The following is a 115343-nucleotide window of genomic DNA, read 5'->3' on the forward strand; positions in this document are numbered from 1 at the left end:
CTGTCGGCCAGCAGTGCCGAGACCACCGCGCCGGAGCGTTTCGTGGTCACCACGTTGACGACGCCGGGGGGTACGCCGACCTCCTCCATGATGCGGGCCAGCAACAGCATGGTGAGTGGCGTCTGACCTGCTGGCTTGGTGATCGTCGTGCAACCCGCGGCCAGCGCGGGAGCGATCTTGCGGGCACCCATCGCCAACGGGAAGTTCCAGGGCGTCACGAAGACGCACGGTCCGACCGGCTTCGGCACGGTGAGGATGCGATACCCGCCAGCGGGAGCGACGCTGTAGCGCCCCTCGACGCGTACCGCCTCCTCGGCGAACCAACGGAAGAACTCGGCGCCGTAGGCCACCTCACCCCGAGCCTCGGCGAGCGGCTTGCCCATCTCGAGCGTTATCAGCCGGGCGACCTCCTCGGATCGCTCGGTCAGTGCCCGGGACGTCGCTGTCAACAACTCTGACCGTTTCCGCGGCGGGGTAGCCGCCCACTGCGCCATTGCCGTGCTCGCCGCGTCCAGGGCGGCGAGCCCGTCAACGACATCGGCGTCCGCCACCTCGGCGATGGTCTTGCCGGTGGCCGGGTCCTCGACGGCAAAGGTGGCTCCGCTTGCGGCGTCGCGCCAGGCGTCGCCGATCCGGAGCCGCCGATGCTCGGGAGCCAGCACGTTCATCGGGTCACTCATCGCGTCGCCTCCTGTGATCTTCTTCGTGATGTCCGGCGTGCCTCAGCGATCACGCTGTGCGCGTAGACGGACGGGTCACACGCCCTCGTCGGGGCGAGGTTGCCGAGCGGGTCGAATGCGGCATCGCCCCCGCGCCGCCGATCGTCTGCGCGGGCCACGGCCGTCTCAGCGTCGTCAGGCCGTTCGCGCTGGTGACGGTCCGCGGAGGCTCGAATGCCACGTGTCGGCGCATGTCGCCGTCGCCGCCCGGCGCCGTTACCGCCCCGCCTCGGACAGCGACAGCCCGGTGCCCGCATCGAACAGGTGCGCACGGTCCAGGTCGACAGTGACCTGCAGGCGCTCGCCCGGCGTACCGGTGACTGTGGGTCGCGCCTTGACCTTGAGGATCTCCGTCCCCACTCGGACGTCGACCACCGTTCGGTCACCGAGCGGCTCAAGCCCGTAAAGCTCGCCCGACAACGACACGTCCCCACGTTGCTCGACTGACAGGTCCTCCGCGCGCAGGCCCAACAGCAGCTCACGACCGTCCTCAGCCGTGGTCCAGCGGGGCCGTGGCAGCGTCCAGCCGTCCGCACCGACCAGACGATCTCCATCGGCGCGGCAGGCGAGCAGGCTGATCGGTGGGCTCCCGACGAATGCGGCGACCCACTGGTTGGCGGGACGCTCGTACACCTCGGTCGGCGTTCCGACCTGTTGCACCTTCCCCTCCTTGAGGACCGCGACCTGATCGGCCATGGACAGGGCCTCGACCTGGTCGTTCGTCACGTAGACGAAGGTCGCTCCGAGGCTCCGGTGGATGCGGGTGAGCTCGGTGCGCATCTCGACGCGGAGCTTGAGGTCGAGGTTGGTGAGCGGTTCGTCCATGAGGAACGCGCGCGGGCTACGGACCAGCGCCCGGGCCAGGGCGACACGCTGCATCTCACCGCCCGACAACTGGGAGGGCCGGCGTTGCAGCAGACGTTCGATGTGCAGCAGGCTGGACATCTGCTCGACGGCGGCCGCGATCTCGCCCGACGAACAGCGCCGGGCCCGCAGCGGCGAAGCGATGTTCTCGTACACGGTGTGGCGCGGGTAGAGGGCGTAGCTCTGGAAGACCATCGCCAGGTCGCGTTCGGCCGGGGCGTCGCGGGTCGCGTCCCGCCCGTCCAGGTGCACCGACCCGGCGTCGAGCTTCTCCAGGCCGGCGATCGCCCGTAGGGTCGTCGTCTTTCCCGCCCCGGAAGGCCCGAGGACGACGAAGAACGAGCCGTCCGGCACGTCCAGCGTCACCCCGTCCAGCGCCTGGACCTTGCCGAAGGACTTGCGCAGCCCGTGTGCTGCAACGGTTCCCATCAGGCCACCAGCTCTTCCGTGCTCACGTCGTAGACCGTCGGGGTTCCGCCGGTGTGCCGCAGCCCGACCTTTGCTTCAGCGGCGAAACGAACAGTCGGTGGCATCCGGACCCGGACGTCACGTTGGCCGCCGTGGTCGACCACGTAGATGACTTCGTCGCCCAGCCACTCCACCGAGACCACCCGGGCCGGGATCGAGCCTTCCGCCTCGGGTGCGGTGACTTCCAGCGCCTCCGGCCGGACGCCTGCGACCAGGCGGCGGTCGCGTGGCAGGCCGGGCGGTGGCGGGAGAACCAGTCCGCCCTGACTGTGCAGCTTCCCGTCGACCACCTCCACCTCGATCAGGTTCATCGGCGGAGAGCCGATGAACGCGGCGCAGAAAAGACTCGCCGGACGGTCGTAGACCTCCAGCGGGGTGCCGATCTGCTCCACGCGGCCCTTGTTGAGGATGGCGATCCGGTGACCGAGCGACATCGCCTCGACCTGGTCGTGGGTGACGTAGACCATCGTCGCGCCCAGTTCCCCCTGCAGGTGCTTGATCTCCGTGCGCATGTCCGCCCGCAGCTCCGCGTCCAGGTTGGTGAGCGGTTCGTCCATGAGGAAGGCACGCGGTCGGCGCACCAGGGCGCGGGCGAGCGCGACACGCTGCTGCTCCCCGCCGGACAACTGGCGCGGTCGCCGGTCCAGGAGCGGGCCGAGCCGCATCAACCGGGCGGCCTCGGTGACCCGCGCGTGCACCTCCGGCTTGGGCAGTCCCTCGGCCCGCAGGGGGAACGCCAGGTTGTCGCGGGTTCGCAGATGCGGGTAGAGAGCGTAGAACTGGAACACCATGGCGATGTCGCGTTCCGCCGGCGGCAGGTCGTTGACAAGCGTGTCGCCGATGCGGATGTCGCCCGCGGTCTGCCTCTCCAGGCCGGCGATGGCCCGCAGCGTCGTCGTCTTGCCGCAACCCGAAGGGCCGAGCATCACGAACAGCTCGCCGTGGCCGATGGACAGGTCAACGTGCTCAACCGCGACCGTCCCGTCCGGGTAGCGCTTGTGCAGCGCTGTCACCTCGATGCCCGCCATCAGCGTCGCACCGCCCCGAGCGTCACACCGGCGATGAGGTGCTTGCGCACCAGGTACGCGAAGACGAGCACCGGTAGGGCGAACACCACTGAGGAGGCGGCCACGAGACCCCAGTCCGTGGTGGTGCCGCCGATCAGACCGGCGATGGCCGGTGGGGCCGTCCGCACGCTGTCGCTGGAGGTGAGGAAGGTGGCGAACACGAACTCGTTCCACGAGAAGATGAGCGCGAATACCGCCGTCGCGGCGATGCCGGGCACGAGCAGCGGCAGGGTGTATCGCCAGAACGCCTGCAGACGGGTGTAGCCGTCGAGCATGGCGGCATCCTCGTACTCGGCGGGCACCTCGTCGACGAACCCCTTCATCATCCAGATCGTGAACGGGACGTTGAAGGCGGCGTAGATGAGGATCAGGCCGAGCTTGTTGTCGATGAGTCCGAACTCGCGGTACATCAGGAAGATCGGGATCACGACCACCACTGGCGGCATGAAGCGGGTGGACAGGATGAAGAACAGTTGGTCCTTCTTGGCTCTCACGGCGAAGCGTGAGTAGGCCCAGGCCGCCGGGACCCCCAGCACGGTGGCCAGCAACGTGGAGACACCGGCGACCACCACCGAGTTGAAGAACGAGACGGACAAGGCGGTGCGACCACCGTCGGGGGCGACGAACACGTCCTTGAAGTGGGCCATGGTGACGTCGAAGTCGAAGAACTTGGCCGGGATGGCGTAGACGTCCCGGTTCTCCTTGATCGACGTCTCGAGCATCCACAGCACTGGAAAGAGCATCACCACGGCCAGCACGGTCAGCAGCACGACCTCCAGCACGGAGCGGCCGCGACCGCCAAGGCGGCGCGCCGGGGGAGCGTGATCCCGGGCCGGGCCTGTGGACACGGCCTCGTCGACGGAGACGGCCATCAGTCCTCCTTGAGCTTGTTCAGGTAGCGCAGGTAGAGCTGCGTGAGGACGATGACGACGAGGACCATGAGAATCCCGTACGCCGATGCGGTTCCGGTGTTGAAGCCCAGGAACGCGACCTTGTAGATGTGGAACGACAGCGTCTCGGTGGAGACGCCGGGGCCTCCGTTGGTGAGGATGTAGACGAGGTCGAACAGCCGGAAGGCCTCGATGGCCCTGAACATCACGGCAATGAGAAGCAGCGGCCACACCAGCGGAAGAGTGATGGTGCGGAATCGGAACCACTCGGACGCCCGGTCGATCGAGGCCGCCTCGTACAGGTACTTGGGAACCGCGCTGAGGCCGGCGAGTGCGATGAGCATGATGAACGGCGTCCACTGCCAGGTGTCAACAACGATCAGGGAGATCAGTGCGGTCCGCTGACGGGTGAGCCACTCCACCTGCCCCAGACCGACCGAGCCGAGCATGCTGTTGACCACGCCGAACTGCGCGTCGAGCATGAACCGCCAGAACAGCCCGACCACGACCGGCGACAGCATCATCGGAACCAGGAACAGCGTGGTCAGCACTCCTCGCCCGTGCGTGCGTCGGGAGATCAGGTAGGCGATGCCGAAACCGAGCACGGTCTGCAGGCCGACCGCGCCGACCACGTAGAGCAAGGTCGTCAGGGCCCTCGTGTGGACCTGCGCCGACGTCAGGATCGCTGTGTAGTTCCCGAACCCGATGAAGTGGGCCGGCCCGCCGCGGGTGGCCGAGTAGTCGGTGAAGGACAGGTACAACGACCACAGCAACGGGAACACCGACATGGCGAGCAACAGCAGCATCGCCGGGGAGATGAACGTGACGGCGAGCCAGCGGTCGCTCAGCCGGCGGGACCGCCCCGGGGCAGGTGGCGTCACAGACACCACCTGCCCGGGGTGGTCGGTGGTCAGAGGGGCGGGGTCTTTCACAGTCCGCCGCCACCCTTGCGGTTGCTGGAGTCGAGTACGCCCTGCTGCTCCTTGGCGATGTCGTCGAGCGCATCCTTCGGCTTCTTGGCGCCGTTGAGGGCCGCGTTCACGTTGGTGTTCTCGATGTCGACCAGGCGCGCGTACTCCGGCACGTTCCACATGTCCCGCATCCGCGGCACCGAGTCGGCGTACACCTTGTTGAACGGCCCGGCATTGAGGAACTCGGGCGACTGCAGGGCGTCCGTACGCGCTGGCACGCCGCCGGCCGCAGCCCACTTCTTCTGGACGTCAGCCTGCTCGAACCACTTCATGAAGTTCAGGGCCTCGGCCTGGTTCGCGCTGGCGGAGTAGGCCGAGACGTGCATCCCCATACCGCCGAGCGGGACCAGGTCGGTCTTCTGGCTCGGCAGGGTGGCGAAGCCCAGCTTGTCGAGAATCTGCTCCCGCGTGGTGCCGAGCGTCGACTGCTTCGGATCGAGCAGACCGCCGCTCGCGGCGATCCAGTTGAACGCGATGCATGCCTTGCCCTGGGCGACAGCCGCGTTGACCTCGTCGATGAACCAGTTGCCGGAGCCCTTGGCGGTCAGCGGCTTCATCTTGTTGACCAGGACGTCCATCGCCTCCTGGCCAGCGGCGTCGTTGAGGACACCGTCGATCTTGCGTGCCTTGGGGTCCCAGAGGTTGCCGCCGTAGACGCCGTTGACCGTGTTGTAGGTTACGGCCGCGGCGTCGGAGCCGTTTGCCTGGTGGAAAGCCAGCCCGCTGATGCCGGGGTTGTCCGCCTGGCACTTCTCGGCGGCCGAGATCATCTGGTCCCAGGTCTGCGGTGGCTTGTCGCCGATCAGGTCCTTGCGGTAGATCATCGTCCAGGTGTCGCCGAGCAGCGGCAGTCCGTACAGGCTGGCGTTCTCGTCGCGCTTGCCGGTCTCCGCCTGGGGGAACTGGCCGTAGGCGGCCAGGAGGTACGGGTTGTAGGCATTGACGTCGATGTTCGACTTGACGAAGTCGGTGAGGTCGAGGATGTTGCCGTTCGTCACGGCCTCACCGATGTGCTGCGAGTCCAGGATCGCGATGTCGAAGTCGGTCTTGCGCGCGGCGAACTGGGTGAACATCGCGTCGTGCCAGTTCGCGTTCGGCACGGTGTTGACCTTGATGGTCGCGTTCGGCCGTTCCTTCTTGTACTCCGCGTTCGCGAAGTCTTCGAGGGCCTTCGCAGGGGGCCAGTCGAACCAGATGAAGCTGAGGGTCAGCGGATCCTTGGTGAGCTCCGGGATGGTCGCCGGTGCCTTCGGGGCGCTCGTCTTCGCGCCGTCGTCCTTGCTATCGCCACAGGCCGTCACGGTGGTGGCCACCAGCAGCATGGCCGCCGTCGCCAGCCGCACCTTCCGCCCGGTATTAGACGTTTGCCCTATTCGCTTCGGAAACCGCATCTTCTTGCCTGCTTTCTGGGTGGGGACTTCTAAGGCCTCGCTATGTGCTTCGCCGAGCAGTTGCTGGGTTGTTCAGACACGTCGCCGGGCTGTCGCGGGGACCGACCCGCGGACCGGCGTCCCGAGTACGCCGCGGCGTACCGGGTCTTCATGCCGTCGAGAAGTCCTTCGGTCCAGCTGCGACCCGGTGACGAACCGAGCAGGACGTCGAGCATGCTCGTGGAGTTCCAGGTGATCGAAGTGGAGCCGTGACGGGCGGTGCCGCGATGTGCAGGATGGCGGGCGACAGTCACTTTTCCTATACGATCGAGTTGGGGCGTCAGCATGCCGCAGCGTTGTGACTGATGTCAATAGGCTCGCGAAGGCGTAAGAAGGGACCTCACGTCACGATGGACGACGAAGCGATGATCGTGCGGGGCCGCAGGTCCGTGACGGGCGGAATGCCGCCGGGCAGATCTGGCGGCCGGCTTGCCGACGAGGTGTACGACACGCTGCTCGGGCAGCTGATGTCGCTACGGATCGAGCCTGGCTCCCGCGTCACGATCGACGTCCTGGCGCGGGAGCTGGGGGTCTCACAGACACCGATCCGAGACGCTCTCAACCGGATGGAGGCAGAGGGCCTTGTCGTGCGGGTACCCCATGCCGGCTACCGCATCCCTCCGCAGATCACCCGACACCGATTCGAGGACATGCTCGAGGTCCGCCTGCTCCTTGAGCCGGCGGCGGCCCGTAGGTCCGCCGAACGCGCATCCTCGGAGCAGGTGGCCGGACTGCGACGGATGCTGGAGGAGATGGCCGAGCTGGAGGGGGGCAGCGGGCCCATGGCCTATGGCGCCTTCGGACTACGCGACGCCGCCTTTCACGATCTCGTCGCCCTGAGTGCGGAGAACCAGGTCATCCGTGAAGCGCTCGCTCGCCTGCACAGCCACGTGCACCTCTTCCGGCTTCACCACGACACCCAGGTCACTCACCTGGCCATGGCCGAGCACGAGGAAGTTGTGGCCGCGATCGCCGCGCGTGACCCCGACGCCGCCGCCTACGCGATGCGTCGCCACATCTTGCGGTCCGGCGAACGTTTCAGACGAGTGTTCGACGAGATCGAGGACGCCGGGGCAATGTCGGTAGAGGCTTGACGAGCGCGCTGGGCCCAGGAATGCTAACCCAATCCTGATCGGATCGGATTGGATCCACCTCACCCGCCCCAAGATGCGAGGAGAAGCAGGTGCCCAGAGCGCTGCTCCTGACCGGCGACGCCGCCGAGGAGCTCGACACCATGTATCCCTACTATCGCGTGCAGGAGGGCGGCTGGGACGTCGACGTCTCGTCACGGACGATGCGTGACGTGCAACTGGTCATCCACGAGTTCGACCCCAACTCCGACGCCTACGTGGAGAAGAACGGCCGCAAGCTGCCGGTCGACGTACCCTGGGCCCAGGTCGACGTCGAGCGCTATGACGCCCTCATCATTCCCGGGGGACGTGCTCCCGAGTGGATCCGGGTCGACGCCGACGTCAGGCGCATCACCGAGCACTTCTTCGCGCGCAACCTTCCCATCGCGCTGGTGTGCCACGGCGCGCAGGTACCAGCGGTGTACGGGCTGCTGAAGGGTCGGAAGACGGCGTGCTTTCCCCCCATCACCGGTGACATGGAGAACGCGGGCGCGACGGTCATCGACGCTCCCGACGTCGTGGACGGCAACCTCGTCTCCTGCCGGGGATGGCCCGACATGCCGCAGTTCGGCAGGGCGATGATGGAGCTCTTCTCGAAGTCCGTCGACCCCGCCTCGGCATGAGCACACCTGGCCTGCCCTGGTGACCGCACTTCGGACCGTCACAGTGGACGGTTCCCCCGTCCACGTCCTGGAGAGCGGCGCGGGGCCCGCGGTGCTGATGCTGCACGGCTCCGGACCCGGCACTACCGGGTCCGGAGCCTGGGCAACGACGGCGCAGGCGCTGGGCGCGTCCTGGCACCTGGTGGCCCCGGACCAGGCGGGGTTCGGCCGTACACCCATCCCGGCGGGCTCCAGGGGTGGGCTCCGGCTGTGGACGGAGCAGGCCGCGGGCCTGATGGATGCTCTCGGTATCGAGTACTACGCCGTGGTGGGTCACTCCATGGGCGGCGCCGTGGCGCTGGCGTTGGCGGCCACGCGCCCCCAGCAGGTCACCCGTGTCGTCGCGGTCTCGACGATGGGCGCCCCCGGGGCGCCGCTGTCCGCCGACCTCGACGCGGTCTGGGCCGCCCCCGCCGGCCCGCTCGGGGCACGAGACATGCTCAGTCGCCTCGTCCTCGACCAAGCGCTCGTGACCGATTCGGCCGTCGACGCCCGTGCAGCCGCGATGCGAACGGGGGAGGCCGCATTCGCGTCGCTGTTCCCTCCACCAAGGGCACGGTGGGTCGACGACCTCACCCTCTCGGCGCAAACGCTGGCAGCGGTGCGCGCGCCCGTGCTGCTCGTTCACGGCGCCGAGGACCGGATCACCCCGCTCGAGACGGCAGCCCAGCCCCTGCTCGAACACCTGACCGATGCCCGTCTGCACGTGCTCGACCGATGCGGGCACGTGCCGGCGATCGAGCACCCGCACGAGTTCAGGCAACTGCTGTCGCGCTTCCTCCGCCTGGACCGCGATCACTAGCTGCTGCGGCATGCCAGGGCGACGACCGTGCAGAGTCACGGCAGGTCATGAGAGCACAGCAGTGCCCCGACGACCTGAGGTCGACGGGGCACCGCTGGTGCAGGGAGTAGATCAGGCGACGAAGCGGTTCCTGCGGCGGCGGGTCGCCACGAAGCCCGCAGCGCCGGCGGCGAGCAGTACGCCACCGATGGCGGCGGTCAGGCCGGCCTTGGCACCCGTGATCGGCAGCGAGCCATCGGTGTCCCCGCCTCCCTGGCCGTCATCCCCGCCGGGGTTCTCGCTCCCGCCGTCAGCGCTCGCGATGATGGTGACCTTCGCGCTGTCGTTGGCAGGGTTGAGGTCCACGCCCGCGTCGAAGGTCAGCTGCACCTGGGCGGCCCGGGTGCCGGCCTCGTCGAGGCGCAGTCCGAACTCGTACTCCATCTTCTCGCCCTGCGCCAGGCGCTTGTGCTCGCCGCAGTGGTAAACCTTGGCGCCAGGCTTTCCAGGCACCCAGTCGCCGTAGCTCGAGCAGGTCATCGGAACGCGTACGGCCGTGACGCCACTCGGCAGCGAGAGCACGGTACGGGCCCGGAGATCCTTGGCTCCGTCAACGTTGACAGCCGCCGGGCCGTTGTTGACGTAGCCGACCTTCAACGGCACCGTGGCGCCGACCTCTCCGGTCGCGGTCGTCGGCGTCCCGAGCGCCGCCACCTCAGCCCCCTGGTCACCGCTGACCTGGAGTCTCATCACCGTCCTGCTGTTCTGGTGGTTGACGTCTGTCTGCGGCGACCTGCTCTGCAGACCAACCGGCTCAAGCCTCAGCTCCCCCTCGGTGCCCTGCTGGCCAAGTAGCGCCGGGTTGAAGGACTGGGACTCCTCCCAGTCTGCCGGCGTGAACCAGCGCGCCGCGCCGGTGTGACCGTTCGGGGCCGGATCGTCGGTCGGCACTGTGAAACCGAAGCTGGAGTCGAGCCGTGCGGCGCCGCCCGGCTCGATGGTGTTGGGGAACCGGCAGGCGAAGGCGTGGCGGAAGGCGTCGGCGGGGCTGTACTCACAGTTCTTGTACCGCTTCGACGGGCCGTAACCGTAGCCGCCTTCGAAGAACAGCACCACGCTGTGGACGGCCTTCTCGCCGCGGTTCGCCACTGTGAGCGGGACGTCGAGCGTGCCGCCGAGGGTGCCTGTCAGCTGGAGCCCTTGCTCGATGCCGGCGAGATCCACGCCCTCACCGATGCTGACGCTCGAGTGGTAGGTGGCCGAACCGCCGCCGCCATCGGTGACGGTGAACTTGATTTCGCCCTGCTGGTTGAGCGTGGCGCTCTTCTTCGCCCGGACGACCAGGTCGACCATGGTGATGTACGTGTAGTAGTCGTTTTCCTCCGCCACCACCTTGCAGGTGAGGATCGCACCAGACTCGGTGCAGGGGGCAGCACTGTTGGCGTCCCGCACGTCGGCGAAGCCAGCGACCTTGCTCCGGTCCACCTTCACCGTGTATTCGCCCCACTCCGAGTTGCTGGTGCGGGTGCGGGCAAAGAGGTTCGTCCCTTTTGCAGGGCCGCCGGGGGCGACAACCACATCTTGGGCGAAGAAATCGAGGTCCTCGGCGGCAGGGGCGGCGAAGGCGGGGATGGCGGAGGCGGCGAGGAGCACGCCTACGACGCCGAGCCCGGCAAGCCAGCGTCGGGCGAGTTGCTTGGGCATTACCGGGTTCCTCCGTGGGGTTGATCAATGGGGCCCGTGGAGCTTATGAGGCCGTCAGGGGCTGGTGCCGCCCCACTCGGGCGCCAGCGGCGGATATCGGCCGAACGGAGGGCCAGCATCGTCGTCCGGCCGACCGCCGCACCATGGCGATCGTCATTTTTCTGATCTTCCGGGGCCGGGCACCTAGCATGGCGTCATGACCGTAGATCTGTTCGCGGGCATTCCCGTTCGCGACTACGCCGCCGCGGCGGCCTGGTACGAGCGACTCCTCGGCGCCCCGCCATCGTTCCTACCGAACGACACCGAGGCGGTGTGGGAACTCGCCGAGCACCGGTACCTGTTCATCGAGGTGCGGCCCGACCATGCCGGGCACGCCATGCACACCGTCTTCGTCAGCGACTTCGACGCCCGTATCGCCCAGATCGCCGAGCGCGGCCTGGAGCCGGCCGGGCGCGAGACCTACGACAACGGCGTCCGCAAGGCCACCTTCCGCGACCCGGACGGCAACGAGATCGGCATCGGCGGCGAGCCGGTCTGACGAAGGTTGGCGACGTCCGCAGACCCCCGTAGGGGCGACGGACACGCAGACTGCCCCGACCGGAAATCGGTCGGGGCAGTGGCGTTCGTATGATTCCAGCGCCTAGGGGACTTCGATACAGTGCCGTTCATGGTGTGCGATGGCTAGTGTCAGAGGCCGGTTCGAGTATCCCGATGGGCTGATCCCAGGAGTGTCCAAAGCGGGCGGACTTCACCAAAATCTATACAATGACGCCGGGAAGCTCGTTGACCACGGCACGTTCATCCCGGACGGTGACAGCACGGGTTCGGCAGGGCCGGGGCGAGAGTCGTCGGAATTCAAGGATCTGGTCAAGACGCTTGCTCTGGAAGCCGCCGCGAGGGCTGCCATGGCGGCCGCGCCGCATGTCGAGCGGTGGCTGGTGCAGCAGGCGCTGCCTGCTGCGAAGACCGCGTTGACCCAGCAGGCGGTGCCAGCGGTGAAGGCGACATGGAACAACCAGGCGCTCCCCGCGATGCGGTCGACGTGGAACTTTGTGTCGGGAAAACGAACCTCTCGTGGTGCCATCGCCGCCGAATCGGCCCCGGAGACGGGTCCGATCTGGGTTACGTCGACTGTGGGCGGGGAACCGTCGCCAGAACTGGTTGCGGCGCTTGAGAGCTTCAGCGCCGGGGGCAGCGAGGCGGAAGCGAGGGAGCGTTTCGTCGCGGCGATGATGGCGCAACTGCTCACCGAGGACGGACGACTGTTCAACGAGGTACAGGCGAGAGTGCTGCGCAACGTCGGGGCTGAGGAACTGAACGTGGAGAGCACGCTCGGCCCGGAGCAGGTGAGCGACAGCATCAGGCGGATGCTGGAAGAGGATCCGGCATTGATCGATGAGTTGGTGCGGGCTCTGGGACCGCGCCGAATCGAGGGGTGAGCGACTGCACTCCGCCCGGGCAATGGCGGTGTAGCCACCTACCCGGCCCGACCGCTGTGGCTTCAAGACGGTCAGCGTTGTGTGAGCGGTTCAGGCAGTGGCTTGCTGTGCACCACGACGAGTTCGCGGTTCGCCCGGGTCAGGCTCGTGTACAGGGTCCCGACGAACTCCTCCTGTCGTACGAAGTAGCGCGGCTCCACGACCACTACCCCGTCGAACTCCGCACCCCTTGCCGAATCGGGGGTGCGGACGGCTGGCCACGGGCGAGTCCCTGAGGGTTCGGATACTGCCGAGGCCCGGCCGATTCCGCGGCGTCGCCGCGCGGTTCAGCCGAACGACGGCGTACGTGTGCCTGTGGCCGGGAGATTGAGAAAAGGGGCTTGATCGACGGGGGTTGGACGACGTTCAGGTGTGTCTGCCCACGGTCCCCTGCGGAAGGCTGGCTCACGGACGTCGCTGCGCCCAGAAGAGGGCGACCAGGTAACGCTCGTCGCTCCTGCTCATTCTGGGAACGCTACGAGGCTCGGAGCCGCTGGCCGATCCACTGCTCGCGGTGCAGCTTCGTCCCGCCAGCGGTAGAGGTCGCGCAGCAGGGAGATCTCGGCGCCGTGATGGATCAGCTCCCTGTTGACGTGCAGGACGATGCCCTCCATGGGAAACCGCTCCGGACCCACGGTGGGCGGATTCTCCAGGTCGGCGTCGGAGAGCTCGCGGACCCCCGCGTTCCATCTCCCATACATCTCGTCGAGCTGTCTCAGCGCCTCGTCAGCGGTCCCCGCGTAGGCGAACGTCTGGGAGTCGACGTCCTGGCCGCCGAAGTGCCACCCGACCCGGTAGCCCAGGCAGGAAACGATGATGTGCGCCAGTCGCCAGGCGATCGTGGTCACCGGCGCCGGCGCCGGCGCCGGGGCAGGGGAGGCGAAGTCCATCGTCCATTCTCCTGAACCTGCCGACATCGGTGCGGTCGACATGCCACGTGGGCGGATGCTCCAGCAGCCACGCACCGGCTCCCAGAAGTACTCCTCATCGGCAAGACCGTGCAGCCGCGGCCGCAGGTTCTTGTGCCAGTGGCGGTCCAGCTGGTCGGCGATTCGTTCGCTCCTTGTCATTCCCGCACGGTACCTACAGCGCAGACGTGGCTGCGCCCCTGGCGGACGCCGTCGCCGGCCGTGGGCCGCGAGTGGGCCGCGCCGGTCGGCCTCGGCCTGCTGGCGGCCTGCGGCGGGCATCGGCCGGGCCGGCCGGCGAACGATACTGGGAGGATGCGCGAAGACGAGGTGTTTCAGTGCATCGCCGCTCGCGTGGCAGCTCGCGACTACAGCGATGACGTGTGCATCCGCCCCGGCTCTCTTGATGCGAACGGCAGGTGGATGGTGAATCCCATGCCCGAGGACACCCGGTGGCTGGTGGCACGTGGATCGCGGGAACACCTTGCCGCGTTGGCAACCGACGCCGTCGACCCGCTGCCACCCCTTGAACCTGCCTCTGTTCAAGCTGTGAACGACGCTGAACGGGTGCTTGGGTATCCGCTGCCGCCGCTGCTGCGACGCATCTATGTGGAGGTCGCCAATGGCGGCTTCGGCCCCGTGCTGGGCGTTGCGGGCGGTTGCACGGACGATCTCGGACGTACGGCGGTCGATCGACTCCATCCACGAGAACCCGCCGGCTTGCTGCCGATTGCCTACTGGGGATGTGCGATCTACTCGTACGTCGATTGCGCGGGCCAGAGAGCGGTGATGTGGGGCTTCGACCCGAACTCGGGCCTTGGCGAGCACTCGTTCTACCCGGAGGGGATCTCTCTTGTGGACTGGCTCGACGGGTGGCTCAACGGAAGCCTTGAGCCGCCACACCTTGATCCCGTTCGTACGAGCTGGTGGGGCGCGACCAACTCCGAGCGGGGGCGCCGCCAGCCTGATCAAGAGGCCGGCGATCCGTCACAGCAGACCCTTTTCTAGGTCGAGGCCGGGCCGAACGCGTGGGTGGTAGCCCGCCGTGGGAGTGGGCCGGGGACGGCCGCCGAACGCGGCCGTCCCCGGAGGTAGCGCGGGTGTCAAGGGCATGTCCCGCGGTTCAGCGGATCGTCGCCCCGCCGGTGGGGGTCGGCTGGACCCGCTCGAACCGCACCTTGCTCAGCCATCCCGGGAGGTCACTGAGCACGTACAGCTCGCCGTTCACATCGGCGCCGAACGCCGTCGGCTGGGTGGGGAAGGTGCCGATCTCAGCGGACTCGTAGCCACCCGTGGACTTGGGACGCACGGCGAAAGCACGGGTCGAGCAGTAGTCGCTGGCGATGTAGGTGCCCCGCGCCTCCGGGGTGACGGACCCCCGGTACACCAGGCCGCCGATGATGGAGCAGTTCTCCGTCATGTAGTGGTCGTACTCGACGATCGGGTCGGTGAGCCGCACGCCCGGCCGGCACTGCGTCTCGTCGAACACCGGCGTGCCCTCTCGACAGGACCAGCCGAGGTTCGCGCCACGCTGCGACGGGCGGACGTGGTTGATCTCCTCGATCAGACCCTGGCCGACGTCACCGATCCACAGCGAGTTGTCGGCCGGGTCGATGGAGAACTTCCACGGGTTGCGCAGCCCGTAGACCCAGATTTCCGGCCGCGCGCCCGAGGTGCGGACGAACGGGTTGTCGTAGGGCACGCAGTAGGGCTTTCCCCCGCAGCTGCGGTTGACGTCGATCCGCAGAATCTTGCCGAGCAGGGTGCCGAGGTTCTGGCCGCTCTTGTAGGGGTCGTTCGCGTAGCCACCGTCGCCGAGGGACCAGTAGAGGTAGCCGTCGCGGCCGAAGGCCACCTGTCCGCCGTTGTGGTTGCCGTAGTCGGCGTGCTCCTGGGTGAGCAGCACCTGCACCCGGTCGGGAGCGTTGATGGGCACCCGCGCCAGGGTCAGCGCGCCGGCCGGCAGGCTCGTGTAGGCCACGTAGAGCATCCCGGTCCGCGCGAAGTTCGGTGCCGGAGTGATGCCGAGCAGGCCGCGCTCGTTGTCCGACGTGTCGATCCGGGCGGTCAGGTCGAGCACCGGCTCGGCCGCCAATCCGGTGTCGGGGTGGTAGGCGCGGACGGTGCCGTTCTTCTCCGCGATCAGCATCCGGCCGTCCGGCAGCCCGCTGATCGCGATCGGACGCTGCAGACCGAAAGCCACCCGTTCGGATACCACGGTCAGCTCGGTGAGTGGCACAGCACGGGTTTTGGATGGGCCGGCCGCGGCGGTGCCGGCGATCGGCGTCGGTGGCGACAGGGACGCAGCCAGGGCCAGAGCGAGCAACCCGGCCAGCATGGCGGCCGGGCGACGACGTCGTCGTGACATGTTCAGCTCCTCGAGCAGGTGAAGTGGTGGACGCGGTCTGGGAGCGTTCCCACGATACATTGGTTGAAATCGATATCCAACCGATGGCTGCGCGTTCCGTTCGAGCCTGCGGCCGCTTCCCGCACTGCGGCCTGGGGAGCGGCGAGCGGAGGACGGCACGGATTTCCTTCGCCGATGCACGCCGCAGGAGTCGTGGCAGCACCGGTCACTCCTGTCCGTAGTGCGGTGCCACGCCAGACTCCAGGCGGGCGTTGACGCAACTCCGCTGGTGGCCGGCTCGTTGGTAGCGAGGGGCGGACGGAGGCGGACGATGGCGGCGGGGCGGGGTGCCGAGCTGCTGCGTCCCCCGGTGAGTTCGGGTCGGGCGACGTTCCTGGAGCTGTTCTTCGATCTGGCCTTCGTTGTGGCCCTCACCCGGGTCTCGCAACGATTCGCGGGGTTGGCCGAAGACACCGGTTGGGAGCTCGTCACGGGGTTCGGTCGTACCCTGCTGCTCTTTCTGGCGCTCTGGTTGATCTGGTCGCACACCGCCTGGATCACCAGCCGGTACGAGCCGGAGCGGCCGGTCATTCAGGCCGTCGTGGTCGGCACCATGTTCGCCGGCCTGATCATGGCGGTGACGCTGCCCCGCGCCATGGAGGAGCGAGCGCTGCCGTTCGTGGTCGCGTACCTGATGGTGATGGTGGTGCGGCCGCTCGTGGTCGCCGTCGCGCTGCGTGGCCATCCGCGACGGCTGGTGCCGTTTCGGCTTGTCGTGTGGGCGCTGGCGAGCGCCCCGCTGTGGCTGGCCGGCGCGCTGGGCCCGGATCACCTCCGCCTGCCGCTGTGGGTCGTCGCCCTTGCTGTCGACTACCTCGCCTGGACATTGGGCTGGCCGCTGCCGTGGCTCGGCGTCTCGAAGGTAGGGCGGTGGCGGATCGCGGGGACTCACCTCGCGGACCGCTACCAGCAGATGTTCCTGATCGCGCTCGGTGAGTCGATTCTGGTTGTCGGCGTGGTCTTCAGCGGCGCGGACTACTCCGCGGAGCGGGCAGCCGCCTTCACTGTCGCGTTCGCCACCAGCGCGCTGCTCTGGCGGATCTACTTCTATCGTGCCGGTCTGCTGCTGGCGGAGGCGTTCGGCCGGGCGGGTATGCCCGGCCGGCTGGGCGCGGTGTCGGAACGGACGCATCTGTTGATCGTGCTCAGCGTGCTCGTCACGGCGGTCGGATACGAGCTGGTGATCGATCATCCGTTCGGGCAGCCTCGACCCAGTTGGCTGCTGTTCGTGGTGGGCGGTCCGATGCTCTTCCTGGTCGCCCGTACGCGGCTGGAGTACGAGATCTTCGACCATGCGTCCCGACCCCAGATCATCGGCCTGGCTGCCCTGCTGCTGTTCACGCCGTTGCTGGCACGTTGGACGCCGATGGCGGGGCTGAGCGTGGTGGCCGGAGTGCTGGCCGTGGTCGCGCTCCTGGACGCGCTGCGCAGGCGGGGTCGACCGCAGGAGGTTACCGCCTCGCCGATCGGACGAGAGACGTCCGAAGATCGCGACTCCGAGGCGTGACGCGGAGCTCGCTCGCCGCGGTAGCCCGTTTCGTCGCGTAACCGCCCGACCAGGCACGCACCGCGCATTCATGTCGAACCGTGCTCCGCCCGGATGGGGGAGAGCGACACAACGCCACCGCCGCCCCTAGATAGAACGGTCGGTATTGACGGCAGGGGGCCGGGTGGGTACTGTTCTCACAGACAGAACGTTCGTTCTACCTGGCGCTGGCCAGGTGTACGGCTGCACCTGAAGGAGACCGTCATGCCCACCAAGATCACCCTAATCATCGGTAACCCCACCGACCCGGACGAGTTCGAAAAGGTCTACGCCGACGTACGCCGGGCCGCGGAGACGTTCCCGAAGCTTCAGCGGGTCGAGTCGGCCAAGGTGTGGCCGAAGGAGGACGGCACACCCACTCCCGCGTACCGGACGCTCGACCTGTACTTCGCCAGCTACGAGGACGCCGCTGCCGCAGTCGCGACGCCCGTTGCCGGTGCCGTCTTCGGTGGGCTCCAGGGCGCTCAGGTGGAGATCACGGGGCTGTTCTCAGACATCGAGTAGCACCCCGCCCTACCCCTCCCGGTGGCGGCCCGCACCCCCGCTGGGCGTCCCCTTCGCTCCGGAATCACCGAAAGGATGACCATGACCACCGTTGCCGTTCCCGGCATCTCGACGACGGCCGCCGCCCTGCGGCGGCTGTACTTCGGTCGCTTCGCCTTCGCCATCGTCTGGGCTGCCGTGACGTTCCCACTCGCCAAGCACCTCAACCCCCTCACCGCCGCGCTGCTCGTGCTCTACCCGCTGTTCGACGTGGCCGCCGCCATCGTCGACGTCCGCGCGTCGCGGGCCACCGGATCGCCCACCCTGCTGTACGTGAACGTCGCGATCAGCCTGCTCGCCGCGGTGGGCCTGGGCGTCGCCGGCGCGTCCGGCATCCCCGCGGTCCTGCGCGTCTGGGGTGCCTGGGCGGTCGTGGCCGGGCTGGTTCAGTTGATCGTGGGCGTCACCCGCCGCAAGATGGGTGGCCAGTGGCCGATGATCATCAGCGGTGGAATCTCCGTCATCGCCGGTGGATCGTTCGTCGCGGCAGCCTCGGCGGACAACCCGGCGCTGACCAACGCGGTCGGCTACGCCATCCCCGGCGCCATCTTCTTCCTCATCGCGGCCATCCGCCTCGGCCGCGCCGCGAAGGGACACTGACGTGCGGAAGGCCACCTACGACGTCGTTGTCATCGGGGCGGGGCCGGTGGGGGAGAACGTCGCCGACCGCGTCGTGCAGGGCGGCCTGACCGCCGCGATCGTCGAGCGGGAACTGGTGGGTGGCGAGTGCTCGTACTGGGCCTGCATGCCTACCAAGGCATTGCTGCGCAGCCAGGCCGCGCTCCGGGCGGCTCGCCAGCTGCCCGGTGCGCGCGAGGCGGTGACCGGCGAGCTGGACGCGAAGGCCGTGCTGCGCCGCCGGGACGCCGTCGCCTCGCACTGGAAGGACGACGGGCAGGTGTCCTGGCTGGACTCCGCGGGGATCGCCCTGTACCGGGGCCAGGGGCGGATCGGCTCCGACCGGATCGTCGAGGTGACCGACGCGGACGGCGCCACCACCTCGCTCACCGCCCGACACGCGGTCGTCATCGCGACCGGAACCGGCGCACTGGTGCCGGACATCGCCGGTCTGCGCGCGGCGGCACCGTGGACCAGCCGTGAGGCAGCCGCCGCGAGCGAGGTTCCCGGCCGGCTCGCCATCATCGGTGGTGGCGTGGTGGCCACGGAGATGGCGACCGCGTACGCCGGCCTCGGATCGGCGGTGACGATGCTCGTCCGCGACGGAGTGCTCACTGCGGCGGAGCCGTTCGTCGGCGAGCGGGTCACGCAGTCCCTGCGGGAAGCTGGCGTGTCGGTCCAACTCGGTGCCGAGGTCACGTCGGTGAATCGCGACGGCGACGGCACTGTGCACATCACGCTCACCGACGGCACACAGGTCGAGGCCGACGAGATCCTCGTCGCGATCGGCCGTACGCCGCACACGCACGACGTCGGCCTCGACCGGATCGGCCTGCAGCCGGGCGCCTGGCTCACTGTCGACGACACCCTGCGGGTGGTCGACGGCACCGGCGCGTTGATCGGCGACGGATGGCTGTACGCGGCCGGGGACGTCAACCGGCGTGTGCTCCTGACCCACCAGGGCAAGTACCAGGCTCGCGCGGTGGGCGACGTGATCGTGGCGCGGGCCACTGGCGAAGCGGCAGACGACCGCCCGTGGGGTCGGCACGTCGCCACCGCTGACGAGCGCGCCGTGCCGCAGGTCGTCTTCACCGACCCGGAGATAGCGTCGGTGGGGCTGACCGCAGCCGCCGCCGAGGCCGCCGGACTGCGGATCCGGGTCGTCGACTACGACCTGGCCGCCGTCGCCGGGGCCGCGCTGCACGCCGACGGCTACCAGGGGCATGCCCGGATGGTCGTGGACGAGGACCGACGGGTGATCGTCGGCGTCACCCTCGTCGGCCCGGACGTCGCGGAACTGATCCATGCCGCGACCATCGCCATCGTCGGTGAGGTCCCACTGGAGCGGCTGTGGCACGCCGTGCCCGCGTACCCGACGGTCAGCGAGGTCTGGCTGCGCCTGCTGGAGGCGTACGGCCGCTGACCTGAGCCGTCCGTGCCGTCGCCGGCCGGGCACTCGCTGCGGCGAGAGGGAGACGAAGCCCACCGAGCGGGGGCGGGTTCAACCTGTGGCGGCATCACCGAGGAGCTGGGTCATCCCCTATCCGGGGTGGCCCAGCCCGAGGCCGTGCGGGGACTAGCGGACCGACTCTGCCGACTGCCGCTCCGAGTTGATCCTGAGGAGTCCTTCGACACCGCGCAGGAAGGTCTCGGACACCAACGTGGGGTCGGAGAGGCATCCGGCAGCCATGGCGCCGTCCCGGAGCATGACGAAGTGGCGCGCCGCGGGATCCGCCGTTTCTTCGTGGACCTGTGCCATGAGCGTGGTGATGGTGTCCAGGAACCATTTCCGGTGGGCAGTGAGTTCCTGGTGCACGGGATGGTTCGTGTCGGGATACTCTGCTGCGGCGTTCAGGAACGCGCACCCACGGAACCCGGGGGACTGGATGTTCTGCGCGATGGAATTGGCGATGGCCAGGAGCGGCTCGACCGGCGACCGGTTGGCGGCGAGAGCATCGTCGACCATGCCGCGCTCCAGCTGATGCACCTCGCGCAGGTAGGCCAGGATGAGGTCGTCCTTGCTGGGGAAGTGCCGGTAGAAGGTAGCCCGGGTCACCTTCGCCTCGGCAATGATCCGGTCGACGCCGACGGAGTGGATGCCCTCCGCATAGAAGATCCTGATCGCCGTGCGGAGAAGCTTGGAACGTGCCTCGGACGGTCGGGCAGTGGGTTCGTCGCTCGCCATCCACCCATCCTAGCGACAGAACGTTCGGTCTTATCTGTATCTGAGGGCATCGGGCGTGGCACCCGGTGGCCGCACAGCCTGCGACATCTCGTGTCCGAGTCGGGCGCCGGCCACATGTTTGACGAGGCACTCCGTGGAAATGCTCCGCCGACCGTCCTCGTCGGGTCCGGTCTGCGTACCGCAGGCAGCGGGAGGCGAGCCCTCGGAAGGAACTCCAGATGAGCGCTGCTTCTGACATGTCTGCCCAGGAAATGCCGACAGTTGTGCTGGTCCACGGCGCATTCGCCGGCTGTTCGAGTTGGAATGGGGTGATCGCCGACCTCAAACGTCGGGGTTACCCGGTCATTGCCGTCGCCAATCCGCTGCGGGGTGTGCAGAAGGACGCCGCTTACGTGCGGGCGCTCCTGGACAGCTTGCCCGGCCCGGTAGTGATGGCCGCCCATTCCTACGGCGGGCTGGTCATGACCGAGGCCGCAGATGGCGCATCCAACGTCAAAGCTCTGGTGTACGTGGCCAGCGTGAGCCCGGACGTCGGCGAAAGCGTGATCGGGCTGCTCACCAAGTACCCCGGAAGTCAGCTCGCCACCAGCATCAACATGGTGCCGGTCCCCTCCGACGACGGCGGCATGACCATGGACCAGTACATCTTGCAGGACAAGTTCCCCGAGGTCTTCGCCGGCGACGTCGACCCCGGCACCGCCGAAATCATGGCCGCAGCGCAACGGCCCGCCTCGGCGAGCGCCCAGGAGGAGGGCGTGACGAAGGCCGCCTGGAAGACGATCCCGTCCTGGACCCTGATCACCACCCAGGACCTGGGCATTCCGCCAGACTTGCAGCGATTCCTGGCCGACAGGGCGGGATCCACGGCGGTGGAGATCGCCGCCTCCCACGCGGTAGCGGTCTCGCAACCCGGCCCGGTCGCAGACCTCATCGACACCGCCGCCCGCGCCACCACACGCTCGATGCAAATGTCCAAGAGTCGCCGGGGCTGACCAGGCTTGCCGAGGCGGCGGTCCGATTCATCCCACCGCTGTCGGTGCCGAGCAGAACGGTACCCAAGCCGAGCGTCCGAAGCTGCGATGATGCTTCGGTGAGTCAGACAGCGGAATGGGACCGCGTGGTCGAGGGCGCTCGCGTTCAGTTCATGGCCGGCCAGGACGACGAGCCCGAGACTGCCGACAACATCGATGCGCACCTGTACCTCGCTGACGGTACCCATCGTTACGCCACGTTCATGACGACGGGTGAGATCGGTCGTCTCCTGCAACGGTGGGCTGGGACCGGGGAGGTTGGGGGCGGCCGATACTTCTGGTGCTCTGACCTGGTCATCATTCCAAGACCCGGTGTCGAGGCGATGGTGGCGGCCCTGGGAGAGATGATCCGATCTGGTGACGTCGACGTCATGCTCAGCAAGGTGGAGGACGGCGCCATCTAGGTGAGTGACCCCGGCCCGTTGAGCGCGGTGTTGGCTCAATGCGGGAAAGCGCGGGGGATGCGTGCGTCGAGAAGTTCGTCGCGGAACGCCTGGATGCGTGTGATGACCTGCCGTCTGCCGATGGTGTTCTCGATGCGCTCGAGGTAGAGGCATCGGGCCGCGAGTTTGTCGAGATCGACGGCGAAGTAGATCGCCATCAGCGGGTTGACGAACAGGTCGCCGCCGCCGGTGCGTCGGGTGAATCGGACGTCCCCGAACTCGCCGCTGGTGGCGGCGGCGATGCGAAACGCTCTCTCAGTCACTACCGCCCCCGCGCACGGCGACAAGGCGACCTGGTCGCGGGAGTCGAAGCCCAGCCCCGTCCGAGTGCAGTGGGACCCTGAGGTCCCTGCGTCTGAATGCGTTGTTGGACTGTCAACACCATCGAGTAGCGAACTGTCAGTATTCTGCCATCGGGCGAATCGACGCCAAGGGATAGAATGCCTGAGCGAAATGAGTGACCACAGTGGATCACTGGAGGCGCACTGGTGCTGTGGCAATCGGCGGCGATGTGCGATCCGCGCCAACCGCTCCGGCTGTCCGAGCGGGTCGGCGCGCTGGCGGGTCGGCGCCATCCCCCGCGCAGGGCACCGTCGGCTTGCCGGGTGCCGGCGAGAGCCTGGCCAACGCGGGCCATGGTCGCCGGACTGGTGAGTCTGCTGCTGGCCGGTTGCACCACCGAACCGGGGCCGACTCGACTGGACGGCACCGACCAGATCGTCGAGCCGTCGGTCAGCAGCGCGGCGCCGCCCGGTCCTGAGTTCGACCTGGCCCGTCGGAGTCTCGCCGGCGCCCAGCTCACCCGGGACGGTAAGTATCAGGCACGGCTGGCCGGCGACTGGGTGGTTGTCTCCACCGCCGACGGTGCCGAGTTCGACCGGTTCGGCACCGGCGCCGAAGACGCCCGGATCAGCATGGACTTCTCTCCCGACGGGCGATACCTCGCGGTCGGACTACCGGACTCGGTGGTCCTCTACGACTTCACCACGAAGGACCCCACGGCGCTGCCCCTGCCCGAGGAGGTAAAGCGTCCGGACGGCGAACCCCAGCCGCGCACCGGCAAGTTACGCTTTTCGGCCGACAGCGGCCATCTGGTGGTCGAACTGTTCGATGAACGGGACAACAGTCGCTACTGGCTCCACGATCTGCACAGTCGCCGTGAGATCGTCTCGCCGCTTCCGTCGAGCATCGAGGTGCCGAGTGATCCGGGTGTCATCTTGGACGTAGCAGGGCTGGCCGTGGTCAACGGCGGAAAGCGGGTGGTGATCGCCGGTCAAGAAGGCTTCCTGGTTTGGGTGCCGGACGAGCAGACATTCCAGTGGCGGCCCTGCGCCTGCGGTAGCACCCTGACCAGCACAGTGGACCGGCAGGCTCGGCACGTGGCATTCCTGACCCTGAACGACGAAGTGGTGCTTTGGGATCCGGGCCCTCCCCAGGAGGTTGGACACTGGAAGGTGCCGGCCGTGGCCTCAGGAGCCAAACCCGCCGTGAACCCCACCGAGTTGGAGTTCACGGAGAACGGCGGCTGGCTGCTGGCCGGCCCGGAGTACGGCCACGTGTGGTCGGTCCCGGACGGCAAGCTGGCGGGTTCGTGGCAGGGGTCCGGGTCGTGAGCGGCGGCAAACCGAAACGGCGGCGCGGCACCAGCGGTCCGGACCGCAAGAAGGTAGTCCGGGGCGGGCGTCCGGCAGCGGACCGGGACAAACCGGGCGGCGATCAGCCTGTACCGCGGCTGCGTCGGGTGCTGGGATCGTTACATCGGGCATGGTGGTTCGTGCTGGGCACTGCGGTAGCCGCCCTCGTTGGCGCCGTCGCGAGCATCTATGTTCCCAGATGGGTTGATCATGTGGACCCGCAGGTCGTCGCGGTACACGTCGTGGTGAATCCGGCCACCGTGGACACCTGGGGCACCGCTGAGTTCGCCATGGTGCTGCCGAAGGACGCCCGGCCCTCCGATGATCCACCGGTGGGCTGCGCGACGCTGATCGACTGGGCGCGCGCCCTCGGCGCGGTCGATCACAAGGTGAGCCGGGTGCGCGTCGTCGTGCAGGGCGCCGGTGACCAGGGGGTGCTGATCGACAACCTGCGTGCCCGCGTGATCCGGCGCAGCCAAACTCCGGAACCGGCCGGTGTGCAACTGCGCTGCGGCGGCCAGCAGGGAGCCGCCGAACCACGGGACGTCGAGATGGACCTGGACGCTCCCCAGCCGGCCGCCCGCTACCGCACCCTGATTGAGGGGCGCAGGCCACTGTTCGGGTTCACCCTCGCGAAGGGCGAGACCGAGGTGTTCGACCTGACCGCGTTCACCACCGGCACGGTGGAGTGGACTCTCGAACTCGACCTCGTGGTCGCTGGGAAACGAAAGCGGGTCGAGGTGACCAACCGGGGTCGGAGCTTTGTCACGACCGCAGCACCGGGACCCCGGACCTACCAGGTACCCCCAGGCGGCGACCACTGGATCGAGTGCGGGCACACGCCCCGCCCGGCCTGCCCGGAGGGCGGTCCGCCGGCACACTTCCGATACGACGCCTGACGGCTCCTCAGCCTTCAGGAGGACGGTTTCCCTCCGCTTTTGACGACACCCAGTTGGTCACCGCTTTGCCTTCAGCCAAAGCGGTTTGGGCGTCAGCGCGTTCGACCGATCGCACCCACTGTGCGGCACGCCCGACCAACGCACATCCCAAACACGCTCTGAGCCGCCAGCCATCGGGCGAGCGTGCGCTCCGGAAAGTGCCAGTCGGGACTGGTGGTGTCCGGCCGAAGCGCGGCGACGCGCTCGGCCACCCACGCGTCTCGGTCGATCAACTCGAGTTCCGAGAAGGAGAGGCTGGCCAGGTGCACCTGCGCACCGGCGCGCCACAACGCGAACGCCAACGGCAGGCCCGCGTACACGTCGAAGCCCCCGCCGGCTCCGGCGATGAGGATGTTCCGCCCCGGGGCCAACGCGGCGAACAGTGGCGGACCGGCCAGGGAGAACGCACCGGAGTCGGCCGAGGGCGCCGCAGGGCTCAGAACCGCTCAATGATCACTGATGAGGCGCGGACACCGACGACGCGGCTAGGTGACGGGAACGGGGGGAGGGGCGAGCAGGGGGCGGTCCTCCGCCGGAAGCACCGAGCGGGCCTGCGAGGGTCATGGTCCGGGGGATGTCAGTGCCGTGTGCAAGGCTGCGACGTGATAATGCGATCAAGGTGGGAGGGTGCGGAATGAGCACGAAGGCTGGCGGGACCTTTGACGTCACATCATTCGAGCCGGAGGTGCTCGACGAAGGCTCGGGGGCCGCGCTTGGCCGGGCCCGGCTCACCAAGACCTTCCAGGGCGGCCTGGCCGGCATCAGTACGGTGAACATGCTGTCGGTGGCCGATGTCGAGGGCACCCCCGCTGCTTATGTCGCCGTGGAGCGATTCACGGGCGAACTCGACGGCCTCAAGGGCTCGTTCGTCCTCCAACACAGCGCACCCGGCAGCCACGGTGAGCAACTCGCGATCCGCGTCGTCCCGGGAACGGGCTCCGGTGAACTTACAGGGATCGCGGGGGCGTTCGAGATCGTCCAGTCCGACGACGGCAGCCACTCCTATGTCTTGGAGTACACACTGGCCTGACGTATCCCCCGTCACCGTCCAGACCCTCCGGGTGTGTCGTGTGGGAAAGCGCCCTCCGTAGCGGAAAGATCCGACCCGCGAAAGGCCGATCATCCCGGCACGGAGAGCGCTTCGACGCAGTGACCACCCCAAAGCCTTCTCGAGGTGCGAGGCTAGTCGATTCGGTGCGCGCTGTAGATGTACACCACGACCGGATCCGCTGCCCTTCGGTACCACAAGAGACCGGCTGGGCTGGTGCAGCGCCCGTCCATGATGTAGGTGTATTCGGGGTACGCGTATCCGGCCACGTTGGACGAACTGCTGTAGCCGTAGCGCCACGGCGCCTCTGCGAACCGCATTTCTATGCGCGCGGTATTCGTGCAACCCGCGGCGAGCGCCGGGGTTGGCACAGCCAGTGTGCTCAGCGGAAGGACGATCGCCGTTGCCAGCGCCAGCAGTGATCTCCTCAAGATCTTGCCTCACTTTCTGCACGACTGCCGTGTGAACGAGCCGGCAGCGATGACGAATTGCCGAACGTGTCCGAGGTCGGTCCGCAACCCGTGTGGGGCGAAACTCGTTCTCAAGCTTCGATTCGGCAGCGTCACTGATGATTGGAGTTCAGCTTATGGACGCTGGATAGGCGGTCGCTACCGCCGATGACGGTTCCGAACACAAGCGCGCCTGTCCGGGCTGCTCACCGGCTTGTTCGGACTTGTTCGAACGCTGGTCAGAGCGTGGGACCGTTCCTGGTTCAGCAGAACAGCGCGCATCTCGAACAGCATCCAACAGACGTCATGCGGATGCCGATTGTTGCGTGAGGGTCAGCTGCCCGAGTTCCTGGGTGCATCGGGTGAGCGCCACGTAGAGGCCGTTCCAGCCGCGCGGTTCAGCGGCGACGCCCTGCCTGTCGATGAGGAGCGTCGCGTCCCATTCCAGTCCCTTGGACTGGGTTGCGGTGAGCACCGGCACGTCGCTCAGCACGGCTTGCAGTGTGGCGATGCGCTCCGCCGGGGCGATGACGCCGACAGTGCCGCCGTGCCACCGTTGCCGCAACTGTTGCACTGCTTCGACGGCGACGCCGGCAAGCTCAGCGGGCGTGACTGTGCGCTCCCAGGGGGCGATGCCGGAGGAGCGTACCGCTCGTGGCGGCGTGTTGTGGCTGCCAGCCTTCTTCAGGACCGGCTCGGTGAGGTCCATGACCTCGCGCGGGGTCCGGTAGCAGATGGTGAGTTCCGCGGCGGTCCAGCGGTCTCCGAAGGCAGCCCGTACCGCTTGCGCCCAACTGGTGTGCCGGTGGGCTGCCTCGGCCTGGTCGATGTCGCCGACGGCGGTGATGGAGCGACTGGGACAGCGCCGCAGGACCATCTGCCACTGCATCTCGGACAGCTCCTGCGCCTCGTCGATGACGACGTGGCCGTACACCCAGCCGCGCATGCGGCGAGCGCGTTCGGCGAGGAACTCGCCCTGTGGTTGCGGGGCGCCGACCTCGCCGAGTAGGTCGGCGAGGGTGTCGAGCAGCGGGATGTCGCTTGATGCCCATGGGGCGGGCTCGGCCGCGACGGCGGTGATCTCCTCGGGGGACAGTTGCGGGGCGAACCGGGTCAGCAGGGTGCGGTCGGTCAGGAGGTCACCCAGCAGGGTCTCGGGGTCGAGGGTGGGCCACCACGCCTCGATGAACCGGGCGATGGTGGCGTTCTCGGCGATACGACAACGAAGCTGCTCGACTTCCTCATCGGAGAGCAACCCGTCGATGTCGCTGCCGGTGGACGTCGGGGTGGAGGACTGGTCGTGCGCCATGCCCTTGTCCACGCGGGCGAGGATGTCCTCGAAGCCTTCCTCCATTTCCTCCATCAGCGCCTCGCGCTGCTCGGCGACGACATCGGCCAGGAGATGATGCAACTGCTCGGCGAACGCTGCGCGGGCGCTGTGGTACGGGCGTCCCTGCACCGCCGAGGCGAGCGCCTGCGTCACAGTTGCGGTGGGAATGACGTAGAAGTCGCCATCCCAGCGCAGCTTCAGCTCGCGAGGCCGGGGGAGTAGCGACGCGACATAGCCTTCGAGCGCGGGCTGCCAGAGGGCGCGGCCCTTGATCTCGGCGAGAAGTCGGCTCTCGTCACGGCCTACCTGGATGTCGGCCAGCAGGGTGTCGCAGGTCGCCGAGACGACGGCGGTCTCACCGAGCGCGGGCAGCACCTGGGCGATGTACTGGAGGAACCGTGGCGACGGCCCCAGGACCAGGACGGCCTGGTCGGCCATCTTTCGGTGGGTGAACAGCAGGTACGCGACGCGGTGCAGGGCAACCACCGTCTTGCCCGTGCCGGGACCGCCCTGGACGATCAGCGGGCCGGTGGCCTCCGCCCGGATGATGTCGTCCTGTTCGCGTTGCAGGGTGGAGATCGCCGTCGACATGCGACCGGTGCGGCGCTGGTCGAGGGCGGCCAGTAGCGCACCTTCGCCGACGAGTTCCGCAGTCGCGCTGCCGTCCAGCGGTTCGTCGTCCACGCCGACGACGGCCGATCCCGTCGTACGGATGTGCCGACGCCGCGCCTGACCCTGTGGGTCGACGGCCGTCGCCGTGTAGAACGGCCGAGCTGCGGGCGCGCGCCAGTCCACCAGCAGTGGTTCAGTGCCTTCGCCGTCGTTACGGAGGCCGACGCGGCCCACGTGGCGCACTGTGCCGTCAAGCCCGTCGAGGCGGCCGAAGACCAGCCCCTCCTCTGCTCGCCGTAGCTCGTCGTACTGCTGGCGGAGCATGCGCTGCCGGGCCTCTTCCAATGCGTCCAGCGGCTCTGACGAAAGCTCGACCTGTAGGTGATCGGCCAGCCTGTCGCGCTGGGCGGTGGCCAGGTCCAGAAACGCCTGTTCCTCGGCGACCGCGGATCGGCGCGCGGCGCCCTCTGCGGCCGAGGCCGGCAGGTGGCCGTCAGGTGCTACTTCGCTGACGTCGGCGGTGCCGTTGCCCAGAACAGACTTCCGGTGCATTCGCAAATCCTTGTATCGGGGTGACCCTCGGCCCGGATGAGCCGCAGCCTATTCGGCGGCAAGCATAGAGTTGGTTTCCCTCACCGGCCAGGAAATCCGCCGGCAGAGATCGGAATCTCAATGCCTTGCAGTTCCGGGGTTGCTTGTGGCCTCACCAATCGCGATTCGCTATTGACAGTCCAGTCGTCATCTGTTCTGCGGCCGCGTTGCGAGCAGTGCGGGTGCTCGTCGGCCCCGGTGGTGCTGCGTCGATCTGGTTGGTGCGGCACGATGGCGGCGTGTTGGCAGGGTCACTCGACGAGGAGAGCGTTGATGCCCTACCGAACACCAGTGGGCCGTTACTCGGTCGACGGCTCAAGGCCCGACTGCGTCGCCTTCCACGCATTCTTGACGGCCGGCGACTTCGACGACCGTCATGTGTGGCGGGGCCCTGTCGGCCGTTTCCGAACTGCTCGAAGAACGTGGAGGGTGTTACCCGTTCTCACCGACCATGGACCGGTCCTGGTTCGTCTGGACGGACCACGACCTAATACTCCAACGTCACTTGGCCTGTCTGCGCTGGTAGTGGGATCGGCGGGCGCGGGCTTGGGCTGTTCGTCGCCAGATCGACCAGTGCAGTGTGTGCTCTGGCGGTAGCGATGTGGCGAGGACGAAGGCGTTGAGGAGTCGGCGGATCTCGGCGACGGTCAGCGCGATGATCTTCGGGTCGGTGTCGGGTTGTTGGGCAGCGAGGATGGTCAGGACGGCCAGGGCGAGCATGGCCAGGGTGATGAAGCGGTGCCAGCCGGTCCAACTGCGGACCTGGTAGTGGTCCAGGCCGACCTGACCTTTGCCGGTCTGGAACAGCTCCTCAATGCTCCACCGGGAACCGGCGACGGTCACGAGGGTGTGCAGCGGCACCGGTCGGGGTGACCAGCACAGGTAGAAGGCCAACTCGCCGGTGGTGCGGTTGCGGCGGATGAGCAGCCACCGGGCTCACCAGGTTGGGTGGCCGTGGTGATCCACGCCCACAGGTAGTCACGGGGACCCTTCGCGCCCGGCCCGCAGCTGCGGTGCTGCCATTCGCGGGTGGGTATCCGCTCGGCGAGGTCGTCAACGCGGATGAGGGTGCGGCCGTCGTTGACCGCCACGCGTCGGTCGCAGCCGACCGCGAGGGCGTAACCGATCCTCCAGTGTTCGAGGTCAGCGCGCAGGCCGGGGTCGGCGCCGTAGACCTCGTCGCCGGTCACCCACGCGAACGGGATTTCGGCGTGCAGGGCGGCGGCGATCATCTGCCGGGCCAGCGCCGGCTTCGTGGCGAACCCGACCTGGTCGGGAACGCCGGCGGCGGTGAGACGCTCGGGCCGGTCGCACCAGGTCGTCTCGGGTAGATAGAGCCGGCGGTCGATCATCGCTCGCCCCAGAGGCGAGACGTAGGCGAGGAACACCCCGACCTGGCTGTTCTCGACGCGGCCGGCGGTGCCGGTGTACTGCCGCTGCACCCCGACCGAGCACAGGCCCTTCTTCAGGAAGCCGGTCTCGTCGCAGGCCAGCACCGCGTTGGGGTGGCCGAGTTGATCGATCAGCCAGGTCCGAACGTCGTCGCGGACGGCGTCGGCGTCCCAGACCGCCGTACGTAGCAGCCGCTGCATCGCCTGCGGATCCGCGTGGCCTGCCCGTTCCGCGAGGGTCCAGCAGGTCTTGCGTTCCACACCCGACAGCAGTCCTTCCACGAACTGCCCGGCGGTCCGACGGGGCTCCGCCCGCACGAACCGGTCAGCGACACGCGTCACCGCCTCGTCCAGGACGACTCGCCACCCGGCGGGGTTTACGCTGTGACCCCGCACGATCTTCGGTTGTCTTCACAAACCATCGATGATCAACGCGGTGGCCGTCTTCATGCCCACGCCACGCCCAACGCCAAAGTCAGTAACGTTGGGGTAGCCTGTCTGCGCTGGTAGTGGGATCGGCGGGCTCGGGCTTGGGACGTTCGTCGGCAAGCCGGCCAGTGCAGGGTGTGCGCTGGCCGGAGCGACGCGGTGAGGACGAAGGCGTTGAGGAGTCGGCGAATTTCGGCGATGGTCAACGCGATGATCTCCGGGTCGGGATCGGGCTGGTGCGCGTATACGCGTAGTAGCGTGCGCGGTCATGACGTCAGCGTCGGTGCTCGTCCCTTGCGGATGCCCCTGTGACACGTCGTCGATGGCTCCTCGTCGCCGCGGCGCTGGCCGTCGCGTTGAGCGCTGGGTATCTCTCAGCCACTACCGGCCATCGCCTCGATCATGGAAGCTCCTGGTGGCATGGAGCTGATGCGGACTCCCGCACGGAGGGGCCGACGACGGAGGTGCGGTTCGCCTTCAGTCCCGGAGGCCAGGTCACGTTCGGCGCGTCCATCCGCAATCCCGGGCCGTGGCCGGTGACGATCACTGGCATCGCGGGCGAAGGCGGTCCGGCGGATCGGCACATTTTCAAGATTGCCCGCCTGGCGGTAAACCCTGCCGACGAGGCCACCGCCGTCGTCTTCGACCAGGCTGCGGCGGTACCGTTCAGCTCGATCAGGATCGCCGCAGGCAAGGAGCTGCCGGTCTTCGTCACGATCACGATCCCGGACGTGCAGATGGCCCCCGGATCAGGGCTCTTCTTCGATGACCTCTCGGTCGACTACGAAATACTCGGCCTGCGTCGTCACCAGCGGGTGCCAATGGGATTCCGTTTGTTGGTCCAGTCTGCAAGCGGCCATGTCCCACGCTGACCCCGACGGCCATAAGCGGCCGTGGTATCAGCATAAGATCGAAGCTACACGTTCGATGACTGCGTTCTGGTCCGATGTCGCCACAGGGCTACGGCGACCCATCCAGCGGCGAGGGACATCGGCATCGCTAAGTAACGTTGGAGTACTAATCGGCACGAAGGTCAGTGGGTCCAGGCGACTGGTCGACGCGGTCAGGAGCCACCCCGCTCTGGAGACGGTGGAGTGGCCCGCCCAGGTCAGCTCAACGTGAAGGACACGTCGTCGACGTCGAAGGTCGTGGCGCCGTTGCCGGCTGTCTCGCTGGCGAGGAAGCTGGCCGTCGCGGTGCGTTCGGTGGTGGCGGTTCCGCTCGACATGACGTACTGCCGCCACTGCGCCCCGCCGTCGAAGGCCAGCGAGAACCTCGTCTTCGGGGGTATCCCGGTGACCGCCAGTCCGACGTTCAGGTAGTCGCCGCGGCTGGTCTCAGTGGTGGTGGTCCGCACCCAGAAGCGGACCGTCAGGTCGCAGTTGGCCGGCACCGTGACGGTGCTGCGCAGCAGGTCGCCACGTGTCACGTCCAGTCCGGCGAAGGTGGCGTACGCGCGGCCGGTGTGTGCGGGCCGGGTCGCGTCGCCGAGCACGACGATGCGGGGGCCGGCCGTCCAGTCGGCGGTGCCGCGCTCGAACCCCGGGTTCGGGTGGATCTGCCCGGTGCAGGGCGGGTCGGCCGCTGGCTGGCCGTGGGATGCGCTGCCCGTGGCCAGGAGCAGCAGGGCCGCAACCGAGACGGTGGTGACGAATGCCTTCATCGGTTCCCCCAGTGTCAATACATTCGAGATGGTCGATGCCTATCGACCATGCGCGATGGACGTGGGCGCGTCAAGCTCTTCCCGCCGTCGGCTCCGGGTGGGCGGCGGCCGGCCGGAGCATGCTGGCGCTACCGCCTGCGGCGGGAGTCGGCCTCGCTGTCGAGCAGGTCGTTGAGAGTCAACGCAGAATTGATCAATGAGAGGTGGCTGAACGCCTGGGGATAGTTGCCGATCTGTTCCCCGGTCGCGGCGATCTCCTCGGCGTAGAGGCCGAGGTGGTTGCTGAAGGTGAACATCTTCTCGAACGTGAGTCGGGCGTCGTCGAGGCGGCCGGCACGGGCCAGTGCCTCGACGTACCAGAAGGTGCACATGTTGAAGGTGCCCTCGTGGCCCGGGAGGCCGTCGGGGGAGTGGACCGGGTCGTACCGGTGGACCAGGCTGTCGGAGACCAGTTCGCGCTCGATCGCCTGCAGGGTGGACTGCCACAGCGGGTCGCTCGGCGTGACAAAACCGACCGCCGGCATGGCGAGCAGCGCCGCGTCCAGCACGTTCTCGTCGTACGCCTGCACGAAGGTGCCGCGGGCCCGGTCGTATCCGCGCTCCATGACCTGGTTGTAGATGCGGTTGCGCTGCTCGGTCCAGCAGGTCATGTCCCCGGGGCGGCCGGTGCGGGTGGCCAGCCGGATGGCCCGGTCCAGCGCGACCCAGGACATCACCCGACCGAAGGTGTAGTTGCGGGGGTGGTGACGGCTCTCCCAGATGCCGGCGTCGGGTTGGTCCCAGTTGTGGCAGAGCCAGTCGACCAACCGGACGGTGCTCTTCCACACCTGGTGTGAGACGCGGATGCCCTGCTCGTCGGCGAGGTGCATGGCGTAGAGGGCCTCGCCGTGGATGTCGAGCTGGAGCTGGTCGGCGGCGCCGTTGCCGATCCGCACCGGCCGGGAGCCGCGGTAGCCCTCCAGATGGTCCAGCACCTCCTCGTGCAGGTCGGAGGAGCCGTCCACCCGGTACATGATCTTCAGCGGGTCCTGGTGGTCGCCGGCCTCGCGGATCCGCTCGTCCAGCCAGTTCATGTACTGGCTGACCTCCTCGGTGAAGCCGAGGCCGAGCAGCGCGTGCACCGAGAACGACGTGTCGCGTACCCAGGTGTAGCGGTAGTCCCAGTTGCGGGTTCCGCCGACCAGTTCGGGCAGCGCGGTGGTGGGTGCGGCGATCATCGCGCCGGTCGGCGCGTACGTCATGAGTTTGAGCGTGATGGCCGAGCGCTCGACCATCTCCCGCCAGCGGCCGGTGTAGCTGGAACGTTCGAGCCAGCGCCGCCAGTAGTCCCGGGTCCACTCGAACATGCCCTGGATTTCTTCCGGCGCGAAGATGCGCGGTTCGGCGCCGCCCGTCTCCAGGACCACCCCGCCGGTGTCGCCCTCGTTCAGCGTGCCGTACGCGACCAGGTCGCCGCCCTCAAGGTGGACGTCACCCTGTTCGGAGATCAACCGCCGCACCGGGTCGACCGGATTGAACGTCAGCGTCGCCGACCGGCTGCGGAAGACGTAACCGTTGTGGTGGCGCTCAAGCTGATGCTCTTCGCGGGCGTAGTCGAAGCGCGGCCGGCACTCCACCCGGAAGCGCATGCTGCCGCGGACCATGGTGACGGTGCGGACCAGCCGATGCGTGTCGGTGACCCGCTCGCCGGTGACCGGCATGAAGTCCATTACCTCGGCCACCCCGTCGGCGCTGATGAACCGGGTGATCAGGATGGGTGTGCCGGGGAGGTAGAGCTGCTTGGTCACGTACCGCACGTCGTGTGGCGCGATCTGGAAGTAGCCGCCCTTCTCCTTGTCGAGCAGGGCGGCGAAGATGCTCGGCGAGTCGAACCGCGGCGCGCAGAACCAGTCGACGGTCCCGTCGCACGTCACCAGCGCGGCGGTCTGCAGGTCGCCGATGAGCCCGTGATCCTCGATCGCCGGATAGGTGTCCACGTCTCTCCCCGGTTCGGCTGCGTCCTGCGCACCGAACCTAGGGGAGGAATTGTCGCCTTAGGCGAGATTCACGTTCCGCCACCCTGTCGCGTGCCCCCACGTGCGACGGCGACGGTCCGGGTCCCTGCGCCGCCTGGCCCCGGGCGTCAGGGCAGCGGGCGGCAGGAGGAACGGATGACCAGCTCGGTGGGGAGCCGGATGTGGGTGTCGCGTTCGACGCCGGCGATCAGGTCGACGAGGAGGCGCAACGCCTCGGCGCCCATCCGTTGCAGCGGCTGCATGATGGTCGTCAGCGGTGGGTTGACCAGCGCCGACTCCGGTACGTTGTCGAAGCCGATCACCGACAGGTCGTCGGGCACCGACAGGCCCATGTCGCGGGCCACTGTCATCGTGGAGATCGCGGAGAGGTCGTTACCCGCGAAGATCGCGCTCGGCCGGTCGGTGAGGGCGAGGAGTTCCGCGGCCGTGCCGGCGGCGCTCTCGATCCGGAACCCGCCGACGCGGACGAGCCGCTCGTCCACCGGCACGCCGGCGTCGGCCATCGCACTGCGGAAGCCGGCCTCGCGCAGCTGAGCAGACTTCAGGTCGGTGCGTCCACTGATGTGCCCGATCCGGGTGTGGCCGAGGGACAGCAGGTAGTTGGTCGCCAGCACGGCGCCGGCGAAGTTGTCCGAGTCGACGGTGGGCAGGTCGGACGGCCCGGTGTGTGGGTCGACGGCCACGACGTGGAAGCTGTGTTCGGTCTCGACCACGGTCGGCGTGACGATCACCGCGCCGTCGATGAGGGTGCCGGAGAGCCGGGCGAGCGAGCGCCGCTCCCACCCCACGGCGGCGCCCTCGCCGTCCCCGCTGGAGTAGGCCAGTAGCTGGTACCCACTCCCGGCGACCTCCTGCGACGCCCCCTTGAGCAGCTCGGTCGAGAACGGCTCGAACTCGGCGACCAGGATGCCGAGCACGTTGGTGCGGTGGCTGCGCAGGCTCTGCGCCCCCAGGCTCGCCTCGTAGCCGAGCTCGTGGATGACCTGCTGGACGCGCTCCACGGTCGCTTGGGCCACGCCGTAGCGGCCGTTGACGACCTTCGACACTGTCGCGACCGAGACGCCGGCAGTACGTGCCACATCCGACATCTTGACGCGCTGCTGAAACACCACGTCGATGATGATAGGGCCCCGCAGCGGGTGCGTCGCCACCGACTCGAAAACGTTATCGATACCGATTGACATCAAGTTACATGACTGTAAAACTTCGCCGCAGGCCGAGTACCGCGACTGACTAGTCGAGGAGACATCGATGGCAACGAAGCGGCGTGCGAGTGCCGTCCTGGCACTGTTAATGACAAGTGTTCTTGTTACCGCCGGCTGTAGCGGCGGCGAAGAGGCGGCCCCTCAGAGCGAGCTGTACAAGGATCCGGTGACCCTTAGCTGGTGGCACAACGCCTCACAGGACGGGCCCGGCAAGACCTACTGGGAGAAGGTCGCCAAGGACTTCTCCGCACTTCACCCCACCGTCAAGATCGAGATCGAGGCGATCGAGACGAACCAGCTCCAGCGCACGCGGCTCCCTGCCGCGCTGCTGAGCAGCGACCCGCCGGACATCTTCCAGGCCTGGGGTGGCGGCGAGATGACCGAGCAGGTGGAGGCCGACTACCTCAAGGACATCACCGACCAGGTCAAGACCGAGGTCGGCAACATCGGCAGCGCCGCGGAGATCTGGCAGGTCAAGGGCAAGCAGTACGGCCTGCCGTTCCGGATGGGCATCGAGGGCATCTGGTACAACAAGGACATGTTCGCTGCGGCGGGCATCTCGGCTCCGCCGACCACCTTCGAAGAGCTCAACACCGCGGTCACCAAGCTCAAGGCGACCAACGTCATTCCGATCGCCGTGGGCGCCGGTGACAAGTGGCCGGCCGCGCACTGGTGGTACAACATGGCGCTGCGCGCCTGCTCGGTCGACGCCCTCAAGAAGGCATCGGCGGAGAAGAACTTCGACGATCCGTGCTTCGTGAAGGCCGGCCAGGATCTGAAGGCGTTCATCGACACCAAGCCGTTCCAGCCCAACTTCATCGCCACGCCGGGCCAGAACGACCCGACCAGCGCCAACGGCATGCTCGCCAACGGCAAGGCCGCGATGGAGCTCATGGGTGACTGGAACCGCGGCACGCTGGACACCGTCACCACTGACAAGGCGAAGCTCGCGTCGTTCCTCGGCTGGTTCCCGGTGCCGGCGATCGCCGGTTCCCCGGGCGACCCGAAGGCGGCTCTCGGCGGTGGCGACGGGTTCTCCTGCGCCAAGAACGCCCCGGCCGAGTGCGTCGAGTTCCTCAAGTACATCGTGAGCCCCGAGGTGCAGAAGGGCTACGCCGAGACCGGCACCGGCCTGCCTGTCGCCAAGGGTGCGGCGGACGCCGTGAAGGACCCCGCGCTGAAGTCCATCCTGGATGCCACCTCCGGGGCGAGCTACGTGCAGCTCTGGCTGGACACGGCGTACGGCAGCACCGTCGGCAACGCGATGAACGACGCGATCGTCGCCATCTTCGCCGGCAACGGGACGCCTGAGAAGGTCGTCTCGGCAATGAAGGCGGCCGCAAGCAAGTGACCTCCGCCAACCAGATCCGTATGCCCGCCGGTGGCGCTTCCGCGCCGCCGGCGGGCCCCCACAAGGCCGGGCGCGATTCCGCCCGCCGAGCCGACAACCGCCGCAAGTGGTACGAGATCATCGGGCTCACCACGCCGGCCGTTCTGATCTACGTGATGTTCGTGCTGGTGCCGATGGGCTTCGCTGTCTACTACAGCCTGTTCCGGTGGCGCGGGGTCGGCCCTCCCACCGAGTTCGTCGGTCTGCGGAACTACACCCTCGCCTTCCAGGATCCGATCTTCCTCGACGCGTTGCGCAACAACGCGATCATCGTTTTCGGGTCGCTGCTGATCCAGGGCCCGATCGCCCTGGGCGTCGCCCTGCTGCTCAACCGTCGCTTCCGTGGGCGGGCCGTGTTCCGCCTGCTGGTGTTCGTGCCGTACGTGCTGGCCGAGGTCACCGTCGGCATCATGTGGAAGCTGCTGCTGACCGGCGAGGGCACCGTCGACGCGCTGCTGCGGTCCCTGGGAATGGGCGGCCTGGTGCAGGCCTGGCTGGCGGACCTGGATGTGGTCATCTGGACCCTGCTGGCCATCCTCACCTGGAAGTACGTCGGCTTCGCCATCATCCTGCTCCTCGCCGGACTGTCCAACGTGCCCGATGAACTGACCGAGGCGGCGGCCATCGACGGCGCGAGCTGGTGGCAGATCCAACGGCACGTCACGATCCCGCTGCTCGGCCCGACGATCCGGATCTGGATGTTCCTGTCCATGATCGGCTCGCTGCAGATCTTCGACATGATCTGGGTGACCTCGGTGCCCGCGGTGCGTTCCCTCGGCGCGTCGGCAACCATGGCGACATACATGGTGGACAACGGGTTCTTCGCCCGGCTGTGGGGCTACGGCAACGCCGTGGCGGTAATCCTGTTCGTCATCTCCTTCGTGGCGGCGCTGCTGTTCCAGCGGTTCCTGCTCCGCCGCGACATCGAGGGCGCCATCACCGGAAGGGCGAAGTGACGATGGCCGTGAACTCGGTTCTCCCCCCGTCCACCGGACGCCGTCAGGTCTCCTGGGGCACGCCGCTCACCTACGCGCTCGCCCTCGCGATCGCTGCGGTGTCGATCGCCCCGGTCATCTACGTGGTCATCGGCGGGTTCCGCACCACCCCGCAGATCGTCGCGGACCCGGCCGGCCTGCCCGACCCGTTCGTCTGGGACAACTACGCCAGGGTGCTGACCCAGAGCAATTTCTGGCAACAGGCGTTCAACAGCGCGGTCATCGCCCTGGGAACCACGCTGGCAGTGGTCGTGCTCGGACTGGCCGCCGCGTTCGTGCTCGCCCGCTACCGCTTCCGCGGGCGGGAAGGGCTCTACACCTTCTTCACCCTCGGTCTGCTGTTTCCGGCCGGAGCGGCGATCCTGCCGCTCTACCTCATGCTGCGTGACCTGAATCTGATCAACTCCTACTACGCGGTGATCCTGCCGCAGGTCGCCTTCTCACTGCCTCTGACGATCGTGATCCTGCGTCCCTTCCTCTCGGCCATCCCGAGAGAGTTGGAGGACGCCGCCGCCATCGACGGTGCGAGTCGGCTCGGCTTCCTCTGGCGCGTCGCGATGCCGCTGTCGCGGCCCGCGCTCGTCACCGTTGGCGTCCTGGCGTTCGTGGCGAGCTGGAACTCGTTCCTGCTGCCGCTGCTCGTCCTCAGCGACGTCAACCTGCACACCCTGCCGCTGGGCGTGCAGAACTTCTCCAGCCAGTACACCACCGACACGGCAGGCGTACTCGCCTTCACCTCGCTGGCGATGCTGCCGGCACTGCTCTTCTTCACGCTCGCGGAGAAGCAGATCGTCGGCGGCCTGCAGGGCGCGGTAAAGGGCTGAGCGGCAGCGGCACGAGCACAACCAGAGGAAGGCACAGCATGACTGAGGTCCACGCGGTGGTGGGCGAGCCGGTGCCGGCTCAGGCAGGTCCGGAGCACGGACGACCGGACGGGCATGACGGCGAGGCCCGCGTACGCGACCTCCTCGGCCGGATGACGATCGAGGAGAAGATCGCCCAGCTCGTCGGCTTCTGGGAGAAGGAGGACGGCGAGGCGGTCGCACCGTTGCAGGGGGAGTTCGGCGACGCCTTCAAGCTCGAAGAATTCTCCCGGCACGGGCTCGGTCACCTCACCCGTGCCTACGGGACCCGCCCGTTGGATGCGGCGCAACGCGCGTCCTGGTTGTGGAAGTTCCAGCGGGACCTGGTCACCGGCACCCGGCTCGGCATTCCGGCGATCGTCCACGAGGAGTGCCTCACCGGGCTGTCCGCGTGGAAGGCCGCCACGTTCCCCACCCCGCTGGCCTGGGGTGCCGCGTTCGACCCCGAACTGGTCACCGAGATGGCCGAGGCGATCGGCGCCTCGATGCGGGCCCTGGGCGTCCACCAGGGGCTCTCGCCGGTGCTCGACGTGATCCGCGACCCCCGCTGGGGCCGGGTGGACGAGTGCATCGCCGAAGACCCGTACCTGGTCGGCACCATCGGAACGTCGTACGTGCGCGGTCTGCAGTCGCAGGGGGTGCATGCCACCCTCAAGCACTTCGCCGGCTACTCCGCCTCGCGCGCCGGGCGCAACTTCGCCCCGGTCCACGTCGGCCCCCGGGAACTGGCCGACGTCCTGCTCCTCCCGTTCGAGATGGCGATCATCGACGGCGACGCCCGCAGTGTCATGCACTCGTACACCGAGATCGACGGGGTTCCGGTCGCCGCCGACCCGACGATGCTGACCGGCATCCTGCGTGACCAGTGGGGCTTCGACGGCACCGTGGTGGCCGACTACTACGGTGTCGCGTTCCTGAACCTGCTGCACCACGTGGCGAGCGATCACGCGGACGCGGCCGGGCAGGCGTTGACCGCCGGTCTCGACGTCGAACTGCCGACCGGCGACGCCTATCTGACCCTGGGGGAGTCGGTGCGGGCGGGCAAGCTCGACGAGGCGCTCATCGACCGCGCGGTGCTGCGGGTGCTGCGCCAGAAGCGGGACCTGGGTCTGCTCGACGCGACCTTCAGCGACGAGCCGCCCCAGTCGATCGACCTCGACTCGCCTGAGCACCGGTCGATCGCCCGCCGGCTCGCCGAGGAATCGATCGTGCTGGTCGCCAACCGGGACGCGCTGCCGCTGCCCGCCGGGCGACGGGTCGCAGTCATCGGCCCGAACGCCGACCGGCAGAGCGCGCTCTTCGGGTGCTACTCATTCCTCAACCACGTCCTGGTCCAGCACCCCGGTGTGGAGACCGGCATCGAGGTGCCGACCGTGCTCGACGCCGTGCGGGCCGAGCACGGCGACGATCTCGTCACCTGGGCACGCGGCTGCAACGTGAACGACGACGACCGGTCCGGCTTCGACGAGGCGGTGGCCACGGCCTCCGACGCGGACGTTGCCGTCCTGGTCGTCGGCGACCACGCCGGTCTCTTCGGACGCGGCACTGTCGGCGAGGGCTGCGACCGGGACGACCTGGAGCTGCCCGGTGTCCAGCGTGAACTGGTCGAGGCGGTGCTGGCGACCGGCACACCTGTCGTCCTCGTGCTGCTCACCGGCCGGCCGTACGCGATCGGCTGGGCGCTCTCGCGCTGCGCGGCGGTGGTGCAGGCGTTCTTCCCGGGCGAGGAGGGTGCCGGGGCGATAGCGGGGGTGCTCTCCGGGCGGGTCAACCCGTCGGGTCGGCTGCCGGTCAGCCTGCCTCGGTCGGCCGGCGCGCAGCCGTTCTCCTACCTGCACCCCACCCTCGGTGCGGGCAACGAGGTGACCAACCTGCCGGCGACGCCCGTGGCGCCGTTCGGCCACGGCCTGTCCTACACGACATTCGCGTACAGCGAGCTCACGGTGCCCAGCACGGCGCCGACCAGCGGGGCGGTAGGGGTGACGGTGCGGGTGACGAACACCGGCGCGGTCGCTGGCGACGACGTGGTCCAGCTCTACGGTCGTGACGTGGTCGCCTCGGTGACCCGGCCGGTGGCGCAGCTGCTCGGCTACCGGCGGGTCCACCTGGAACCGGGCCAGTCCGTCACTGTCGAGCTGACGGTGCCCACCACCCGGCTGGCCTTCTCCGACCGCACGTTCACCCGCGTCGTGGAGCCCGGAGACGTCGAGCTCTGGGTCGGCACCAGCGCGCGGCGGGACAGCCAGGCGCTGACCACGCTGGTCGGTGACACCGTCGCGGTCACCAACGCCTCTCCACGCTGGACCACCACCGACGTCCGTTGAGAACCGGTCCGTCGCCGTCCCAACGGACGTTCGGCGGGCCGGCTCCACTCGCGTCCCGGTTCCGGTGCCCATTCCGTCCCCGCCAGGAGTGCCAATACGGCCAGGCGGGTCGGATTCGAGCAGGGCCTGAGTCGTCAGGCGTTTATGACCCTGAATGCGACGGCAAAGACGTATGTCTATGTCAAGCGTATTTCAGAAACCTCTGAAATGGGGCTGTCGCACTGGTCAACGACCACCTACCGGGCTAGCCTCCCGTCGAGGCGGGCTGCCGGATCGGCGGTCGGCACCGCTGTTCCGCGGGTCAGCGGGTCGTCGTTCGGCGTGTCCCGCCGACCTCGTGCGGCGCTCGTCAGTTCCTGCCGCGCAGACCTGAGGAGTCGATGGTGAAGTTCACTCACACGGCATCACGGATCGCTGTCGCCGTGGTGGCGACAACACTGCTCGCCCTCTCCGGCGGCACGCCCGGCTCGGCGGCGCCCGGCACGACAACCACGCACACCCCGTCGACCTGGACCCTCGTCGACCTGCCGCAGCGGCTCTGCGCAACCCCTGACGACCCGCGCGCTCTGTACTACTTCGTCGTGCTCGACGGTACGTGGTCGGCACCGATCACCGCCGACTACACGGGCATGCCGGTCGGCGTCGAGGTGTACAGCCCGTTGACCGCCCTACCCGGTTCCGGGGACGGGCACGTCGTTCAGATCCTGGCCGCGTTCCGGCTGAGCGGCGTCGCGCCCGGGCGGTACGTCCCCCAGCTCCGGGTCACCGACGGCGCTGTCACGCAGAGCGCCCCGGTCGTCCTTGACGTTCGTTCGTCCTGCTAGCGGGCGGCGCGCGTCCGAGCCGACGACGCGAGCAGCACCGACGAGCTACTCGCGCACACCGTCCTGGTGGGGTCCGAGCTGGCTGATCTCGTACCCGTCGGGGTAGCTCTTGGCCGTGATCCCGTCGGCGAACAACGCGGTCGTCAGTGGTGCCCCGAACCACCGCTGCAACCGCGAGCGCGTCCGTAGGGCCAGGTGCAACCCCGCCCGGACCGGCCAGGCTGGCGTGTCGACCCGCGTCGCGCGCCGCAGCGGCGCGTCGTACAGGGCGCTGACCAGAGCGTTTCCCAGCGGGGCGAGCATCCGGGGGATCCGGGTGAGCATCAGCATGCGGGTGGCGCGTTCGATGGCCGCCGCGTCGTCGTTGGGCTGCAGGTGAGCCGCGTCGTGCGCGTCGAACCAGGTCTCGAACTCGTCGTACGACCCGGGGATGTCGGTGATGCCCATCCGTCGACCGAGCTCCCGGTAGAACAGGTATGTGGCGTGCCGTTCGTGGCAGCAGGGCGGGCGCCAGCCGTACTCCTGCAACCACCGGGTGGGGATCACCACCAGGCAGCCGAGGACGTAGCGGAAGTCGTCGTTGCTGATGTCGTACCGACTGTGGATCTGGTTGACGCGCCGCAACGCGTCACGGCCCCGAGGCTGGTCGAAGCCGTTGAGCACCATCTCGTACATCAGCAGGCCGGTGTCGTCGATCCGCTTCTGGGTACGTTCGGTCAGCTCGCCCGTGGCGGTGTGCACGGCGGCGATGGCGGGGATGGAGAACGACCGGTTGAAGGCGAGGTTGAGCCCGAGCTTCATGTCCCACGGAAACTCGTAGCGCAGCATGGTCTGGTAGATGACCAGGTAGTCACGCTCCGGGTCGAGAGCACGGGTGCGGGTCAGGTTGTCGTAGCGGCCTCTCATCGGCGGACCTCCGGGCCCTGGCCACCCGACCAGGTGACGGTGGTCAGCCGGGCGCCGAGCAACCGGCGCGCCCGGGCGACCTGACGCGCGTTCGCGTTGACCAGCACCGGCTGTTCGGCGGCGCCGAGGATGGGCAGATCCGACAGCGAGTCGCTGTAGGCCACCCGCCATGGTGGCGTCACCCCCTGGCCGGCGAGCTGCGCCATCTTGGTCGCACCGTGGTTGTGCACTAGCAGCCTCGGCCCGCGAATGTGCGAGGCCACCAGCTCGACCCCGGCGAGGCCGATCGCGTCGAGCACCGCGCGCGCCAGGGTGTGCTCGCACGCGGTCACCACGATGACCCGGTCGCCGGCGGCGAGGTGGGTACGGATCATCCGCAGACCGGGCGCGATCATCCGCCCTGGCTCCGCACCGAGGTCCGCGCCGAAGCGTTCCAGCTCTGCCCGCAACTCGTCCGCGTTCCGGCCCCACAAGCCGATCCGGCTCACCCACCGTGCCGCCCACGGGCGGAGGGCGGGAACAATGGCGACCGGCGCGAGGAGAACGAGCACGGCGACGGCGAGCGGCAGCCGGGCACCCGCGAAAGCAGTGCGCCGCAGGAACAGCCCGAATGCGTCCCCGCGCAGCAGTACGCCGTCGAAATCGAAGATCACGGTGTCTGCTGTCGACGCCCTCATCGGTCTATCGACCCCGGTGCCGCGGGCGGTTCGCCATCAGCCGAGTGTACGGGTGCCTGGGTGGGTCAGGTCGGCTCGGCCGCGGCCGGTAGCACCGCGATCAGATCGAGCACCTCGACGGCGCGGGCCGGGCCGAAGGCGTCGGTGAGGATGGCAGTGAACTCCTCGTCGCCGAGCCGGACCCGCAGTTCGCGCAGCGCGTTGAGGTCGAGCGCGGCGTTCGTCGACCCGATCTGCCGGTCGATGTTCAGTGCCTCGACGATCAGCGGGATGCCCTCCGCGGGGTGGCCCTGCTCGACGCGCAGCTGCCCGATCGCTACCTGATCCAGCGCCACCTCCTCCCAGTTGCCCTGCTCGCTGTCGATCCGCAGGCAGGCCCGGTAGCACTGCTCGGCCAGGGCCCGGTCGCCGCGCAGGCCGGCCACCCGGCCGAGGTGGAAGGTGCTGTTGGAGACGCCCGACAGGTTCCCGAGCCGCTTCTTGATCGCTATGGAGCGGCGGTAGAACCCATCCGCGCCGACGAGATCCTCCTGCTCCTCGCAGACACGGCCGAGCTGGTGCAGGACGATGGCCTGGTTGGGCTCGTGGCGCAGTACCCGGTAGACCTCCAGCGCCTGCTCGTAGCGGGACCGGGCCTCGGCCAGCCGGCGGGTCTCCAGCGCCACCATGCCGAGGTCCTCGTGGCACTTGGCGACCCCCGCCTGATAACCGGCGGCGGCACAGATCGGCAACGCCCGCAGCAGGCACATCCGGGCGGTGCCGAACTCACCCGCCTGGGCGGCGGCGATGGCGAGCAGGACGTACCCGCTGCCGAGCGGCGTCGGGTGGGAGCCGTCGAACCGGAACCGCAGGTACGCCTCGACCCACTCGACCCGCTGCGCCGCCTGCCGCGGGTCGAGGTGCCGGGCCAGTACCGCGAAGAAGGCTTGCGGGCCCAGCTCCAGTCGCTGCACGGCCAGCCATTCCAGGGCCGCCTGGAGCGGCGGCTCGTCGTCCCCGCCGATCGCGTTCACTGTGTGCGGCACCGCCTCGGCAGCCCGGCCGAGGACAGTTCGGACGCCGCCGAGCAGTTCGTCGCAGCGGCGCAGCAGCCGGTCCTCGCCGAGGGCCGCGACGATCGTCCGGGCGCTGGCGAAGCAGCTCTCGGCGAATTCGAGGTCGTCGAGGTCGCGGGAGAGGTGACCGAGCAGCAGCGAGCACTCCGCGATGTGACCGTTGCTGCCGACCTCCTCGAAGATCTTCAGGGCGGCACGGACCCGCTCCTCGGCGGTCTCGTACGCGAACTGGGCGAGCGCGATCCGCCCGAGCATCACCAGCCCGCTGCCCTGCCGGACCCGGGCGCCCAACCGTCCGTAGGTGGTGATCGCCACCTGGATGCACTGCTCCGCCTTCACGAAGTCCCGGGCCTCGAAGGCGAGTACGCCGATCTGGTGGTGGCTCGCCGCGATCCCGTCCAGGTCGTCGAGTTCCCGGGCGATCGCCAGTTCCTCCAGGTAACGCGACATGGCCAGTTCGCCGTCGCCGTTGCCGCGGGCGATCCCGGCGAGTTGGTGCAGGGTCCGGGAGACCGCCGAGCGGTCGTCGAGCCGGCTCAGGATCGTCAACGCCTCCTGGAACAGCCGGTCCGCTGTCGCCCGGTCGCCCCGGTTGTCGGCGACCAGGCCCAACTGGTGCAGGAGTTTGCCGACGCCGCTGTCGTCGCCGAGGTCCCGGTAGACGGTAAGCGCCGCCTCGTAGCGCTCCGTCGCCTGCGGGTACTCGCCCCGGCTGAGGTGCACGTCGCCGAGTCCCTTCAGGAAGCTCGCCCGGCGCGCCGAGCCCGGGGGCGCCATCGGCAGTAGCTCTCGCCAGATCTTCTCCTCCCAGGCCCAGTGCCCGGCCGTGTGCAACTCCTGGCAGGCCAGCTCGGAGTAGGTGACGACCTCGTCGGTGTCGCCCGCGGCCAGGTGGTGGTACCGCGCCTCGACGGCCCGGCGGATGAAGTCGTGCTGGTCGGTGCTGGAGCGGGCCCGCCAGCCCCAGTAACGGCCCGCCCGGCGGTGCGCGTCGACCACCGCGTCGCGGCCGGCGATCCGCAGCAGGCTCGCCGCCGTCCACCGGTGCACCAGGTGGCCCCCGGTCACCGGGGCGAGCAGCCCCAGCTGTGACAGCGTCTCGACCGACTCGTCCAGCCCCGCCGGTGCCGGCGGTGGGTTGTCGCCGTCCGCCGGGTCGGCGAGCTGCCAGGCGAGGCCGGTCCGGTCCGCCGGGGTGCGGTACACGGCCGCGCCGAGCAGCAACCGACGTGCCGCCGGGTCGGCCTCCAGGCGGGCGAGCAGCCGGGGCAGCAACACATCCTCGGCGGCCAGCGCGCCGGCCTCGACCAGCGGCGTGCCGACCCCGGCCGGCCCGTCGTCCCGGCCACCGCCGGCTGCGGCCAGTTGGCCGGCCACCTCGTCGGATCGATCGGTGCCGCCGCGCAGCAGGCCGTCGAGGTATTCCAGCGCGCGCGGGTGACCACCCAGCCGGTGCCACATCCGTTGCTGTTCCGCCGGCGTCAGCTGGCCCACGCCTGGCAGCCGCCAGAGCAGCTTGCGGGTCTCCTGCCAGGAGAGCGGACCGAGGTGACAGGTTTCCAGACCGGCGACCGGGAACGGGTGCCGGCTGGTCACCACCAGCTCGTGGCGGGACGCCCAGGCGGCGAGGAACGCGGCCAGATCCGCGTCGGCCAACAGGTGCTCGGCGTCCAGCGCGTCCTCGGCGTTGTCGAGGACGAGCAGAAGAGGCGGACCGTCGGTGCCGATCGCCCCCAACCGTCGCCGCCAGTCCTGGCCCGGCTCGGCGAGGGCGACGAGCCAGCGCCGCAGCGGGTCGTCCGGGGCCGCTGCGACGCACCGGCTCTGCACCTGGCGGCGCAGCTCGTCGAGGATCCCGTCGACGGTGCCGTCGCCGTGGGTCGCCACGACGATGCCACCCGCGTCGCGGAACCGCCGCGCGAGTTCCGCGGCGAGACTCGTCTTGCCGATCCCGCCGATGCCGTGGACGAGAACCCGCAGCTTCCCCCGGGACAGCCGGCGCAGGATCTCCCGGCGGCCCACGAAGTCCGTCGGTGCGCGCACCACACCGTCCCCGACGAGCGACTGGCCGGGCGGCGCGGCGACGGCAGCGTCGTCCCGTCCGCCGGCCAACCGCAGCCCGGGGTCGGCCAGGAACAGCGTCGGCATCCACCACTCGGCGGCGGTCGGGGCCAGCTCGCGGCGTACGGCGGAGACCTCCGTCAACAGCTCCGGTTCGCTGCGGGCGGCCAATCGCTCGTAGAGCCGAGCGCAGAACTCGATGGTGTACCAGTCGCTGACCGTCCCGTTCATCGCCAGCACCGCCGGCGCGCCGTGGGTCAGTAGCGCGCCGGCCAGCCCGGGCAGCTCCCGCTGATCCGGCCGCGCGGTGGAGCAGCCGGCCAGCACGATCAACGGGACGGTCCGGGCCGGCGGCAGCACCTCGGCCAGGAACCGCGCGGCGTCCACGCGGTCCTCCGCACCGGTGGGGGTCTCCAGCAGCAGCGCGCCGGGGCGCGCGTGACTGGAGATGTGCAGGACGTGAAACGGCTCCTCGGCGAGGGCGGCCCGGATCGCTGCGGCGCTGCCCCACTCCAGGACGCGCACCCGCACCCCGTGCCGATGCCCGGGTTCCACAGCGCCGAGGATCCGGCCGAGCTCCCGCTCGTGGTCCAGCAGGGGGTGGGTCGAGTCGTCAGGGCTCGCGATCGCCGCGAGCATCCGCAGTGGGCCGTCCACCCGGACCGTGGGTGCCGGTGTGTCGGGGCCGGTCCGGCACACGTCGACGTCGGGGTGCAGGGCCAGCGGCGTTTCCTCGCCGGGCAGCACCAGGGTTTCCCAGGGCAGGTCGGCCAGGCTCGCGTCGACGACCTCGATGCCGAGCCGGTGTCGGCCGGGGCGGTCGAGTTCAGCGCGCAGGATCGGGCCGGCGGCGTCGAGGAAGCGGCGGCCGAGCGCGACGCCGACCTCGTACGACAGCTCCACCGAGGGGCCGCCGCGCAGCCGCCAGAGCAGGTCGGCGGTGCGTTGATCGGCTGGGCCCACCGGGTGTCGGCGCCGGTCACCCCGAACGGCCAGGACCACGTCGGTCGCGCTGATGGTCAACCGGATCACGAAGGCCCCCTGCGGTCACCCGGCGGACGACCCGACGCCGAAGTGGATTGCCGGGCTGACCGATACTGTATCCATGGCTGACGATCCTGAGGAGCTCGCGCAGGTCAACGCCGTGCGAATCAACGACAGCGGCGAGCTGGAGTTCTTCGACGGCCAGCGCTGGGTGCCGTACACCGATCTGCCCGACGACGAGACCGGCCCGTTGGGTGTCGTCTTCCGCGACGACAGCCGATGACCGGGGAGCCGCCGACGAGCGGCGCGGGGTTGGACGCGCTGCCGTCCCCGTTGGACTCGGTAGCGGACAGTCGGGCGGCGGCACGGTGGATCATCTCCTCGGCCGGCGCGGTGGGCGCGCTGCTGCTCGGCGGCGGCCCGCTGATCGCCGCCGGCACTGTCACCGACTGGGCCCATGCGGCGTGGGCGGGCGGCGGCCTGCTGGTGACGCTGCTCGGCGTGGCCTGGGCGATCTGGCGGACCAGCGAGGTGCTCGTCCCGCCGATGACCACGCCGGCGACCCTCACCGGGCCGGAGCTGCGCGGCCTGCGCGAGCGGCTGGAGGCCGAGCCCTGGTACCACTTCGGCGGGTACGCCGGCGACGTCGACTCGCTGCTGCGTCATCGCCGGATCGCCGCGGAGATCACCTGTCGCCTGTCGACGGCCCCGCCGCAGGAGCGGGCCGCCCTGCGGGCAGGGCTCGCCACCGCGCGCCGCAACATCGCCCGGACCGACCCGTACCTGCGCTGGCTGCTCGCCACGGCGCACGCCTGGCAGGTCCGGGAGGCGTTGCGCCGGGCCCGCCGGCAGACCTTCCTGGCCGCCGCGCTGGTGGTGGTCGGGGCGGTGGTGTTCATCGCCGCGTCCGCCGGATAGCGCGCCGCCTCGTCGGGCTACGACGGAGGCGGCACGCCATCCAGCCGTCGGTCAGTACGGATATCCGGGGACGTTGAGCCGCACGCTGTAGAGCCCGGAGTCGCCCCACCGGCCCGACGTGACGAAGAGGGTCTGCCGGTCGGGGCCGCCGAACGCCACGTTCGTCGTGCCGGAGCTGCCGGACCGGATCGTGCCGAGCTGGGTGCCGGCGGGGGAGTAGACGTGGACCAGGGAGTCCCCGCCCGAGCTCCAGTACACGTTGCCGGCGCAGTCGATGGTGCCGCCGTCCGGGCCGCCGATGTAGTTCACGAAGACGCTGCGGGCGCCGATGCTGCCGTCGGGCTGGACCGCGTACTTGTAGATCTTGTTCTCGGAGTAGGCGCCGACGTACAGTGCGGTCCCGTCCGGCGAGAGCGAGATGCCGTTGGGTTGGCGCAGCCGATCGTCGACAAGCGACACCTGCCCGTTGGAGACGCGGAAGACGCTGGTGCGACCGCTCATCTGGTCGGGGCGGTTGCCGCGCTGGAAGTTGGGGTCGGTGAAGTAGACGACGCCGTCGGAACGGACCGCGACGTCGTTCGGCGAGTTGAACGCCCGGCCCTGGTAGTTCGCCGCCACGGTGCTGCGGGCCCGGTCGCTCAACCGGTACGCGGACACGCTCCGCTGGTCGTGGGTGGCCGCGACGAGTTGCTGGCCGTCGGCGCTGAGTGCCAGGCCGTTGCTGCCGGCGTCGGCGATGAACGTGTCGAAGCCCGACTGCGGGGTGAACCGGCGGATCGTCGACGGCTGCACGTTGTACGGCCCGCTGCCGGCGGCCATGTCGGAGAACAGCAGGTAGCCGCCGTCGGCGACCCAGACCGGTCCTTCGAGGAACGTGAAGCCGCCCTGGATCCGCGGGGCCGTCACGGTGCTGGCCGGCAGCGGTGGGCCGTAGCTGGCCCCCGTCGGGCAGGCCCCGGGCGGTGCGCCGGGCGGACCGGCGAACGCGGCGTGAGCGCTGACATGGGCAGCGTCGGCGGCAGCACCGGCGGGCAACGGGGTGGCGCTGACCGCCAGGCACAGGCCGGCCAGTGCGGCAATGGTTGGACGCCAGGTCATCGAGTACTCCAATCGGCGTCGAGGGTGGCGATGGCCGGCGTGCGAGGTCGGTGGCTGGCACGGCGTGAGGGCGGGCCGTCGATGTGGATATTCGGGAGCCTAGGTTATGAACCGGCAACCCGCAGCAATCTTTCGCCGTTGATTCCGAGCGGGACGAGGGTGGCAAATACAAAGACGCTGGTCAATGGCAAAACCGTCTCCGGAAATCCTTCCGGTACGACCACAGTGGACGAATCAGTGGTGACCTGAGGCGTCTGCCGGAGGCAGGGAATAGGGTTGGGTCATGAGTGGCCTGCTCGGTGGTGCCCGAACCGCGGTCAATCCCCTCCGCCAGCTCACGATCGACCAGCTCCGGCAGCGGACGAGCCTCAAGTGGCGGGAGTACCCCGACGACGTGCTGCCGCTCTGGGTGGCCGAGATGGACGTGCCCCTGGCCGAGCCGGTCGCACGGGCGATCACCGATGCCGTCGCGCGCGGAGACACCGGCTACACCGCAGGAACGGCGTACCCGCAGGCGGTGGCCGAGTTCGCCGCGCAGCGGTGGGGTCGGGACGGGCTGGCCGTGGAGCGCACCGCGCTGGTGCCCGACGTCATGCACGGCGTCGTCGAGGCGGTGCGACTGGTCACCGAGCCGGGGGACGCGGTGGTCGTCAACTGCCCGGTCTATCCGCCGTTCTACGAGTCGGTGGCGCACGCCGAGCGCCGGATCGTGGAGGCACCGCTCGGCGAGGACCTGCGGATCGACCTCGGCACGCTGGAGGATGCGTTCCGGCGGGCTCGCGCCGGTGGACGGCCGGCCGCGTATCTGCTCTGCAGCCCGCACAACCCGACCGGCGTCGTGCACAACGCGGCCGAGTTGACCGCCGTCGCCGGACTGGCCCAGCGGCACGGGGTGCGGGTGGTCGCCGACGAGATCCACGCTCCGGTGGTGGCTGGGGGCGCGCGGTTCGTGCCGTACCTCTCGGTGCCCGGCGCGGAGAACGGCCTGTCGCTGATGTCCGCATCCAAGGGGTGGAATCTGGCCGGCCTACGCGGCGGGCTTCTGGTCGCCGGCCCGGCCGCGGCCGGGGACCTCGCCCGTGTCCCGTTCGGGGTCAGCGTCAGCACCAGCCACCTCGGCGTGATCGCCCACACCGCCGCCTTCCGCGACGGCGGCGAGTGGCTCGACGCCCTGCTGGCCGGCCTGGACGACAACCGTCGGCTCCTGACCGCGCTGCTCGCCGAGCACCTGCCGGCCGTCCGCTACCAGCCCGGCCAGGCCACCTATCTGGCCTGGCTGGACTGCCGCGCCCTGGGCCTCGACGACGACCCGGCCACCGTGTTCCTCGACCGTGGCCGGGTGGCGCTGAACTCCGGACTGGCGTTCGGCACCGGCGGTGTGGGGCATGTCCGATTGAACCTGGCCACCGCGCCGGAGCTCATCATCGAGGCGGTACGCCGGATGACCAGCGCCGTTGGCTGAGACCGGGCGGCCGGCAGCAGCTGTGTTTCGACTCCTTCCCCGGCTGTTGCGCCGGGACGCCCTACTGGCGCTGGCGGCACCGACCTGCCTCGCGGCACGCCTGACCCGCTGATCCGTCCGCCGCCGGGTCCGGGCGGGACCCCGACCGATCGGTAGGGCTTCCGACAGTTCTTCGACGGGGACGCAACCTGATGATCGTCCGGTCCCGTCGAGCTTGCGGAGGAGGGAGCCTCGATGGTGGATGCCGAGGGTGAGTTCGTGGAGTACGTCTCCGCGCGACTGCCGAGCCTGCACAGGACCGCGTTCCTGATGTGCGGTGACGCCCATCTGGCCGACGACGTGGTGCAGCAGACGGTCACGGCGCTCTACGTGAACTGGCGCCGGGTCAGCCGGGCCGACAACGTCGACGCGTACGTACATCGGATGCTGGTGCACAAGCTCGTCGATGAGAAGCGGTTGAGCTGGGCGAAGGTTCGCCTGCTGGGGTCGGTGCCGGAGCCGGAGCGCTCGCCGGTGACACCGCACGACGACCTGGCCGAGCGGGGCAGCCTGCTCGCCGCGCTCGCCCGCCTCCCGCGCGGCCAGCGCACGGTGCTGGTCCTGCGGTTCCTGTGCGACCTGTCGCTGGCCGACACGGCCGCCGCGATGGGCTGCTCCGAAGGCAACGTGAAGTCGCAGACGGCTCGGGCGTTGGCGGCCGTCCGCCAGGTGCTCGACGTCACCGAGATGTCAGTGAGGAGTCCGAGATGACCACGGTGGACGAGCAGCGGATCGCCGAGCTGCTGCGGTCGGCGCCGGCGCCGGAGCCGCGGGTCGACCTGAGCCGGGCGGTGCGCGACGGTCGGCGGCGCCGTCAGCGTCGCCGGGTCGGCGGGATCGCCGCGCTGACGGTGCTGGCCGGGGTCGGTGTCGTGGGTGCCGTCCAGGTCGGCGGGACCACCAGCCCGCCGGTTCCCACCACGCCGGCGCTCGCTGTGTCGCCGGCGGGAACCGGGTCGGCCACCTCCCGCCCGCCGGTCACCTGCCAGGCGTCGTGGTTGCCGCAGCCGGTCGGCGGTCCGGTCGCGGTGGCCAACAGAGTCGACAGCACCGGACGGCACATCGTCGGCGACATCGGCACCGGGCAGGAGGACGGCCGGGTCGTGCTGTGGACCGACGACCGGCCGGTGGTCCTGCCGGCCACCGCGCGACACGCGGCCGCTGTCAACACCCGCGGCGATGTGGTCGGCACCAACGGCGACGGCATCGGCTGGCTGTACCGGGACGGGAAGCTGCGTTTCCTGGCCACACCGCCCGGCTACGACGCGGTGCTCGTGCACGCCGTCAACGGTCAGGGCGACATCGTCGGCACCGCCCGCAGGTCCGACGACTCGCACCAGGCTGTGTCGTGGTCGACCGACACCCCCCAGAAGTACCGGCTGGTCGGCCAGCGAGGGTCGTCAGCGACCGGGATCACCGAGGACGGCACGATCGTCGGCACCGTGGGCGATCTGCCCTACCGGTGGACGCCGCAGGGCGTCGGGTCGGCGCTGGCACTGCCCGACGGCTATTCGCGTGCGTCGGTCGAATCGGCGCGGGGCGAATGGGCGATCGGCATGGTTCCGGGCGGCCGACGGAGCGGCGCCGTGCAGATGCTGCCGGTGCTGTGGAATCTCGCCAGCGGAGTGGTGAGCCTGGTGCCCTTCCCGGGGGCGAGCGGCATCGCCGGCAGTGGTGACGTGCTGGTCGCCGACGGTGCGCCGCTGGTAGTGGCCCCGGACGGCACCTCCCGCCGGTTGCCGGGCCGACCGGAGGTCCGGGCGACCGAGGCGGGCACGTACACGGCGGAGGGGATCAGCGACGACGGTCTGACTGTGGTCGGGGCCGTCTACGAGAACCAGGCGTACCGGCCGCTGGTGTGGCGGTGCACGCGGTGAGGGGTTGAGCGGCCCAGCCCGAACTCCGTCGTGGGGGCGTGCCGTCCGGACCGTTTCAACCGACCGGGTCCGTGGGTACGCTCCCACCGGCTGATCACCCGATCGACGGAGACTCCCAGTGATTATGGCTCTGCTGCTCGACCTCGCCAACATCGTCGGTGGCTTCCTGCTCGCCGTGGCGGTGCTGCGGCTGCTGCCACGAGTCGGCGATGACCTGGGCCGCCTCGCCGGTCGGGCCGCCCCGATCGCGTGGGTGGTCGGCCTCGTGGCATTGGTGACCGGCGGTTACTACCTCATCGTCCACCTGGTGTCCGGGCCCCGGGTGTTCCACTTCGAGGTGGTGGGGATCGGTGTGGGGCTCGCCCTGCTGTGGGGCCGGTTGACCGGGCGGTCGACGCCGCGCGACGAGCAGTCGGACGGCGCCACCGGCGTCCGACTGTTGCTGGCGGTCTTTGGCCTCATCGCGATCGTCGTCGGCGTTCAGGGGCTGTTCACCCCGGACGGCTGACCGCTGGTCACCGGGTCACGTGGTGGACGGTCGCGGCGCCCAAGTGCCCGCAGCGCTGGCGATCAGGAGTGTCACCGCTGGTAGGAACGCGACACCGATGCCCAGCCCGAGCAGCAGACCCCAGCCGGTGAGGACGAACGCGGCCACCACATCGGCGACCACTGTCAGCCGACCGACCCGCTGCGCGACAACGGGCAGCAGTGCCGCGACAACGGGAACGCCGAGCAGATAGCTGGCCGCGGCCCCCGAGTCGTCCACTGTGAAGGGAACCAGCACGGCGGCCACCAGCGCGGTGATCGCCAGGGCCGACCATCTGAGCACCGACCGGGTGTTGGTCGGCTTACGGACCAGGACCACGAGACCGGCGAGCAGGACACCCACTATTGCGCCGACGGTCGCCAGACCAGTCATAAATGCCCTCCTCGACCGCAGCGGGTGGCGTTTAATCGAAGACGGCGGATCGTCGCCCCCGTGTCTCACGATACGGCTGGTCGGCCAGCTGCACGAGATCCGACGTCGAGCAAGGAGGTCCCGGCATGCCTCTCCTACGAATCCACCTCGACACCGACCGGGGCACCGCCCGCCGGGTGCTGCAACTGCATCAGGAGGGCAGGGCCCATCACGAGTCGCGGGAGGCGGCCCGGGAACAGGTGTGGCGTCAGGGCCACACCCCGTCCGGCGACCCGGTCTTCGTCGGCGTCACCAACGGCCGCCGCGATGTGCAGCTGCTCTACGACGTCGATGTCTACTCCGACGCCGCCGGTTGAGCAGAGGTCAGCCGGCGTCCAGCACCTCGCGCAGTCGCGCGGCGAACTCCGCGGGCTTGCCCGCGTAGCCGAACTCGCCACCGAGGAACCCGCCGTGGTGGCTCGGGAAGACCACGGCCTCCTGGCCGAGCAGCGCCGCGAGGCCCAGCGCGGTGCGGGCGGTGTACGTGCCGGCGGACTCCTCACCGACAGCGACCACGATCCGGGTGGGCGCGGCGGTGAGCACGTTCGCGTCGGGACGGTAGTCGGTGACCGCCCACGAGCTCTGTGACAGCAGCGGATCGTCGCGGCTGCCGTCGTCGTCGGCGGCCATGCCGAACATCGCCGGGTCGGGGGTGGGCTGGGCGAAGTAGGCATCGGTGAACTCGCCCTGCCAGGACGTCATGGCGATGAACGCCGCCATCCCCGCACCCGAGCCCTTCGCCTGGTACGCCTCGTAGAAGCCGGCTCGGGCGCGCTCGGCGGCAGTGGCGTCGGGAAGCACGGCGTTGATCGGCGGTTCGTGCGCCACCAGGGTGGCGACGTCGTCCGGGTGGGTGGCGACCAGTTCGAGTGCTGTCACCGCGCCGCCGCTGCTGGCCAACACGTCGACCGGACCGACGTCGAGCGCCTGCACGAGCGCGTGCAGGTCGGCGGCCTGCTGCTGCGGCGTGTGGTCGGACCGACCGTCCTTGCGGACGCTGCGGCCCAGGCCACGCGGGTCGTAGGTGAGGACCGTGCGGTCCGCGAAGTGCGGGGCGAGCGCGGTGAAGCCCTCCGCCGTCATCGGCTGGCCGATCATGAGCAGCGCACGATGGCCGCCAGTGGGAGGTAGCGGGCCGCGGACGTCGTAGACCAGGTCGACGCCGGGAATGGCCAGGGTGTGCGTCTGGATGTCCTGCATCCGATGAGACTACGGTCGGCTGACCTGGGTCGGGTGCCTTGCGGCCGGCGAGCCATCGGGTTCTTCGGGGCGACGCGCGTGCGTCGACCCGGACGGTCGAGGGTCAGGTGCTACCGCTCGGTGGCGCGGCGGATGGTCGCGGCCAACTGCGACGAGTCGTGGTCGGGCTCGACTCCGTCGACGAGAATCACCTCACCGGTGAGGTGCCTCGTCCGCAACGGCTTGATCTCCTGGTAGTCGCTGGACTGGTACCAGGAGCGGGCCTGGTTCAGGTCGGGAAACTCAATGACGATCACATCGCCGGTCCAGTCGCCCTCCAGGACGTCGATCGCACCGCCGTGGACGAGGAACCGGCCCGCGAAGGGCGCGAGGGTGGCGTCGATTCGTTCCAGGTACGTCAGCACCTCGGCGTGGAAGGGTGCCTTGCGGAGGTGCGCGAGCGCGTACGCGGCCATGAGTGCCTGTCCTTTGCGTCTGGTCTTCTGGCTGTGATGGCGGTCGGCGTGGGCTGCCGCGCCCCCGTGATCGGATCGGTCGTGCCGGGAGAACTATCTCCGCTCTCCGGTTGGGCTGTCGATTACCTTGCAGGTAATGGCCCGTCTGTCGGTGTGGAACTAGGGTCGGTGGGTGACGATCTCTACCCGGCACGGGCGACCGGTGGGGGAGCTGCTGCGCGACTGGCGCCGGACTCGCGGAATGAGCCAGCTCGACCTGTCGATCGAGGCGGGAGTGTCGGCCCGGCACCTGAGCTTCGTCGAGACCGGCCGATCCCGGCCGAGCCCCGACCTCATCCTGCGGCTGGCCGAACACCTGGAGATGCCGCTGGCCGAGCGCAACAGGATGCTGCTGGCCGGCGGCTTCGCGCCCGCCTACCCCCGCCACCAGCTGAGCGACCCCGAGCTGGCACCGGTACGGGCCGCGGTGCGGCAGATCCTCGACGGTCACAGCCCGTACCCCGCGCTGCTCGTCGACGAGCACTGGCACCTCGTCGACGCCAACCCTGCCGTCGCCCTGTTCACCATGGACGCGCAGCCACACCTGCTCGCCCCACCCGTCAACGTGCTTCGCCTCAGCCTGCACCCCGACGGTCTGGCACCGCGCATCGTCAACCTGCCCGAGTGGCGCGCCCATCTGCTGAAACGGCTGCACCAGCAGGCGGCGACGACAAACGACCCGATCCTGTACGACCTGCACGAGGAGCTTCGCGGCTATCCCGGTGACGACGTCGACACGACACCGACAAGCGATGCCGTGTCACGTGTCCTCGTTCCACTGCGCTACCGGCACGGTGATCAGGAGCTGTCCTTCGTCAGCACCACCACCCTCTTCGGTACGCCGCGCGAGGTCACAGTCGCCGGGTTGGCCGTCGAGGCGTTCTTTCCCGCTGACCCGGCGACCACGCAGACCCTCCGAGCCCGTGCCGCGTCGTGACTCGGCCGCTGCCCGTCACCCCGGGGGAGCGGGCGGCGGCTGACGGAGCGTGTCGTCGATGATGCCGGGCATCCGCCGGGCCACTCCCGCGAGGAGATCCGCCACCTGCACGCGCGGATCGTCGCGGGAGTCGACCATCACCAGCCCCGCCAGGGGCGACACCCCGTTCGGCAACGCCAAAGCCCGGTGCACACCGGCCGACGGTGGCTGGCCCTCGTCGGCCAACACCCGCTGAAGGCGGGTCAGCCGGTCGGCCGTCAGGGCGCTCTGCTCGTCGTGGGTCACCAACACCTGCCGCCGGCCGTCGCTCCAGGACAGGACCGTCTCCGCAAGCGCGGGCAGCAGCGGTTCCAGTGGTGGAGGGACAGTGCGGTCGTCGACGTCGAGCCTGGCCACCACGGCCCGCACGTGCCTCGGACTGAGCCCGTCGAGGACGGCGTCGGCCACAGTGCCGAGACCGTGGCGCCGCAGCGTGTCCCGGGCCTGGAAGAACCGCCGTACGGTCTGGTCGACCGGAAGTCGCCGCTTCATCCGGACCAGGTCGACGAACGCCGACAGGAAGGCGCCCCAGTCGCCGCCGGCCGAGCGTCCGGCCTCGTGCAGGGCGAGAGCGGCCGGATGGTGCTCGCGAGCCAGCCGGGTGCCCGCCGCGTACGACGGCTCGGTCAGCAGGAAGTCCACGATTCGGGTGACGAGGAAGAACTCCTTGTCGATGAGGTGGACGTGCGCGCGGCCGGCCAGCGCCGCCAGGAACCACTCCAGTGCCTCGTGCGCACCCGAGCCGCGCAGGAACCGGCCGGACTTGAGCTCGTGCGGCGCGAACCGGAACCCGGACCGCAGGGCGGTGATGAGCGCGACCGCCTCGTCGACGGCCAGGTCGACGCTCGCGTGCGTGATCACCGGGGCGGTCGAGTGCAGCAGGTTCGTGCCCGAGAATCCCGACTCGTCGCAGGCGATCTCCACGACGGCCCCGACCACCACCGCGCCGCCGGGCGGTAGTCCACCCTGAAGAGGCGATCTCACCCCCGAGCTCCCGCCATGCCGCCATGGTCACCCGTGCAGCCGGCGAGAACAACCCGATTGTGGACGGGGCCGCTGCTCAATGGTCTCGACAGCCGACCTGGTCGCCGATCTCCGGCGGAATGCCGAACGGGGTGCATTCGAGTGCGCTGCCTTCGCCCAGCTTCTGCCACCCGCCGTCCGAGTGCTTGAACAGCAGCACACCGTCACCCTGCATTCCCGGGTCGACGGCGAGCACGCCGGCCGTGGCCCACTGCCTCGCGCACCTGATCTGATCCGGATCGATCCGGTGGGTGCTGCTCAGTCCCGATGCGGCCTGCAGGGTGGCTGCGGTCACCGGACAGGCGGCCGGGGTGGTGCCTGACGACGTGCTGCGGGTCGGCGAGGCGCTGACGGCGGTGGGCGGCGTAGCGGGCGAGGCGGGTGCGGAGCTGGCCGGTGGCGTGGTGCTCGTCCCGGCGGCGGGAGTGGGCGCGGCGGTGGTGCAGGCCGCCAGGCCGGTCAGCGCGGCGACAGGCAGGAAGGCGCGGAGCGCGGTCAGGGTCATCGTTCCTCCGGGGGAAGCATCGATCGGGGTTTCCCAGTACACGTCCTTGGCCCCACCGGGGTTGCGCTGTCGCGTCGGGGTGCACGTCGGAGGGGATGTACGGCCAGCTCGGCTGTCTGCCTGCGTACATCTGATGTATGGCCGTCGGGTTGGGTGGTCGTCGGCGTGATTCTGGCCGATCGCCGTGCGGTGCCGTGTCAGCGCGGCACTGCTCATCCACCCGTGCATCTTGCTGACCGGCCAGTGCGGCGCTGTGGGCTCCCATCGATCGACCGTTGCCTATTCTGTGGTCCCGGAGTAACCTTCCCGAAACACATCAGATGTCTGGCTCGCCAAGGCCCGGCGTCGGCCTGCTCAGGCAGGGTCCCGGTTGGCGCACCCAAGCGGATCCCCATGTCGAGTCCCATAGTTGTCACGCTTCGGGGTGGCCGGACTGGTCACCGTTTGGAGGATCGATGTCAGACCTGACCCGACGGCAGGCCCTCAAGATCGGCGCAGCCGGCGCGGGCGGTGCTCTCCTGCCGGTTCCCTGGACCGCCGTGGCCAAGGCCGACTCGGCGGCCCCGCCGCAGGTGTTGGCCGCCGGGGACCTCGCCCTCTGGTACGACGAAGGGGCCGGCACCGACTGGCTACGGGCGCTGCCGATCGGCAACGGCCGGCTCGGCGCGATGGTCTTCGGCAACGTCGACACCGAGCGGCTTCAGCTCAACGAGGACACCGTCTGGGCCGGTGGGCCGCACGATCCCAGCAACACCCGAGGCGCGGCGGCGCTGCCGGAGATCCGGCGGCTGGTGAACGCGAACCAGTGGACCCAGGCCCAGGATCTGATCAACCAGACCATGATGGGCAACCCCGGCGGCCAGTTGGCCTACCAGACCGTCGGCAACCTGCGGCTCGCCTTCGGTTCCGCCAGCGGAGCGTCACAGTACGACCGGACGCTCGACCTCACCACCGCCACCGTCACGACGTCGTACGTGCTCAACGGTGTTCGCCACCAGCGGGAGGTTTTCGCGAGCGCGCCGGATCAGGTCATCGCCATGCGACTGACCGCCGATCGGACCGGCTCGATCAGCTTCACGGCCACCTTCGACAGCCCGCAGCGGACGTCGGTGTCCAGCCCCGACGGCACCACCATCGGCCTCGACGGCATCTCCGGAAACATGGAGGGCGTCAACGGTCAGGTCCGCTTCCTCGCGCTCGCCAATGCGACAGTCAGCGGCGGCAGCGTGTCCAGCTCCGGCGGCACCCTGCGGGTGACGAACGCCAACAGCGTGGTCCTGCTGATCTCCATCGGCTCCAGCTACGTCAACTACCGCAACGTCGGCGGCGACTACCAGGGCATCGCCCGGCAGCGCCTCACCGCCGCGCGGGCCAGCAGCTACGACCAGCTGCGCAGCCGGCACGTGGCCGACTACCAGGCGCTGTTCGGCCGGGTCACCCTGGACCTGGGCCGCACGTCCGCGGCCGACCAGACCACTGATGTCCGGATCGCCCAGCACAACAGCGTCAACGACCCGCAGTTCTCCACGCTGCTGTTCCAGTACGGTCGCTACCTGCTGATCTCGTCCTCGCGGCCCGGCACCCAGCCGGCCAACCTCCAGGGCATCTGGAACGACTCGCTGGCCCCGGCATGGGACTCGAAATACACGATCAACGCCAACCTGCCGATGAACTACTGGCCGGCCAACACCACGAACCTGGCCGAGTGCCACAACCCGGTCTTCGACATGGTCAGAGACCTCGCCGTCGCCGGAGCGCGGACCGCCCAGGTGCAGTACGGCTCCGCCAGTGGCTGGGTCACCCACCACAACACCGACGCGTGGCGGGCCACAGCGGTGGTGGACGGCGCGTTCTGGGGCATGTGGCAGACCGGCGGCGCCTGGCTGTCCACGCTGATCTGGGACCACTACCTGTTCAACGGCGACATCGAGTTCCTGCGGACGAACTACCCGGCCATGAAGGGCGCGGCGCAGTTCTTCCTCAACACCCTGGTGACCGAGCCGACCCTCGGCTACCTGGTGACCAACCCGTCGAACTCGCCGGAGCTGAGCCACCACTCGAACGCCAGCGTGTGCGCCGGCCCCACGATGGACAACCAGATCCTGCGGGACCTGTTCGACGCGTGCGCACGGGCCAGCGAGATCCTCAACGTGGACAGCACCTTCCGGGCGCAGGTTCGCGCCACCCGGGACCGGCTCCCACCCATGAAGGTCGGCTCGCGCGGCAACATCATGGAGTGGCTCTACGACTGGGTGGAGACCGAACCCAACCACCGGCACATCTCGCACCTCTACGGGCTGGCACCCAGCAACCAGATCACCAAGCGCGGTACCCCGCAGCTGTTCGAGGCGGCCCGGCGGACCCTGGCGCTGCGCGGCGACGACGGCACGGGCTGGTCGCTGGCCTGGAAAATCAACTTCTGGGCTCGGATGGAGGAAGGCAAGCGGGCCCACGACCTGATCCGCTACCTCGCCACCACCGCGCGGCTCGCGCCCAACATGTTCGACCTGCACCCGCCGTTCCAGATCGACGGCAACTTCGGCGCCACCGCCGGCATCGCCGAAATGCTGTTGCAGAGCCACACCGGCGAGCTGCACGTCCTGCCCGCGCTGCCGCCGGCCTGGCCGAGCGGGCGGGTGACCGGCCTGCGCGGTCGGGGCGGACACACGGTCGGCATCACCTGGGCGAGCGGTGCGGCCACCGAGATCCTCATCCGACCGGACCGGGCCGGCACCGTCCGCCTGCGCTCCCGGATCCTGACCGGCACCGTCACCGTGGTCGACACCGCCGACGGCACGGCGGCCCGGATCACCCGGATCGAGTCCGACCTGATCGACGTCACAGTGCAGGCCGGACGCACCTACCGGGTCACCAGCTCCGGTGCCACCACGCCGACGCTGGAGCAGAGCTTCAGCAACGTCGGCATCACCAGCGACAGCAACACCAACGTCGGTAACTTCGACGGCGGCGGAGCCTCCCTGTCCGCGCAGGCCCTGGCGTCGGCCGGCGCCAGCCCGGGCGGCACGATCAGCCGCAACGGGGTCAACTTCCGCTGGCCCAACGTCAGCTCCGGGGCCGCCGACAACGCGATCGCCTCTGGCCAGACCATCGGCGTGACCGGCACCGGCAGCACGCTCGGCTTCCTGCTGACCGGCACCTACGGCGCGGTGTCGGGGACCGGCACCGTGGTCTACGCCGACGGCACCCGCCAGACGTTCACGTTGAGCACGCCCGACTGGTACGGCGGGCCTAACTCCGCCGGAACGGCGGCGATCGTGTCGGCGTACCAGAACCGGCCCAACAACCAGCGGCAGAACACCGCCGCCTGCGTCTACTACGTGGGCGTCGGGTTGCAGAACAAGGCAGTGGCCTCGGTGGTGTTGCCGAACATCAGCGCCCGGCCCGCCACGAACGTGCCGACCATGCACATCTTCGCCATCGCGATCGGGGGCTGACGGCAACGATTCCTGCTCGGGGGAGCACGACCGGGCCCGTCCCCACTCTGGGGGCGGGCCCGGTCGCGTCTTTCGGCGTCACCCTAACCAGGATCGTCGACGACCACGACGTCCAGACCCGTCGAGCCACACGTTGGCCGGGTCCGGCGTGGCACCGGACCCGGCCAGCGGGCGGGCTAGCGGATGCGCTCGCCGCGGCTCTCGATCCGGAAGTAGTCGAAGGCGACGTCGAGGTCGGTGGAGGTGCCGGCCCGGTTGAAGGCCAGCAGCCCGGCCTTCGTCGGCTCGACGTTCAGCGTGGTGGAGCCGATGTAGCGGTAGACGCTTCCGTCGGTGGAGTAGTAGGCGCGGTAGCTGTTCCCGATCTTGGTCAGTCGCAGCCAGATCGCGCCGTCGGCCCCGACGATGCGCTGAGCGTCGGCTCCGGTGATCTCCAGTGTGGACGCCGTGCCGTTCTGCTCGCGCAGGAAGACGATCCGGGTCTTGTTGACGGCGGCTGTCGCGTTGCCCATCTCCCAGGCGAGCTTCACGTAGTTGTTGTCGTCCGCGTACCCGAGCACACCGCCCTGCTCGTTGTTGGTGGCGAGTGGGCGTGAGAAGACGATTCTGGACTCGGCCGTCCAGTCACCGTCGACGTCCTGCAGGGCCAGGTTCCTCGCGGTGTTGGTGTTGCCCTGGAGGTCGCCCTGCTGGGCGGTGATGACCACTGACCCGTCGGCCAGACGCCGGTTGCCCTCGTCCGGGCGGACCCACTGCCACTGCGGGCCGAGCTGGGTCGAGTCGAACTCGTCGCTGCCGGTGATGGTGGTGTTCAGGTCGACCGTGTAGACCGACGAGGCTCCGCCGTTGGTGACGGTGACCCGAGCCTGCCCGGTGGGGCTGGTCGCCTGCTCGACCGCGACAGTGGCGGCGGGGTCGGCGGCGCTGGCGGTGACAGCCGGCACTGTGGTGGTGCCGGCCGCCGTGAGGGCGTTGTAGCGCAGCACCGTCGGCGCGAAGGACGCCAGACGCCTGCCGTCGACGCGCAGGGCCGTCAGCGTCGTGTCGGGCACCAGGTTGAAGACGTAGTTCTTCACCAGGGGGCCGAAGAAGCTCTCCGTCGTGACCTTGACGACCGCCTGACCGGGCACGCCGGACGCCTGGGAGACGATCTCGTAGCGGGCCTTCCGGTCGGCCGTCCGCACCTTGGTGATCGTCGGCGACGCCCCGGCCGGCACCGGAATGGTGTACGAGGTGTCCGACAGGTTGAAGCCGCCGAACCTCTTGCCGTTGACGACGATCGTCGCCGACAGTGGCGCGTCGTCGACCGGGATGTCCCGCCCGCTGAACTCCTTCCAGTAGTTCACCGAGGTGTCCCGCCAGTCCGCGGCGTCCGCCTCGTGCACGGCCAGCTTGTCGCGTACCTCAGCGAACCGGCGTGCGTCGATGTCGGGTTGGAGCGTGGCCCAGGTCTCCCGCATCCAGGTCACGTACTGCACGCCCATCTGGTAGCGGTAGACCAACTCGTCCCAGAACGTCCGGCCGCTGTCCAGGCGATGGCCCCACGGCACGTGGTGGAACCACATCAGCAGGTTCTCCGGGACCGAGTTGATGTTCCCGTAGCGCTGCTGCAACCGAGGGAAGTACTGGGCGGCCAGGTTGCTGCCGGTGGGGGAGCGGTCGAAGCCCAGACCGACGCTGTCGGCCTTGTTGTAGTAGATCGGGCTCCAGTCGTCGCGGCCAGCCCAGTCGGCGGGGTCGGGACGGTAGTGGGCACCCTCGGCGAACTGGTGGCCGATGCCCAGCGGCGTCTGGTAGCTGACCAGCGACTCCCACGAGCCCATCATCATCCGGTGGATGGTGTCGACGACGCGCCGGTCGTTGCTCCAGGTCATCCGCGTCCAGTCGGTCGCGATATCCGCCGAGTCGAGCGTCCAGTCCCACGCCTGACGTCCGAAGGCGAACAGGTTCGCCTGGGCGAAGTGGTGCCCGGTCAGGTTGTCCGCGTTGCCGAGGTTGGCCACACCCACGATGGCGGTGTCCGGGTGGTGCTGGGCGGTCCCGTCGACGATGTTGCCGACCAGGCGCTTCTTGAGCAGCTTTCCGTTCGCGTCGGTCGCGTACGTGTCGGTCTTGAGGATCTCCTCGTACATCGGGCCGAGGTAGGCCAGCATCCAGTTCTGGCCGGTGTACTCCTGCGTGATCTGGAGTTCCAGGGCCTGGTTGGTGTTCTCCATCCGGCCGAACATCGGGTGGATGGGCTCGCGGGCCTGGAAGTCCAGTGGCCCGTTCTTCGTCTGGAGGAACACGTTGTCGGCGAAGCGTCCCCGGCTGCCGTCCGGCTGGACCTCGTCGTCGATCGGCCCGAACTCCAGGTAGGCCCGCTTGAGCCGGTCGTTGTCGACCTCGGCGTTGTAGACGAACGTCCGCCAGTGCACAGTCATCCCGAGCGGCGCCACGGCGGCGGCGATGGCGTTGGCGCCGTCACCGTGGTCGTACCCGAAGTCCTGTGGCCCTGGCTGGCCCTCGGAGTTGGCCTTGACGGTGAGGCCCATGAAGTCCGGGATCGCAGCCTGGATCTGCTGGGCCCGGCGGTGCCACCAGCCCCGGAAGTCCGCGCCGTACGGATCGAGCTGGCTGTTGGTCAGGGTGTCCGGAGCGAACCGGCTGTCGGTGGGCGCTGTGTAGCGGATCGACAGGCCCAGCTTGATGCCGTACGGACGTAACGCGTCGGCGAGGGCCGCCTCCTGCGCGATGCGGGTGCTCGTCAGGTACGCGTTGTCGGCGTTGACGTTGTTGATGGTGATGCCGTTGATGCCCAGGGACGCCAACGCGCGGGCCATGACGAGGTAGCGGTCGAGGATGACGGGCAGGTTCCGGCCGGCGCTGGCACCGGTCGCGGCGAAGTTGAAGATCGCCCCGCTCTCCCCGTTCAGCCCACCCAGCCCGGAGGCGTTGTTGCCGGCGTAGAGACGCTCGGTCTCCCAGTTGTTCAGCAACCGATGTTTGATCTTCGGTGACTCCGCGACGCGGAGATGGTCGACGGGTTTCCGGGTCTGGAGCAGCCGGAGGAAGGCGAAGGTGCCGTACAGCGCGCCGAGGTCGGTGTTGCCGGCGATGACGGTGAAGCGTGCCCTGCCCTTCGCCACCGACCGGACGAGATAGCCCTCGTCGCCCACAGTGGCCAGGTCGCGGGTCGCGATGGTGCGGCCCACCAGCGGCGAACTCGTCGGCGTGCCCACCACCACCGCGCCGTCCGGGACCGTGCCGTCGTCGACCGACGCCACGGGTGTCGGTTGACCGAGCAGCCCGCCCAGGCCGCGGACCAGTTCGTCCCGGGCGGCGCCCAGCGTGGTCTCGACGAGCTTCTCGCCCGAACCGGGGGCCATGGCGAGGTCCGCCGTGTGCCGGTGGACCTTCGTGGCGTCGGCGTTCTCGACCACGATCGCGGTGGCCGCGCGGCGGTAGTCACGCAGCAGCTTCGCGTCGTCGACCGGTACGTACCGTAGCCACAGGTCGGAGCCGTTGTAGTCGTCCGGCGACGGGGCCGCGGCGACCGGCGTGGTGGTGGCGACAGTGAGGGTGGCCGCGACGGTGGCCAGTGCCGTGCCCAGCACGATGAGGGTTCGCCGTAGCCGGGGCACCGAAGCTCGGTTCATCGCCATCTCCTCGTTCGTTCGCTGGGGACGCCGTTCGGCCCGTCCCGCGAGCGCAACGACGTTGCTGGATGGATGCGCGTCGATCCTTCCCGGCGTGGCTCCGGGTCGGCAACGAGTTGTCGTTTCTTGTCGCGGGGCCGCCCGGCCCTCACGGCCTGTGGGCCGCCGGGCCGGGAACGGGCCGCTGCCGTACCCACGCAGGCCGGGCCCGACCGGGGTCCGGGTTGCGCGCTGCCGTCGAGTCGCGGACCACGAGGCGTACCGGCAGGACCATGGGCCGGCCGGTGTGCCCGGGCGACCCGTCGATCATCGTGAGGAGGTGCCGGGTCGCGGCCGAGCCCTCCGCGTAGAGCGGAGCCGCGACGGTGGTGAGCCCGGGTGTGACGATGTCGGCGGCGAGGATGTTGTCGAAACCGACGACGCTGACGTCGCCCGGAACGTTGACGCCCATCCGGCTGAGACCGCGGATGATCCCGATCGCCATCTGGTCGTTGAACGCGAGGACCGCCGTCGCGGGACGCGCGGACAGCTCCTGCGCGGCCCGCTCACCGCCCGCCATGGTCGGACTGAACGGCCCGATCTGGCGAACCTTGATCTCCAGCTCCATGCCCGCTTCGAGCAGCGACCGCCAGCGGATGCCATTGGGCCAGGACGCCTGCGGCCCCGCGACGTAGGTGATGTGGTCGTGCCCCAGCTCACCGAGGTGCTCGGCGGCCCGCCGCACGCCACGGGGGTCGTCCGTGACGACGCAGGGCACGTCGGCCAGAGCGCGGTTGAGGACCACCACCGGTCGCTGCTTGGCGACCATCCGGATGGCGGAGTCGGACATCCGGCTGCTGGCCAGCACGATGCCGTCGACCGTCGACATGGTGCGCTCGACGGCCGCTCGTTCCAGCCGGTCGGACTCCTGGGCGTCGATCAGCACTGTCGTGTACTCGCCGTCGGTCGCCGCGTCCTGCGCGCCGCGCACGATCTCGGCGTACACCGGGTTGGTGATGTCGGCGATGACCAGCGCGATCATCTGCGTACGCGACGTGGTGAGGGCGCGAGCGAGGGGGTTGGTCCGGTAGCCCAACCGCTCGGCGACCTGCCGGATCCGTTCGGCGGTCTCGGAGTTGACGCGACTGGGTCGGGAGAAGGCGCGGGACACCGTGGACGGTGAGACGTCCGCCTCGAGGGCGACGTCGTAGATCGTGACTCGCTGTCCCGGCGGCCTGATGTGGTCGGGCATCTGCATGCTCCTCCCGGCTACGCGCCGTGATCATGGTATGGCGGCGGTGAATACTCGGCAATGCCCCCGCAACAATCAGCAGCCCGGTCACATTCGCGCGAGGCAATACATGGCAACCCGTTGCCGCCGCGGCGCGCCGACTGCCTGAATCAGCACTGATGACACCTGGCGGAGGGAACGGCTCATGGGTATCTCGCGGCGCGGCGCTCTCCTGGTCACGGCATCGTCGCTCCTGGTGGGCACGGTCGGGTGTGGGGCACCCGAGGCCCCCGGCGACAACACTGGCGACAGCACCGGTGAGGTGCCACAGCGGCCCGGTAAGGCCGTCACGCTCAACGTCCTCGACGTGGCGGGCAACCTCCAGCTGACCCAGGGGATGATCGACGAGTTCGTCTCGAAGAACCCCGACGTGATCTCCCGGGTGACCTATTCGAAGGCCCCGGCACCCGAGCTGGCCGGGAAGATCAAGGCCCAGCAGGGGGCGGACCGGGTGGACATCGGTCTCGTGCTGACCGGCGTCGACGGCCTGGCCGCCGGGATCGAGCAGGGGCTCTGGATCGACGTGTTGCCGACCTTCCAGGACCGTCTCGGCGGCATGAGCAACTACCTGGAGCCGGCCGCCGCGATGCAGAAGCTCGCCGGCAACGCGGGCGTCACAGTCACCTACTACCCGTCAGGTCCGCTGCTCGAATATCTGCCGTCCCGCCTGGCGACGCCACCCACCAGCGCGGACGCGCTGCTCGCCTGGGCCAGAGCCAACCCCAGGAAGTTCCAGTACGCCCGGCCGGCCAACTCCGGCCCGGGGCGGACGTTCCTGATGGGTCTGCCGTACATCCTCGGCGACTCGAACCCCAAGGACCCCACGGCGGGCTGGGACAAGACGTGGGCCTTCCTCAAGGAGTTGGGCCAGTACGTCGACTACTACCCGTCCGGCACCACCGAGACGATGAAGAACCTCGCCAACGGCACCGCTCACCTGATCGTCAGCACGACCGGTTGGGACATCAACCCGCGGGTGCTCGGTACGGTGCCGAAGGAGGCCAGGATCACCCCTATCGACGGCTTCCACTGGGTCACCGACGCGCACTACGCCGTCCTGCCCAAGGGCGTGTCGACCGACACCCAGGCCGCTGTGCTGGCCCTGCTGGCGTTCATGCTCACCCCCGAACAGCAGGCGAAGGCGTACGACGAGGGCTACTTCTACCCGGGCCCGGCGATCAAGGAAGTCCAGCTCTCGTCGGCGCCGCAGAAGAGCCAGGACGCGATCCGGGAGTTCGGTCGCCCCGAGTACGACGCGCTGATCGCCGGGAACCCGACCGAGGTCCCGCTGGACGCGAAGAGCCTGGTGGCGGCGTTCAGCCGCTGGGACCGCGAGATCGGCGGCGGCAAGGTCAAGCAGGGATGAGCGCCTTCACCCAGCTGCGGCTGGACGGGGTGTCCCGCCGGTTCGGTGGCCAGGCCGCGCTCAGCGAGCTGGACCTGACGATCGAGGCGGGGGAGTTCATCGCCCTGCTCGGCCCGTCCGGCTGCGGCAAGTCGACGGCGTTGAACTGCCTGGCCGGGCTGCTGCCGTTGACGGAGGGGAGCATCTGGCAGGACGAGCGCCGCATCGACACGCTCCCGCCGGAGCGGCGCGGCTTCGGCATGGTGTTCCAGAGCTACGCCCTCTTTCCGCATATGACGGTCCGGGCGAACATCGCCTTCGGGCTGCGGATGCGGCGGCTGCCCAAGGAGGAGACGCGCCGGCGTACGGCGGAGGCGGTGCGGTTGGTGCGACTTGAGGACCACGTCGACAAGCTGCCCGGTCAGCTCTCGGGTGGCCAGCAGCAACGCGTCGCGATCGCCCGCGCCGTCGTGTTCGAGCCGTCGCTGGTGTTGATGGACGAGCCGCTGAGTAACCTCGACGCCAAACTGCGCCTGGAGATGCGGACCGAGATCCGCCGGCTGCACCAGTCGTTGGGGCTCACCACCGTCTACGTGACCCACGACCAGGAGGAGGCGCTCTCCCTGGCCGACCGGCTGGTGGTGCTGCGGGAGGGGCGGGTGCAGCAGATCGGCTCGCCGCGTGAGCTGCACACCCGACCGGCGAACTGGCACGTCGCCGACTTCATGGGCTACCGCAACCTGTGGCGGGGGCGGGTGGAGCAGTCCGAGGGCGCCCGGGCCACCGTCGAGGCGTCCGGCCTTCGCCTGCTCGGCGAGGTGGTGGGGGGCCTCCAGACCGGGGCGGACGTGATGGTCGCGGTACGCCCCGAGGACATCCGTGTCGACGGGCCCGGCGAGACCCGCAACGCCATGTCGGCGACGGTCGAGGTGGTGGAGTACCAGGGCCGCGAGTTGGCGGCCGAGGCCCGCACCGACACCGGCCTGCTGCTGCACCTGCGGACCGAGCAGCGGATCGCGCCCGGCGACCAGGTCAAGCTCGCCGTCGACCCGCAGCGGCTGCTCGTCTATCAGGCCGACGCGCAGACGCAGCCCAAGCGCCTCGCGGACGCTCCGGGGGCGACTCGGTGAGCGGCGCCGGGCCCGGGAGGCCGCTGGCGCACTGGCAGCACCGTCTCGCCGAGCGGGGCGTCGATCGTCAGCTCTGGTTGCTGGTCCCGGCCCTGGTCTTCGTCATCGCCCTGTTCCTCTACCCGTTCTTCTACGGGCTGACGCTCTCGTTCCAGCCGACCACCGGCGGGCCGTTCAGCGACTACGCCCGGTTCTTCTCCGACTCCTACGAGCGGGGCACGATCTGGATCACGCTGCGGATCGCGTTGCCCGCCGCGCTCCTGAACGTCCTCGCCGCGGTGCCGATCGCCTACCGGATGCGTGGCCGGTTCCGGGGCAAGCGGCTGGTCACCACGCTGCTGGTCGTGCCGATCACGCTCGGCACTGTCCTCACCGCACAGGGGTTGCTGAACTTCCTCGGCCCGACCGGCTGGTTCAACCGGATCCTGTTGGCCAGCAACCTCGTCGACGAGCCGGTGCGGCTGACCCACAACTACTGGGGCGTGTTCTTCTCGCTGGTGATCACCGGCTTTCCGTTCGCGTTCCTGCTGGTGCTGTCGTACCTGTCCGGCATCGACCCGACCCTGGAACGGGCGGCCGCGACGCTGGGCGCGGACTGGCGTCGCCGGTTCACCCGGATCACCCTGCCGCTGCTGATGCCCGGCCTCGCCACCACCTTCTGCCTGACGTTCGTCCTGGCGTTCAGCGTGTTCCCGTCGGCCGTTCTGGTCGGCAATCCGGCCGGGGAGACCCGGGTCATCTCCCTCGCCGCCTACCAGGCGGCCTACGAGCAGTACGACTACCCGTACGCGTCGGCGATCGCCATGATCATGGGCTTCGTCGAGCTGGTCATCATCGCTGTGGTGCTGGCCGCTCGTAGCCGCTTCTACACCGGCTCCACCGGAGGCAAGGGCTGATGGCAACGACCACCCAGGCCCCACCAGCGCGGCCCCCCGCCACCAGCACCGACCGACGGCGGCGCATCGCCGCGCGGCCGGCCGCCTGGATCGTGTGGGGCGTCGTCATCTTCTTCTTCCTCAACCTGCTGGGCGTCGTGGCGTCCGTGCTGGTCAGCTCGTTCGGTCAGCGCTGGTTCGACACCTGGCTCCCGGACGGCTACACCACCAGTTGGTACGCCCGAGCCTGGGACGAGTTCGCGCTCCTGTCGGTCATCGTCGTGACGCTGGAGGTCTCCGTACTCGTCGTGGGCCTCTCGCTGGTGATCGGCGTGCCGGCGGCCTACGCCCTCGCGCGGCGCTCGTTCCCGGGCAAGCGGCTGATCTTCCTGGTGTTCCTGCTGCCCATCCTGATGCCCCCGATCACGTACGGCATCCCGCTGGCGACAGTCCTCTACAAGTTCGGTCTGGCCGGGCACATGTCCGGGGTGGTGCTCGCCAACCTCGTGCCGTCGGTGCCCTTCGTCATCCTGACCATGACCCCGTTCATCGAGCAGATCGACCCGAGGATCGAGAGCGCCGCGCGCATGTGCGGCGCGGGCCTGCGGACGGTGTTCCTCCGGGTCCTCACGCCGCTGCTCGTGCCGGGCATCCTCGCCTCCGCGATCCTCGTCCTCGTCCGGACCGTCGGCATGTTCGAGCTGACCTTCCTGACCGCGGGCCCCGACTCGCAGACCCTCGTCGTGGCGCTCTACTACTCGATGTCCGCGTCCGGGATCAGGGCGCAGCAGTCGGTCGACGCCATGGCGGTCATCTACACGTCGATGATGCTGGTCCTCCTCGTCGTCGCGCTGCGCTACGTCAACCCGACCCAGCTCGTGGCGCGGGTCAAGGACGAACCGGAGCACTGAGGCCGGCGCCGCCTCGACCGTCCCGGTCACCCGCGCATGACGCCGTGGGGCATCGCGCCGGCCCGCCTGTCTATGCGCGGGCCGGCTGCCACCTCGTCGAGGATCTCGCCCAGCCGGCCCGCGACAGTGATGAGTGCGGGCAGCTTCGTCCGCAGACCGCGGTACGCCGCGGCGAGGGCAGGGTCGACCGCGATCGGCTTGGTGCGGGCACTCTCGGGATCGAGCTGGGCGACGGCCCCGGGGAGATCGGGGGCCAGGCCGATCGCGAAGAGCCCGAGCGCGGCGGCGCCGAGGGCGACGTCATCGGCCGCACCTGACGCCTGCACTGGGCAATCCAGGACCGCGGCCATCACCGCACGCCACAGCGGAGATCGGAACGCGCCGCCGGCCAGGCGAACGCTGCTGACCGGTGTCAGCTCGGCCAGGCGGTCACGGATGCCGCCGAGCTGGAGGCAGACGCCCTCCACGGCGGCCCGTACCAGGTGACCGCGAGAGTGTTCGCTGCGCAACCCCAGGTACGCGCCCGGAGGGCCGGATTCCCCCTCCGAGTCCCGGTCGGCCAGCAGATAGGGCAGCATCACCAGTCCGTCGCTTCCCGGGGCGATCCGTTCGGCGAGAGCCAGGAGCTCGGTGGCGGCGAGCTGGTCATCGGACGCCGGGCGAAGGTCGGGTTCGAGCGCTCTACCGGCCCACCGCACGACGTTGCCGCCGTTGTCGACCGTCTCGCCGATCACCCAGGCGTCCTCGGTCAGCGCCGCGCAGGAGAAGGTCTCCGCCGGGTCGACGAGCGGAGCCGCGACGACCGTCCGCAGGGCCCCGGTGGCCGCGAGCGTCAGACCAGCGACGGTGCTGTCGATCGCCGCCATGCCCAGGCTGCTCGACGGACCGTCACCCGCGCCCACGACGACAGGTGTGCCGGACGGCAGGCCGACCGCCTGCCCGGCCGCCGAGGAGAGCCGCAGCACGCCCGTCGTGGGAAGGACCGGAGGCAGTTGCCTGCCGGACACCCCGACGAGGTCGAGTATGCCCGCGCTCCATACCCGACGATGGACGTCGAACATGCCGGTGCCGGACGCCGACGACAGCTCGGTCACCAATGTCCCGGTCAGCCGATGGACCAGGTAGTCCTTCAGGCCGATCCACCACCGCGTCGCGGTGCAGAGGTACGGCTCGTGGCGGGCGAACCACATGAGTTTGCAGAGCGGGCTTCCCGGGTGCACTGGCGTGCCGGTAACGCGGTGCAGCTCCCGGCTCTGGCCGGAGACCCGCAGGTCGCGGGCCACTTCCGCGGACCGAGTGTCACGCCCGGTCAGCAGCGGCGTCACCGGGCTGAGTGTCGCGTCCAGCCCGATCACGCCGTACCTGGGGGAGCTGACCGCGAGGGCGACGACCTCGGCCCCGGCGGTGTCGGCGACACACGCGGACACCGCGGCCAGGGTGGCCGCTACCAGCACGTCGGGGTTCTGTACCTGCCAGCCGGGCAGCGGTTGGAGCAGCGGGTACGCCTGCGTGCGGACGTGTCGGGCGGAGCCGTCCAGCGCGAACGCGCCCGCCCGCACGGCGGTGGTGCCCACGTCGACCCCGAGGATGAAACGACGCTCCGGCCCCATGAGCACATGGTCGAGCGGTGTTCGGCGGGTGGGCAAGCGGTTGCGCGCAGTTGTCGTGTCGGAGTGAGAGGTGCGCGTCGCGCGGGTGCTGCCGCCGCTCGTCAGCGACGGCTGGTGCGGGTCTCGGGTGACGTGCCGCCGTAGGTGGACATATCGACGCTGATCAGGGCTGGGTGGATGGGACTTCGCTGTCGGCGGGCTGACCATGCGGGCCACCGTGGGCATGAGGGCTCCCTCGGCGGCCACGTCTCGGGATCGGCCGGGGCGGTGGTGGCGCCGTCGAGGCGCGGACGACGAGCTCGACCGGTTGGTCGGCCGCCGGTGGAAGCTCGACGTCCGGCTTCTCGATGACCTGTACCAGCCGCGCGAGGCCCTGCCGCGCGACCTCGTCGATCGGCTGCCGCACGGTGGTGAGCGGGGGAGTGACGTAGGCGGCGAGCGGGATGTCGTCGAACCCGACGACGCTGATGTCCTCGGGCACGCGGCGCCCGGCCTCGAGCTGCGCGCGGATGAGACCGATCGCCATGTCGTCGTTCGCGGCGAACACCGCGGTCACGGTGCCATCGCCGACCAGTTCCCGGCCCGCCGCGTAGCCGGACGTGGCCGACCAGTCGCCCTCGACGACCGGCGGCTCGTCCGCGCCGTGGGCTCGCAGCGCCTCGCGCCAGCCGGCGAGACGGTCCCGTGCCGAATACCACCGCTGCGGGCCGGCCAGGTGATGGACGGTCGTGTGCCCCAGCTCCAGCAGGTGCTCGGTCGCGGCCCGCGCGAGCCGGCCCGCGCCGACCCTGGCGGTCACCACCTGCGGCGCGGCGAAGGCGGGCGGCGCGCCGAGGACCAGGACCGGCACGTCGACGCTGATGAGTCCGACGCCCTCGTCGATCGGCTCGGAGATGACGACGCCGTCCACGCCCTGGTCCAACAGCGACGCCAGGGCGCCCGCGATGCCGCCCGGGTCGCCCTCGATCGTGGCGGCCACCCGCAGCGTGTAGCCCACGTCCCGGACCGCCCGCTCGATGCCCATGAGCCACGACGCCGGCCCGTACAAGGCGCTGCCGAGCGTCACCACGCCGATCGACCGGGTCCGCCCGGAGGCCAGCGCCCGGGCCGCCTGGTTGCGCCGGTAGCCGAGCTCCTCGGCGGCGTCCAGGACCCGCCGGCGCACGTCGGCCGAGACATACGGCTCGTCGTTGAGGACCCTGGACACCGTTTTCTGGGAGACGCCGGCCAGCCGCGCGACGTCCACGCTGCGCGGCGTCGGAGGGCTTCCACCCGGCCTCGCCAGTCGCGTCACGGCATCTCCCATCGCCGGCCATAGTCCTGTATGATTGCGCAGTCATGTCTACGCAATCAGACACTCGCCACCAAGAGCCCGTGACCCGCCCGTGACGCTGGCGAAGCACGTTCCTAACTAGAACCCTAACTCCCTCTTCGAACCGAACAAGTCGGGCCGGGCTGCCCGCCGACTTCACCGAGGGCCACAGTGCTTTCCGCGCCTTCAGCGTGTCAGGCGGCCGGACGCCGCAGGAGCGAATCGGTTCGCTATTCGATCGGCGCCGCGTCGCTGGGCCGGCGAGACGGGATGCCTGAGCGCGATGCCTTGGCACTCCGGAAGGGTCGTATTTGTCGGCGGCCAATCGAAGCTTGCGAGGCGTCAGGAGCAGGAAGTAACCGTCTTGAAACCTTGACTTCACGCTCGATACACCCTTTGATACATGTCAATGCATCTGGGCCGCAACCACCCTTTCCGGGTGGTCGGCGACGCCGGCAAATTTGTCGAATCGATTCGGGTATCGGCCTTGAGGCTGTGCCCTGAACCGGTGTTGCGGAGCTGGCGGATGAGTCACAGGAGGTAACCGTGCATCATACGAACGTCCACTGGGGTGGCCGATTGTCGGCGTTGGCCAGAGGGCTGGCCGCGACCGTGGCGCTCAGCCTGCCTCTGACGCTGGGTGGCCTGACCCTGGCGCCCCCCGGGTCGACCCTGGCCGCGCCGGTCGCGACGCAGAGTGTCGCGGCCGCCGGTGTTGACGGTGTGGCGGCCGGTAACGCCGCGGTCGCCTCGGTCGATCTGAGCGGGACGTGGGCCTTCACGCCCGCGGGCCGGTCGGCGACGACGATCGCGGTGCCCGGTGGCGGCTGGTACAAGCAGGGCTTCACCACCGTGAACGAGGCGGTGTACTCGCGCAGCATCACCGTGCCGGACTCGGGGCAGCCGCAGTCGACCTGGATCGAGTTCGGCGCCGTCAACCACCAGGCGACACTGTCGGTCGACGGCCGCGTGGTCGCCACCCAGACGACGGCGTTCACCCCGTCGAACTTCGACATCAGCGCATACGCGGCGCCCGGCACCACCCACACGATCACCGTGAACGTGAAGGGCCGCGGCGCGTTGAAGGCATCCAACGGCCGGTACCTGGTGCCCGACGCCGCCACGTGGTCCGAGGCTGTACCGCAGGGGATCTTCGGTTCCGCGTTCCTGCGGGTGTACCCGGCGGTGTACGTCAGCGACACATTCGTGCGTACGTCGGTGGCGAACAAGACGCTGACCTACGACGTGACGGTGCGGAACACGTCGGGCAGTTCCCGGTCGGTGACGTTGACCGGGTCGCTGTCGTCACACAACGGAACGGCTTTCAGCTACCCGGCACTGCCCAGCCGTACGGTCACCGTGGCGGCCCGCTCGACCGTGACCGTGACCGTCGGGCCGGTCGCGTGGAACCTCGACAGCACCTCGTACTGGTGGCCCAACGTGCCGTACCGGTCGGGGTACCGGGCGCAGCTGCACGGGCTGGCGGTGCATGCCGTCACCGACGACGGCCGGACGAGCGACGCCGAGTACCGGTTCGGGTTCCGGGAGGCCACCCAGAACGGTGACTACTACTACCTCAACGGTGTGCGCGTGAACTTCCGCGGCGACAACCTCCAGGGTGCCGACTATGACCGGATCAACAACGGCGGCAAGGGCGACGCGTACCACACCCTGCCCGGCTTCCTGCCCCCGTCGTCCGGCAACGGCGGCTGGCCGCAGGCGGTGGACAACTACCAGCGGCTGAACTACAACGTGGTGCGCATCCACCAGGAGCCCGGCAGCCCGTACATGTTGGATGTCGCCGACGAGATGGGCCTGATGATCATCGACGAGGTCGCGATCCGCGGCTCCCAGTCCTCGCAGGAGTGGCAGAACTCCGTCGGGCGCGAAAACATGATCAATCACGCCCGTGCGCTGGTCCTGCGCGACCGCAACCACCCCGCGATCATCCGCTGGAGTCAGAACAACGAGCCGAACCAGAGCGGCCAGGATTCCGAACAGTTCGAGAAGGACCTCTACGCGGCGATGAACGGCGCCGACGGCACCCGGCCGATCATTGTCGAGGTGGGCGTCGGCAACAATGTCAGCCTGTATCCCGGGATGACGTACGCCAACTTCGCGGTGATCCCGCACTACGTCGACGGCTTCGGCAGGTACGGGGAGGGCCTGGTCACCGTGAACGGGCGGCCCGACGGCGAGGGCGAGTTCATCTGGCCGGCATGCAACAACAAGCAGGGCTTCGAGTGGTTCGCCACCGCGACTGCTGCCAAGCGCGGCAAGGGCGCCACCGACCTGCGTCCGTACACGCTGCTGTCCGCCTGGGCCAGCGTCGTGCCCGGCGTGCGGTCCACCGACTTCACCCCGGAGGAGGGCGGTCACCCGATCTACGGAGTGGACAACCTGCCCGATCCGTGGAGCAACCCGCAGATCCAGCGCGTGCAGGCGGCGTTCAACCCGGTGGCCGCGGTCGACCTCCCCTACTGGTCCGCCTCCGGCAATTCGGACTCGAACGGCAACTTCCCGCTGGCGCAGGCGGTACCCACCTACGCCCGCAACGCCACGGTGACCCGCAACATCACCGTGTTCAACGACGACCTCACCAACACCTCGGTGGGCTTCACCTGGACCGCCCGGCTCGACAGTCCCACCGGCGCGGTCGTCGCGTCCGGCAGTACCAACCTGACCGTCCCACTCGGCTCACGGGTCACCCAACCGGTGTCCTTCACCGCCCCCGCCACCGGCAGCCGCGTGTACCTGCAGCTGTCGACCGCCAAGTCCGGCAGCACCGTCTTCACCGACGCGGTCGAGTACCTGAACCTCGGCGGAAGCGGCGGAACCGGGCCCGCACCCGGCACCTACCGCATCGTCAACCGCAACAGCGGAAAGCCCCTCGCCATCGCCGGCAACTCCACCGCCGACGGCGCCAAAGCGGTCCAGCAGAGCGGCACCCCCACCTGGACGATCAGCACCACTCAGGACACCTACACCCTGCGCTACACCGCCTCGGGAAAGATGCTCGACGTCAACGGCGGCAGCACCACGCAGGGCCTGCAACTGCAGCAGTGGTCGGCCAATGGCGGCACCAACCAGTCGTGGTACCTGCGGCCCACCAGCGACGGCTACTACACCATCGTCAGCCGTAGCAGCGGACTCGCAGCCGACGTCTACGCCGCATCGACCAGCGACGGGGCGCAGGTCGTGCAGTGGACCGCCAACAACGGAACCAACCAACAGTGGCAGTTCGTACCCGCCTGACCATTGGCAGAGGTGAGTGTCAAGTTCGGCCGCCGGTAACGGGCTGCCGATTGTCGCGCCGACTCGGGGGCACGGTTTGTGCGCCCGAGTCGGCCGCGATCCAATCACGGTGGGACACGAGCTACCGATCCGAACAGACCCGGGCCCGGTCCGCTCGCTACCCGTTCGTTCGGCGGCTGTCGCCTGGGTCGCGCGCAGCCGATCGGTTTGGCGCAGAAGATCGGGCATGCGACACGACTGGTGACAGGATTGTCGGCATGTCTGCTCGCGCACTGAGCTTCGGGATGGTGGCGCAACAGTACGAACGGTACCGACCGGGGTACCCCGCCGAGCTTGTCGACGTGGTGCTGACGTACGCGGGTCGGCCCGTTCGGACGGCGCTGGAGATCGGCGCCGGAACCGGCAAGGCGACCCGGCTGTTCGCTGGAGCGGGCGTCACTGTCACCGCGACCGAGCCGGACGGGGCCATGCTCGCCGAGCTGCGCAAGCACGTGCCAGCAGGTGTCCAGACCGTGCGGGCCCCGTTCGAGGACCTGCGGCCGGGCGAGACGTACCACCTGGTCTACGCGGCGGCGGCCCTGCACTGGACCGCACCGGAGGGTCGGTGGTCACGGGTGGCCGCGCTGCTGGAACCAGGCGGTGTGTTCGCCTCGTTCGGCGGACCTGCCCAGCTGGCCGACCCGGCGGTGGCGGACGCTGTCCGCGCCGCCCGGGCACCGTTCCTGGAGAGCGACGAGATCGCCTCTCCCGACGGCACGCCCCCTGGGCAGGCCATGCAGTGGCCCGGCACGGAACTCCAACGCTGCGTCTGGTTCACCGATGTGCGGCAGACCGTCGTCGAGCGTCGGCTGACGATGAGTGCGCGCGACTACGTCGGCCACCTGTCGACGATCTCGGCGTATCTCACGCTGCCGACCTCGCAGCAGGAGCAGGTCTTCAGCCAGATCGAGCGGATCCTGCCCGAGCGGGTCGAGCTTTCCGCAGACATCGTCGTGCATCTCGCCCGTCGGCGCTCCGATCGGTAGCGCCCGAGGGCGCTCAGACCAGGAACTCCTCCCGCATCCGCGCGCCCAGGTTGATCCCGCCGACCGCCCGAGGGCCGGACGGGTCGTGCACGGCGACAGTGTTGTTGCGGCGCATCAGCTCCCGGACCGCGGGCGGCAGTCGCGGCGGATCGTCCATTGCCGCGAGGACCTGCCCGGCACTGACGATCAGTCGATCAGCAAGAGTGGCGGCGTCGGTGTCCACCCGCACCCGACCGTACTCCCAGCCGGAGGTGGTCAGGTCGAGCACCTCGAACACGCGGGTCACCACCGGGTTCGGGTCGGTCACCCGGTCGAGCCGGGGCGCCCGGTTGCCGAGCACCGTGACGGCGGCGGCCACCTGCGCGTACGGGTGGAAACCACACGGCAACGCGAACAGCGGCCAGCGCAGGGCCGGGCCCGCCTCCTTCCACAGCGGCCGGTAGTTACGGCGGTGCACCAGCAGCCGTCGGCCCGTCCGTCGGTGGATCTCCTGGGCCTGGGCCTGAAGGTCGACGTGGGCCTCGTCGGCGACCTGACTCACGATCCGGGTCGCCACCACCAGGCCGTCGTCACTGTCGAGCGAACCGGTGAGCGCGTCGACCTGTTCGTTGAACCGGATCCGCGCGTGGGGGCCGTACCGGGACTGGACGTCGTGCAGCAGCGCCTGCTGGCGTCCCGGGTCGAGCTGGACTCGCCTACCGCCCAGCAATCGACGGAGCCAACGCATGTCGCCTCGATTCAGCAGAGCCGTCGCGGACGGCGGCAATGTTAGTGCGTCGACCCTTCCTCATGTTCCCAAGGGGGTTGATCGACTCCGCTCTCGGAGACGGCGATCACCGCCGCCGTGGCGTGATCAGCCCCGACTCGTACGCCCACACGACCAACTGGGCCCGGTCGCGGCAGTGCAGCTTCGTCATCGCCCGGTTGACGTGTGTCTTGGCGGTCAGCGGGCTGATCACCATGCGCGCGGCGATCTCGTCGTTGGTCAGCCCACGGGCGACCAGCTCGACGATCTCCTGCTCCCGGGCGGTCAGCACGTCGCGTCCGGCCGTCGGCACGGCCGGCGGTGGGCCGGCCACGAACTCACTGATCAGTGTGCGGGTGACGGTCGGCGCGAGCAGCGCGTCACCGCGCGCGACGACGGCGACGGCGTGCAGCAGGTCGGCGGGGTCGGCGTCCTTGAGGAGAAAGCCGCTGGCGCCCGCGCGGAGGGCGGCGAACACATAGGAGTCGAGCCCGTAGTTGGTGAGGATGAGAACACGGATCGCGGTGAGGTCGGGATCGGCGGCGATGCGCCGGGTGGCCTCGATGCCGTCGAGGCCCGGCATCTGCACGTCCATCAGGACGACGTCCGGGCGCAGACACCGCGACAGGTGGACGGCTGAGCTGCCGTCGGTCGCCTCGCCGACGACCTCCAGGTGGTCCTCGGCGTCGAGCAGTGCCCGGAAGCCGGCTCGCATCAGCGCCTGGTCGTCGGCGAGCAGCACCCTGATCATCGCGGCTCCTTCGGGCGGCGGGCGGTCATCGTGGACCGTCCAGCGGGAAGGTGGCCCGTACGGTGAACCCGTGATCGTCGTGCGCGGCGGTCCGCAGAGTGCCGCCCAGGGCGCTGACCCGCTCCCGCATGCCGCGCAGGCCCACGCCCGGGGTCACGGGCTCAGCCGGCGACGCGTGACCGTCGTCGGTGACAGCGACCGTCAGCCCCGCCGGGGCGTACTCCACCTGGATGTGCGCGGTCGCCGGGCCGGCGTGGCGGGCGACGTTGGTGAGCGCCTCCTGGATGACCCGGTACCCGGCCTGGTCGACCTCGTCGGGCAGGTCCCCGCGCTGGCCGGTGACTGTCACCTGCACCGGTACGCCGACCGCCCTGGTCCGCTCGGCCAGCTCGTCCACCCGGGCCAGTCCGATCCGATCGCCGTCGGTCGGCGCCCGTAGGACGTCGAGGGTGGTGCGGAGTTCCCGCATAGCGGCGCCGCTGGCCTCCTGGATCGCCAGCAGCGTGGCCGACGGCTCTTCGCCGTGTTTGCGGGCCAGGTGCACGGCGATCCCCGCCTGCACCTTGATCACCGAGATGCTGTGGGTCAGGGAGTCGTGCAGGTCGCGGGCGATGCGCAGGCGCTCCTCCCCGGCGCGCCGCAACGCCATCTCCTCGCGGGTGCGTTCGGCCTCGATGGCCCGCTGCTCGACCTGCTCCAGGTACGCCCGGCGCTGCCGCGCGACGAGCCCGGCGACGTTGGCCGCCACGAACCAGCCGAGCAGCAGGGCCGTCCGCTCGGCGACCAGTTGGCCCGGTCGGCCGGCCGGCGCCATCGAGATGTCGCGGGCCAGGAAGCTACCGAGGAAGGCGAGGCTGGCCACGGCGGCGGCCGACCGGTGGCCCTGCCAGGCGCTGACGTAGACCGCGCAGAGGACGGGGAAGGCGGCGGACACCCCGGGGTGCACCCGGACGTGGACGGCCAGCATGGCGACGGTGACCACGCCCAACGCCACCACCGGGTAGCGCCGGCACGCCGCCAGGGCCACCACCGTGGCGAGGACCAGGGCGACGTCGAGCACCTCGACCGTCGCGGCGTCCGGGGTGAGCACGGCGTTGCCGAGCAGGAGGACGCCGAGGGCGAGACCGCCGACGGCGTACGGGAGGTCGCGGCGCATTGTCGCACTGTAGAACGGCGGTCGTCGCTGGAGCATCCCGCGCGCGTGGTAGCTGCGGCGTACCACGGATGCGGTATGAGCGGCGGGGCAAGTGTCTGCGGCGGCACGACGTTTTCCCGGCCCGCTGGAACAAGCATCGAGCCCATGACATACCGCTTCTTCACCCCCACGCCGACGAGGGCGGCCACCGGTCGCACCGCCGCCGTCTACCAACAGTTGCGTGACGACTTTCTCGGGCCGTTGCCGACCTTCCAGGCGCTCTCGGCGGTGCCGGAGGTGCTGGCGGCGACCTGGGCGCTGATGCGGGAGGCGCTGCTCGCCGGGGACGCGCCCCGGGTCGACCGCGAACTCGTCGCGGCGGCGGTGTCCCGGGCCAACCGCTGTCAGTTCTGCGTCGACGCCCACGTGCTGCTGCTGCACGCGCTGGGCGCGCCGAAGCTGGCCGAGGCCGTCGCCCGGGGCGAGACGCCCCCCGAGCCGAGGCACGCCCAGCTTGCCGGCTGGGCGCAGGCGAGCCGCAGCCCGAGAGCCGCCGACTGGACCAGCACCCACGGCCCGGAGATCACCGGCACCCTGCTCGCCTTCCACTTCATCAACCGGGTCGTCTCCGCGTTGCTCGACCCCGATCTGCTCCCCGGCGGCCTGCAACGCTCCCCACTGGTGCGCTCGGTCGGGGGGCGGCTCTACGCCAAGGCGGCCCGGGAGTCGAAGGAGCCCGGCCGAAGCCTCCCGCTCCTCGACGTCGACCCGGCGGCATCACCTCCGGCCTGGGCGGGGGACAGCCCGGTGGGCGTCGCCTACGCGTCGCTGCGGGACGCCGCCGCCCGGGGTGGGGACCTGCTGCTGGGCGACGTGGCGCGTCAGACCGTCACGGCCACTGTGCGCTGGGAGGACGGGCGGTTCCCGGCGCGGCCCGCGGACTGGGCCGTCGACCTGGTGCGGGACGTGCCGGGCGCGGACCGCGTCGGTACGCGGATCGCGTTGCTGGCGGCGTTCGCGCCCGGCGCGATCAGTCCGGGCGACGTCGCTCTCTGGCGGCTCTCCCACCCCGCCGACGCCGACCTCGTGCGGTTGGTCGCGTACGGGGCGATCACGGCCACCGACCACGTCGCCCGGGCCGTCGCCTCGGCGCGCCTCTAGGAGGTAACTCATGCGCAAGGCTCTCGTCATCGTCAGCGCCCTGCTGCTCGTCGCGTTCGCCGTGCAGTTCGTCCTCGCCGCCGTGGGCGGGTTCACCAGACCCGCCAGCGACGACGCGTACGCGCTGCACAGCGTCAACGGCATGGCGGTCATCCCGATTCTCACTGTGCTCACCGCCCTGCTCGCCGCGCTGGCGAAGGCACCGGGAAAAGTCATCGGACTGGCGATCCTGCCGATCGGCCTGGTCCTCCTCCAGCCACTCATCGCCATGTTGGCCGAGGCGTCCACCGACGCGTCGGGTGTCAGCACCCCGCTCGGCCTGACCATCGGTGGGTTGCACGCGCTCAACGGAATCATCGCGGTGCACGTCGTGGTCGGCGTCCATCGGGCGGCGCGACAGTTGACCGTCCCGGCTCCCGCCGGCGCGGCTCGGCTGGTCACCCGGGAAGGAGAGCCGGCGTGAGCACCGGGTCGCTGCTCGTGGCCGACCTCGTGATCGCGGTCCTCGCGGCCGGCACCTGGCTGGGGGCTGGCGCCGCGTCAGCCGTCCGCCGCCGCCCGCTCGCACTGGGACTGGCGGCCGTCGCGCTGCTCGCCACGCTCGCCCGCGCGATCACCATCACCGCCCTCGCCCGCGCCGGCTGGTGGTTCGCCGCGGAGAAGGTCCTCATCGCGGCCCCACTGTCGCTCGCGGCGGTGGGCGTCGCCGGTCCGCGGCTGCTGCGGGCCCCGGGTGACATCCGGTCCGTCGCGGTTCCGCTGCTCTTCGCCGGGTACGCCACGAGCGGCGCCCTGCTCGTGACGGTTCTGCACGGCTATCCGGCGTCGGCCGGGGCGGGGCTGCTGGCGGTCGCCGGGGTCGTGGCGGCCACGGTGGTCTCGGCGCGTGCGCTCGGCGCGCGCCCGTCCCGGGCGGTGTCCCGGTCAGCCCTCGTGGTGGCGGTCGCGGCGCTGCTGACCGGAACCGGGCTGACCGTCGCCCCGGGCGCCGCGCCCGCCGAACCACATGATCATGGTCCTCCGGCGGCTCACATCGCCGACGAACCCACCCGGCGGTTCACCCTGACCGCCGCGACCGCCACTGTGGACGCGGGCGGCCGGAACGTCGCGGCGTGGGCGTTCAACGGGCAGGTCCCCGGACCGGAGTTGACCGCCACCGTCGGCGACGTCCTGGAGGTGGCGCTGCGCAACCGGGACATCGGGCGCGGCGTCACGTTGCACTGGCACGGGTACGACGTGCCGAACGATCAGGACGGGGTACCAGGGGTGACACAGGCGGCGGTGCGGCCCGGGCAGGAGTTCGTCTACCGGTTCCGCGCCGACCAGCCCGGAACGTACTGGTACCACACGCACTCGGCCTCCGATGTCGGCGTGCGGATGGGTCTCTACGGCGTGCTGGTGGTGCGACCGGGCCCGGTGACCGGCCTCGACGTCACAGTGCCGGTGCACACCCTGGCGGGCCGTCCGTTGCCCGCGCCGAAGGTGGAGCAGGTCGAGGCCGGCCAGCCGGCGCGGTTGCGGCTGATCAACACCGACAGCACGACGCACCGGTACGCCCTGGCCGGGACCGCGTACCGGGTGGCGGCGATCGACGGCGTCGACCTGCGCGGCCCGACGCCGCTGGTGGACACCGCGGTGCTGATCCCGGCCGGGGGCCGCTACGACCTGGTCTTCGACGCGCCGGCGACCCCGGTGGCGCTGTTCGTCGACGGGCGGGCCGTCTACTCGACCGGCCCGGTGTCGACGGTGACCGGCGCCTGGCCGGTGCTCGATCCGCTCGGCTACGGCACGACCGCCCCGGTGCCCTGGTCGCGGTTCGACAAGACGTTCACCCTCGTCCTCGACCGGGGCCTCGACCTGCGCAGACTGGTGCCGCGGTACGCCCACACGGTCAACGGCGCGGCCGATCCTGACATCCCATCGCAGGTCGTACGCCTGGGTGACGTCGTACGGTTCACGATCGTCAACCGGTCGCAGACCGTGCACCCGTGGCACCTGCACGGCCACCACGTCCTGGTGCTGGCCCGCGATGGCGAGCCGGCGGCCGGAAGCCCGCTGTGGCTGGACTCGTTCGACGTCCGTCCGGGCGAGGTGTGGAAGGTGGCGTTCCGGGCCGACAACCCGGGGACGTGGGCCAATCACTGCCACAACCTGGCGCACGCCGATGCCGGGATGACGCTGCATCTCATGTACTCGTGATCGCTGAGGCGGGTAGTTTTCTGTCATGACTGAGGACACCTTCCGCTCGGTGGCGATCGAGCGCGCCAGCCTGGGCAACTACGTCGTGCGGAACTCCCGTGGCGGGTCGCTGTCGTTGGGCACTGGCGAGGACGGCAGTTTCACACCGGTGGAGTTGCTGCTGGCCGCCATCGGCGGTTGCACCGCTGTGGACGTGGACCACATCACCAGTCGTCGTGCCGAGCCGACCGGGTTCGCCGTCGCCGTCACCGGTGACAAGATCCGGGACGAGGCCGGCGGAAACCGGATGCGGAACCTGCGGGTCGAGTTCACAGTGACGTTCCCGGAGGGCGCGGAGGGCGACGCGGCCCGTGCGGCGCTGCCCCGGTCGTTGCAGCAGTCACACGATCGGTTGTGCACGGTCTCCCGTACCGTCGAGCTCGGTACTCCCGTAGCGATCGCCGAGGGCCCCGGGCCGACCGGAGACTGATCGGCGCTGAGCACCGCTACTCAGGCCCGTGTGGTTCGTCTGTGTGAGGGTGACGGCATGCGTCGACTACTGGTGCCACTGCTGATCGTCCTCACCGTGGTGGCGGCGTGCGCCGACCCGAACGCCCGTCCGGGTCACTCGGACCCGACGGTCGCGGAGCCGGCGCCCACCGAGCTGCTCGCCGACGGCAGTGTGCCCTGGGCCGACCTGAAGATCACCGACGAGGACCTCAACGGCCGCCCTGCCGCGCCGAGAACGCCGGGCGCCGGCAGCAGACCGTGCCGGGCGGAGCAGCTGACCGGCCGGCTCACCACCTGGACGCGGCCCGGCACCGGCGGTGAGACGCCGCGGGGCTTCGACGCCGCCATCGGCAAGCTCATCGGCGAAGTGGACGTGCGGAACTCGTCGACCGTCGAGTGCACCCTGCAGGGCGAGGTGCCCACGACCATGCTCGCTGGCGGCCGTGAGGTTCCGATGCTCTACACCCACGACATCAACGAGGAGGGCCGCACCCGGGTGGTCGCCGTGCCGGCCGGCGGCAACGCCAGCCTGCGCCTGGACTGGTCCGGGCCGTTCTGTCAGCCGGTGAAGGGGTCGTTGGAGCTCGCGATCGACCTGCCGCACAACGGCGGCAGATTGCGCGCACCGGTCACCGCCGACGAGCGTCCGGGTTGTCCGCAGGGGGAGGGGGTCCACCCCCGCGCGCGGGGGACGCTGTCCGCGAGCGGGTTCACCGACCCGGTGACGGTGTCGAAGCCCCCGTCCTCGCCGCTCGAAAAGCTCAGCGTCGCTGTCAAGGGGCCGACGACAGCCGTCGCCGGGTCGCGGCTCACCTTCCGGGTGACGCTGGGCAACCCGACCGACGGCCCCCTCGCGCTGGACCCGTGCCCGGCCTACCTGATGGAACGGTTCTCGCTCGGCGACGCGACAAACGACGCGGTGAACTCGGCCCAGCTGTACCGGCTGAACTGCCTCGCGCTTCCGCAGATCCCCGCCGGCGGCAGTGCCGTGTTCGAAATGGTCGCCGAGGTGCCGGCCTCGATGCGGGCCGGGCGGGAGCTGACGGTCACGTGGAAGTTCTATCTGCCGCACTACGTGCAGCGGAGCAACCAGTTTGGTGTCCTCACCCTCACCGTCGTCTGAGGAAGGGCGCTGCCGGGCCAGACGCACCGGCAGAGTCGACCTCGGCGAGAACGAGGGATAGATGCTGTTGAGGGTATGGGAGCGCTCCCGTAACATACCTGACGCGGCCTGTTAACGCTCACAATCGGTCACCGCACAGCGACCGCCACCAATGTATAGGCCGCCGTCCCGCGAGGAGGGTGCTATATGACCAGATCCAGAGCCACCAATGTCGCTCTGGTTGCGGCCGGCGTCGGCTTACTGGTGTCGTCGACAGTTGTCGCGGCGCTGCCGGCCGGCGCCGCGGCTGAGGGTTGTTCGGTGAACTACGCCGTGTCGTCACAGTGGCAGGGCGGCTTCGGCGCCAACGTGGCGATCACGAACCTGGGTGACCCGTTGAGCAGTTGGACGTTGACCTGGTCGTACGGCGCCGGGCAGACGGTGACGCAGGCCTGGAACACGTCGCTGACGCAGAGCGGGTCGGCGGTGACCGCGAAGAACGTGAGCTACAACGGTGCGGTCCCGGCCAACGGCTCTGTGTCCTTCGGGTTCAACGGGTCCTGGACGGGCAGCAACCCGGCACCGACCAGCTTCGCCCTGAACGGTGTCACCTGCACCGGTGGCACGACGCCGACCGACCCGCCGCCCACTGACCCGCCGCCGACCGATCCGCCGCCGACGACCCCGCCGCCGAGCGAGACGTGCAACCTTCCCTCGACGTACCGGTGGTCCTCCACCGGGGTGTTGGCCACCCCGAAGTCGGGCTGGGTGTCACTCAAGGACTTCACCGTCGCCCCCTACAACGGCCAGCAACTCGTCTACGCCACCACCCACGACACCGGCACCCGGTGGGGCTCGATGAACTTCGGCCTCTTCACGAACTACTCGCAGATGGGCTCGGCCAGCCAGAACGCGATGAACAACGCGACAGTCGCACCGTCGCTGTTCTACTTCGCGCCGAAGAACATCTGGGTGCTGACCTACCAGTGGGGTGGGCCCGCGTTCTCCTACCGGACCTCGACCAACCCGACAAACCCGAACGGCTGGTCGGCGGCGCAGACGCTGTTCAGCGGAAGCATCACCGGCTCGGGCACCGGCCCGATCGACCAGGCGGTCATCGGCGACGACCAGAACATGTACCTGTTCTTCGCCGGTGACAACGGCAAGATCTACCGGGCCAGCATGCCGATCGGCAACTTCCCGGGCAGCTTCGGCTCCAACTACACGACCATCATGAGCGACACCACCAACAACCTCTTCGAGGCCGTTCAGGTCTACAAGCTCCAGGGCCAGACCCGTTATCTCATGATCGTCGAGGCGATCGGTTCGCAGGGTCGCTACTTCCGCTCGTTCACGGCCACCAGCCTGGGCGGCTCATGGACGCCGCAGGCCACCAGCGAGAGCAACCCGTTCGCCGGCAAGGCCAACAGCGGCGCCACCTGGACCAACGACATCAGCCACGGTGAGCTGCTGCGCACCAACGCCGACCAGACCATGACCGTCAACCCCTGCAACCTGCAACTGCTCTACCAGGGTCGTTCCCCCAGCTCCGGCGGCGACTACGGCCTGTTGCCGTACCGGCCGGGTCTGCTGACCCTGCAGCGCCCGCTTTGATCATGCTCGACTGACCCGCAAGGGGCGGGCTCGGCGTCACGCCGAGCCCGCCCGCACCACGCCGGGCGCGCTTGATCCACTCGGGTTCATGGAAGTCGCGGTATCCCGATCGTCCTGACGCCGCGACTTTCTTGAACGCGAGTCGATCACGCAACGGCAGCGCTGTGCTGCGAGACTGGCTCGACGCCGGTCTGCCGCACGTCGAGAGGGCGAACGGGCTGGGGCAGCCAAAGTTGCTCGACACCTGGCATCGGATCGCCCCCGTGACGTCTGACTGACAAAGACGGGATACGACACGCGCCATCGGGGCGGCCCGTGGACGACGAGTTTGGGACGATGCGCCGGTCGACCTACCGACATCACCCGGCTCGAAGGGATCCCCCGCGATGGCAAAGGTCATCTCCACGTTGTTCATCTCGGCCGACGGTGTGGCCGAGATCGACCCTGACTGGCACTTCCCGTACTTCGACGAGAACATGGGCCGCGCCGTCACCGAGGACTATGACGCCGCCGATGTGCTGCTCATCGGCCGCGAGACGTACGACAGCTTCGCCGGGGCCTGGCCCGGTCGGGAGGCCGCGGGTGGCGACGACGCGCCGTTCGCCAAGCAACTCGGCGACATGCGCAAGGTCGTCGTCTCGCGCCAGCCGCTGGAGTTCTCCTGGCGCAACTGCGAGCTGATCGACGGGGACCTCCTCGACGCCGTCACCGCGCTCAAGGCCGATGCCGGCGTCCGGGGAATCCTCATCCCCGGGTCGATCTCCGTCGTGCAGCAACTGCTCGCCGCCGGCCTGGTCGACGAGCTGCGTCTGTTGGTGCATCCGGTGGCCGCGCGCAAGGGCCGCAAGCTGTTCGACGAGGGAGACGCGGCGTACCACCTGCGACTGGTGGCAACGGAGGCGTTCCCGACCGGCGTCCTGCGCGTGATCTACGCGCCGGGCACGGCACCGACTCCGGTCGGCTACGACGAGATCAAGGAGCAGGTGCAGGCCGGAGGCTAGTGCGCGGCGTGGGCGGTTCGGCGGGAGGAGCAGCGCGAGTGGGGTGAGGTGCGCGGCAACCTCACCCGCGCCATCTGATTGACCACCACAGATGCATCCCACACTTCGGACCATCATTTAGTGAGGTTCATCGATATTGACGGTGGGCGTCGACGGCGACAGGATCTCGGGCACCACCACCCCTGATCCCTCCTGGGAGGCGCCATGACCCGTCCCCGCCTGCCCCGCCTGCGGGCAGCCACCCGGTTGGCAGCACTCGCCCTCGCCACCGCCGGCGTGCTGCTCACCGTCGCCACCCCCGCCAGCGCCGCCGTGCCCACCGGCCGTTACGTCGCGCTGGGCGACTCGTACACAGCCGGCCCGCTGATTCCCACCCAGGTCGACCTCAACTGCCTGCGGTCCAACCGCAACTACCCGTCGCTGGTGGCGGCGTCCGCCGGCTCGTCGTCGTTCGCCGACGTGAGCTGCTCCGGCGCCACCACTGACGACATCCTCTACGGCGGTAGCGGCCAACTGGGCATCACGTTGCCGCCGCAGCTCAACGCGGTCACGTCGAACACGTCGCTGGTGACGGTGCAGATCGGCGGCAACGACATCGGCTTCTCCGGCATCATCGGCGACTGCGCGCAGGCGAGCGTCAGCAGCCCGCTCGGCTCTCCGTGCAAGAACCGGTACACCGCCGGAGGTGTCGACCAGTTGCAGGCGCGGATCGTCGCCGCCACGCCGAAGATCACCGCCGTGCTCCAGGCGGTCCGGCAGGCCGCACCGGGCGCGCGGGTCGTGGTGCTCGGCTATCCGGCGATCCTGCCGGACAGCGGTTACGGCTGCTGGCCGGTCGTTCCGATCGCCTACCAGGACGTGCCGTACCTGCGTGGTGTCGAGAAGTCGCTCAACGCGATGCTTGCCAGCGTCGCGAGCGCCAACGGCGCCACCTACGCCGATGTCTACACCCCGTCGATCGGCCGCGACTCGTGCAAGGGCAGCGGCACCCGGTGGGTCGAGGGTCTGGTGCCGCAGAATTCGGCAGCGCCGTTCCACCCCAACGCCCGAGGTGAGCAGGGCATGGCCACCGCCCTGATTGCCAGGCTGAACGGCTGACCATGCCGTAGACGGCCGAGCCCGCCCCGCCGGCAGCGGCGGGGCGGGCTCGGCCTGCGGTGCGCCGACGCGACGCGGTGCCCAGCCTCGACGTGCTTGAGATCGAGGAGTACCGGGTACCGAAAGCTATGCCGAATGTGGGGCAAGTCGTCGGAGACCGTTACCGCCTGGTCGAAAGCATCGCCAGCGGCGGAATGGGTGACGTGTGGCGGGCGGTCGACGAGACACTCGACCGCTGCGTGGCGGTCAAGATGCTGCACCCACGGTTGGTTACCGACGGCGGCTTCGGTGAGCGGTTCCGGCGCGAGGCGCGGGCGATGGCGGCCCTGCGTCACCCAGGTGTCGCCCAGGTCTACGACTACGGTGAGGTGTCCCAATCCGGAGCGCTGGTCCTCGCCTACATCGTGATGGAGTGCGTGCAGGGGCAGCCCCTGTCGGAGCGGATCGCCGAGCTCGGCCGGCTGGACGTGGCCGAGACGATGTCGATCGCCGTGCAGTCCGCCAGAGCGTTGCAGGCCGCGCATGACGCCGGTGTCGTCCACCGTGACGTCAAACCCAGCAATCTGATCATCGAGCCGGACGGACACGTCGTACTCGTCGATTTCGGTGTTGCGGTGACGCAGGAAGCGACGAGCCTGACCGGAACGAACCAGATCGTCGGCACTGCCCTGTACATGGCACCCGAGCAGGTCGCGAAGAACGAGACAACACCAGCGATCGACATCTACGCGCTGGGGGCTGTCGTCTACCACTGCCTCGCCGGCCGGCCACCGCACCAGGGCGAGAATGCCGTCGCGGTGGCGCTGCGGCACCTCGAGGAGGAACCGTCGCCGCTGCCGGAGGACGTTCCGGCGGAGGTCCGGCGGGTGGTCGCCACAGCGATGGCCAAGGAGCCCGCCAACCGCTTCCCGACGGCAGCGGACCTGGCCACGGCAGCGGACACGGCCACGGCGGCGCAGACACTCGCGGACCCGTCCGACCACCTGCCGTCCACCGCCACCGGGGCGACCGAGATCGGGGTGCGGACCGAGGTCACCTCTGCCCGGCGGTCGGCCCTCGGCGGCACGGTGGGCCGGGCCGTCACTCCTGGGCCCAGAGCGCTCGCGGTGCTTCTCGGATCAATGGCCGCCGCGGCTGCCGTCCTGGTGCTCGCCGATCCCATCGGGATCATGCCCGGCCCGACCGGGCGACCGTCGACGCCTCCCGCGGTGTCGCCAACGGTGCCGACCGAGCGGGAACCAGGCCCCGGCGTGGGTGGCGGTGAACCAGCCACCCGCAGTTCTGCGGGCCTGCCGGTCCGGGCGCCCGGCTCCCCGACCCCGACGCCCACCCGGGACGAGGAGACGGTGGATCCGTCGACGCCGTCTGGTGGAGGCACTACCGATGCGCCCGGTCCCACCGCGTCCGAGAGCGCTCCTGCGGAGCCGACGAAAGCCCCGACGGCAGCCCCGACGGGCGGAACGACAGCGCCGTCGACCTCGGGGCCGACGGAGAACCCGGCGGCGGACCCATCCGCGCAACCTCCGGCGGAGGAATCGACTGCCGGAGGAGAGACGGCGGTGCCGCAGGTGTAGCGCACGGCGGCAACGCCCCGTGGTCTCGCAACTCGTGGCGCAAGATCCGCCCTTTGCTCTGCACCCGCGGAAACGCCGTTGAGTTGTACGTCGGCGGTGCCTCGGCGGGTGCAGCGCAAGGGGCACGTCGCGCGGGGTCGGCCCGAGGCCGTCATGGGAACCGAGGCGGACGGGGGAGTGGCCTGCGCAACGCAGCACTGGCGTGGCGACCGAGGCCGCCACGCCAGTGCTTCGATGTCAGGTACTGATCAGGGTCAACTGGTGCGGCAGCTGATCGTCGGCCAGTTCCAGTTGCCGTTGGCCATGATCGTTATGCCGAAGTTGTTCCCGTTGCCGTTCGGCGTCGCGGTGACGGTGCCGCTGTTGCCGTTGACGGCGGCGTTCCAGCTGTTCTGAATGCTCTGACCGCCACCGAGGCCGAGGCTGACGACCCAGTTGTTGGTGCCGCTGACCGCGACATTGAGGTTGAACCGGTCACCCCACTGCTGGCCGGCGGAGATCGTCGCGTTGCAGTTTCCGGTCCCCGGATTGCCGGTGGTGGGCGGGTTGGTCGGGTTGCCGCCGCCGCTGCCCTCCCGGACGGTGATGTCGGAGCTTCCGCTGCTCTGGTAACCCTCGGTGGCCATCACCTGATAGCTGTGGTTGGTGCCGAGGTTCAGGCCCGCCCGGGCCCAGGCGTCGAAGTGATTGGCGGTGGTGATGGTGCCACTCGACCGCTTCTGCTGGCGGACGCTCCAGAACTGGTAGAACGTCTGGTTGCCGTCGATCGACGGGGCGTTGACCCGCTGGCTGCGGAGGATGTCGTAGGTGCCGCCGTCAGTGGTGACAGTACCCATCCGCTGGGCGCCGCTGCTCGGGTTGTAGCTGCCGAAGTTCTCCACCACGTAGTACTCGATGAGCGGGTTGCGCGTCCATCCGTACAGGGCGAGGTAGGTGTTGTTGTTACCCGGGTTGTAGCTGCCCGAGTAGGTGACCGTCCGGCGGTTACCGGTGGCCCAACCCTTGCCGCCGACCCAGTTGTTGGTGCTCCTGTCCCAACTGCTGGTGTATCGGCCGTCGGCGCGCAACGTCATGCTGGCGTTGCCGCTGTCCTTCCAGAACGAGAAGTAGTACCCGTTGTGCGTGCCGGTGAGGTTCGACGTGAGGGTCCGGTCGGCCTCGGCGTACGCGTTGGTGGCCGTCATCGTGCCGGCGACGGCCACGACGGCGGCGCAGGCGGCGCCCAGGAGCAGCCGCATACGGCCGCGGCCTCTCGGTTTGGTGTGGCTGGTGTCGGTCATGGAACTGTTGCCTCCTCTGACGGCTGGCGGGGGCCAGCGGCGCGGTACGCCTCGGCAGGCTGCCGGTGGTCGGGGGACGGCCACGGCGTCGTACCGCTCGGTGGTGGTGGGCCGGTCGTCCTGCACGACGATCGGAGAAGTGGGTCGTGGTGGCTGGTGCTGACGACAATCGAGCGCCGTCGATGGCGACCGTATTAACCCAGCCGTCGACTTGTCAACAATTTTCGGAAACAGGCTGGCAACACCGCTGCCGTCACCGGAGCGGCATCCATCCAGGTCAGTAGTCGATCAGAGTCCGGGACGGTCACCGCGGCGTCGCAACAGCCGAACAACGGTCGGGGTGGGGCCGCCGAAAGTTCCGGAGACTTTCCGGACCAGGTGTCCCGGCCGTGGCCGGTGGCAGGGGCAGCCGCTCCAGTTGCCCGAGCGGTCAGCGACGACGCAGGGCGTTGAGCCGGGCGGCCTGTCGGGTCAGATGGTCGCGTTCAGCGAGGTTGAGGGCCTGCTGGGCGGCCTCGGCGTACAACCGCGCCGCCGTTGCCAGATCACCGTCGCGCTCGTGCAGGTACGCCGCCACCGCCGTGTACCGGGGCAGTGCGTCGTCCACCGCCGCGAGCGCCGTCAGGCCGGCCCTGGGGCCGTCGGCCTCACCGACCGCCACCGCGCGGTTGAGTCGGACGACAGGGTTCGCGGTCAGGCGCGCCAGTTCGTCGTACCACTCCACGATCTGCACCCAGTCGGTTTCCGCGGCGGTCGGCGCGTCCGCGTGCAGCGCCGCGATGGCCGCCTGGGCCTGGAACTCACCCAGCTGGTCGCGGGCCAGGGCCGCCTGCAGGATCTCGACGCCCTCGGCGATCGACCGGGTGTCCCAGCGGCCGCGGTCCTGCTCGGCGAGCGGCACCAGGCTGCCGCCGGGGGCGGTCCGGGCGGCGCGCCGGGCGTGGTGCAGCAGCATGAGGGCGAGCAGCCCCGCCACCTCGGGGTGGTCGATCGCGGCCGCGAGCTGCCGGGTGAGCCGGATGGCCTCGGCGGCGAGGTCCACGTCGCCGGAGTAGCCCTCGTTGAAGACCAGGTAAAGGACGCGCAGCACTGTGGCGACGTCACCGGGTCGGTCGAACCGCAGCCCGGAGACGGTGCGCTTGGCCCTGCTGATGCGCTGCGCCATGGTCGCCTCGGGCACCAGGTAGGCGTGGGCGATCTGCCGGGTGGTCAGCCCGCCGACGGCGCGCAGCGTGAGCGCGACCGCCGACGACGGCGTCAGCGACGGGTGGGCGCACAGGAAGTAGAGCTGGAGCGTGTCGTCCACAGCGGGAGCGGGCCCTGGCGCCGGCTCCTCGTCGACGAGATCCTCGCGCCGACGGCGAGCGGTGTCGGCCCGGGCCGCGTCGAGGAAGCGTCGCCACGCCACAGCGGTCAGCCAGCCCTTCGGGTCGCGCGGCGGGTCGGCCGGCCAGACCCGGACCGCCTCGACCAGGGCGTCCTGCACGGCGTCCTCGGCCGCCGCGAAGTCGATTCCGCGGCGGACGAGGATCCCGAGGACGCTCGGCGTGAGACTGCGCAGCAGCGTCTCGTCCATCGGAGCCGTCACTCCGTGATGGTGGGGGGCTCGCTCAGGAACGGGCGCAACTCCAGCCACTCGTGGATCGGCTTCCCGCCCGCCCCGGGAGCGGCCGACAGCTCCCCGGCCAACTCAACGGCCCGGTCGTAGCTGTCGACGTCGATCACCATCCAGCCGGCGATGAGATCCTTGGTCTCCGCGAAGGGGCCGTCGGTGACCGGGGGCCGGCCCTCGCCGTCGTACCGGACCCACGCTCCCTCCGGGGCGAGCGCCTGAGCGTCGACGAACTCGCCGGTGCCCTCGAGTCGGGCCGCGAAGTCGCGCATGTACTGCATGTGGGCTGAGATCTCCGCCGGCGTCCACTGGTCCATGGGTACGTCGTTCACCCCGGCCGGGCCGCCCCGGTAGTGCTTGAGCAGCAGGTACTTGGCCATCGTGATGCTCCTCGGTGTTGGCTGCGACCCATCGTGGTCACGTTCACTCCGGGGACGAAGCCGGTCGGCATTTCTCGACATGGCTGTCCGATTTTTTTCCTCCCGCAGGTTAACCTCGGGTGAATCGTCCGCCGTTGGGGTACCTCGGGCGGCGCAAAACTTGATTCGTTCCAAAATAGTGAGCTAGTGTTCGTACCCGTGATGTCCGACTTCGAGGCGCAGCTGCGGGCCGTCTCGTTGCGCGTGACCCGGCCCCGGCTGGCGGTGCTCGCGGCGCTGCGCGACCACCCGCACGTCGGCACCGACGCGGTGATCGCGCTGGTCCGCGCGGAGCAGCCCACGGTCTCCCACCAGGCGGTGTACGACGTGCTGCGCGTGCTCACCGACGCCGGCCTGGTGCGGCGCATCCAGCCGGCCGGGGCGACCGCCCGCTACGAGTCCCGAATCGCTGACAACCACCACCATGTCGTGTGCCGCTCCTGCGGCGCCATCGCCGACGTCGACTGCGTCGTCGGTCACGCTCCCTGTCTCACCGCCTCGGGCGACCACGGTTTCACGGTCGACGAGGCGGAGGTCGTCTACTGGGGCACCTGCCCCGACTGCGCGACCGAACGCACGCCCCAGAGATCCGCAAGCTCGGAAGGAAGTACATGAGCGACACCCAGGACAACGGCCCCGTCAGTGCGCAGGGCGTGGACCAGAAGGCGGCGGCCGGCTGCCCGGTCGCGCACGACTCGGTGACCGCGCACGGCAGTGAGAGTGAGAACCCGGCGATCGACTCGCCGACCCCGAAGACCGGTGGTCGTCCTCGCACCAACCGGGACTGGTGGCCCAACCAGCTCGACCTGTCGGTGCTGCACGCCCACTCGTCAAAGGGCAACCCGCTGGGCGAGAACTTCAGCTACGCCAAGGAGTTCGCGAAGCTCGACGTCGAGGCCCTCAAGCGCGACATCGTCGAGGTGCTCACCACCTCGCAGGACTGGTGGCCGGCCGACTTCGGCCACTACGGCGGCCTGATGATCCGGATGAGCTGGCACGCCGCCGGCACGTACCGGATCGAGGACGGCCGCGGCGGCGCCGGCGACGGTGGGCAGCGGTTCGCCCCGCTCAACAGCTGGCCGGACAACGCCAACCTGGACAAGGCCCGCCGGCTGCTCTGGCCGGTCAAGCAGAAGTACGGCCAGAAGATCTCCTGGGCCGACCTGATCGTGCTGGCCGGTAACGTCTCCCTGGAGTCGATGGGCTTCAAGACCTTCGGCTTCGGCTTCGGTCGCGAGGACGTCTGGGAGCCCGAGGAGATCTTCTGGGGTCCGGAGGACACCTGGCTGGGCGACGAGCGCTACGCCTCCGAGAAGGAGATGGCGGCCGGCGTCGGCTCGACCGAGATGGGGCTCATCTACGTCAACCCGGAGGGCCCGCGCGGTAACGCGGACCCGGCCGCAGCGGCGCACTTCATCCGCGAGACCTTCGGCCGGATGGCGATGAACGACGAGGAGACCGTCGCCCTCATCGCCGGTGGTCACACCTTCGGTAAGACCCACGGTGCCGGCGTCGCCGACAACCACGTGGGCCCGGAGCCCGAGGGTGCCCCGCTGGAGGCGCAGGGCCTGGGCTGGCTGAGTACCCACGGCAGCGGCAAGGGCGGCGACACGATCACCAGTGGTCTCGAGGTGACGTGGACCGACGTGCCGACGCAGTGGAGCAACCGCTTCTTCGAGATCCTCTTCGGCTACGAGTGGGAGCTCACCACCAGCCCCGGCGGCGCGAAGCAGTGGGTCGCCAAGGACGCCGAGGCGATCATCCCGGATCCCTTCGACCCGGCGAAGAAGCACCGACCGACGATGCTCACGACCGATCTGTCGCTGCGCGTCGACCCGGCGTACGAGAAGATCTCCCGCCGCTTCCTGGAGAACCCCGACCAGTTCGCGCTGGCCTTCGCCAAGGCGTGGTACAAGCTGCTGCACCGCGACATGGGCCCGATCGAGCGCTTCCTCGGGCCGTGGGTGGCCGAGCCGCAGCTGTGGCAGGACCCGGTGCCGGCCGTCGACCACGAGCTGGTGGGCGACGCCGACATCGCCGCCCTCAAGGCGAAGGTCCTCCAGGCCGGTCTCACGACCGACCAGCTGGTCTCCACCGCGTGGGCCTCTGCCGCGAGCTTCCGGTACACCGACAAGCGCGGCGGCGCCAACGGGGCGCGCATTCGCCTCGAGCCGCAGCGCAGCTGGGAGGTCAACCAGCCCGAGCAGCTGGCCACCGTCCTCACCGCCCTTGAGGGCATCCAGCAGGAGTTCAACGCCGCTGGCGGGGCGAAGATCTCGCTCGCCGACCTGATCGTGCTGGCCGGTTCGGCAGCCGTCGAGAAGGCGGCGCGGGACGCCGGCGTCGAGGTGACGGTGCCGTTCCGGCCGGGCCGCACCGACGCGACCCAGGAGCAGACCGACACCGACTCCTTCCGGGTCCTCGAGCCGCGCGCCGACGGTTTCCGCAACTACCTGCGCGCCGGCGAGAAGACCCAGCCGGAGGTGCTGCTCATCGACCGTGCCTACATGCTCAACCTGACCGCGCCCGAGATGACCGTCCTCATCGGCGGCCTGCGCTCCCTCGGCGCCAACGTCGGCGGCAGCCGGCACGGTGTGCTCACCGACCGGCCGGGCGTGCTCACCAACGACTTCTTCGCCAACCTGCTCTCCCCGGGCACCCGGTGGAGCGCGTCGAAGTCCGACGAGCACGTGTACGAGATCCGCGACCTGGCCACCGATGAGGTGAAGTGGACCGCCACCGCGGTCGACCTCATCTTCGGGTCCAACTCGCAGCTGCGCGCCCTCGCCGAGGTCTACGCCAGCCAGGACGCCCGCGACAAGTTCGTGGCCGACTTCGTGACGGCCTGGACCAAGGTCATGGAGCTCGACCGGTTCGACATCGCCTGACAGGTACCACCGACGAGCCCCGGCCGATCCGTCAGGATCGACCGGGGCTCTTTCGGTACCGTGCCATCCGATCTGACCTCTTTGTCCGTGCGTCAGTGCCGGTGGTGGGTTCCCCAGGCTCCGAGACGCTGTGCTGGCGAGTCGGTTACCCCCGGGGGTATGGTTGCCTCCAGGAGGTGCCGATGAAGCTTCGACCGGAGATGACCTCGGATGCGCTGACCCGGCTCAAGCGGGCGCGTGGGCAGCTCAACGCGGTTATCGAGATGATGGAAAGCGGTCAGGATTGCCGCGAGGCGCTGACCCAGCTCGCGGCGGTGTCGAAGGCGATCGACCGCGCGGGTTACAAGATCATTGCGTCCGGGATGCGGCACTGTGGGGCCGCGCGTGACCGTGGCGAGGAGCCGGAGATGACCGAGGAGGAGCTCGAGAAGCTCTTCCTGGCTCTCGCCTGAGGCGCGGCCGGGCCCTGCCGCCCGAGAGGGGGCCCGGACCGTCGCGTCGGGGCACGGCCGGGCGGGGCATCGTCCCCGAAGGGCCGCCGCGTCGGCGGCGATCCGACTCCAGGCTCGGTATCGGGGGGGTCGCGGCTTGACGGATACCCGCATTTCCGCGACACGGAGTCGATGAAGCGGCGACCGGGTGCGGCGGGCCTGCGCCTCGCGCGGGCAGAGCGGTAGCTGGTCGGCGACGCCCTCCGCCGACTGGCGATGGCGTGAGCGGGTAATCGTGTGGGTGAAGAACCGAACAGCAGTGTGTCGTCTATATACCCCCCGGGGTATTTCGAAGGAGCGCAGGACATGCCAGTTGAGGTTTCCGTCGTCGCGACGTCCTCCCTCGGTGATCGCAGCTACGTGGCGTCGGACGGGCAGGTCGCGATCGTGGTCGACCCCCAGCGCGACATCGACCGGATCATGTACCTCGCGGGGGAGAAAGGCGTCCGGATCACCCACGTCCTGGAGACGCACCTGCACAACGACTACGTTTCCGGCGGGCTGGAACTCGCCCGGATCACCGGCGCGCACTACCTGGTGGCCGCAGCCGACGAGGTCGGCTTCGAGCGGACGTCGGTCTCCGACGGCGACCAGGTGACCGTCTCCGACTCCCTTCGCCTGCGGGTGATCGCCACGCCAGGTCACACCTTCCACCACCTGTCGTACGTCCTGGACGTGGCCACCGACGTCGGCTGGGAGGCAACCGGCGTCTTCACCGGCGGGTCGCTGCTGTTCGGCACGACGGGCCGTACCGACCTGCTGGGCCAGCACCACGCCCACGAGTTGGCCCAGCACCAGCACGCTTCGGCGAAACGGTTGGCGGATCTGCTACCCGACGGTGCGCAGGTGTGGCCGACGCACGGGTTCGGCAGCTTCTGCTCGGCCAGCCAGTCCGACGCTCCGGAGTCGACCATCGGCCGGGAGAAGGAGAAGAACCCCGTCCTGCGGCTGGCCGCGGACGACTTCGTCACCGAGACCCTCGCCGGCCTCGACGCCTACCCGGCGTACTACGCCCACATGGGGGTGGTGAACGTCGGCGGCCCGGCCCCGATCGACCTCACGCCGGTGACCCGCGCCGACGCCGCCGAACTACGCGAGCGGATGACCGATGGGGAGTGGGTGGTGGACCTGCGGCACCGCAAGGCGTACGCCGCCTCGCACCTGACCGGCACGGTCAGTCTCGGTCTGGACGGTCCGATGGCCACCTGGCTCGGTTGGCTGATCGAGTGGGGGGTGCCGATCACCCTGCTCGCCGAGACACCGCAGCAGGTCGCCGACGCCCAACGTGAACTGGTCCGCATCGGCATCGATCGCCCCGCCGCGCAGGCCACCGGCGACGCCGGGCAGTGGGCCACTGAGCCCGGTCAGCTGCGGGAGTTGCGGATGGCGGACTTCGTGGCCCTCGCGGCGGCTCGGAAGGGCCACGTCCCAGACGGTCTGCCCGGCGCGGACGTGATCCTCGACGTGCGGATGACCAACGAGTGGCGGACCAGCCACATCGACGGCGCCGTGCACATCCCGCTGCCCGACCTGCCCCGGCGGCTGGCCGACGTACCGACCGGCGCCGTCTGGGTGCACTGCGGTTCCGGCTACCGGGCCACCGCCGCCGCCTCTCTCCTGGCGAACGCCGGCCGCGAGGTGGTCGTGGTCGACGACGCGTTCGGTCAGGCCCAGGTCGCCGGCCTCGAACTGGTCACCGCCGCCTGACCTGAACGGTCCGCACCACCGGCCGGCGCCACCGCCGCCGGCCAGCATCCCCCTGCCATGACAGCTGGCACCTCATCCAGGAAAGAGGAGAAATGAGTACTTCCGAGACCGCGCGCGCCGCCACGCTCGACGCCACCGGCCTTCGCGAGCTGATCGAATCCGGTCGTGCGCCCCGCGTGCTGGACGTGCGTACCCCGACGGAGTTCGAGACGTCGCACATCCCCGGCTCCTACAACGTGCCGCTCGACCTGCTCAAGGAGCACCGCCAGGAGGTGCGTGACCAGCTGGACGAGGACGTCGTTCTGGTGTGTCGCTCCGGTGCCCGCGCAGTCCAGGCCCGGCAGGCACTGGCTGAGGCCGGCCTGCCGAACCTGACGGTGCTGGACGGCGGCATCATGTCCTGGCAGGCGGCCAACGCGCCGATCACGCGGGGCGTGCCCCGCTGGGACCTCGAACGTCAGGTTCGCCTGGTGGCCGGCTCGATCGTGCTGGTCAGCGTTCTCGCCTCGGTGTTCGTGCCGCAGCTCAAGTGGGTGGCCGGGTTCATCGGCGCCGGTCTCACCTTCGCCGCTGTCACCAACACCTGCGCCATGGGGATGATGCTCAGCAAGCTGCCCTACAACCGGGGTGCCACCGACCTCGACACCGTCGTCGGCCAGCTGCGCGGGAGCGCCGTGAAGCGGGCATGACCGCCACCCTGGCGCTGACCATCGGGCTGGCCGTGCTGATCGGGGTCAGCCTCGGGCTGTTGGGCGGGGGCGGGTCGATCCTGGCCGTACCGCTGCTGGTCTACGTCGCCGACCTGCCCACGAAGGAGGCCATCGCGACGTCGCTGCTCGTCGTCGGTGCCACCAGCCTGGTGGGCGTCATTCCGCACGCCCGCGCCCACCGGGTGCGCTGGCGCACCGGCCTGATCTTCGGTCTCGCCGGCATGACCGGCGCCTACGCCGGTGGTCGCCTGGCCGGGCTCATCCCCGCCGGAATCCTGCTCACCGGGTTCGCGGTGATGATGCTGGCCACCGCGGTCGCGATGATCCGTGGCCGACGCCAGGCCGACGGCACTGTGGTGCCGCACGAACTGCCGGTACCGCGGGTGATCCTCGACGGTGTGGTGGTCGGACTGGTGACCGGCCTGGTCGGCGCGGGCGGCGGCTTCCTGGTGGTACCCGCCCTGGCGCTACTCGGTGGCCTGCCGATGTCGGTCGCGGTCGGCACCTCGCTGGTGGTCATCGCCATGAAGTCGTTCGCCGGCCTGGCGGGCTATCTGGCCAGTGTGGACATCAACTGGGGCCTCGCGGCAGCGGTCAGCATCGCCGCCATCGCGGGCAGCTTCGTCGGCGGACGGCTCACCGATCGGATCCCGGCGGACATCCTGCGCAAGGCGTTCGGCTGGTTCGTCGTGGTGATGGGCGTCTTCGTCCTCGGCCAGCAACTGCCCGACGACCTGCGGACCAGACCGCTGCTCTGGGCCGGTGTCGGCGTCGTCGCCGCGATCACCGTGACGCTGACCGTCCGGCACTCCAGGAGAGTGCCCGAACCGACCGGATCATCGTCCCGCCACTGACCATCGGCCAGCCTGGGTGTGCACGGCGGGGCGGGAGCCGTTGCGGCTGTCCAGGGCGTTCATTCGCTGGTCGACCTGGCTCTACCGCCGTCCGCGTAGATGTCATCCAGATGGCATTTCACGAGTCACGATTCCCACCGATGATTTTTTTATCTGGATGATCGGCTGGCGGACGGGCCCGTTCATGGCAAGGTGTTGATCTGCCCGGGCGCGGGCGCGCACCTAGTCACGCAGGGAGTCATCGTGGCCCACCCCGACCTGCAGACCGACAATGTGGACCAGCGCACTGGACATCCCGCGATTCCCCGGCAGCGGGACGAGGGTGTCTCGGCGCGGCAGCCGCTCGATACGCGGGCTGCCGGACGTGACACCACCGGAGCGGACGCGAACTGGCGTCCGCTGCGGATCGCGATGATCGGTCAGAAGGGCATACCGGCGACCTACGGCGGGATCGAACGGCACGTGGAGGAGATGGCGAGCCGGCTGGCCAGCTACGGGCACGAGGTCACTGTCTACTGCCGCAGAAGCTACGGTGAGACGCCGGCCGACGGCCACCGGGGCGTACGGCTGCGCCAGGTTCACACGATCGCCAGCAAGCACCTCGACGCCATCGTCCACGCGGCGGCCTCGACGGTGGCGGCGATGACGGAGCGGCCCGACATCGTGCACTACCACGGACTCGGGCCGAGCCTGGTCTCCCCGATGCCGCGTTGGCTCTCCCGGGCACGGGTGGTGCTCACCGTGCATGGCCTGGACAACCAGCGGGCCAAGTGGGGGTTGGCCGCACGGACGGTGCTGGGGACCGCCCACTGGCTCAGCGGGTACGTCCCCCATCAACGGGTCGCGGTCTCCCGTGGGCTCGTCGCCCACTACGAGAACCGGTTCGGTCGGCCCACCACCTATATCCCGAACGGGGTGAACCCGGCCCGACCGGTACGGACCCGCCAGATCCAGGAGCGGTTCGGGCTGGCCCCCGGCGGCTACCTGCTGCTGGTTGGTCGGCTGGTACCGGAGAAGGCGGCCGACCTGCTGATCCGTGCCTTCCGCCGTACCGACACCCGGATGCGACTGGCGATCGTCGGCGGGTCGTCGTTCACCGACGACTACGTGGACAGGCTGCGCCGCGAGGCCGACGGGGACGACCGGATCGTCTTCACCGGATTCGCCTACGGCGATCTGCTCACCGAGCTGTACGCCAGCGCCGCCGGGTTCGTGCAGCCGTCCCGGTTGGAAGGGCTGCCGCTGACGTTGCTGGAGGCGGCGGCGTACGGACTGCCCGTGGTCGCCAGCGACATCGCCCCCCACGTCGAGGTGTTGGAGTCCGACGCCGCCGGGAGGCGGTTGTTCCGCGACGGCGACGAGGACGATCTGGTGCGGGCGTTGCGGACGCTGCTCGCCGATCTGGCCGGTGAACGGGCTGGCGCGGCGGCACTGGGCGACCGGGTGACCGGGACGTACAGCTGGGACACCGCCGCGCGCGAGTTGGAGCGGTTGTATCTCGGCCTGGTTCCGCAGCCCGGGCGACGGACGAGGACACGAGTCACGGCCACCGGCTGACCGAAGGGGGTCATCCACCGGGTCAGCCCGGCGGATGACGTGCCAGTCGGTGCAACGGCCCCTTCTGCCGTCGGGGTGACAGGACTAGATTGAACCGATCTTGTGCCGGGAGGACATCGGTTGGCCGCGCCCGGCAGCGGCCGGGCAGCGCCGATTCAGTTCAGTGGGATCAGTGGAACAACACACGCAGCAGGACACTCCGCTCATGACCAGGCGGCTCGACCCGACCCGCCTGCTCACCGGCGGAGCGGCGCTGGCCGCCGCGGTCGTGGCGGTGGTCGCTGGTGTCTCCATGGCCGCCGGTGACCGCCGGGGCATGGTGCTGCCGCTCGCGGCGGTCGCGGGGATCGCGGTGGCAGTCCTCGCGTTGACCCGGTTCGCCGGGTACGTGCTGCTGATGCTTGCGGTGCGCTCCTGCGTCGACCTGTTCAAGCTGACCGGCCCGAGCGCAGGCCAGGCGGACTCCGCCGGAACGGCCCGGGCGGCGGACCCCTCCACACTGCTCGCAGTGCTGTTCCTCCTCGCCGCCGGGCTCTGGCTGGCCGCACAGCTCAGCCGGCGCGGGCGGCTACGCGGCTCCCCGCTCAGCTGGGCCATGCTGCTCGTCGGCGCCAGCAGCGTGGTCAGCGCCCTCGGCGCCAGCCGGCCGGCGAACAGCCTGTTGGAGGCGCTGCGGATCCTCACCGTGGTGGTGATGTTCGTGGTGCTGGAACAGCTCATGCCGGACACTGCGGCGATCCGTCGGGTCCTGCTCGCCTGCTACGCCTCGCTGGTGCTGGCGCTCGGCTACACCGTCGTGCTGTCGCTGCTCGGCAACCCGCCCGCCGAGGTGAAGGGCGACTTCACCCGGATCAGCGGCACGTTCAGCCAGTCGACCACGTTCGGTCGCTACCTGATGTTCATGGTCATCTTCGGGTTCGCTGTGTACCGATTCCTGGATCGTCGCCTGCGGGCGTCCCTCGGGGTGCTGCTCGCGCTCTCGCTGCTGTTCCTGCTGCTGACCAACACCCGCAGCGCCCTGCTCGGTGCGGCGATCGGCCTGGTGGTGGTCGCGGCGCTGCATCGCAGCAAGCGGATGCTGGTCACCCTCTGCGTGGTGGCGGTCGCCGGGGTGGCACTGGTGCCCGCCGTCGGCGAACGCTTCGCCCAACTCGGCACGTCCCGCGAGGTCGGCGGAGACCCGACCGGAAACACCCTGGCCTGGCGGATCGGTTACTGGACCGAGATCGTCACGCTCGCCGACCGGAACCCGGTGACCGGCATCGGGCCGAACATGACCCAGCGGGAGACCGACGAGGCGAAGAAGCCGCACAACGACTTCCTGCGGGCGTACGTGGAGACCGGGCTGCTCGGTCTCGGGGCGTACCTGCTGATGCTGTTCGCCTTTCTGCACACCGCCCGGACCGCGCTGCGGCGCGCGCCTCCAGGCAGCTTCGAGCGTGGCGTCGCGGTCGGGTTCACCGGCTGCGCCGCCGCGTTCGTGGCGGTCAGCGCCGCCTCCAACGTCATTTCCAACGTGGTCACCCTCTGGTACTTCGTCGCGTTTGCCGCGGCGGCCAGCGTGATCGCCCGCCAACCGGCTCCGAACCTGAGCGGCGAGCAGCCACGAGGCACGTCCGTCCCGGTTTGACTGAACGACAGCATTGGGGAAAAAGGTGGAGATCGTCGACTACCTGCGGGTCGCCCGGCGGCGCCTCTGGGTACTCGTGGGGGTGCCGGTGCTCGCCGCTGGCGCCGCGGCAGCCATCGTCCTGTTGGCGCCACAGCAGTTCAGCGGGACCGCGTACGTGGCGGCACCGGCCCTGGTGGGCGGCGCGGCCGGGACGCAGTACACCGGTACGCAGGCGGCGAACCAGTTCGTCGCGGCGTTCGGCGCGGCGGTCACCTCGCCCCGCGTCCTCGCCGACGTGGGCGCTGACACCGGGGTGCCGCCGGAGCGGTTGCGCGACGGGCTCGCCATCACCCAGGTCGGCGCGAGCAGCCAGTTGGAGGTGACGTACACCGCAGGCGACCGGGCGACTGTCGCGCCGGTGCTGACCGCGACCACCACCCGGGCGCTGGCCTTCCTCTTCTCCTCCCAGGTCGGCATCGCCACCGGCGAGGTCGAGGCGGCCAACGCCGACGTCACCGCGGCGACCAAGGCGATCGGTGAGTGGGAGAAGGCGAACAAGGTCTCCCAGCCGGACCGGATCTACCAGGCCACGCTGGGCGAACTGACCAGCCTGCGCCAGCAGCAGCTCTCCATGCAGGCGGTCGGCAACGGCCGAGGTGTCGACGCGGCGACCGCCGCGATCACCGCCGCCCAGAAGAAGCTCGACGAGCTGGGGCCGAAGCTCCCCGACTACCAGGCCCTGCTCGCCCAGCGGGACGCGGCCACCAACGCCCTGTCCCAGGCGCGGGAAGGGTTGCAGGCGGCGCGGGCGCAGGCCCAGGCCGCCGATCCGAAGCAGGTGACAAGCATCGGCGAGACGCACGAGGTGAGCCGGATGACGGAGCTGGTGCGCACCGTCCTGCCGGTGGGCGGCGCGGGTCTGCTGCTCGGGGTGCTGCTGGTGGGCGTACTCGAACTGCTCTCGCGGGGTCGTGCCGCTGCCCGGCCGGTGGCCCCGGCGGCGAGCACCTCGGCCCCCTCGGCGTCGGCGGAGACCGTGACCGCGGCACGGCCGTGACCATCGGAGAACGGGCCGCCGGGTGCGTGCGGTGACCGGCCGGTCGCCGGCCGCGCCGGAGGCCGGCGACCAGCAGGTACGCGGCATGGCCCGCGGCGGTGTGCTGAACCTGGGCAGCGCCGTGCTCAGCCAGGTGGCGCTCTTCCTGGTCATGCTGTTGCTGGCCCGGGTCCTGGGTGTACGCGAACTGGGCCGGTACGCCCAGGTCTACGCCGTGCTGTCGCTGCTGGGGCTGCTCTCGCTCTCCGGTTTCCGGGCGGGGTTGACCCGGTTCGTTGCGGTGCACCTCGCCGACGACGAGCCGGCCGCCCTCCGGGGCGCGATCCGGCTCGGGATCGGCATCTCGGCAGTGGCGTCCACAGTGATCGCCCTCGGTCTGGCGATCGGCGCGCCGTGGCTCGCCGACGCCCTGCACGACCCACAACTCACCACCGGGCTGCGGTTGGCGGCGCTCTGCCTGCCCGCCGCCACTATCTGCGAGGCCGCGCTCGCGGCCACCCGGGGTTGGCGCACGCAACGGGCCTACGCCCTCATCGGCCAGGTCTACGAGCCGGCCGCCCGGCTGGTGCTCACCGCGCTGGCGCTCGCCCTCGGTGCGGGCCTGACCGGCGCGTTCTGGGCGCTGGTGGCGGCGAGCTGGAGCGCGGCAGGGCTCGCCCTCGTGGCGCTCGCCCGGATGGTGCGCCGGGTGCCCGCCGCCCGGCCCGCGTACCGGCCGGGCGAGCTGTTCCGGTTCTCCACCGTCAGTTGGGTCTCCTCGCTGTCGTCCACCGGGCTGATCTGGGTGGACGCGTTGCTGCTCGGTTTCTTCGACTACGGTCCTGACGCGATCGGTGTCTACCACGTGGCGACCCGGCTGGTCACCATCGCGGTGTTCGTGCTCGCACCGGTCAACGCCTCGTTCGGTCCGCACCTGGCGCATCTCTACCACCAGGGTCGACTGGACGAGGTCCGCCGGATCTACCGGGTCGCCACCGGTTGGGTGCTCCGGCTGTCGCTGCCGGCCTTCGTGGCGTTGCTGGTCTTTCCGGAGCAGTTGCTGCGTCTGGTCGGCGGCCCGGGTCTGGCCGGCGGTGCGGCGGTGACAGTGGTGCTGGCGCTCGGCCAACTCGTGAACGCCGCCACCGGGCCGTGCGGGACGCTGCTGAACATGTCCGGCCGGGTCTCGGTCAACATGGTCGACAACCTCGCGGCCCTGCTGCTCAACGTCCTGCTCAATCTCTGGCTCATCCCGGCGTACGGCATTCTCGGCGCGGCGGTGGCCTGGGCGGTGTCGCTGGCAGCGGTGAACGTCGCCCGGGTCTGGCAGGTGCGCGCGCAGGTGCACACGGTGCCGGTGACGGCGGGCATGGTCAAGGGCCTGGTCGCCGCGCTGGTCGCGATGGGTGTCGGGTTCGGTGTGCGGTGGTTGGTCGGGGGCGGGACCGCGCAGCTCGTTGTCGGTCTGGTCGCGGTAGTGGCGGTGTACCTCGCCGTGGTGCTCGCCCTCGGGCTCAGTCGGGAGGACGTCATGGTGTTGCGCTCGGTGACCCGCCGAGGTGGTCGACGCGTTTCGGCCGAGCCCGCCGACGGCGCCGGTGTGGGCACCGGCAGCCCCGTGGTCCGCTCGTGAGCGGCGTCGTGCGGCGTCAGGTCACCGACCGGCTGCGTCGGGGGGTACGGGCGGCGCGGGCCTGGGGGCGCGCGGCGAAGCCGGGGGAGCCCGGCCCGTTGCCCGACTTCCTGGTGATCGGTGGGCAGCGCTGCGGCACCACGTCGTTGTATCACCACCTCGCCGCCCATCCGCAGGTCCGGGTGGCCAGCGGCAAGGAGTTGCAGTACTTCAGCGTCCACCACGCCCGGGGCACGCGGTGGTACCGGGGGCACTTTCCTCGTCTCGCCCCGGGTGAGCGCACGTTCGAAGCGAGCCCCTACTACCTGTTCCATCCGAGCGTGCCGGCCCGGGTCGCGGCGACAGTGCCGCAGGCCCGCTTCGTCGTCCTGCTGCGCGACCCGGTGCAGCGGGCCTACTCGCACTACCTGCACACCCGCTCGTACGGCGTCGAGCCGCTGTCCTTCGCCGCCGCGCTCGACGCGGAGGAGGAGCGGCTGGCCCGGGCGACGCGTGGTGGTCCGGACAGCGCCGCCGCGCACCGGGCGTTGCGTAATTACTCGTACGCGGCCCGGGGCCGCTACGCCGAGCAGTTGGACAGGTGGTTCGCGCAGGTCCCGCGGGAGCGGATCCACGTCGCCCGGACTGAGGACCTGCACACCGACCCGGCCGGCACGTACGGCGACGTGCTGCGCTTCCTCGGCCTGCCGGCCTTCACCCCTGAGGCGTTCACCAGGCACACCCGACGCGTCGACCACGGCCCCTCCCAGCTCACACCGGAGCTGCGGGAGCGCCTGAGCGGCCACTTCGCACCGCACAACGCCCGCCTGGCCACCCTGCTCGACTGGCCCGACCCCTGGCCCGCCGCCTAGCGCGCGCTTCGGACGTGCCGCCCGGTCCAGGCCGGGTCCACCCGCCGCCTGCACCCCCTCGATCTTGCACTTTCTGCCGCGACAGAAGTCGCAGAAGCCGTGAGACGGCAACAGAAAGTGCAAGATCGGCGGGGTGAGGTCGACACCTGCCGTTCGGGTTAGCGGACGGTGGCGAGGATCCGGTCCACCGGCTGGTCGGCGCGGAGCAGGACGGGGACGTCGGTCACTGTGGTGCCGCCACCGGCCGCGCCCAGCGGGGAGCCCACCGCCCCGGTCCGTCCGCCCGGTGTCGCCGGCACTGTCACCGGCGTCTTCGACGCCGACCAGAGCACCAGCGTGCTCTGTCCACCACGGACGAACGCGACCCCGTGCAGTCTGCCGGCCACCGGGGCGGGCAGCGGGGTGACCGTGGCGTCCCGGGCCGCGTCGACCAGGGCGGCCAGCATCCGGCCGGCCTCGCGTTCGGTGCCGTCCGGGTCGAGCAGGCCGTAGCGGACCTCGCTGCCGGCGGCGTTGTTCGGGTTGTACGCCAACGGCAGCCAACTGATCTCGCCGATCCCGCCGGCGACCAGCAGGGTGACCGTCTTGACCATCTCCGCCGCGCGGCTGGCCGGGTCGCCGTCGCCGTCGCGCCAGAACTGCCCGACCTCCCACGCCTGGATCGCCGTACCCGGCGGTGTGGTGGCGCGCAGGTAGTCCAGCAGCGGGGCCACCCCGCTGAAGTGCTCGTAGAAGTGCACCTGACGGACGTCGACGGTGCGGTCGGTCAGCAGCGACTCGGTCACCGCCAGGAAGCGAAGGCTGCGGCTGTTGGTCTCGGTGCCGAGCGCCCGGCGCAACTGCGCCTCCCCGGTCACCGCCGGGATCTGCTGCCCCCGGGTGCCGACCCGACGTTGGAAGTACGCCTGGTAGGCGGCGATGGCCTCCGGCACCCGACCGGCGCGCACCAGCCGGTCGGCGACACCCATGCCGTACGCGACGCTGCTGATGCCGGAGTCGACCACCAGCGCCTTCGGGTCGGTCGCGCGGATCGTCTCGGCGGCGGCCCGGACCAGCCGCGCGTACTCCTCGGGGCTGCCGGCCCAGTAACTCGGCGCGTTGACCTCGTTCTCGATGGCGTACTCCCGCACCCCGTACGGGCCGTAGCGCTGCACCACCGAGCGGACGAACCGCTGGTACGCGCCGAGGTCGGTGGGCATCGCCGACTCGGTCTTCTTCGCCGCGCCCCGGGTGTAGCGGGCGGTGCCACCGGTCGCCCAGCACACGCCGGTACGGATCTTCAGGTGCAGTGTGATGCCCAGCTCTCTGCTGCGTGCGGCGATGTCGTCCAGCCCGGACCAGTCGACCTGCCCCGAGGTCCGTTCGATCTCGCACCAGGAGATCTCCTCGTACGTCGCCGAACCGGCGAGCCGGCGCAGGTACGGCTCGAACTGCTGGTACCGCGACCAGTCCCAGTGCGCGCCGAACGGGTTGCTCACCTGGTCGGCGGTGCGCCCCGGCGTGCCGGCTGCGGGTGTCGCCGTCGCGGAGGGGGTGGCCGTCGGCGGTGGATCGTCGCCGTCGGCGGTGCAGCCGGCGGTGAGCAGGAGCGTGGCGGCGACGGCGGTGGCGACCGCGCGCAGCCGGCCGGGGCGGGTCACCGGTAGCCCAGCGCGCGCAGGGTCGGACCAGAGAAGATCCAGACCAGCAGGCGGAGGAACGGGTCGAGTTCGCGGCGGTAGCTGCCCACCCGGGAGCCGTAGATCGGCGCGGTGTCGCCCACCGCCGCGCGTCGTCGCTCCGCCTCGGTGGTGTACTTCCGGGCCACGTCGTGCTGCTTGCTGTCGTAGTCGAGGATGCCGTCCTCCCACGGCTCGCCGAGGAACTCGAACAGCGCGCGCATCGTCTTCTCCGGCTCGCTGACCGCCTGCTCGTAGCGCAGCTCGTAGTAGCGGTCCGCCGGCAGTGTGGCGCCGACGGCCCGCGCGGCGCGGATGTAGCGCGGCCACTTCACGACGCACTTCACAGCGGACCAGTAGCCGAACCGTTTGCGGTGCGAGACCACCACGTCGCGTCCGTCCCGGATGAGGTGCACGATCTGGGCGTCCGGGAAGACCTCGGTGACGAAGTCGAGGGACATGGCGTACAGCGGGGTCTTGTCGGCCCACCGGGTCTTGCCCCGCGCGGCGGCGTAGTCGGCGTGCACACCGCCGAAGAAGTCCCGGATGCGGCGCAGCCAGTCCTCGCGCGGAAAACCGAAGCGGGCCAGTCGTTCCCAGTCCCGGCCGACGATCCGTCGCAGGTCCGGCAGGAACCGGGTCTCCGGGCCGCAGCTGATCCGCGAGTGCGAGTCCAGGACGAGGCGCACCATCGTGGTGCCCGACCGCTGGCAGCCGACCAGGAAGATCGGCGCGGTACGGGTTCCGGTCTCAGCCACTGTCGACCGCCTTCGTCGTCTCGGAGCGGACGTCGGCCGCGGCGCGGTCGAGCCGGTCGGTCAGCTCGTCGCAGCGGGCCCGGACGCCCCTGTCGATCGGTAGCCGTCGGTGGCCCGCCGCGTCGTGCGACGCACGTGGGGCGATGTGCGCGTGCAGCCGGGGATGGTAGGGAAAGTCGAGGAAGGCGCAGAGCCGTCGGAGCTGCGCGGCGGGCTCCGCGACCAGGCCGTCGTAGCGGCAGAGCAGCACGTCGGCCCGCCGGTCCAGGCCGAGTTGGAAGAACAGCGAGTTGCGGACGTACCAGAACAGCGCCGCGCCGCTGTGCGGATCCAACCGCTGCGGGTCGTGGGCCCGGATCAGCTCGATGGTGTCGGCGTCGAGGCGCTGCCCCTGCCACCGGCGGCCGATGCTTCCGTCGGCGATCGCGCGCAGGGCCCGCAGGTTGGCGTCACCGAACTTGGCGACCTCGGAGCGGGCCCGGTCGTCGACGTCGCGGTAGACCCAGAGCGCGCGCCCGGGCTTCAGCCCCGGCAGGGCCAGCAGCTCGTCCACGCGGTGGCTCTCGCAGAGCGGCTTGACCAGGACGTACGCGTGCCGGCTGCGCTGGATTGCGGCGGTCAGCACCGGGTCGGGGCGCAGTTGGAAGCGATGGAAGACGGTGGCGTCGTTCTCGTTGCGGACCTCGACCTCTCCGGCGGCGTCCAGGCCCCGGACCAGCATGTTCGTGCCGGAGCGTTGCAGACCGACAAGGTAGACAGGCATCGCCGAGCCGGGCGTCCGGCCGGCCCGCCGGCGCCAGCGTCGCTTCGCCACTGCGGTGCTGATCCGGTCGATCGGGTTGAGGCGGTCCTCCTCGATCAGCCGTCCGATCCCCTCGGTACGCGCCCAGCGAAGATGCCGCCGGACCCGCCGCGCGGTGTACGCGAGCGCGGAGACCTCGTCGTCGGCTGTCACGGTCCTCCTCGTCGGACACCGTTGCGGCCCTGCACCAGAGCGGGTGTGACCGGCGGCAGCCAGGCTATCGGGAGATCATGGCGGGAGGCCAGGCCGCGGACCGCACGGGCAGACGAAGATCACCCGTTCAGCCACATGCCAAACGTGAGCTGGACTCGCCGACCTGCCCTGCATACCGTGGGCCCTGGCCGGGGCGGGCAGACCCCGGTCATCACCTCCGGGCCCGGTTCGCCCGATCGACGTGAGCAGGGCGAGTCGATGCGCGTGCTGCATGTGAACAAGTTCCTCTACCGCCGTGGCGGCGCGGAGGGGTATCTGCTCGATCTCGCCGACCTGCAACGGGTTGCCGGCGACACTGTCGCCTACTTCGGCATGAGCCACCCGGAGAACGAGTCGCCGCTGCCGTACGCCGCGCGGTTTCCGTCCGAAGTGGAGTTGGAGCCGGCGCCGAGCGGGGTGCGGCCCCGCGCGGTGGCCGTCGGCCGGATGCTGTGGTCACCGACGAGCCGCCGCGGGCTGGCCCGGGTGATCGACGATTTCCGGCCGGACGTGCTGCACCTGCACAACATCTACCACCAGCTCTCCCCGTCGGTGCTCGCCGCGGCCCGCGCCGCCGGTGTGCCGTGCCTGCTGACCCTGCACGACTACAAGCTCGCCTGCCCGAGCTACCAACTGTTGGACCGGGGCCGCCCCTGCCAGGCGTGCGTCACGGGTGGCCCGTTGCAGGCGGCCCGGCGCCGTTGCAAGGACGGGTCGCTGTCGCGCAGTGGCCTGCTCGCCGTCGAGTCCTGGTTGCACAGGCAGTTCGACGCGTACGACCCGGTGCAGCTCTTCGTGAGCCCGAGCGAGTTCCTGGCCGACGTGATGCGCCGCGCGGGCGTCTACCCGGACCGGTTGCGGGTGGTCAACCACTTCGTCGACCTGACCGGTGTCGCGGCCAAGCAGACGCCCGGCGGCGGTGTCGTCTTCGCCGGGCGGCTGGCTCCGGAGAAGGGTGTCGACGTGCTGATCGAGGCGGCCGCCGCGCTGCCGGACGGGGCAATGGTGGACATCGCCGGAGACGGTCCGGCCCGCCCGGAGTTGGAGGCGCTCGCCGCACGGCGGGTGCCCGGCCGGGTCCGGTTCCACGGCCGTCTCGACAAGCCGCGCCTGCACGAGCTGATCCGGTCGGCGGCTGTGGTCGCCGTGCCGTCCCGGTGGCACGAAAACCAACCGATGGCGGTGCTGGAGGCGTTCGCCTGCGGCGTGCCGGTGGTCGCCACCGACCTGGGCGGGCTTCCCGAGCTGGTCCGGCCCGAGGTGGATGGTCGCATTGTCGCCGCCGATGCGCCGACGGCCCTCGGCGACGCGCTGAACGACCTCCTGGCCGACCCCGAGCGGGCGTACCGGATGGGCCGGGCCGGCCGGGCGAAGATCGCCGCCCAGTTCGGCCCGGACCGGCACCTGGACCGGATCCGTGGGCTGTACGCGGAGGCCGCGGAGGCGTTGCCGCCGCGGCGGCGGGCCGGCCGGACGGCCGCCGGTGGGGGAGCGGCCCGGTGAGCCCGGTACGGGTGCTCTACCTCGCCGGCAGCGGTCGCAGTGGCAGCACGCTGGTCACCACGGTCCTGGGACAGTTGCCGGGCTTCTTCGCGGCGGGCGAGCTGCGGTACCTGTGGCGGCGCGGCATCCTGGAAAACCGACCCTGCGGCTGCGGTGCCCCGGTCGCCGACTGCCCGCTCTGGGCGCGGGTGCGCGCCGACCTGACCGACGCCGACCCGGCCGGGATCGCCGTCCGGTTGGCCCAGCGGCTGCGGCTGCGCGGACTGCCCGCACTGCTGCGCCGCCAGCGTCGGGGGCAGCCGCCGGTCGCGGGCCACCCCGACGACACGCAACTGGCCCGGCTCTACGCCTCGATCGCCGAGCACGCCCTGGCCGGTCGGTCGGACGGTGTCATCGTCGACTCGTCCAAGCTGCCGCCGTACGGTGCCCTGCTCGGCAGCCTGCCCGGCATCGACCTGTACGTCCTGCACGTGGTGCGCGACCCGCGCGCCACCGCGTACTCCTGGCGTCGCCGACGCCCGCTGGACGGGCGCGCCGACGATGAGCTGATGAGCCGGCCACCCGTCGGCAAGGCCGCGCTGCTCTGGCTGGTCTGGAACACCGCGACAGTACGACTGTGGGGCGACCGCCGTCGCGCGTCGGGCCGCTACCTGCGGGTGCGGTACGAGGACTTCGTCACCGACCCGGCTGGCGCCACCGCCCGGATCGCCGGGTTCGTCGGCGCGACCCCCGACGAGCTTCCGTTTCCGACACCGGCCACGGTACGGCTCGCCCCCACCCACTCGGTGGCCGGCAATCCGTCGCGGCACCGCACCGGGCTGGTCGACGTGGTCGCCGACACCGAGTGGCTGACCGGGCTGCCCACCCGCGCCTACGTTGTGGTGACCGGGCTGACCGCTGTGGCCCTGTCCCGGTTCGGCTACCCGCTGCGCCGCCCGGCGGCCACCTCTCCCGCCGCCCGCCTCGCCGCGGACCCGGCCGTCTCCTCGTCACCCGCCACCCGGCAGGAAGGCTGAACGATGCTCTCACTGGTGGTGGGCACCGGTCGCTGCGGTTCGACACTGGTCCAGGAGTTGCTCTCCCGGCATCCCGCTGTCGGCTTCGTCTCCGGTCTGGACGACAAACTGGCCCGACTCAACCCCAAGGGCAGGTTCAACAGCGCGCTCTACCGGCGTTCGACGCCCCGCCCGGCGGGGATGACCTCGCTGCGGCACAGTCGACGGTTGCTGGAACGGGGCCGGCTCCGGGTGGCGCCGTCGGAGGCGTACCACCTGCTCGACCGGCAGGTGCTGGCCGGCTTCTCCCGACCGTGTCGGGACCTGGTCGCCGAGGACCTGACCCCGTTCGTGGCCCGGCGGCTGCGGGCCTTCTTCGACGAGCGGATCGCACGGCAGCGCTGTCAGCAGTTGGTGCAGCACGTCACCGGGTGGCCGCGGACCGGCCTGCTGCACGCCGCGTACCCGGAGCTGCGGGTGGTCAACGTGGTGCGCGACGGCCGGGCGGTGGCCAATTCGTGGCTCCAGATGGGCTGGTGGGATGGCTGGCGCGGGCCGGACAACTGGATCTATGGCCCGCTCCCGTCCGACCTGCGGGAGGAGTGGGTCGAGTCCGGTCGCTCCTTCCAGGTGCTCGCCGCGCTGGGCTGGAAGATGCTGATGGACGCCTTCGCGCAGGCCCGGCTGCGGCACCCGGCCGACCAGTGGCTGGACGTGCGCTACGAGGACCTGGTCGAGCAGCCGCGCGAGCAGGTCGGCCGGATGCTCGACTTCCTCGGCCTGAGCTGGTCGAGCGCCTTCGAGAAGGGCTTCTCCCGGTACGACTTCACACTGGGCCGGGCGGAGGCGTACCGGGACGAACTCAGCCCGGCGCAGCTCGCCGCGATCGAACGGGTGCTGGAGAAGTCGTTGGCCGAGTGGGGCTACCCCGTCTAGCGGGCGTGTGTCAAAGCCCTCGCTATCGACGGACGACACGGGGGCGGCTAATCTTTGGCCCCACACCATCGATGTGAGGAGATGCGATGGCGCGCCGCACCGGCCGACCCTCCTACCAGTTGGACAAGGCCGACGTGCGCCGCCAGCGCACAGTGCGCTTCGCGGCCGTCGCGGGCGTGGTCGCACTGGTCACCGCGCTCCTCGGTGGGTTGATCGGCTACCAGGTGGGCCGTCCGGACGCCACCGAGGCGACCATCGCGAGCATCAAACAGGACGAGGCGAAGCGGGACGCCCAGCAGATCGTGGAGCTGATCGATACGGCTCGACGGGTCCGCGACCAGGTCGCCCCGGTCCTGGCGGGCATCAAGACGGAGACGACCGGCGGACGTGCGCCGGATCCGGCGAAGGCGCGCCAGTGGCAGGAGGTCATGCGCCAGGCGGCCGAGCCGTTCGCCGACCCGCCGTCGGGGGCCACCGCCACCAACGTGGCGCGCGGAGGGTTGCGCGGAGCGGTCCAGCAGGCGTCGCTGGCCGTCGACGCCTACGCGCTGGCGGCCGGCGTTCCGGCGGCGCAACGTGCGGCAGCGCTGGACGTCAGCGCGCGGCAGGCGGCCGAGGCCGCGACGATCTGGTCGGTCGCGGCTACCCAGCTCGACCAGATCAGCGTCGACTCCGGCAAGGGCCACCAGCATGTGTTCCTGGACACAGACCCCCACGAGGGGGCCCTCACCCCGGACGGGGCGGCCGAGGGAACCGGTGGCTGAGGCACGTTGCGGGGCAAGTGTCGGGTTTGCCGGCGGAGGCGGCCGGGACGGGGCGGCCGAGCGGTCACGATGTGATCTGGGGGCGATGCGACGGATCGGGTACGGTCGCTTATCGCAAAGTCTATGAACCAGATTGGCTTTCTGTGCAATGGAAGCCGAATCGGAGGGACACAGCCGTGAGGTTCCCAAGCGCCGTCCGTCAGGCCGGCCTCGTCGTGGCCGTCACCGCCCTCGCGTTGACCGCGGGTTGTGCGAAGAAGGACGACAGTGAGGTCCAGGCGAGCGGCGTCAAGCTGGTGGCGGCGGGCAAGCTGACGGTCTGCACCCACCTGCCGTACCCGCCGTTCCAGTCCAAGGACGCCAGCGGCACGGTGACCGGCTTCGACGTCGAGATCATGGACCTGGTCGCCAAGGAGCTCGGCGTCGAGCAGACGATCATCGACACCCCGTTCGAGGGGATCAAGTCGGGCCAGGACCTCAACACCGGCAAGTGCGACGCGGCCGCCGCCGGCATGACCATCACCGAGGAGCGGCGGAAGGTGGTCGACTTCTCGGACCCCTACTTCGACGCCACCCAGGCGATGTTGGTGAAGAGCGGCAAGACGTACAAG

101 protein-coding genes and 1 pseudogene (2 of these 102 running past the window's edge) are annotated in these 115343 nt (G+C 69.9%); 61 read left to right on the forward strand and 41 right to left on the reverse strand.

Going from position 1 to position 115343, the window contains the following annotated elements; all coding sequences use genetic code 11:
* The 6 genes from AB0K35_RS23285 to AB0K35_RS23310 form a co-directional block, all read right to left on the reverse strand.
* Positions 1-680: the beginning of an NAD-dependent succinate-semialdehyde dehydrogenase gene (locus tag AB0K35_RS23285; protein WP_238668585.1), read on the reverse strand. 781 nt of this gene lie to the left of the window's left edge; 680 of the gene's 1461 nt are visible here — the first part of the coding sequence; its start codon is at positions 678-680; its stop codon lies beyond the left edge, outside the window.
* A gap of 255 nt (positions 681-935) precedes the next feature.
* Positions 936-2012 carry an ABC transporter ATP-binding protein gene (locus tag AB0K35_RS23290; RefSeq protein WP_238668584.1) on the reverse strand — a complete coding sequence of 359 codons (1077 nt, stop codon included), beginning with the start codon at positions 2010-2012 and terminating at the stop codon, positions 936-938.
* Positions 2012-3079 (reverse strand): ATP-binding cassette domain-containing protein, encoded by a 1068-nt coding sequence (locus tag AB0K35_RS23295; protein WP_238668583.1) that lies wholly within the window; start codon positions 3077-3079, stop codon positions 2012-2014. The genes AB0K35_RS23290 and AB0K35_RS23295 overlap by 1 nt, the downstream gene beginning before the upstream one ends.
* Entirely contained in the window at positions 3079-3990 is a 912-nt protein-coding gene (locus tag AB0K35_RS23300; RefSeq protein ID WP_363887488.1) for a carbohydrate ABC transporter permease, read from the reverse strand. The genes AB0K35_RS23295 and AB0K35_RS23300 overlap by 1 nt, the downstream gene beginning before the upstream one ends.
* Positions 3990-4889 (reverse strand): sugar ABC transporter permease, encoded by a 900-nt coding sequence (locus AB0K35_RS23305; RefSeq protein WP_238668581.1) that lies wholly within the window; start codon positions 4887-4889, stop codon positions 3990-3992. The genes AB0K35_RS23300 and AB0K35_RS23305 overlap by 1 nt, the downstream gene beginning before the upstream one ends.
* Positions 4890-4936: 47 nt before the next feature.
* Entirely contained in the window at positions 4937-6370 is a 1434-nt protein-coding gene (locus tag AB0K35_RS23310) for an extracellular solute-binding protein (RefSeq protein ID WP_363887491.1), read from the reverse strand.
* 389 nt (positions 6371-6759) lie between these two features.
* Between AB0K35_RS23310 and AB0K35_RS23315 the strand changes: the two genes are divergently transcribed.
* The 3 genes from AB0K35_RS23315 to AB0K35_RS23325 all read left to right on the forward strand — a co-directional run bounded on the left by AB0K35_RS23315 (position 6760) and on the right by AB0K35_RS23325 (position 9003).
* Complete coding sequence (locus tag AB0K35_RS23315; protein WP_238668579.1) at positions 6760-7503, forward strand: GntR family transcriptional regulator; 744 nt, start codon at positions 6760-6762, stop codon at positions 7501-7503.
* A gap of 89 nt (positions 7504-7592) precedes the next feature.
* Positions 7593-8162 (forward strand): DJ-1/PfpI family protein, encoded by a 570-nt coding sequence (locus tag AB0K35_RS23320; RefSeq protein ID WP_210781253.1) that lies wholly within the window; start codon positions 7593-7595, stop codon positions 8160-8162.
* A gap of 97 nt (positions 8163-8259) precedes the next feature.
* The gene (locus AB0K35_RS23325; protein WP_363887843.1) at positions 8260-9003 is read left to right on the forward strand and encodes an alpha/beta fold hydrolase; all 744 of its coding nucleotides are present in this window, start codon (positions 8260-8262) and stop codon (positions 9001-9003) included.
* A gap of 111 nt (positions 9004-9114) precedes the next feature.
* Here the strand turns inward: AB0K35_RS23325 and AB0K35_RS23330 are convergent, their stop codons facing one another.
* Positions 9115-10686, reverse strand: a complete 1572-nt coding sequence (locus AB0K35_RS23330) for an LPXTG cell wall anchor domain-containing protein (RefSeq protein WP_238668578.1) — start codon at positions 10684-10686, stop codon at positions 9115-9117.
* Between the two features lie 196 nt (positions 10687-10882).
* Between AB0K35_RS23330 and AB0K35_RS23335 the strand changes: the two genes are divergently transcribed.
* Together AB0K35_RS23335 and AB0K35_RS23340 are read left to right on the forward strand one after the other, a co-directional pair.
* Positions 10883-11224 carry a VOC family protein gene (locus AB0K35_RS23335; protein ID WP_238668577.1) on the forward strand — a complete coding sequence of 114 codons (342 nt, stop codon included), beginning with the start codon at positions 10883-10885 and terminating at the stop codon, positions 11222-11224.
* A gap of 190 nt (positions 11225-11414) precedes the next feature.
* The gene (locus tag AB0K35_RS23340; RefSeq protein WP_363887495.1) at positions 11415-12125 is read left to right on the forward strand and encodes a hypothetical protein; all 711 of its coding nucleotides are present in this window, start codon (positions 11415-11417) and stop codon (positions 12123-12125) included.
* 71 nt (positions 12126-12196) lie between these two features.
* On the opposite strand, the gene AB0K35_RS23345 is transcribed toward AB0K35_RS23340, so the two are convergent.
* Together AB0K35_RS23345 and AB0K35_RS23350 are read right to left on the reverse strand one after the other, a co-directional pair.
* The gene (locus AB0K35_RS23345; protein WP_363887845.1) at positions 12197-12430 is read right to left on the reverse strand and encodes an ATP-binding domain-containing protein; all 234 of its coding nucleotides are present in this window, start codon (positions 12428-12430) and stop codon (positions 12197-12199) included.
* Positions 12431-12625: 195 nt separating this feature from the next.
* Positions 12626-13234: a DinB family protein gene (locus tag AB0K35_RS23350; protein ID WP_363887498.1), complete on the reverse strand. Its 609-nt coding sequence runs from the start codon at positions 13232-13234 to the stop codon at positions 12626-12628.
* A 153-nt stretch (positions 13235-13387) separates the two neighbouring features.
* Here AB0K35_RS23350 and AB0K35_RS23355 point away from each other — a divergent pair, with 153 nt between their 5' ends.
* A complete protein-coding gene (locus AB0K35_RS23355) occupies positions 13388-14080 on the forward strand; it encodes a hypothetical protein (protein ID WP_363887501.1) in 693 nt (230 codons plus the stop codon).
* Between the two features lie 115 nt (positions 14081-14195).
* Here AB0K35_RS23355 and AB0K35_RS23360 read toward each other — a convergent pair whose 3' ends face one another.
* Positions 14196-15440, reverse strand: a complete 1245-nt coding sequence (locus AB0K35_RS23360; protein WP_238668572.1) for a PQQ-dependent sugar dehydrogenase — start codon at positions 15438-15440, stop codon at positions 14196-14198.
* Between the two features lie 310 nt (positions 15441-15750).
* On the opposite strand from AB0K35_RS23360, the gene AB0K35_RS23365 reads away from it, so the two are divergent.
* The 4 genes from AB0K35_RS23365 to AB0K35_RS23380 all read left to right on the forward strand — a co-directional run bounded on the left by AB0K35_RS23365 (position 15751) and on the right by AB0K35_RS23380 (position 19609).
* Positions 15751-16986, forward strand: a complete 1236-nt coding sequence (locus AB0K35_RS23365) for a low temperature requirement protein A (RefSeq protein ID WP_363887504.1) — start codon at positions 15751-15753, stop codon at positions 16984-16986.
* Between the two features lie 243 nt (positions 16987-17229).
* Positions 17230-17529 carry a hypothetical protein gene (locus AB0K35_RS23370; RefSeq protein WP_363887507.1) on the forward strand — a complete coding sequence of 100 codons (300 nt, stop codon included), beginning with the start codon at positions 17230-17232 and terminating at the stop codon, positions 17527-17529.
* An 81-nt stretch (positions 17530-17610) separates the two neighbouring features.
* On the forward strand, positions 17611-18168 hold the full coding sequence (locus tag AB0K35_RS23375) for a hypothetical protein (protein WP_238668569.1): 558 nt from the start codon (positions 17611-17613) through the stop codon (positions 18166-18168).
* Between the two features lies 1 nt (position 18169).
* Entirely contained in the window at positions 18170-19609 is a 1440-nt protein-coding gene (locus AB0K35_RS23380; RefSeq protein ID WP_363887510.1) for an NAD(P)/FAD-dependent oxidoreductase, read from the forward strand.
* 153 nt (positions 19610-19762) lie between these two features.
* On the opposite strand, the gene AB0K35_RS23385 is transcribed toward AB0K35_RS23380, so the two are convergent.
* Complete coding sequence (locus tag AB0K35_RS23385; RefSeq protein WP_363887511.1) at positions 19763-20371, reverse strand: TetR/AcrR family transcriptional regulator; 609 nt, start codon at positions 20369-20371, stop codon at positions 19763-19765.
* A 251-nt stretch (positions 20372-20622) separates the two neighbouring features.
* On the opposite strand from AB0K35_RS23385, the gene AB0K35_RS23390 reads away from it, so the two are divergent.
* On the forward strand, positions 20623-21363 hold the full coding sequence (locus tag AB0K35_RS23390) for an alpha/beta hydrolase (RefSeq protein ID WP_363887848.1): 741 nt from the start codon (positions 20623-20625) through the stop codon (positions 21361-21363).
* 152 nt (positions 21364-21515) lie between these two features.
* Positions 21516-21806, forward strand: coding sequence for a hypothetical protein (locus tag AB0K35_RS23395; protein ID WP_238668565.1), 291 nt, complete (start codon positions 21516-21518; stop codon positions 21804-21806).
* A 35-nt stretch (positions 21807-21841) separates the two neighbouring features.
* On the opposite strand, the gene AB0K35_RS23400 is transcribed toward AB0K35_RS23395, so the two are convergent.
* Entirely contained in the window at positions 21842-22108 is a 267-nt protein-coding gene (locus AB0K35_RS23400; protein WP_238668564.1) for a hypothetical protein, read from the reverse strand.
* 372 nt (positions 22109-22480) lie between these two features.
* Between AB0K35_RS23400 and AB0K35_RS23405 the strand changes: the two genes are divergently transcribed.
* Both AB0K35_RS23405 and AB0K35_RS23410 read left to right on the forward strand, forming a co-directional pair.
* Positions 22481-23458, forward strand: a complete 978-nt coding sequence (locus AB0K35_RS23405; RefSeq protein WP_363887513.1) for a hypothetical protein — start codon at positions 22481-22483, stop codon at positions 23456-23458.
* Positions 23455-24378 carry a hypothetical protein gene (locus tag AB0K35_RS23410; protein ID WP_363887514.1) on the forward strand — a complete coding sequence of 308 codons (924 nt, stop codon included), beginning with the start codon at positions 23455-23457 and terminating at the stop codon, positions 24376-24378. The genes AB0K35_RS23405 and AB0K35_RS23410 overlap by 4 nt, the downstream gene beginning before the upstream one ends.
* A 92-nt stretch (positions 24379-24470) precedes the next feature.
* Here AB0K35_RS23410 and AB0K35_RS23415 read toward each other — a convergent pair whose 3' ends face one another.
* Entirely contained in the window at positions 24471-24737 is a 267-nt protein-coding gene (locus AB0K35_RS23415) for a hypothetical protein (protein WP_363887516.1), read from the reverse strand.
* A 314-nt stretch (positions 24738-25051) separates the two neighbouring features.
* On the opposite strand from AB0K35_RS23415, the gene AB0K35_RS23420 reads away from it, so the two are divergent.
* The gene (locus tag AB0K35_RS23420; protein WP_363887518.1) at positions 25052-25447 is read left to right on the forward strand and encodes a DUF3224 domain-containing protein; all 396 of its coding nucleotides are present in this window, start codon (positions 25052-25054) and stop codon (positions 25445-25447) included.
* Positions 25448-25599: 152 nt separating this feature from the next.
* Here AB0K35_RS23420 and AB0K35_RS23425 read toward each other — a convergent pair whose 3' ends face one another.
* The 3 genes and pseudogenes from AB0K35_RS23425 to AB0K35_RS23435 all read right to left on the reverse strand — a co-directional run bounded on the left by AB0K35_RS23425 (position 25600) and on the right by AB0K35_RS23435 (position 30180).
* A complete protein-coding gene (locus tag AB0K35_RS23425) occupies positions 25600-25785 on the reverse strand; it encodes a hypothetical protein (protein ID WP_363887520.1) in 186 nt (61 codons plus the stop codon).
* A gap of 433 nt (positions 25786-26218) precedes the next feature.
* Positions 26219-28408: a UvrD-helicase domain-containing protein gene (locus AB0K35_RS23430; RefSeq protein WP_363887523.1), complete on the reverse strand. Its 2190-nt coding sequence runs from the start codon at positions 28406-28408 to the stop codon at positions 26219-26221.
* A 540-nt stretch (positions 28409-28948) separates the two neighbouring features.
* Positions 28949-30180, reverse strand: a pseudogene (locus AB0K35_RS23435) (IS701 family transposase).
* A gap of 551 nt (positions 30181-30731) precedes the next feature.
* Between AB0K35_RS23435 and AB0K35_RS23440 the strand changes: the two are divergent.
* Positions 30732-31139, forward strand: a complete 408-nt coding sequence (locus AB0K35_RS23440; protein ID WP_363887526.1) for a hypothetical protein — start codon at positions 30732-30734, stop codon at positions 31137-31139.
* A 236-nt stretch (positions 31140-31375) separates the two neighbouring features.
* Here AB0K35_RS23440 and AB0K35_RS23445 read toward each other — a convergent pair whose 3' ends face one another.
* The 3 genes from AB0K35_RS23445 to AB0K35_RS23455 form a co-directional block, all read right to left on the reverse strand.
* Positions 31376-31930, reverse strand: coding sequence for a hypothetical protein (locus AB0K35_RS23445; RefSeq protein ID WP_363887528.1), 555 nt, complete (start codon positions 31928-31930; stop codon positions 31376-31378).
* A gap of 128 nt (positions 31931-32058) precedes the next feature.
* Entirely contained in the window at positions 32059-33906 is a 1848-nt protein-coding gene (locus tag AB0K35_RS23450; RefSeq protein ID WP_238668557.1) for a glycoside hydrolase family 15 protein, read from the reverse strand.
* A gap of 146 nt (positions 33907-34052) precedes the next feature.
* Positions 34053-35057, reverse strand: coding sequence for a LacI family DNA-binding transcriptional regulator (locus AB0K35_RS23455; RefSeq protein WP_238668556.1), 1005 nt, complete (start codon positions 35055-35057; stop codon positions 34053-34055).
* 259 nt (positions 35058-35316) lie between these two features.
* Between AB0K35_RS23455 and AB0K35_RS23460 the strand changes: the two genes are divergently transcribed.
* The 5 genes from AB0K35_RS23460 to AB0K35_RS23480 all read left to right on the forward strand — a co-directional run bounded on the left by AB0K35_RS23460 (position 35317) and on the right by AB0K35_RS23480 (position 41546).
* Complete coding sequence (locus AB0K35_RS23460; RefSeq protein WP_357362322.1) at positions 35317-36501, forward strand: extracellular solute-binding protein; 1185 nt, start codon at positions 35317-35319, stop codon at positions 36499-36501.
* Positions 36498-37496 carry a sugar ABC transporter permease gene (locus tag AB0K35_RS23465; RefSeq protein WP_363887532.1) on the forward strand — a complete coding sequence of 333 codons (999 nt, stop codon included), beginning with the start codon at positions 36498-36500 and terminating at the stop codon, positions 37494-37496. Before AB0K35_RS23460 ends, AB0K35_RS23465 begins: the two co-directional genes overlap by 4 nt.
* Positions 37497-37498: 2 nt before the next feature.
* Positions 37499-38359, forward strand: a complete 861-nt coding sequence (locus AB0K35_RS23470; protein WP_181518555.1) for a carbohydrate ABC transporter permease — start codon at positions 37499-37501, stop codon at positions 38357-38359.
* A 38-nt stretch (positions 38360-38397) separates the two neighbouring features.
* Positions 38398-40722 carry a glycoside hydrolase family 3 N-terminal domain-containing protein gene (locus AB0K35_RS23475; RefSeq protein ID WP_363887534.1) on the forward strand — a complete coding sequence of 775 codons (2325 nt, stop codon included), beginning with the start codon at positions 38398-38400 and terminating at the stop codon, positions 40720-40722.
* A 383-nt stretch (positions 40723-41105) separates the two neighbouring features.
* On the forward strand, positions 41106-41546 hold the full coding sequence (locus AB0K35_RS23480; protein WP_363887537.1) for a DUF5980 family protein: 441 nt from the start codon (positions 41106-41108) through the stop codon (positions 41544-41546).
* A 45-nt stretch (positions 41547-41591) separates the two neighbouring features.
* Here the strand turns inward: AB0K35_RS23480 and AB0K35_RS23485 are convergent, their stop codons facing one another.
* The 3 genes from AB0K35_RS23485 to AB0K35_RS23495 all read right to left on the reverse strand — a co-directional run bounded on the left by AB0K35_RS23485 (position 41592) and on the right by AB0K35_RS23495 (position 47277).
* A complete protein-coding gene (locus AB0K35_RS23485) occupies positions 41592-42452 on the reverse strand; it encodes an oxygenase MpaB family protein (RefSeq protein WP_363887539.1) in 861 nt (286 codons plus the stop codon).
* Positions 42449-43105, reverse strand: a complete 657-nt coding sequence (locus AB0K35_RS23490) for a haloacid dehalogenase-like hydrolase (protein ID WP_363887541.1) — start codon at positions 43103-43105, stop codon at positions 42449-42451. Before AB0K35_RS23490 ends, AB0K35_RS23485 begins: the two co-directional genes overlap by 4 nt.
* An 89-nt stretch (positions 43106-43194) precedes the next feature.
* The gene (locus AB0K35_RS23495) at positions 43195-47277 is read right to left on the reverse strand and encodes a tetratricopeptide repeat protein (RefSeq protein WP_363887544.1); all 4083 of its coding nucleotides are present in this window, start codon (positions 47275-47277) and stop codon (positions 43195-43197) included.
* Between the two features lie 73 nt (positions 47278-47350).
* Here AB0K35_RS23495 and AB0K35_RS23500 point away from each other — a divergent pair, with 73 nt between their 5' ends.
* Positions 47351-47512, forward strand: coding sequence for an NAD(P)-dependent oxidoreductase (locus tag AB0K35_RS23500; RefSeq protein ID WP_238668547.1), 162 nt, complete (start codon positions 47351-47353; stop codon positions 47510-47512).
* Entirely contained in the window at positions 47509-48147 is a 639-nt protein-coding gene (locus tag AB0K35_RS23505) for a hypothetical protein (RefSeq protein WP_363887545.1), read from the forward strand. The genes AB0K35_RS23500 and AB0K35_RS23505 overlap by 4 nt, the downstream gene beginning before the upstream one ends.
* A gap of 51 nt (positions 48148-48198) precedes the next feature.
* Here the strand turns inward: AB0K35_RS23505 and AB0K35_RS23510 are convergent, their stop codons facing one another.
* Entirely contained in the window at positions 48199-49245 is a 1047-nt protein-coding gene (locus tag AB0K35_RS23510) for an SMP-30/gluconolactonase/LRE family protein (RefSeq protein ID WP_363887547.1), read from the reverse strand.
* Between the two features lie 283 nt (positions 49246-49528).
* Here AB0K35_RS23510 and AB0K35_RS23515 point away from each other — a divergent pair, with 283 nt between their 5' ends.
* From AB0K35_RS23515 to AB0K35_RS23530, 4 genes are all read left to right on the forward strand, one after another.
* The gene (locus AB0K35_RS23515; RefSeq protein ID WP_363887549.1) at positions 49529-50707 is read left to right on the forward strand and encodes a MalY/PatB family protein; all 1179 of its coding nucleotides are present in this window, start codon (positions 49529-49531) and stop codon (positions 50705-50707) included.
* Positions 50708-50941: 234 nt separating this feature from the next.
* Positions 50942-51457, forward strand: coding sequence for a SigE family RNA polymerase sigma factor (locus tag AB0K35_RS23520; RefSeq protein ID WP_238668543.1), 516 nt, complete (start codon positions 50942-50944; stop codon positions 51455-51457).
* Positions 51454-52623, forward strand: coding sequence for a hypothetical protein (locus tag AB0K35_RS23525; RefSeq protein ID WP_363887552.1), 1170 nt, complete (start codon positions 51454-51456; stop codon positions 52621-52623). Before AB0K35_RS23520 ends, AB0K35_RS23525 begins: the two co-directional genes overlap by 4 nt.
* Before the next feature lie 124 nt (positions 52624-52747).
* Positions 52748-53131, forward strand: coding sequence for a hypothetical protein (locus tag AB0K35_RS23530; RefSeq protein WP_238668663.1), 384 nt, complete (start codon positions 52748-52750; stop codon positions 53129-53131).
* 15 nt (positions 53132-53146) lie between these two features.
* Here the strand turns inward: AB0K35_RS23530 and AB0K35_RS23535 are convergent, their stop codons facing one another.
* The gene (locus AB0K35_RS23535) at positions 53147-53542 is read right to left on the reverse strand and encodes a hypothetical protein (RefSeq protein ID WP_363887555.1); all 396 of its coding nucleotides are present in this window, start codon (positions 53540-53542) and stop codon (positions 53147-53149) included.
* A 125-nt stretch (positions 53543-53667) separates the two neighbouring features.
* On the opposite strand from AB0K35_RS23535, the gene AB0K35_RS23540 reads away from it, so the two are divergent.
* A complete protein-coding gene (locus AB0K35_RS23540) occupies positions 53668-53898 on the forward strand; it encodes a hypothetical protein (protein ID WP_363887558.1) in 231 nt (76 codons plus the stop codon).
* Between the two features lie 7 nt (positions 53899-53905).
* Here AB0K35_RS23540 and AB0K35_RS23545 read toward each other — a convergent pair whose 3' ends face one another.
* Both AB0K35_RS23545 and AB0K35_RS23550 read right to left on the reverse strand, forming a co-directional pair.
* Positions 53906-54781, reverse strand: coding sequence for an alpha/beta hydrolase (locus AB0K35_RS23545; RefSeq protein ID WP_363887560.1), 876 nt, complete (start codon positions 54779-54781; stop codon positions 53906-53908).
* 110 nt (positions 54782-54891) lie between these two features.
* Positions 54892-55236, reverse strand: coding sequence for a DUF1330 domain-containing protein (locus tag AB0K35_RS23550; protein ID WP_238668538.1), 345 nt, complete (start codon positions 55234-55236; stop codon positions 54892-54894).
* Between the two features lie 172 nt (positions 55237-55408).
* On the opposite strand from AB0K35_RS23550, the gene AB0K35_RS23555 reads away from it, so the two are divergent.
* A complete protein-coding gene (locus AB0K35_RS23555) occupies positions 55409-56212 on the forward strand; it encodes a helix-turn-helix transcriptional regulator (protein ID WP_363887563.1) in 804 nt (267 codons plus the stop codon).
* Positions 56213-56227: 15 nt separating this feature from the next.
* On the opposite strand, the gene AB0K35_RS23560 is transcribed toward AB0K35_RS23555, so the two are convergent.
* Positions 56228-57235 (reverse strand): hypothetical protein, encoded by a 1008-nt coding sequence (locus tag AB0K35_RS23560; RefSeq protein WP_363887566.1) that lies wholly within the window; start codon positions 57233-57235, stop codon positions 56228-56230.
* Positions 57236-57311: 76 nt separating this feature from the next.
* Positions 57312-57779, reverse strand: a complete 468-nt coding sequence (locus AB0K35_RS23565) for a hypothetical protein (RefSeq protein WP_238668535.1) — start codon at positions 57777-57779, stop codon at positions 57312-57314.
* A gap of 455 nt (positions 57780-58234) precedes the next feature.
* Between AB0K35_RS23565 and AB0K35_RS23570 the strand changes: the two genes are divergently transcribed.
* Positions 58235-61234: a glycoside hydrolase family 95 protein gene (locus AB0K35_RS23570; RefSeq protein ID WP_363887568.1), complete on the forward strand. Its 3000-nt coding sequence runs from the start codon at positions 58235-58237 to the stop codon at positions 61232-61234.
* Positions 61235-61410: 176 nt separating this feature from the next.
* On the opposite strand, the gene AB0K35_RS23575 is transcribed toward AB0K35_RS23570, so the two are convergent.
* Together AB0K35_RS23575 and AB0K35_RS23580 are read right to left on the reverse strand one after the other, a co-directional pair.
* Positions 61411-64872, reverse strand: coding sequence for an alpha-glucuronidase family glycosyl hydrolase (locus AB0K35_RS23575; RefSeq protein ID WP_363887571.1), 3462 nt, complete (start codon positions 64870-64872; stop codon positions 61411-61413).
* Positions 64873-65020: 148 nt separating this feature from the next.
* Positions 65021-66103 carry a LacI family DNA-binding transcriptional regulator gene (locus AB0K35_RS23580; protein WP_238668532.1) on the reverse strand — a complete coding sequence of 361 codons (1083 nt, stop codon included), beginning with the start codon at positions 66101-66103 and terminating at the stop codon, positions 65021-65023.
* A gap of 184 nt (positions 66104-66287) precedes the next feature.
* Here AB0K35_RS23580 and AB0K35_RS23585 point away from each other — a divergent pair, with 184 nt between their 5' ends.
* The 4 genes from AB0K35_RS23585 to AB0K35_RS23600 are packed head-to-tail and all read left to right on the forward strand — an operon-like array spanning position 66288 to position 70403.
* A complete protein-coding gene (locus AB0K35_RS23585) occupies positions 66288-67508 on the forward strand; it encodes an extracellular solute-binding protein (RefSeq protein WP_112584430.1) in 1221 nt (406 codons plus the stop codon).
* Positions 67505-68617 (forward strand): ABC transporter ATP-binding protein, encoded by a 1113-nt coding sequence (locus tag AB0K35_RS23590; protein ID WP_274525567.1) that lies wholly within the window; start codon positions 67505-67507, stop codon positions 68615-68617. The genes AB0K35_RS23585 and AB0K35_RS23590 overlap by 4 nt, the downstream gene beginning before the upstream one ends.
* The gene (locus tag AB0K35_RS23595; protein WP_238668531.1) at positions 68614-69513 is read left to right on the forward strand and encodes an ABC transporter permease; all 900 of its coding nucleotides are present in this window, start codon (positions 68614-68616) and stop codon (positions 69511-69513) included. The genes AB0K35_RS23590 and AB0K35_RS23595 overlap by 4 nt, the downstream gene beginning before the upstream one ends.
* Complete coding sequence (locus AB0K35_RS23600) at positions 69513-70403, forward strand: ABC transporter permease (protein WP_363887576.1); 891 nt, start codon at positions 69513-69515, stop codon at positions 70401-70403. The genes AB0K35_RS23595 and AB0K35_RS23600 overlap by 1 nt, the downstream gene beginning before the upstream one ends.
* 26 nt (positions 70404-70429) lie before the next feature.
* Here AB0K35_RS23600 and AB0K35_RS23605 read toward each other — a convergent pair whose 3' ends face one another.
* Positions 70430-72013: a gluconokinase gene (locus AB0K35_RS23605; protein ID WP_363887579.1), complete on the reverse strand. Its 1584-nt coding sequence runs from the start codon at positions 72011-72013 to the stop codon at positions 70430-70432.
* 163 nt (positions 72014-72176) lie between these two features.
* Positions 72177-73307, reverse strand: a complete 1131-nt coding sequence (locus AB0K35_RS23610; RefSeq protein ID WP_363887581.1) for a LacI family DNA-binding transcriptional regulator — start codon at positions 73305-73307, stop codon at positions 72177-72179.
* A 564-nt stretch (positions 73308-73871) separates the two neighbouring features.
* On the opposite strand from AB0K35_RS23610, the gene AB0K35_RS23615 reads away from it, so the two are divergent.
* Positions 73872-76580: an RICIN domain-containing protein gene (locus AB0K35_RS23615; protein WP_363887583.1), complete on the forward strand. Its 2709-nt coding sequence runs from the start codon at positions 73872-73874 to the stop codon at positions 76578-76580.
* A 257-nt stretch (positions 76581-76837) separates the two neighbouring features.
* Entirely contained in the window at positions 76838-77605 is a 768-nt protein-coding gene (locus AB0K35_RS23620; protein WP_363887586.1) for a class I SAM-dependent methyltransferase, read from the forward strand.
* Between the two features lie 13 nt (positions 77606-77618).
* On the opposite strand, the gene AB0K35_RS23625 is transcribed toward AB0K35_RS23620, so the two are convergent.
* The 3 genes from AB0K35_RS23625 to AB0K35_RS23635 form a co-directional block, all read right to left on the reverse strand.
* A complete protein-coding gene (locus tag AB0K35_RS23625) occupies positions 77619-78332 on the reverse strand; it encodes a hypothetical protein (RefSeq protein ID WP_238668525.1) in 714 nt (237 codons plus the stop codon).
* A gap of 106 nt (positions 78333-78438) precedes the next feature.
* Entirely contained in the window at positions 78439-79101 is a 663-nt protein-coding gene (locus tag AB0K35_RS23630; RefSeq protein WP_238668524.1) for a response regulator transcription factor, read from the reverse strand.
* A gap of 25 nt (positions 79102-79126) precedes the next feature.
* Positions 79127-80257, reverse strand: coding sequence for a sensor histidine kinase (locus tag AB0K35_RS23635; protein ID WP_363887589.1), 1131 nt, complete (start codon positions 80255-80257; stop codon positions 79127-79129).
* Positions 80258-80401: 144 nt separating this feature from the next.
* Between AB0K35_RS23635 and AB0K35_RS23640 the strand changes: the two genes are divergently transcribed.
* From AB0K35_RS23640 to AB0K35_RS23680, 9 genes are all read left to right on the forward strand, one after another.
* Positions 80402-81397: a carboxymuconolactone decarboxylase family protein gene (locus AB0K35_RS23640; protein WP_363887591.1), complete on the forward strand. Its 996-nt coding sequence runs from the start codon at positions 80402-80404 to the stop codon at positions 81395-81397.
* A 10-nt stretch (positions 81398-81407) separates the two neighbouring features.
* On the forward strand, positions 81408-81860 hold the full coding sequence (locus AB0K35_RS23645) for a DUF6220 domain-containing protein (protein WP_238668521.1): 453 nt from the start codon (positions 81408-81410) through the stop codon (positions 81858-81860).
* Entirely contained in the window at positions 81857-83596 is a 1740-nt protein-coding gene (locus AB0K35_RS23650) for a multicopper oxidase family protein (RefSeq protein WP_363887593.1), read from the forward strand. The genes AB0K35_RS23645 and AB0K35_RS23650 overlap by 4 nt, the downstream gene beginning before the upstream one ends.
* A 25-nt stretch (positions 83597-83621) precedes the next feature.
* Complete coding sequence (locus AB0K35_RS23655; protein ID WP_357362387.1) at positions 83622-84065, forward strand: OsmC family protein; 444 nt, start codon at positions 83622-83624, stop codon at positions 84063-84065.
* A 57-nt stretch (positions 84066-84122) separates the two neighbouring features.
* A complete protein-coding gene (locus AB0K35_RS23660; protein ID WP_363887595.1) occupies positions 84123-85208 on the forward strand; it encodes a hypothetical protein in 1086 nt (361 codons plus the stop codon).
* Between the two features lie 186 nt (positions 85209-85394).
* The gene (locus AB0K35_RS23665) at positions 85395-86801 is read left to right on the forward strand and encodes a non-reducing end alpha-L-arabinofuranosidase family hydrolase (protein ID WP_363887598.1); all 1407 of its coding nucleotides are present in this window, start codon (positions 85395-85397) and stop codon (positions 86799-86801) included.
* Positions 86802-87187: 386 nt separating this feature from the next.
* Entirely contained in the window at positions 87188-87802 is a 615-nt protein-coding gene (locus AB0K35_RS23670) for a dihydrofolate reductase family protein (RefSeq protein ID WP_238668516.1), read from the forward strand.
* Positions 87803-88006: 204 nt separating this feature from the next.
* The gene (locus AB0K35_RS23675; RefSeq protein WP_357362398.1) at positions 88007-88900 is read left to right on the forward strand and encodes an SGNH/GDSL hydrolase family protein; all 894 of its coding nucleotides are present in this window, start codon (positions 88007-88009) and stop codon (positions 88898-88900) included.
* Positions 88901-88959: 59 nt separating this feature from the next.
* Positions 88960-90474, forward strand: a complete 1515-nt coding sequence (locus tag AB0K35_RS23680) for a protein kinase (protein WP_363887601.1) — start codon at positions 88960-88962, stop codon at positions 90472-90474.
* A gap of 254 nt (positions 90475-90728) precedes the next feature.
* Here the strand turns inward: AB0K35_RS23680 and AB0K35_RS23685 are convergent, their stop codons facing one another.
* From AB0K35_RS23685 to AB0K35_RS23695, 3 genes are all read right to left on the reverse strand, one after another.
* On the reverse strand, positions 90729-91754 hold the full coding sequence (locus tag AB0K35_RS23685) for a glycoside hydrolase family 11 protein (RefSeq protein ID WP_238668513.1): 1026 nt from the start codon (positions 91752-91754) through the stop codon (positions 90729-90731).
* 430 nt (positions 91755-92184) lie between these two features.
* On the reverse strand, positions 92185-93330 hold the full coding sequence (locus AB0K35_RS23690; RefSeq protein ID WP_238668661.1) for a DUF6596 domain-containing protein: 1146 nt from the start codon (positions 93328-93330) through the stop codon (positions 92185-92187).
* 8 nt (positions 93331-93338) lie between these two features.
* Positions 93339-93746, reverse strand: a complete 408-nt coding sequence (locus tag AB0K35_RS23695) for a YciI family protein (protein WP_238668512.1) — start codon at positions 93744-93746, stop codon at positions 93339-93341.
* A 198-nt stretch (positions 93747-93944) separates the two neighbouring features.
* Here AB0K35_RS23695 and AB0K35_RS23700 point away from each other — a divergent pair, with 198 nt between their 5' ends.
* The 11 genes from AB0K35_RS23700 to AB0K35_RS23750 all read left to right on the forward strand — a co-directional run bounded on the left by AB0K35_RS23700 (position 93945) and on the right by AB0K35_RS23750 (position 107124).
* On the forward strand, positions 93945-94400 hold the full coding sequence (locus tag AB0K35_RS23700; protein WP_308193459.1) for a Fur family transcriptional regulator: 456 nt from the start codon (positions 93945-93947) through the stop codon (positions 94398-94400).
* Positions 94397-96673 (forward strand): catalase/peroxidase HPI, encoded by a 2277-nt coding sequence (gene katG, locus AB0K35_RS23705; protein WP_363887606.1) that lies wholly within the window; start codon positions 94397-94399, stop codon positions 96671-96673. Before AB0K35_RS23700 ends, katG begins: the two co-directional genes overlap by 4 nt.
* A gap of 182 nt (positions 96674-96855) precedes the next feature.
* Positions 96856-97125 carry a metal-sensitive transcriptional regulator gene (locus tag AB0K35_RS23710; RefSeq protein ID WP_091309408.1) on the forward strand — a complete coding sequence of 90 codons (270 nt, stop codon included), beginning with the start codon at positions 96856-96858 and terminating at the stop codon, positions 97123-97125.
* A 345-nt stretch (positions 97126-97470) separates the two neighbouring features.
* Positions 97471-98871, forward strand: coding sequence for an MBL fold metallo-hydrolase (locus AB0K35_RS23715; RefSeq protein WP_363887609.1), 1401 nt, complete (start codon positions 97471-97473; stop codon positions 98869-98871).
* 92 nt (positions 98872-98963) lie between these two features.
* Complete coding sequence (locus AB0K35_RS23720; RefSeq protein ID WP_238668509.1) at positions 98964-99560, forward strand: rhodanese-like domain-containing protein; 597 nt, start codon at positions 98964-98966, stop codon at positions 99558-99560.
* Entirely contained in the window at positions 99557-100435 is an 879-nt protein-coding gene (locus AB0K35_RS23725; RefSeq protein WP_363887612.1) for a sulfite exporter TauE/SafE family protein, read from the forward strand. Before AB0K35_RS23720 ends, AB0K35_RS23725 begins: the two co-directional genes overlap by 4 nt.
* Positions 100436-100678: 243 nt before the next feature.
* Positions 100679-101992 carry a glycosyltransferase family 4 protein gene (locus AB0K35_RS23730; RefSeq protein ID WP_238668507.1) on the forward strand — a complete coding sequence of 438 codons (1314 nt, stop codon included), beginning with the start codon at positions 100679-100681 and terminating at the stop codon, positions 101990-101992.
* A gap of 205 nt (positions 101993-102197) precedes the next feature.
* The gene (locus AB0K35_RS23735) at positions 102198-103622 is read left to right on the forward strand and encodes an O-antigen ligase family protein (protein WP_363887614.1); all 1425 of its coding nucleotides are present in this window, start codon (positions 102198-102200) and stop codon (positions 103620-103622) included.
* A gap of 25 nt (positions 103623-103647) precedes the next feature.
* Complete coding sequence (locus AB0K35_RS23740; protein ID WP_238668505.1) at positions 103648-104661, forward strand: Wzz/FepE/Etk N-terminal domain-containing protein; 1014 nt, start codon at positions 103648-103650, stop codon at positions 104659-104661.
* Between the two features lie 31 nt (positions 104662-104692).
* Positions 104693-106273, forward strand: coding sequence for an oligosaccharide flippase family protein (locus AB0K35_RS23745; protein ID WP_363887616.1), 1581 nt, complete (start codon positions 104693-104695; stop codon positions 106271-106273).
* The gene (locus tag AB0K35_RS23750) at positions 106270-107124 is read left to right on the forward strand and encodes a sulfotransferase (RefSeq protein WP_363887619.1); all 855 of its coding nucleotides are present in this window, start codon (positions 106270-106272) and stop codon (positions 107122-107124) included. The genes AB0K35_RS23745 and AB0K35_RS23750 overlap by 4 nt, the downstream gene beginning before the upstream one ends.
* Positions 107125-107282: 158 nt before the next feature.
* Here AB0K35_RS23750 and AB0K35_RS23755 read toward each other — a convergent pair whose 3' ends face one another.
* From AB0K35_RS23755 to AB0K35_RS23765, 3 genes are read right to left on the reverse strand one after another with little or no spacing between them, the layout of a single operon-like run.
* On the reverse strand, positions 107283-108764 hold the full coding sequence (locus AB0K35_RS23755; RefSeq protein WP_363887622.1) for a hypothetical protein: 1482 nt from the start codon (positions 108762-108764) through the stop codon (positions 107283-107285).
* On the reverse strand, positions 108761-109540 hold the full coding sequence (locus AB0K35_RS23760) for a sulfotransferase (RefSeq protein WP_363887625.1): 780 nt from the start codon (positions 109538-109540) through the stop codon (positions 108761-108763). The genes AB0K35_RS23755 and AB0K35_RS23760 overlap by 4 nt, the downstream gene beginning before the upstream one ends.
* The gene (locus AB0K35_RS23765) at positions 109533-110495 is read right to left on the reverse strand and encodes a hypothetical protein (RefSeq protein WP_363887628.1); all 963 of its coding nucleotides are present in this window, start codon (positions 110493-110495) and stop codon (positions 109533-109535) included. The genes AB0K35_RS23760 and AB0K35_RS23765 overlap by 8 nt, the downstream gene beginning before the upstream one ends.
* Before the next feature lie 258 nt (positions 110496-110753).
* Between AB0K35_RS23765 and AB0K35_RS23770 the strand changes: the two genes are divergently transcribed.
* The 5 genes from AB0K35_RS23770 to AB0K35_RS23790 form a co-directional block, all read left to right on the forward strand.
* Positions 110754-112037 (forward strand): glycosyltransferase family 4 protein, encoded by a 1284-nt coding sequence (locus tag AB0K35_RS23770; RefSeq protein WP_238668499.1) that lies wholly within the window; start codon positions 110754-110756, stop codon positions 112035-112037.
* The gene (locus tag AB0K35_RS23775; RefSeq protein WP_238668498.1) at positions 112034-113053 is read left to right on the forward strand and encodes a sulfotransferase; all 1020 of its coding nucleotides are present in this window, start codon (positions 112034-112036) and stop codon (positions 113051-113053) included. The genes AB0K35_RS23770 and AB0K35_RS23775 overlap by 4 nt, the downstream gene beginning before the upstream one ends.
* Before the next feature lie 3 nt (positions 113054-113056).
* Positions 113057-113968: a sulfotransferase gene (locus AB0K35_RS23780; protein ID WP_363887630.1), complete on the forward strand. Its 912-nt coding sequence runs from the start codon at positions 113057-113059 to the stop codon at positions 113966-113968.
* Between the two features lie 86 nt (positions 113969-114054).
* Complete coding sequence (locus AB0K35_RS23785; RefSeq protein ID WP_363887632.1) at positions 114055-114732, forward strand: hypothetical protein; 678 nt, start codon at positions 114055-114057, stop codon at positions 114730-114732.
* A gap of 176 nt (positions 114733-114908) precedes the next feature.
* On the forward strand, positions 114909-115343 hold the 5' portion of the coding sequence (locus AB0K35_RS23790; RefSeq protein ID WP_363887635.1) for a basic amino acid ABC transporter substrate-binding protein. Its footprint extends 384 nt past the window's final position; 435 of the gene's 819 nt are visible here — the first part of the coding sequence; the start codon lies at positions 114909-114911; its stop codon lies beyond the right edge, outside the window.

Origin of the sequence: Micromonospora sp. NPDC053740 (assembly GCF_040677775.1) — a bacterium.
GTDB lineage: Bacteria > Actinomycetota > Actinomycetes > Mycobacteriales > Micromonosporaceae > Micromonospora > Micromonospora alfalfae.

Coding starts and splice junctions, on each gene's coding strand:
- AB0K35_RS23780 (WP_363887630.1), top strand. CDS start 113,057: ATGCTCTCACTGGTGGTGGGCACCGGTCGCTGCGGTTCGACACTGGTC.
- AB0K35_RS23620 (WP_363887586.1), top strand. CDS start 76,838: ATGTCTGCTCGCGCACTGAGCTTCGGGATGGTGGCGCAACAGTACGAA.
- AB0K35_RS23310 (WP_363887491.1), bottom strand. CDS start 6,370: ATGCGGTTTCCGAAGCGAATAGGGCAAACGTCTAATACCGGGCGGAAG.
- AB0K35_RS23670 (WP_238668516.1), top strand. CDS start 87,188: ATGGCAAAGGTCATCTCCACGTTGTTCATCTCGGCCGACGGTGTGGCC.
- AB0K35_RS23405 (WP_363887513.1), top strand. CDS start 22,481: ATGGTCGCCGGACTGGTGAGTCTGCTGCTGGCCGGTTGCACCACCGAA.
- AB0K35_RS23630 (WP_238668524.1), bottom strand. CDS start 79,101: ATGATCAGGGTGCTGCTCGCCGACGACCAGGCGCTGATGCGAGCCGGC.
- AB0K35_RS23785 (WP_363887632.1), top strand. CDS start 114,055: ATGGCGCGCCGCACCGGCCGACCCTCCTACCAGTTGGACAAGGCCGAC.
- AB0K35_RS23425 (WP_363887520.1), bottom strand. CDS start 25,785: ATGCGGTTCGCAGAGGCGCCGTGGCGCTACGGCTACAGCAGTTCGTCC.
- AB0K35_RS23665 (WP_363887598.1), top strand. CDS start 85,395: ATGACCAGATCCAGAGCCACCAATGTCGCTCTGGTTGCGGCCGGCGTC.
- AB0K35_RS23510 (WP_363887547.1), bottom strand. CDS start 49,245: ATGACCTGGCGTCCAACCATTGCCGCACTGGCCGGCCTGTGCCTGGCG.
- AB0K35_RS23540 (WP_363887558.1), top strand. CDS start 53,668: ATGCCTCTCCTACGAATCCACCTCGACACCGACCGGGGCACCGCCCGC.
- AB0K35_RS23725 (WP_363887612.1), top strand. CDS start 99,557: ATGACCGCCACCCTGGCGCTGACCATCGGGCTGGCCGTGCTGATCGGG.
- AB0K35_RS23640 (WP_363887591.1), top strand. CDS start 80,402: ATGACATACCGCTTCTTCACCCCCACGCCGACGAGGGCGGCCACCGGT.
- AB0K35_RS23720 (WP_238668509.1), top strand. CDS start 98,964: ATGAGTACTTCCGAGACCGCGCGCGCCGCCACGCTCGACGCCACCGGC.
- AB0K35_RS23385 (WP_363887511.1), bottom strand. CDS start 20,371: ATGGCGAGCGACGAACCCACTGCCCGACCGTCCGAGGCACGTTCCAAG.
- AB0K35_RS23350 (WP_363887498.1), bottom strand. CDS start 13,234: ATGACAAGGAGCGAACGAATCGCCGACCAGCTGGACCGCCACTGGCAC.
- AB0K35_RS23375 (WP_238668569.1), top strand. CDS start 17,611: ATGACCACCGTTGCCGTTCCCGGCATCTCGACGACGGCCGCCGCCCTG.
- AB0K35_RS23580 (WP_238668532.1), bottom strand. CDS start 66,103: ATGCCCGACCACATCAGGCCGCCGGGACAGCGAGTCACGATCTACGAC.
- AB0K35_RS23300 (WP_363887488.1), bottom strand. CDS start 3,990: ATGGCCGTCTCCGTCGACGAGGCCGTGTCCACAGGCCCGGCCCGGGAT.
- AB0K35_RS23605 (WP_363887579.1), bottom strand. CDS start 72,013: ATGGGGCCGGAGCGTCGTTTCATCCTCGGGGTCGACGTGGGCACCACC.
- AB0K35_RS23550 (WP_238668538.1), bottom strand. CDS start 55,236: ATGGCCGCGTACGCGCTCGCGCACCTCCGCAAGGCACCCTTCCACGCC.
- AB0K35_RS23575 (WP_363887571.1), bottom strand. CDS start 64,872: ATGAACCGAGCTTCGGTGCCCCGGCTACGGCGAACCCTCATCGTGCTG.
- AB0K35_RS23710 (WP_091309408.1), top strand. CDS start 96,856: ATGAAGCTTCGACCGGAGATGACCTCGGATGCGCTGACCCGGCTCAAG.
- AB0K35_RS23660 (WP_363887595.1), top strand. CDS start 84,123: ATGCGTCGACTACTGGTGCCACTGCTGATCGTCCTCACCGTGGTGGCG.
- AB0K35_RS23470 (WP_181518555.1), top strand. CDS start 37,499: ATGGCCGTGAACTCGGTTCTCCCCCCGTCCACCGGACGCCGTCAGGTC.
- AB0K35_RS23295 (WP_238668583.1), bottom strand. CDS start 3,079: ATGGCGGGCATCGAGGTGACAGCGCTGCACAAGCGCTACCCGGACGGG.
- AB0K35_RS23625 (WP_238668525.1), bottom strand. CDS start 78,332: ATGCGTTGGCTCCGTCGATTGCTGGGCGGTAGGCGAGTCCAGCTCGAC.
- AB0K35_RS23355 (WP_363887501.1), top strand. CDS start 13,388: ATGCGCGAAGACGAGGTGTTTCAGTGCATCGCCGCTCGCGTGGCAGCT.
- AB0K35_RS23515 (WP_363887549.1), top strand. CDS start 49,529: ATGAGTGGCCTGCTCGGTGGTGCCCGAACCGCGGTCAATCCCCTCCGC.
- AB0K35_RS23395 (WP_238668565.1), top strand. CDS start 21,516: ATGGCCGGCCAGGACGACGAGCCCGAGACTGCCGACAACATCGATGCG.
- AB0K35_RS23500 (WP_238668547.1), top strand. CDS start 47,351: ATGGCTGACGATCCTGAGGAGCTCGCGCAGGTCAACGCCGTGCGAATC.
- AB0K35_RS23445 (WP_363887528.1), bottom strand. CDS start 31,930: ATGAAGGCATTCGTCACCACCGTCTCGGTTGCGGCCCTGCTGCTCCTG.
- AB0K35_RS23325 (WP_363887843.1), top strand. CDS start 8,260: ATGCTGCACGGCTCCGGACCCGGCACTACCGGGTCCGGAGCCTGGGCA.
- AB0K35_RS23525 (WP_363887552.1), top strand. CDS start 51,454: ATGACCACGGTGGACGAGCAGCGGATCGCCGAGCTGCTGCGGTCGGCG.
- AB0K35_RS23645 (WP_238668521.1), top strand. CDS start 81,408: ATGCGCAAGGCTCTCGTCATCGTCAGCGCCCTGCTGCTCGTCGCGTTC.
- AB0K35_RS23505 (WP_363887545.1), top strand. CDS start 47,509: ATGACCGGGGAGCCGCCGACGAGCGGCGCGGGGTTGGACGCGCTGCCG.
- AB0K35_RS23570 (WP_363887568.1), top strand. CDS start 58,235: ATGTCAGACCTGACCCGACGGCAGGCCCTCAAGATCGGCGCAGCCGGC.
- AB0K35_RS23600 (WP_363887576.1), top strand. CDS start 69,513: ATGGCAACGACCACCCAGGCCCCACCAGCGCGGCCCCCCGCCACCAGC.
- AB0K35_RS23565 (WP_238668535.1), bottom strand. CDS start 57,779: ATGACCCTGACCGCGCTCCGCGCCTTCCTGCCTGTCGCCGCGCTGACC.
- AB0K35_RS23685 (WP_238668513.1), bottom strand. CDS start 91,754: ATGACCGACACCAGCCACACCAAACCGAGAGGCCGCGGCCGTATGCGG.
- AB0K35_RS23430 (WP_363887523.1), bottom strand. CDS start 28,408: ATGCACCGGAAGTCTGTTCTGGGCAACGGCACCGCCGACGTCAGCGAA.
- AB0K35_RS23715 (WP_363887609.1), top strand. CDS start 97,471: ATGCCAGTTGAGGTTTCCGTCGTCGCGACGTCCTCCCTCGGTGATCGC.
- AB0K35_RS23520 (WP_238668543.1), top strand. CDS start 50,942: ATGGTGGATGCCGAGGGTGAGTTCGTGGAGTACGTCTCCGCGCGACTG.
- AB0K35_RS23390 (WP_363887848.1), top strand. CDS start 20,623: ATGCCGACAGTTGTGCTGGTCCACGGCGCATTCGCCGGCTGTTCGAGT.
- AB0K35_RS23335 (WP_238668577.1), top strand. CDS start 10,883: ATGACCGTAGATCTGTTCGCGGGCATTCCCGTTCGCGACTACGCCGCC.
- AB0K35_RS23695 (WP_238668512.1), bottom strand. CDS start 93,746: ATGGCCAAGTACCTGCTGCTCAAGCACTACCGGGGCGGCCCGGCCGGG.
- AB0K35_RS23475 (WP_363887534.1), top strand. CDS start 38,398: ATGACTGAGGTCCACGCGGTGGTGGGCGAGCCGGTGCCGGCTCAGGCA.
- AB0K35_RS23315 (WP_238668579.1), top strand. CDS start 6,760: ATGGACGACGAAGCGATGATCGTGCGGGGCCGCAGGTCCGTGACGGGC.
- AB0K35_RS23420 (WP_363887518.1), top strand. CDS start 25,052: ATGAGCACGAAGGCTGGCGGGACCTTTGACGTCACATCATTCGAGCCG.
- AB0K35_RS23770 (WP_238668499.1), top strand. CDS start 110,754: ATGCGCGTGCTGCATGTGAACAAGTTCCTCTACCGCCGTGGCGGCGCG.
- AB0K35_RS23635 (WP_363887589.1), bottom strand. CDS start 80,257: ATGCGCCGCGACCTCCCGTACGCCGTCGGCGGTCTCGCCCTCGGCGTC.
- AB0K35_RS23535 (WP_363887555.1), bottom strand. CDS start 53,542: ATGACTGGTCTGGCGACCGTCGGCGCAATAGTGGGTGTCCTGCTCGCC.
- AB0K35_RS23365 (WP_363887504.1), top strand. CDS start 15,751: ATGGCGGCGGGGCGGGGTGCCGAGCTGCTGCGTCCCCCGGTGAGTTCG.
- AB0K35_RS23370 (WP_363887507.1), top strand. CDS start 17,230: ATGCCCACCAAGATCACCCTAATCATCGGTAACCCCACCGACCCGGAC.
- AB0K35_RS23585 (WP_112584430.1), top strand. CDS start 66,288: ATGGGTATCTCGCGGCGCGGCGCTCTCCTGGTCACGGCATCGTCGCTC.
- AB0K35_RS23330 (WP_238668578.1), bottom strand. CDS start 10,686: ATGCCCAAGCAACTCGCCCGACGCTGGCTTGCCGGGCTCGGCGTCGTA.
- AB0K35_RS23290 (WP_238668584.1), bottom strand. CDS start 2,012: ATGGGAACCGTTGCAGCACACGGGCTGCGCAAGTCCTTCGGCAAGGTC.
- AB0K35_RS23655 (WP_357362387.1), top strand. CDS start 83,622: ATGACTGAGGACACCTTCCGCTCGGTGGCGATCGAGCGCGCCAGCCTG.
- AB0K35_RS23675 (WP_357362398.1), top strand. CDS start 88,007: ATGACCCGTCCCCGCCTGCCCCGCCTGCGGGCAGCCACCCGGTTGGCA.
- AB0K35_RS23530 (WP_238668663.1), top strand. CDS start 52,748: ATGGCTCTGCTGCTCGACCTCGCCAACATCGTCGGTGGCTTCCTGCTC.
- AB0K35_RS23690 (WP_238668661.1), bottom strand. CDS start 93,330: ATGGACGAGACGCTGCTGCGCAGTCTCACGCCGAGCGTCCTCGGGATC.
- katG (WP_363887606.1), top strand. CDS start 94,397: ATGAGCGACACCCAGGACAACGGCCCCGTCAGTGCGCAGGGCGTGGAC.
- AB0K35_RS23360 (WP_238668572.1), bottom strand. CDS start 15,440: ATGTCACGACGACGTCGTCGCCCGGCCGCCATGCTGGCCGGGTTGCTC.
- AB0K35_RS23545 (WP_363887560.1), bottom strand. CDS start 54,781: ATGCAGGACATCCAGACGCACACCCTGGCCATTCCCGGCGTCGACCTG.
- AB0K35_RS23590 (WP_274525567.1), top strand. CDS start 67,505: ATGAGCGCCTTCACCCAGCTGCGGCTGGACGGGGTGTCCCGCCGGTTC.
- AB0K35_RS23485 (WP_363887539.1), bottom strand. CDS start 42,452: ATGAGAGGCCGCTACGACAACCTGACCCGCACCCGTGCTCTCGACCCG.
- AB0K35_RS23735 (WP_363887614.1), top strand. CDS start 102,198: ATGACCAGGCGGCTCGACCCGACCCGCCTGCTCACCGGCGGAGCGGCG.